Source organism: Roseburia sp. OM03-7AC (assembly GCF_003462625.1).
GTDB lineage: Bacteria > Bacillota > Clostridia > Lachnospirales > Lachnospiraceae > Roseburia_C > Roseburia_C amylophila.
The window spans coordinates 1149890-1265232 of record NZ_QTZJ01000001.1; the positions used below are offsets into that span (position 1 = coordinate 1149890).

General features: G+C 42.0%; 105 protein-coding genes (1 of these 105 cut by a window edge). 9 read left to right on the plus strand and 96 right to left on the minus strand.

Annotated features, from left to right (window positions below):
• The 15 genes from radA to DXB39_RS05625 form a co-directional block, all read right to left on the minus strand.
• Positions 1–1323, minus strand: the 5' portion of a protein-coding gene (gene radA / locus DXB39_RS05555) for a DNA repair protein RadA (RefSeq protein WP_117840648.1). Its footprint begins 51 nt before the window's first position; only the first 1323 of its 1374 coding nucleotides appear in the window; it begins with the start codon at positions 1321–1323; its stop codon lies off the left edge, out of view.
• Positions 1324–1443: 120 nt separating this feature from the next.
• Positions 1444–1857, minus strand: coding sequence for an endosialidase (locus tag DXB39_RS05560; RefSeq protein ID WP_117697630.1), 414 nt, complete (start codon positions 1855–1857; stop codon positions 1444–1446).
• Positions 1858–1946: 89 nt separating this feature from the next.
• Positions 1947–4406: an ATP-dependent Clp protease ATP-binding subunit gene (locus tag DXB39_RS05565; protein WP_117840646.1), complete on the minus strand. Its 2460-nt coding sequence runs from the start codon at positions 4404–4406 to the stop codon at positions 1947–1949.
• 31 nt (positions 4407–4437) lie between these two features.
• A complete protein-coding gene (locus DXB39_RS05570) occupies positions 4438–5988 on the minus strand; it encodes a cadherin-like beta sandwich domain-containing protein (RefSeq protein ID WP_117840644.1) in 1551 nt (516 codons plus the stop codon).
• A 153-nt stretch (positions 5989–6141) separates the two neighbouring features.
• On the minus strand, positions 6142–6369 hold the full coding sequence (locus tag DXB39_RS05575; RefSeq protein WP_022243971.1) for a hypothetical protein: 228 nt from the start codon (positions 6367–6369) through the stop codon (positions 6142–6144).
• A gap of 306 nt (positions 6370–6675) precedes the next feature.
• Positions 6676–7401, minus strand: coding sequence for a prolipoprotein diacylglyceryl transferase family protein (locus DXB39_RS05580; RefSeq protein WP_117840642.1), 726 nt, complete (start codon positions 7399–7401; stop codon positions 6676–6678).
• Positions 7402–7417: 16 nt separating this feature from the next.
• Entirely contained in the window at positions 7418–8008 is a 591-nt protein-coding gene (locus tag DXB39_RS05585; RefSeq protein WP_117840640.1) for a hypothetical protein, read from the minus strand.
• Positions 8009–8060: 52 nt separating this feature from the next.
• The gene (locus DXB39_RS05590) at positions 8061–9881 is read right to left on the minus strand and encodes a glycosyltransferase (protein WP_117840638.1); all 1821 of its coding nucleotides are present in this window, start codon (positions 9879–9881) and stop codon (positions 8061–8063) included.
• A gap of 11 nt (positions 9882–9892) precedes the next feature.
• Positions 9893–10729: a glycosyltransferase gene (locus DXB39_RS05595; RefSeq protein WP_117697621.1), complete on the minus strand. Its 837-nt coding sequence runs from the start codon at positions 10727–10729 to the stop codon at positions 9893–9895.
• Positions 10726–11496, minus strand: coding sequence for a lysophospholipid acyltransferase family protein (locus tag DXB39_RS05600; RefSeq protein WP_117841233.1), 771 nt, complete (start codon positions 11494–11496; stop codon positions 10726–10728). Before DXB39_RS05600 ends, DXB39_RS05595 begins: the two co-directional genes overlap by 4 nt.
• A 214-nt stretch (positions 11497–11710) precedes the next feature.
• A complete protein-coding gene (locus tag DXB39_RS05605; RefSeq protein ID WP_117841232.1) occupies positions 11711–11995 on the minus strand; it encodes an acylphosphatase in 285 nt (94 codons plus the stop codon).
• Between the two features lie 50 nt (positions 11996–12045).
• The gene (locus DXB39_RS05610) at positions 12046–13071 is read right to left on the minus strand and encodes an acyltransferase family protein (RefSeq protein WP_158565964.1); all 1026 of its coding nucleotides are present in this window, start codon (positions 13069–13071) and stop codon (positions 12046–12048) included.
• 82 nt (positions 13072–13153) lie between these two features.
• Positions 13154–13576, minus strand: a complete 423-nt coding sequence (locus DXB39_RS05615) for a type II toxin-antitoxin system HicB family antitoxin (protein WP_022243965.1) — start codon at positions 13574–13576, stop codon at positions 13154–13156.
• A gap of 66 nt (positions 13577–13642) precedes the next feature.
• Positions 13643–13813, minus strand: a complete 171-nt coding sequence (locus DXB39_RS05620) for a type II toxin-antitoxin system HicA family toxin (protein ID WP_022243964.1) — start codon at positions 13811–13813, stop codon at positions 13643–13645.
• A 190-nt stretch (positions 13814–14003) separates the two neighbouring features.
• Complete coding sequence (locus DXB39_RS05625; RefSeq protein ID WP_117840634.1) at positions 14004–14567, minus strand: hypothetical protein; 564 nt, start codon at positions 14565–14567, stop codon at positions 14004–14006.
• Positions 14568–14766: 199 nt separating this feature from the next.
• On the opposite strand from DXB39_RS05625, the gene DXB39_RS05630 reads away from it, so the two are divergent.
• Positions 14767–14946 (plus strand): hypothetical protein, encoded by a 180-nt coding sequence (locus tag DXB39_RS05630; RefSeq protein WP_117840632.1) that lies wholly within the window; start codon positions 14767–14769, stop codon positions 14944–14946.
• A 157-nt stretch (positions 14947–15103) separates the two neighbouring features.
• Here the strand turns inward: DXB39_RS05630 and DXB39_RS05635 are convergent, their stop codons facing one another.
• Positions 15104–16141, minus strand: a complete 1038-nt coding sequence (locus DXB39_RS05635) for a radical SAM protein (protein WP_117841231.1) — start codon at positions 16139–16141, stop codon at positions 15104–15106.
• A gap of 173 nt (positions 16142–16314) precedes the next feature.
• Here DXB39_RS05635 and DXB39_RS05640 point away from each other — a divergent pair, with 173 nt between their 5' ends.
• On the plus strand, positions 16315–17556 hold the full coding sequence (locus DXB39_RS05640; protein ID WP_117840630.1) for a 6-phosphofructokinase: 1242 nt from the start codon (positions 16315–16317) through the stop codon (positions 17554–17556).
• A gap of 71 nt (positions 17557–17627) precedes the next feature.
• On the opposite strand, the gene DXB39_RS05645 is transcribed toward DXB39_RS05640, so the two are convergent.
• From DXB39_RS05645 to DXB39_RS05690, 10 genes are all read right to left on the minus strand, one after another.
• Positions 17628–18545, minus strand: a complete 918-nt coding sequence (locus DXB39_RS05645; RefSeq protein WP_117840628.1) for an alpha/beta hydrolase — start codon at positions 18543–18545, stop codon at positions 17628–17630.
• A 2-nt stretch (positions 18546–18547) separates the two neighbouring features.
• Positions 18548–19213: a DUF6320 domain-containing protein gene (locus DXB39_RS05650; protein WP_117841230.1), complete on the minus strand. Its 666-nt coding sequence runs from the start codon at positions 19211–19213 to the stop codon at positions 18548–18550.
• Positions 19206–20666 carry a hypothetical protein gene (locus DXB39_RS05655; RefSeq protein ID WP_243005983.1) on the minus strand — a complete coding sequence of 487 codons (1461 nt, stop codon included), beginning with the start codon at positions 20664–20666 and terminating at the stop codon, positions 19206–19208. Before DXB39_RS05655 ends, DXB39_RS05650 begins: the two co-directional genes overlap by 8 nt.
• Positions 20667–20711: 45 nt before the next feature.
• On the minus strand, positions 20712–21860 hold the full coding sequence (locus DXB39_RS05660; RefSeq protein WP_243005982.1) for a sensor histidine kinase: 1149 nt from the start codon (positions 21858–21860) through the stop codon (positions 20712–20714).
• A complete protein-coding gene (locus DXB39_RS15025) occupies positions 21850–22653 on the minus strand; it encodes a response regulator transcription factor (RefSeq protein WP_117840626.1) in 804 nt (267 codons plus the stop codon). Before DXB39_RS15025 ends, DXB39_RS05660 begins: the two co-directional genes overlap by 11 nt.
• A gap of 82 nt (positions 22654–22735) precedes the next feature.
• The gene (locus DXB39_RS05670; RefSeq protein ID WP_117840624.1) at positions 22736–24202 is read right to left on the minus strand and encodes a TrkH family potassium uptake protein; all 1467 of its coding nucleotides are present in this window, start codon (positions 24200–24202) and stop codon (positions 22736–22738) included.
• Positions 24203–24212: 10 nt separating this feature from the next.
• The gene (gene trkA, locus DXB39_RS05675; protein ID WP_117840622.1) at positions 24213–25568 is read right to left on the minus strand and encodes a Trk system potassium transporter TrkA; all 1356 of its coding nucleotides are present in this window, start codon (positions 25566–25568) and stop codon (positions 24213–24215) included.
• Between the two features lie 108 nt (positions 25569–25676).
• Positions 25677–26441: an amino acid ABC transporter ATP-binding protein gene (locus DXB39_RS05680; RefSeq protein ID WP_022243953.1), complete on the minus strand. Its 765-nt coding sequence runs from the start codon at positions 26439–26441 to the stop codon at positions 25677–25679.
• Between the two features lie 13 nt (positions 26442–26454).
• Entirely contained in the window at positions 26455–27105 is a 651-nt protein-coding gene (locus DXB39_RS05685; protein WP_022243952.1) for an amino acid ABC transporter permease, read from the minus strand.
• Positions 27106–27107: 2 nt separating this feature from the next.
• Positions 27108–27971, minus strand: a complete 864-nt coding sequence (locus tag DXB39_RS05690) for an amino acid ABC transporter substrate-binding protein (RefSeq protein ID WP_117840621.1) — start codon at positions 27969–27971, stop codon at positions 27108–27110.
• Positions 27972–28687: 716 nt separating this feature from the next.
• On the opposite strand from DXB39_RS05690, the gene DXB39_RS05695 reads away from it, so the two are divergent.
• Positions 28688–28864, plus strand: a complete 177-nt coding sequence (locus tag DXB39_RS05695) for a DUF4250 domain-containing protein (protein ID WP_117840619.1) — start codon at positions 28688–28690, stop codon at positions 28862–28864.
• Between the two features lie 103 nt (positions 28865–28967).
• Complete coding sequence (locus DXB39_RS05700) at positions 28968–29789, plus strand: hypothetical protein (protein WP_117840617.1); 822 nt, start codon at positions 28968–28970, stop codon at positions 29787–29789.
• Between the two features lie 7 nt (positions 29790–29796).
• Here DXB39_RS05700 and DXB39_RS05705 read toward each other — a convergent pair whose 3' ends face one another.
• Genes DXB39_RS05705 through DXB39_RS05715 form a run of 3 tightly spaced genes read right to left on the minus strand, consistent with a single transcriptional unit; the run spans position 29797 to position 34750 of the window.
• Positions 29797–31548 (minus strand): ABC transporter ATP-binding protein, encoded by a 1752-nt coding sequence (locus DXB39_RS05705; RefSeq protein ID WP_117840615.1) that lies wholly within the window; start codon positions 31546–31548, stop codon positions 29797–29799.
• A 1-nt stretch (position 31549) separates the two neighbouring features.
• A complete protein-coding gene (locus DXB39_RS05710) occupies positions 31550–33277 on the minus strand; it encodes an ABC transporter ATP-binding protein (protein ID WP_022243946.1) in 1728 nt (575 codons plus the stop codon).
• A 51-nt stretch (positions 33278–33328) separates the two neighbouring features.
• Positions 33329–34750: an alanine/glycine:cation symporter family protein gene (locus DXB39_RS05715; protein WP_117840613.1), complete on the minus strand. Its 1422-nt coding sequence runs from the start codon at positions 34748–34750 to the stop codon at positions 33329–33331.
• Positions 34751–34910: 160 nt separating this feature from the next.
• Between DXB39_RS05715 and DXB39_RS05720 the strand changes: the two genes are divergently transcribed.
• A complete protein-coding gene (locus tag DXB39_RS05720) occupies positions 34911–35363 on the plus strand; it encodes a ferritin-like domain-containing protein (RefSeq protein WP_117840611.1) in 453 nt (150 codons plus the stop codon).
• A gap of 87 nt (positions 35364–35450) precedes the next feature.
• Here the strand turns inward: DXB39_RS05720 and DXB39_RS05725 are convergent, their stop codons facing one another.
• From DXB39_RS05725 to DXB39_RS05785, 13 genes are all read right to left on the minus strand, one after another.
• On the minus strand, positions 35451–37349 hold the full coding sequence (locus DXB39_RS05725) for a diguanylate cyclase (RefSeq protein WP_117840609.1): 1899 nt from the start codon (positions 37347–37349) through the stop codon (positions 35451–35453).
• 276 nt (positions 37350–37625) lie between these two features.
• On the minus strand, positions 37626–38945 hold the full coding sequence (locus DXB39_RS05730; protein WP_117840607.1) for an aspartate kinase: 1320 nt from the start codon (positions 38943–38945) through the stop codon (positions 37626–37628).
• A gap of 113 nt (positions 38946–39058) precedes the next feature.
• The gene (locus DXB39_RS05735) at positions 39059–40756 is read right to left on the minus strand and encodes a carbon starvation CstA family protein (protein ID WP_117840605.1); all 1698 of its coding nucleotides are present in this window, start codon (positions 40754–40756) and stop codon (positions 39059–39061) included.
• 114 nt (positions 40757–40870) lie between these two features.
• The gene (locus tag DXB39_RS05740; RefSeq protein WP_022243940.1) at positions 40871–41227 is read right to left on the minus strand and encodes a P-II family nitrogen regulator; all 357 of its coding nucleotides are present in this window, start codon (positions 41225–41227) and stop codon (positions 40871–40873) included.
• Positions 41228–41250: 23 nt separating this feature from the next.
• Entirely contained in the window at positions 41251–42492 is a 1242-nt protein-coding gene (locus DXB39_RS05745; protein ID WP_117840604.1) for an ammonium transporter, read from the minus strand.
• Positions 42493–42847: 355 nt separating this feature from the next.
• A complete protein-coding gene (hypB, locus tag DXB39_RS05750) occupies positions 42848–43510 on the minus strand; it encodes a hydrogenase nickel incorporation protein HypB (RefSeq protein ID WP_117840602.1) in 663 nt (220 codons plus the stop codon).
• A 21-nt stretch (positions 43511–43531) separates the two neighbouring features.
• Positions 43532–44581: a DUF5692 family protein gene (locus tag DXB39_RS05755; RefSeq protein WP_117840600.1), complete on the minus strand. Its 1050-nt coding sequence runs from the start codon at positions 44579–44581 to the stop codon at positions 43532–43534.
• Between the two features lie 47 nt (positions 44582–44628).
• Entirely contained in the window at positions 44629–44973 is a 345-nt protein-coding gene (locus DXB39_RS05760) for a hydrogenase maturation nickel metallochaperone HypA (protein ID WP_117697576.1), read from the minus strand.
• Between the two features lie 18 nt (positions 44974–44991).
• Positions 44992–47691 carry an FAD-dependent oxidoreductase gene (locus tag DXB39_RS05765; protein ID WP_117840598.1) on the minus strand — a complete coding sequence of 900 codons (2700 nt, stop codon included), beginning with the start codon at positions 47689–47691 and terminating at the stop codon, positions 44992–44994.
• 259 nt (positions 47692–47950) lie between these two features.
• Complete coding sequence (serS, locus tag DXB39_RS05770; RefSeq protein WP_022243934.1) at positions 47951–49240, minus strand: serine--tRNA ligase; 1290 nt, start codon at positions 49238–49240, stop codon at positions 47951–47953.
• Positions 49241–49645: 405 nt separating this feature from the next.
• Positions 49646–49963, minus strand: coding sequence for a type II toxin-antitoxin system RelE/ParE family toxin (locus DXB39_RS05775; RefSeq protein ID WP_117840596.1), 318 nt, complete (start codon positions 49961–49963; stop codon positions 49646–49648).
• A gap of 5 nt (positions 49964–49968) precedes the next feature.
• Positions 49969–50247 carry a type II toxin-antitoxin system Phd/YefM family antitoxin gene (locus DXB39_RS05780; RefSeq protein ID WP_022243932.1) on the minus strand — a complete coding sequence of 93 codons (279 nt, stop codon included), beginning with the start codon at positions 50245–50247 and terminating at the stop codon, positions 49969–49971.
• Positions 50248–50526: 279 nt separating this feature from the next.
• Positions 50527–50991, minus strand: a complete 465-nt coding sequence (locus DXB39_RS05785; protein WP_117840594.1) for a hypothetical protein — start codon at positions 50989–50991, stop codon at positions 50527–50529.
• Positions 50992–51210: 219 nt separating this feature from the next.
• Here DXB39_RS05785 and DXB39_RS05790 point away from each other — a divergent pair, with 219 nt between their 5' ends.
• A complete protein-coding gene (locus DXB39_RS05790) occupies positions 51211–51447 on the plus strand; it encodes a helix-turn-helix domain-containing protein (protein WP_117697564.1) in 237 nt (78 codons plus the stop codon).
• Positions 51448–51523: 76 nt separating this feature from the next.
• On the opposite strand, the gene DXB39_RS05795 is transcribed toward DXB39_RS05790, so the two are convergent.
• The 20 genes from DXB39_RS05795 to DXB39_RS05895 all read right to left on the minus strand — a co-directional run bounded on the left by DXB39_RS05795 (position 51524) and on the right by DXB39_RS05895 (position 73324).
• Positions 51524–52777: an ABC transporter permease gene (locus tag DXB39_RS05795; protein ID WP_117697562.1), complete on the minus strand. Its 1254-nt coding sequence runs from the start codon at positions 52775–52777 to the stop codon at positions 51524–51526.
• 14 nt (positions 52778–52791) lie between these two features.
• The gene (locus tag DXB39_RS05800) at positions 52792–54408 is read right to left on the minus strand and encodes a biotin/lipoyl-binding protein (RefSeq protein WP_117697560.1); all 1617 of its coding nucleotides are present in this window, start codon (positions 54406–54408) and stop codon (positions 52792–52794) included.
• On the minus strand, positions 54405–55091 hold the full coding sequence (locus DXB39_RS05805) for an ABC transporter ATP-binding protein (RefSeq protein ID WP_117697558.1): 687 nt from the start codon (positions 55089–55091) through the stop codon (positions 54405–54407). Before DXB39_RS05805 ends, DXB39_RS05800 begins: the two co-directional genes overlap by 4 nt.
• The gene (locus tag DXB39_RS05810) at positions 55088–56479 is read right to left on the minus strand and encodes an efflux RND transporter periplasmic adaptor subunit (protein ID WP_117697557.1); all 1392 of its coding nucleotides are present in this window, start codon (positions 56477–56479) and stop codon (positions 55088–55090) included. The genes DXB39_RS05805 and DXB39_RS05810 overlap by 4 nt, the downstream gene beginning before the upstream one ends.
• A gap of 210 nt (positions 56480–56689) precedes the next feature.
• Positions 56690–57928 (minus strand): serine hydroxymethyltransferase, encoded by a 1239-nt coding sequence (gene glyA / locus DXB39_RS05815; RefSeq protein WP_117697555.1) that lies wholly within the window; start codon positions 57926–57928, stop codon positions 56690–56692.
• Between the two features lie 360 nt (positions 57929–58288).
• Positions 58289–59149 carry a DMT family transporter gene (locus tag DXB39_RS05825; protein ID WP_117697551.1) on the minus strand — a complete coding sequence of 287 codons (861 nt, stop codon included), beginning with the start codon at positions 59147–59149 and terminating at the stop codon, positions 58289–58291.
• Positions 59150–59159: 10 nt separating this feature from the next.
• Positions 59160–60443 (minus strand): aminotransferase class I/II-fold pyridoxal phosphate-dependent enzyme, encoded by a 1284-nt coding sequence (locus DXB39_RS05830; RefSeq protein WP_117840592.1) that lies wholly within the window; start codon positions 60441–60443, stop codon positions 59160–59162.
• Positions 60444–60462: 19 nt separating this feature from the next.
• Positions 60463–61788: a replication-associated recombination protein A gene (locus DXB39_RS05835; RefSeq protein WP_022243922.1), complete on the minus strand. Its 1326-nt coding sequence runs from the start codon at positions 61786–61788 to the stop codon at positions 60463–60465.
• Between the two features lie 223 nt (positions 61789–62011).
• Entirely contained in the window at positions 62012–62707 is a 696-nt protein-coding gene (locus tag DXB39_RS05840; protein WP_022243921.1) for a polysaccharide deacetylase family protein, read from the minus strand.
• Positions 62708–62784: 77 nt separating this feature from the next.
• Positions 62785–65379: an ATP-dependent chaperone ClpB gene (gene clpB / locus DXB39_RS05845; RefSeq protein WP_117697547.1), complete on the minus strand. Its 2595-nt coding sequence runs from the start codon at positions 65377–65379 to the stop codon at positions 62785–62787.
• A 147-nt stretch (positions 65380–65526) separates the two neighbouring features.
• Complete coding sequence (locus DXB39_RS05850) at positions 65527–67107, minus strand: spermidine synthase (protein WP_242986069.1); 1581 nt, start codon at positions 67105–67107, stop codon at positions 65527–65529.
• Between the two features lie 11 nt (positions 67108–67118).
• Positions 67119–67451 carry a hypothetical protein gene (locus DXB39_RS05855; RefSeq protein ID WP_118172956.1) on the minus strand — a complete coding sequence of 111 codons (333 nt, stop codon included), beginning with the start codon at positions 67449–67451 and terminating at the stop codon, positions 67119–67121.
• Entirely contained in the window at positions 67405–67728 is a 324-nt protein-coding gene (locus DXB39_RS05860) for a hypothetical protein (protein ID WP_117697543.1), read from the minus strand. Before DXB39_RS05860 ends, DXB39_RS05855 begins: the two co-directional genes overlap by 47 nt.
• Positions 67729–67737: 9 nt before the next feature.
• Positions 67738–67956, minus strand: a complete 219-nt coding sequence (locus DXB39_RS05865) for a hypothetical protein (protein WP_117697541.1) — start codon at positions 67954–67956, stop codon at positions 67738–67740.
• Positions 67957–67996: 40 nt separating this feature from the next.
• On the minus strand, positions 67997–68245 hold the full coding sequence (locus DXB39_RS05870; protein WP_117697539.1) for a hypothetical protein: 249 nt from the start codon (positions 68243–68245) through the stop codon (positions 67997–67999).
• Between the two features lie 59 nt (positions 68246–68304).
• A complete protein-coding gene (locus DXB39_RS05875) occupies positions 68305–69354 on the minus strand; it encodes a threonine aldolase family protein (RefSeq protein ID WP_117840590.1) in 1050 nt (349 codons plus the stop codon).
• 209 nt (positions 69355–69563) lie between these two features.
• Positions 69564–70709 (minus strand): lactaldehyde reductase, encoded by a 1146-nt coding sequence (fucO, locus tag DXB39_RS05880; protein WP_117840588.1) that lies wholly within the window; start codon positions 70707–70709, stop codon positions 69564–69566.
• 144 nt (positions 70710–70853) lie between these two features.
• The gene (locus tag DXB39_RS05885; RefSeq protein ID WP_117840586.1) at positions 70854–71423 is read right to left on the minus strand and encodes a TetR/AcrR family transcriptional regulator C-terminal domain-containing protein; all 570 of its coding nucleotides are present in this window, start codon (positions 71421–71423) and stop codon (positions 70854–70856) included.
• 82 nt (positions 71424–71505) lie between these two features.
• On the minus strand, positions 71506–72834 hold the full coding sequence (locus tag DXB39_RS05890; RefSeq protein ID WP_117841227.1) for an MATE family efflux transporter: 1329 nt from the start codon (positions 72832–72834) through the stop codon (positions 71506–71508).
• A gap of 73 nt (positions 72835–72907) precedes the next feature.
• Positions 72908–73324 carry a MarR family winged helix-turn-helix transcriptional regulator gene (locus tag DXB39_RS05895; protein ID WP_117840584.1) on the minus strand — a complete coding sequence of 139 codons (417 nt, stop codon included), beginning with the start codon at positions 73322–73324 and terminating at the stop codon, positions 72908–72910.
• Positions 73325–73660: 336 nt separating this feature from the next.
• Here DXB39_RS05895 and hcp point away from each other — a divergent pair, with 336 nt between their 5' ends.
• Positions 73661–75334, plus strand: coding sequence for a hydroxylamine reductase (hcp, locus tag DXB39_RS05900; protein ID WP_117840582.1), 1674 nt, complete (start codon positions 73661–73663; stop codon positions 75332–75334).
• Between the two features lie 53 nt (positions 75335–75387).
• Here the strand turns inward: hcp and DXB39_RS05905 are convergent, their stop codons facing one another.
• From DXB39_RS05905 to DXB39_RS05940, 8 genes are all read right to left on the minus strand, one after another.
• Complete coding sequence (locus tag DXB39_RS05905; RefSeq protein WP_117840580.1) at positions 75388–76467, minus strand: HD-GYP domain-containing protein; 1080 nt, start codon at positions 76465–76467, stop codon at positions 75388–75390.
• Between the two features lie 15 nt (positions 76468–76482).
• The gene (locus DXB39_RS05910; protein ID WP_158551983.1) at positions 76483–77052 is read right to left on the minus strand and encodes a PilZ domain-containing protein; all 570 of its coding nucleotides are present in this window, start codon (positions 77050–77052) and stop codon (positions 76483–76485) included.
• Positions 77053–77149: 97 nt separating this feature from the next.
• Positions 77150–77419, minus strand: coding sequence for a DUF1294 domain-containing protein (locus DXB39_RS05915; protein WP_117840578.1), 270 nt, complete (start codon positions 77417–77419; stop codon positions 77150–77152).
• Between the two features lie 631 nt (positions 77420–78050).
• On the minus strand, positions 78051–80201 hold the full coding sequence (locus DXB39_RS05920; protein WP_022244183.1) for a protein translocase subunit SecDF: 2151 nt from the start codon (positions 80199–80201) through the stop codon (positions 78051–78053).
• Positions 80202–80223: 22 nt separating this feature from the next.
• Positions 80224–81579, minus strand: coding sequence for a thioether cross-link-forming SCIFF peptide maturase (gene scfB / locus DXB39_RS05925; RefSeq protein WP_022244182.1), 1356 nt, complete (start codon positions 81577–81579; stop codon positions 80224–80226).
• Positions 81580–81671: 92 nt separating this feature from the next.
• Entirely contained in the window at positions 81672–81815 is a 144-nt protein-coding gene (scfA, locus tag DXB39_RS05930; RefSeq protein ID WP_022244181.1) for a six-cysteine ranthipeptide SCIFF, read from the minus strand.
• A 72-nt stretch (positions 81816–81887) separates the two neighbouring features.
• Positions 81888–82268, minus strand: coding sequence for a TIGR04086 family membrane protein (locus tag DXB39_RS05935; RefSeq protein WP_117840576.1), 381 nt, complete (start codon positions 82266–82268; stop codon positions 81888–81890).
• A 146-nt stretch (positions 82269–82414) separates the two neighbouring features.
• Positions 82415–83350: a GNAT family N-acetyltransferase gene (locus DXB39_RS05940; RefSeq protein WP_117840574.1), complete on the minus strand. Its 936-nt coding sequence runs from the start codon at positions 83348–83350 to the stop codon at positions 82415–82417.
• A gap of 103 nt (positions 83351–83453) precedes the next feature.
• Between DXB39_RS05940 and DXB39_RS05945 the strand changes: the two genes are divergently transcribed.
• Complete coding sequence (locus DXB39_RS05945; protein ID WP_117840572.1) at positions 83454–83975, plus strand: peptidylprolyl isomerase; 522 nt, start codon at positions 83454–83456, stop codon at positions 83973–83975.
• Between the two features lie 68 nt (positions 83976–84043).
• On the opposite strand, the gene DXB39_RS05950 is transcribed toward DXB39_RS05945, so the two are convergent.
• From DXB39_RS05950 to DXB39_RS05985, 8 genes are all read right to left on the minus strand, one after another.
• Entirely contained in the window at positions 84044–86734 is a 2691-nt protein-coding gene (locus DXB39_RS05950) for a transglutaminase-like domain-containing protein (RefSeq protein ID WP_117840570.1), read from the minus strand.
• Positions 86731–87801: a DUF58 domain-containing protein gene (locus DXB39_RS05955; protein WP_117840569.1), complete on the minus strand. Its 1071-nt coding sequence runs from the start codon at positions 87799–87801 to the stop codon at positions 86731–86733. Before DXB39_RS05955 ends, DXB39_RS05950 begins: the two co-directional genes overlap by 4 nt.
• 3 nt (positions 87802–87804) lie before the next feature.
• A complete protein-coding gene (locus DXB39_RS05960; protein WP_117840567.1) occupies positions 87805–88764 on the minus strand; it encodes an AAA family ATPase in 960 nt (319 codons plus the stop codon).
• 96 nt (positions 88765–88860) lie between these two features.
• Positions 88861–89412 carry a phosphatase PAP2 family protein gene (locus DXB39_RS05965; RefSeq protein ID WP_117840565.1) on the minus strand — a complete coding sequence of 184 codons (552 nt, stop codon included), beginning with the start codon at positions 89410–89412 and terminating at the stop codon, positions 88861–88863.
• A 202-nt stretch (positions 89413–89614) separates the two neighbouring features.
• Positions 89615–91003, minus strand: a complete 1389-nt coding sequence (locus tag DXB39_RS05970; RefSeq protein WP_117840563.1) for a uracil-xanthine permease family protein — start codon at positions 91001–91003, stop codon at positions 89615–89617.
• Positions 91004–91185: 182 nt separating this feature from the next.
• Complete coding sequence (locus DXB39_RS05975) at positions 91186–91956, minus strand: Mrp/NBP35 family ATP-binding protein (protein WP_022244172.1); 771 nt, start codon at positions 91954–91956, stop codon at positions 91186–91188.
• A gap of 136 nt (positions 91957–92092) precedes the next feature.
• Positions 92093–93181 carry an S-methyl-5-thioribose-1-phosphate isomerase gene (gene mtnA / locus DXB39_RS05980; RefSeq protein ID WP_117840561.1) on the minus strand — a complete coding sequence of 363 codons (1089 nt, stop codon included), beginning with the start codon at positions 93179–93181 and terminating at the stop codon, positions 92093–92095.
• An 11-nt stretch (positions 93182–93192) separates the two neighbouring features.
• Positions 93193–95091, minus strand: a complete 1899-nt coding sequence (locus tag DXB39_RS05985; RefSeq protein ID WP_117840559.1) for an ABC-F family ATP-binding cassette domain-containing protein — start codon at positions 95089–95091, stop codon at positions 93193–93195.
• 123 nt (positions 95092–95214) lie between these two features.
• Between DXB39_RS05985 and DXB39_RS05990 the strand changes: the two genes are divergently transcribed.
• Positions 95215–95568: a cupin domain-containing protein gene (locus DXB39_RS05990; RefSeq protein WP_022244169.1), complete on the plus strand. Its 354-nt coding sequence runs from the start codon at positions 95215–95217 to the stop codon at positions 95566–95568.
• On the opposite strand, the gene DXB39_RS15030 is transcribed toward DXB39_RS05990, so the two are convergent.
• The 18 genes from DXB39_RS15030 to DXB39_RS06085 all read right to left on the minus strand — a co-directional run bounded on the left by DXB39_RS15030 (position 95565) and on the right by DXB39_RS06085 (position 114891).
• Complete coding sequence (locus DXB39_RS15030; protein ID WP_117840557.1) at positions 95565–96725, minus strand: N-acetylmuramoyl-L-alanine amidase; 1161 nt, start codon at positions 96723–96725, stop codon at positions 95565–95567. The two genes, DXB39_RS05990 and DXB39_RS15030, sit on opposite strands and share 4 nt — an antisense overlap.
• A gap of 28 nt (positions 96726–96753) precedes the next feature.
• Positions 96754–97686 carry a carbamate kinase gene (gene arcC, locus DXB39_RS06000; RefSeq protein WP_117840556.1) on the minus strand — a complete coding sequence of 311 codons (933 nt, stop codon included), beginning with the start codon at positions 97684–97686 and terminating at the stop codon, positions 96754–96756.
• Positions 97687–97703: 17 nt separating this feature from the next.
• Positions 97704–98624: a sugar phosphate nucleotidyltransferase gene (locus DXB39_RS06005; protein WP_117697503.1), complete on the minus strand. Its 921-nt coding sequence runs from the start codon at positions 98622–98624 to the stop codon at positions 97704–97706.
• A gap of 131 nt (positions 98625–98755) precedes the next feature.
• A complete protein-coding gene (gene purE, locus DXB39_RS06010) occupies positions 98756–99262 on the minus strand; it encodes a 5-(carboxyamino)imidazole ribonucleotide mutase (protein ID WP_022244165.1) in 507 nt (168 codons plus the stop codon).
• Positions 99263–99311: 49 nt separating this feature from the next.
• A complete protein-coding gene (locus DXB39_RS06015) occupies positions 99312–101405 on the minus strand; it encodes an aminopeptidase (RefSeq protein WP_117840554.1) in 2094 nt (697 codons plus the stop codon).
• Positions 101406–101435: 30 nt separating this feature from the next.
• Positions 101436–101768: a DUF6142 family protein gene (locus tag DXB39_RS06020; RefSeq protein WP_117697499.1), complete on the minus strand. Its 333-nt coding sequence runs from the start codon at positions 101766–101768 to the stop codon at positions 101436–101438.
• Positions 101769–101801: 33 nt separating this feature from the next.
• Positions 101802–102272 (minus strand): VanZ family protein, encoded by a 471-nt coding sequence (locus DXB39_RS06025; protein ID WP_117697497.1) that lies wholly within the window; start codon positions 102270–102272, stop codon positions 101802–101804.
• Positions 102273–102300: 28 nt separating this feature from the next.
• Entirely contained in the window at positions 102301–102978 is a 678-nt protein-coding gene (gene pyrE / locus DXB39_RS06030; protein WP_117840552.1) for an orotate phosphoribosyltransferase, read from the minus strand.
• 101 nt (positions 102979–103079) lie between these two features.
• Positions 103080–104414 (minus strand): sensor domain-containing diguanylate cyclase, encoded by a 1335-nt coding sequence (locus tag DXB39_RS06035; protein ID WP_242997817.1) that lies wholly within the window; start codon positions 104412–104414, stop codon positions 103080–103082.
• Between the two features lie 545 nt (positions 104415–104959).
• Entirely contained in the window at positions 104960–105865 is a 906-nt protein-coding gene (locus DXB39_RS06045; protein ID WP_117697493.1) for a dihydroorotate dehydrogenase, read from the minus strand.
• Entirely contained in the window at positions 105865–106632 is a 768-nt protein-coding gene (locus tag DXB39_RS06050; RefSeq protein WP_117840549.1) for a dihydroorotate dehydrogenase electron transfer subunit, read from the minus strand. Before DXB39_RS06050 ends, DXB39_RS06045 begins: the two co-directional genes overlap by 1 nt.
• 9 nt (positions 106633–106641) lie before the next feature.
• Complete coding sequence (gene pyrF / locus DXB39_RS06055; RefSeq protein WP_117840547.1) at positions 106642–107568, minus strand: orotidine-5'-phosphate decarboxylase; 927 nt, start codon at positions 107566–107568, stop codon at positions 106642–106644.
• 21 nt (positions 107569–107589) lie between these two features.
• A complete protein-coding gene (locus DXB39_RS06060) occupies positions 107590–108873 on the minus strand; it encodes a dihydroorotase (protein ID WP_117840545.1) in 1284 nt (427 codons plus the stop codon).
• A 57-nt stretch (positions 108874–108930) separates the two neighbouring features.
• The gene (gene hflX / locus DXB39_RS06065; RefSeq protein ID WP_117841225.1) at positions 108931–110181 is read right to left on the minus strand and encodes a GTPase HflX; all 1251 of its coding nucleotides are present in this window, start codon (positions 110179–110181) and stop codon (positions 108931–108933) included.
• 25 nt (positions 110182–110206) lie between these two features.
• On the minus strand, positions 110207–111643 hold the full coding sequence (locus DXB39_RS06070) for a methyl-accepting chemotaxis protein (RefSeq protein ID WP_158565965.1): 1437 nt from the start codon (positions 111641–111643) through the stop codon (positions 110207–110209).
• 127 nt (positions 111644–111770) lie between these two features.
• Complete coding sequence (locus DXB39_RS06075) at positions 111771–113045, minus strand: M18 family aminopeptidase (protein WP_117840541.1); 1275 nt, start codon at positions 113043–113045, stop codon at positions 111771–111773.
• 14 nt (positions 113046–113059) lie between these two features.
• The gene (locus DXB39_RS06080) at positions 113060–113869 is read right to left on the minus strand and encodes a Cof-type HAD-IIB family hydrolase (RefSeq protein WP_117840539.1); all 810 of its coding nucleotides are present in this window, start codon (positions 113867–113869) and stop codon (positions 113060–113062) included.
• A 65-nt stretch (positions 113870–113934) separates the two neighbouring features.
• Complete coding sequence (locus DXB39_RS06085; RefSeq protein WP_158565966.1) at positions 113935–114891, minus strand: tetratricopeptide repeat protein; 957 nt, start codon at positions 114889–114891, stop codon at positions 113935–113937.
• Positions 114892–115343: the final 452 nt, after the last annotated feature.

The following is a 115343-nucleotide window of genomic DNA, read 5'->3' on the forward strand; positions in this document are numbered from 1 at the left end:
ACCCACTACATTTATATTTGGATTCTTCTTCAATCCTGCTTTACAAACTTCAGGTAGAATGCAGGTGGTAAAGCCAAGCTTCTCAGCTTCCTGCACACGCTGTGCTGTCATACTGACTGCGCGTACTTCACCACTTAGTCCTACTTCCCCAAAACAGATGGTCTTCTCATCAATCGGAACATCTTTATAGCTGGATACAATCGCAAGCACAATACCTAAATCAATTGCGGGTTCATTCATACGGATACCCCCGGCAATATTTACATATGCATCGCAGGAACTTAAAGACAGTCCCAGTCTCTTTTCTAATACAGCCATCAGAAGATTGACCCTGTTATAATCCGTTCCTGCAGCTGTTCTTCTTGGCATTCCAAAATTGCTGTGGCATACCAGTGCCTGTATTTCCAAAAGAATCGGACGGGTTCCCTCCATAGAGCATGCCACTACAGAACCGGATGCTCCTTCCGGCTTTCCACTTAACATATATTCTGAAGGATTTTCCACTTCCCTTAACCCTTCGTTACACATTTCAAATACACCTATCTCATTCGTGGAACCAAAACGGTTCTTCACGCCACGCAATATACGATATGCCGCATGACGGTCACCTTCAAAATACAATACCGTATCTACCATATGTTCTAACACACGGGGGCCTGCCACAACACCCTCTTTGGTCACATGGCCGACAATAAAAATAGAAATACCAAGCCCCTTTGCAATCTGCATCAGAACTCCGGTTGCTTCCCGGACCTGGGAAACACTGCCAGGCGCCGATGTAATATTTTCATTATACATGGTCTGAATTGAGTCAATGACCACGATTTCCGGTTTTGTTCTGTTAATCACTTCTTTGATAGTATCCAGATTGGTCTCACAAAGCAGTGATAAAGTATCGCCAAATTCTCCGATACGCTCTGCACGAATTTTTATCTGCTGCAGGGATTCCTCTCCGGAAATATATAATACATCGGTCTTCTGCATGGAAAGATTCCGGCACACCTGTAAAAGCAGCGTGGATTTTCCAATTCCAGGATCTCCACCGACTAAAACAAGGGAACCTTTTACGATTCCACCTCCCAAAACCCGGTCTAACTCTTTTAGTCCTGTAGTCAGCCGCTCTTCCCGTCCTGCTTTAATATCTGCAATTTTTACAACTTCTGCTTTTGCTGCTTCCTTCCGCACTTTTGCAGGTGCTGATTTATCTATCACTTCTTCTACAAAAGTATTCCACCCGCCGCATCCCGGGCACTGTCCCATCCATTTGGATGATTCATAGCCACAGTCCTGGCAGAAAAATACGGTTGCTTTTCCCTTTGCCATCTATTTTCCCCCTTATTCTTGCAATAACTGTCTTTCTTGCTACTCGCGTAAATTAGTAAAAAGAGAACCCAATCCGCTGGAATTGGATTCTCTTTCTTATCATCTTATTGATATATCCATTTATACTCTGGATACTTTTACTGCAACCGGAGTTTCCGGATCTAATTCAACGCTAAGTGTTAATTTACCACCTAAATTGGTCTTCATCTGACCAATTGATTTTCCTGCTACAAATACATCATACTCTGTCTCTTCCATTAAGCCAAGTGTAATCTCTGCATCTTCCGGTCCTTCTACTTCAAATTCCACACCGTTTTCGGATGCTACCATATTTGTAACTGCAGTTCCTGGAACAGATTCATATACAAACATTCCATTTCTCTCTAATTTGGTAATCTCACGAAATGTCTTAACTTTGTACAAATCTCCCGCATGTTCAAAATTGTCCAGTTTGGATTTTGCTCCCAGTGTATAATCTCCAAAACTGATTGTTCCGTTTGCTTCTGAACGAATTAATTCTGCAACTACAGCCATTTTTTATCCTCCTATAAGCCACTATCCCACGATGGCTTTTTCGTAAATTTTATGAAAATATTATAGCTTATCTCGACACATTTTTCCAGTTATTTTGATGAATTCACAACGGTTTTTATTTCCTTTTTTACCATGCGGATTTCCACATCATCTCCCGGCTTGATTTTACCGGATAAAATCTCTTCTGCCAGCATATCTTCTATCTGTGTCTGTATCATACGCCGCAATGGTCTTGCTCCATATTTCGGATTGTATGCCTTCTCGGCAATGTATCCTTTTACGCTGCCGGTTATGGTCAGATGGATACCCATCTGTTTTTCACACCGGTCAATTAAAGATTTGCTTAAAATGGTGACAATCTTCTTCATGTCCTCTTTATTGAGAGCCCGGAATACAATGGTCTCGTCAATTCGGTTTAAGAACTCCGGCTTAAAGATTCTCTGGACTTCTTCCATTACACCATTTTTCATGTATTCATAATTCTTCTTTTCATCTTCGCCTGCAGCAAATCCAAGCTTCTTCGGCGCAATGATAGACTGCGCCCCTGCATTGGAAGTCATAATGATAATCGTATTCTTAAAATCTACCCGTCTGCCCTGGGCATCTGTAATCTGTCCATCATCCAGTACCTGAAGCAATACATTAAATACATCCGGGTGTGCCTTTTCAATTTCATCAAAAAGAATAACAGAATATGGTTTTCTTCTGACCTTTTCGCTGAGCTGGCCGCCTTCTTCATAACCTACATAACCTGGCGGTGAACCAATCATTTTAGAAACACTGTGCTTCTCCATGTACTCTGACATATCAACACGAATCATTGCCTGCTCATCGCCAAAGACAGCCTCTGCCAGTGCCTTTGTTATCTCTGTTTTACCAACTCCGGTCGGTCCTAAGAAAAGGAAGGAACCAATCGGACGATGCGGATCTTTTAATCCTACCCGTCCTCTTCTGACTGCTCTTGCCACTGCACTGACTGCCTCTTCCTGTCCTACTACACGCTTATGCAGTGTCTTTTCCAGACGGTTGAGACGTGCAGCCTCGCCCTCAGCCAGTCTCTTCACCGGTATCTTTGTCCAGTCAGATACAATTTCTGCAATTTCATTTTCTCCAACAACCAGTTTCTTCTTGTCTGCATCCCGATGGTATTTTTCCACCTGCTTTTCATATTTCTTCCGGGCAGCTTCCTTCTCCTTGCGGATTGCCCCGGCATCTTCAAACCGCTGTTCCATCAATGCCGTCTCCATATCGTCCTCTAACTGAGCAATCTTACGCTCCAGTTCACTAATCTTCTCCGGCATTTTAAATCCGCCAAGGCGAACCTTAGAGGAAGCCTCATCCATCAAATCAATGGCCTTATCCGGCAGATAACGGTCTGCAATATAACGGGCAGACAGCTTCACTGCCGCTTCTATTCCCGCATCTGTAATCTGTACATGATGATGCTTTTCATAGCGTTCTCTTAATCCCTTTAATATCTCTATCGCCTGCTCTTCCGTCGGTTCTTCCACCGTTACCGGCTGGAAACGACGTTCCAGGGCTGCATCTTTTTCAATATATTTACGGTATTCTTCTAATGTGGTTGCTCCGATTAATTGTATTTCTCCACGGGCAAGGGATGGCTTTAAAATATTGGATGCATCAATAGCACCTTCCGCTCCGCCTGCTCCGATAATGGTATGAAGTTCATCTATGAAAAGAAGTACATTTCCTGCTTCTGTCACTTCACGAATGACTTTCTTAATCCGCTCTTCAAATTCTCCACGGTATTTAGAGCCTGCTACCATTCCGGATAAATCCAGTGTTACCACTCGTTTTCCCCGGACTGTATCCGGAACCAGTCCGGATGCAATACGCTGGGCAAGTCCTTCTGCAATAGCTGTCTTTCCAACTCCCGGCTCTCCAATCAGGCATGGATTATTTTTCGTCCTGCGGCTTAAAATCTGAATCACGCGGGCAATCTCTGCCTCTCTGCCAATCACCGGGTCTATCTCACCATAGGCTGCCATAGCAGTTAAATCCCTGGAATACTGGTCTAAGGTTGGCGTTACTTCTACTGCTTTCTTTTTTCCGGATTTGCTTGCCGCAATCTCCTCTTTATAGCGGTTTGCGTCTTCTCCCATGGCTACCAGAGTCTCGATATAAATCTTCTGGATATTCACACCCAGTGTATTCAACAGACGTACACCGGCACAGTCTGCCTCTTTCAATAATGCAATTAAAAGGTGTTCTGTTCCGATATTCTCATTGTCAAAACGCTCTGCCTCCTGGTCAGCGGTCTCAATGATATGCTGAATCCTTGGAGAATAACCTTTCCGGTCTAATACTGCCACATCCGAAGATGGAGCGATTAAATCTTCTATCAGTTCTACCAGACGGGTTTCTTCTACTCCCGCATCCATCAGAACACAGGCAGCTACTCCACAGCCTTCTTTTAGCAATCCCAGTAAAAGGTGCTCTGTTCCAATATAATTATGATGCATGCTTCTGGCTGCCTTTGTCGTCAGTTCTATTACTTTTTGCGCTTGTTTTGTATATGGTTTATGCATAAAATCCTCCTGTCACTACGCGCCAATTCTCTTATAAATCATTTAAATCCATTACTTCAATATCATCATCTGATGATTCTTTTTCAATAAAGTCATCATGGCTTGCAAAGATTCCATTATCTTCATCATCGTCATCAAAAATATCTTTGCTCCGCCGTTTCTTCTCTTTTTTTTCTCTCTTTTCCTTTTCACGTTTCTTTCTGCCGGACATAAATTCCGGTTCTTCTTCAAATTCTTCCATAAAATCAGTTTCGCCTAACCGTTCTGCCACTTCTTCCGGTAACTGAGCGGCGGAATCCGCTTCTTCTTTTTCTTCTGACTCTGCTTTCTCCGGTAAATCCTTCACTACACTGGTCTCTTTTTCTTCGACCGGTTCTTCTTCGACTTTACCGGCATCTTCTACGAATTTCTGTTTCTTCTTTGCCTTTCTGCGTTTTTCTTCTTCAAAGATATCTACTGCTTCTTCGATTTCATCATCGTCCTCTTCTTCATAACCTCTTCTTCCACGAAGCAACAGATTAATAATGATAAAAATAAGAATTACGATTACTACAATTAATCCGGCAATAATTTTTAAATCCCGGTCTTTTCTAGCGGTATATTTGTCATTTAAGTCATTTAATGCATTCTGAAGATAGGTGGTATCGGTATCCTCCTCCGTGCTGTCACTGTACTGGTATTCGCTGAAGGTTCCATCACTGGTATTGTAATTATACCAGCCTTCCTGTCCATCATTTGTCATTCCATATACGGTATAAATATTTTCTGTATCTGTTGCGTATGCATCTTCAAATGTACTGTCCCCAACCTGAATAGGCGTGGTTGCTTCGCCCGGTACAAAGGAAGTCACTGCCGAAGGTGTCATTAAAATCAGATAATTATCCCCATTATCGATACGAATATATGGACACACACTGCCATCGATGCCATTTACCACATAAAAGCCTGCATTTCCTGCTGCATCTGTCATATATAAAAGAGATAAATTACCATTGTTAAAAGCAGCGCCACGGTATTCAGTTCCCTGATAAGGCACCTGTGCTTCTGTAAAATCTGCCGGAATCTGTTCTGCTGCGAAATCTTCTGACACGGTATAGGCAGATACAGTATCGTCCGGTGTGGCTGTATCTGTGCCATTATCTGCTCCGGTATTATTGTCCGCCGGAGTATTGCCTGTGTCTGTGCTTGTTGTAGTATCTGTATTTGTTGTAGCACCTGTTGCAGACTTGGTTATGGTCAGATGATAAGTTGCAAGATTTCCATTCTCTGCCTGCACTACTACGTCAATCTTTGTATCTCCATCTGTTTTTAAGGTAGTGGTTCCCACCCCGGACTGAATCGTTGCTGCCGGATTTACCGTTTTTGCACTTACCGTCACGCTGCTTACATCCTGTCCTACCTGTACCGTATAGTACATACGGCTTCCTTCAAATGCAGGTGATAATGAACCCTCGGCTACTGTCAGTGTCTCCAGCGAATTATCCGCAGGACCTGCATATACCTGCATCGGCATTCCTGACATGGCAAAAATGCAAATCAATGTCATGAAAAGTATCTCTATCTTACGAATTGTTTTCTTCATTTTCCGTCTCCTTCAATTCCCTTTTTCTCCAAAACAACAGAAAATCTTCTTTTGATTTTCCTGTACAATATAATCAGTTTCATTATAGAAAACTATCGGGAATGCGTCAACCTCAATTCGAAAAACCATGTCGTACTTATCCCACGGATATGTCTAACGGTTTGCCCTGATTAACCATCCCCACACAACTCCGGCAAGAGAAAGTCCTGCTGTAATTGCTGCTCTGTGGTTCCAGTCTGTAATATCCTGTCCCAGCAAAGCTGCCAGCAGTAATAATGTTCCGCCGCTTACCATAAGGGCTGCAAGAGCTGCAAGCACTATCATTTCCATTCTTGACGGATGTTTCTTTCCTCTTCTTACATGTACTGTATTATCACGCATAATTGTGACCTCCCTGTGTCTTTTTTCTTATCTTTTCCTTCGCTTTTCTGCCACTTTTCTGGTATTTTTCAGTGGCTTTGCTCTCTGATAAGATCATGTTACAACAGGATGTGTCCCATATTTCGTACCTATATTATGTAAACTTATTTCCCAATTTTTTCTAAATACTTTGTTCCGAATCCAACCTTTTACAATAAATATAACGCTTGATAAACACCATAACCTGTCCGTCAGCTTCTTTGGATGCATAACAATGCAAAAGAGTTCTGCCGGCACAACACCCACAAAACTCTTTTCTCATATCCGTTATATTACTTTATTATTCGCTCTTTGTCTAATTTGCCGTACTGCCTCATAGAGCAATACGCTTACAGCTACCAGCAGACATCCCCACTGGTTCGCACTGAAAATCTTTCTGTCTTCATAATACCTCAGATAATCCAGTACGAATTTTAATATCGCATACAGCAACAGACTCTTTGGAATTATACCATTGCTTCTTCGTTCTGCCATCTTGTGAAGCAACAAAAACGCCAGCAGAAATAAGATCGTCTCTGCCAGCTGGACCGGAAAAAGGTATTCCCCCGCTGCTCCATTATCAAGATAGCGGATACTGCCAGGTCCCTGATATCTCATGCCAACACAACAGCCTGCAAAAAAGCAGCCTAGCTTTGAAACCGCATACATCAGTCCCAATGCCAGCACATATGCAGTCCATAGCTCTATCTTATGTTCCTTACTGATTTTTGTAAAAATCCACACACCGAGCAGGATGCCAGCCATACCGCCAAGACTGGAAAAACCAAATGTTTCTACTTTACCCTGTTCTGCCAGCTGCACAATAAAGGTATAAAATGCTCCAAAATATAATGCCAGGACTGTATTCAAAAGCTCTGAATAAAAGATATGACTGCCCCTTACTCCTGCTTTTTTCAAATACCATGTGGCATAAAGATATGCCAGTACAAAGCTTAAGAGAAAACAGATAAAATACGGCGAAATTCTCCAGTGCAAAATCGTAATATCTATCATTTATTTTCCTGCCTCATCAGCCCGGACAGTTTCGGACACAGCTTATGAATGCCAGCCCACAGGCAATAATTGTTACTGCTATAAATACTACTACAAGAATGGCAAGTGCAATATAAAGCCACATCAGCACTTTACCAAATACACTCTGCGGATATTTTACACGGACCAAAATCATAAGTACCAGTGCTGCAATTCCACAGCCAGCCATAAGAAAAGTCAGAATTGAACCTAATACATAGCTGCTTGCGATATTATAATAAAATTCTTCTTTTCCTGCATCAAACAACAGTCCCAGAATAATATTCTTAATAAAAATTACTGCCATCGGTGCAAACATCAAAATCATGGAAATAATACATAATTTGTCTGCCTGCTTCTTATCCTCCGGAGAGAGCTCCGGTCGTGGCATTTTTCCCTGTCGTGGCGGCATATTCGTTGGCATCGGCGGTCTCTGCTGCATCTGCATGTTTGGTGGCATCGGTCTGCCCTGTTGCATCTGCATATTCGGCGGCATTGGTCCACCTTGCTGCGGCGGCATATTCGGTGGCATCGGCGGTCTCTGCTGTGACGGCATGTTTGGTGGCATCTGGTTCCACTGATTATTCATAATTTATCCCTTTACCCTTTCTCAATACATATTACATTTCCTGCAACTTTTATCAGAGTGCTTTCTTCTCTTTAATCGGCTGTTCCTCATCACAACTATAGGTCAGTTTCTCTCCATAGTTCTGCTCGTAAACAGCTTTCCAGGCTTCATAGTTCTTATCCCGCATCTCACAGGAATTCTGTGCACGCTTTTTATTCGGATCCGGATAAATCGGTTCACAGAAATGCACCGTATATTCCTGCACATAGAATCCGTCATCATCTAAAACATCACTGTCTTCCATGGTAATAAATACCGGAAGTACCGGCTTATTATTTCTGGCAGCGAAGGTAAATGCGCCCTTCTGCAACGGTCTTGGTTTCCGGTAATTCCACCACATTCCCTGCTCCGGATAGACAAGTACAAACTGATTTTTCTCTAATACCCTGTCTACGGCAGCAATAAATTTCTCCATGGTCTTAAAATTAGAGCTTAACGGCAGTGTGTTGCAATGGCGCATTAACACTCCGTAAAATCCCGGAAATCCGGTATAATTGCCTTCCCGGATTACACGGTACATTTTTTTCTTTTTCAATTTACCCTGCTCGAAGGCAAGCTGGATGGCAAAGCTGTCAAATGCATTGAAATGGTTACAGGTAATGACTGCTCCGTCTGCTACTTTTTCAAGATTTTCAATGCCTTTGTATTCTTTGATTATCAACTGCTTTTTCTTTATCAGCATATTGACAAACCATCTTGCTACTTTAAATGCATATTTGGTCTGTGTCTTGCTCTTTAAACTTCTTGGAAGATAATTAATATCTTCCGGCATCAGAACCGGTGCCGGTGGATTTTCTTCTGCATCTTCTGAAAATCTTCCTTCCCGCTCCAGTTCCTCTATGTGAGCAAGCAGCGCAAGCTTACTTTCTGATTTTCCGGCTTTTTCCATCTTGCGAAGATAATTATCTTCTCTGTTAATCTCAGATACCGCAAGCTGGATTAATTTCTCACCAGACACACTGTCATTGCGGCGCTGCTCATCGGTATAATTAGCAAGTCCTTCTTTTATGGCATCATAATCCGCTGTCATCTTCGCATATTTCCAGAAATACTCTGCCAGACGGCAGTCTTCATAATGCCATGGTTTGGCTGCCATATTAAAATGGAATAATCCCACCTCTTCTTCCGGGCAGGCAAGTTCTCCAAATACCTGTGCATTCCACTTCGGTTCCATATAAAGCACCTGATTCTTGCAAATCAGATTCAGGTAATCCTGATCCTGCGCTACCACAAAAAGATAGATGTGAAGCATCTCTAAGAATTCATCTAAAAGATGATTTTCACGGAACTGACTGCAGTTCATCAGCATTACTCCGGCGTTGAAATATCTGGCACGCTTTACGCCTAATACCTTTTCTACATAATCACCTAAGATATCTGTCTGTGCTACCACACGGTCCGGACAGACTCCGGCATATAATTTACCAAGCTTATGGTCATATAATTCTGCAATATTTCCCACTACGATGGTATCGCTGTCAATATAAAGTGCCTTGCGGTACTGTGGAAACATATCCGGAATAAAAAGCCGGAAATATGTTGTGTTGGAATAATAGTCACGAATCGGAAGCTTATCTGCAATGCTCCTCATCTTGTCTGTAACATCCACAAAATCAATTGCAAATTCTTCATCTGCCATGGCAAGCACTTTTGCCTGGGTTGCTTCCGTAATTCCCATATGTAAAATGTAAATATGATATTTCCGGCTGCGGTCTGCATTTTCCATGATGGACTTCATGGAAACCATCGTATATTTTACAAATCCTTCATCGCAGGCAAAGAAAATCGGTATCTCCGCTTTCTTCCCATACTGTGATAAACTCTTCATTTCCATAAATTAACTCCTTACCTCTTAGTGTCCTGTTCAAATTTCTTTTTCAGATAAATATATTCGAACAGAATATCATCAAACGCTTCATACTTAAAAATTCTGTGAATTGCACTGACATTCCACTGCTTAATATTTGCCGTATGCGGATATGGCAGGTAAAAAAGCCGTTTGGAAAAATGTCTGATTATTGTACTCTTATGTAAGAACTTCTGGTCATTATATTTCTGCGGCAGCATTTTCTTTGCCGTGGTACTTCTGTATACTGCATCCTGATCCGCAAACAGTAATTTTTTTGTCTTAATGAGATGTCTTGCTTTTTCAAAAAGGCCTGTTTTCTTAATCTCTGCCATATTAAAAAGCAATACTCCCGCATTGATATAGTTTGGATTGATTAAATATTTTCCATAGTGGTCTCTTGCTGCAGCATACTCATACCCTTTTACATCAATGTCATATAAAAGCTCCGGCTCCCGGTTAAATAAAATATCTGCATCCAGATAAAGAAGCTTATCCGGGATTTCCGGAATCTTATCTGCAAACAGACGAAGCAGGGTATATGGTGAACAATACGCACCTTCGTTCGGACAGCCTGCAAATTCTTCTTTATAAATATCTGTCACATCAATCTTGATTACAATATTTTCTTTGTTATAGGACTTTGCTACCTCATTTAAAAATGCAATCTGCTCATCACTCACCGGCAGAAAATCGTCTCTTAAATGTGATACATCCATTGTAAAAATGTAGATGCGGTATGGTTCTGTCGATTTCGTCCGCATAAAAATGGACAGCATCCCGGTCAGTATTCCATCAAATACTTTGACATTCCCCGAAAATAGAATATTTCTCATACATCACCTTTTTTGATATAAGTAGCAAGTACAAGGGTGTTCCTGCTGCTTCTTTCTTTCATCTGTTCATAAACCCTGTTTCTAAGGTCTGCTTTCTGCTCTTTTCCACGCAATTTCGCATCCGGATAAAACGGACCATCCACATAGGTTACTATCTGCGGCTTTTTACTATGCTTCCGTTTCTGATATGTATTGGTAAAACAGATTACCGGGCATTGATACTGCACCGGATAACGGAAGGAAGAATCCTTAAAAGGACGTATCTTCGTATAATAAGGCCAGATATGTGCCTCCGGATATATCATCACGCATTTTTTCGTAGTGATTTTCTTTCCGATTTCTTCTAAGAAATGTTTCATGGCATCCTTATCATCCGGCAGCGGCAACGCCCCAAGATATGGCGTTACTTTTCCGAAAAAGGGCATAGAAACATTATTCGGATGCACAATCACATATACGTCCGTCGGATATGCCAGCATTGTGGGAATCAGTGCATCTGCTCCTGCATTGGTATGATTTCCGTAGAGGAAAAATCCCTGTCCCTTTAACGCTTTTATTTTTTCCCATCCCACTATCTTATGACGGTATTTTATCTTTAAAAAGCACCATGCCACCGGTTTTGCAATGAGATTATAACAGATAAAATGTAATAATTTCCTTCCCAAGCTGTCCTGGCTGTACTGATATGTTCCATCAATTTTCTTCGCAGTTATCTTTGCTTCCGAAAATTCATCCTCTAATTCATTTTCATAGTAGTATACTCGCATATCCCACAGTTTACTATTTCTTGCTATTTTTTGCAACTTTTCTGAACAAAGAATGTGCCTTGGCACATTCTCGCGCCTGCGGCGGTCGCTTACGACATCTACCTTATACGCCGCAGTGCGCATCCTCGCAGAGCGTTTTTACTTTACAGGAAAGCAATTTCCTGTAAAGTAAAAACGCTCCTGACAAAGTATGCCAGAAGCTGCTTTTTACATTTTAATATTTTACATGGAAGCCCCGTTCCGTCTCATCCAGTGGAAGTTCTTTTCTGTCCATGCTGCGGATTTCGATGTAACGGTCCTGGCAGAGTCTTTGAATTATCATATCAATTTCTTCCGGCAGTCCCTGCAATTCTGCCTGTACCGAGCCGTCATATTCATTGCGCACCCAGCCAGTCACACCAAAATGCCCCGCCAGATGCGACATGCGATAGCGGAATCCCACACCCTGGACATATCCGTTAAACTGATAAAGAACACGAATTTTTCTATTTTCTGACATACGACCACCTCTCTTTATCATTCCAATGGTATCAATCTCTTCCATCCAGACTAACGTGCCCGTTGCCTTTTTAAGTTTCTGATCAACTGCGGCGTATGTAATGCCAGTATCCGGTTGACCTGATTGACAACATGTGAATTATTTAACACATATACGATTCCAGCACTTAATCCTAACAGGATAAAAAATGCTATCCAGCCCCAGTCACCCAGATAATCATAGATTCCGGCAAACATCAGAATATCCCGTAAAATCCGGTGCAGCATATATACCGGCATGGTATTCTGTCCGATTGCTGACAACCTTGTCTTTCCTCTCGGAATGCAAAACATAATTGCCCAGGAAATAAGAAATGCTGCAATCATCAGGGAAAGGCGGACCATCGGTCCTTTCCACACTTCTTCCAGTTCATAATAGGATATATTTTCATATACCATTCCCAGGGAATCTTTCAACCTTGCTCCATATGCCAGAATAAAGATACAGATTGCCTCCGCGCATGGAACCACCAGTCTCTGAAACTTTGGCTGCAATGCTTTTTCCAGTGTCTTCTGCTCCAGAAAATAGCCCAGATAGAAAAACGGTCCAAATACCAGAATTCGTGACAGACATAAAAAGTCCCCCACATTTTTAAAATAGCCAGCTGTTAATGCCAGCACTACAGTAAGCAAAAGAACCGGCACCGCTTTACATTTACGGACAAGTGGTATCGTCAGATACCATACAATCATTGCAAATAAATACCACGGTGCACCACTTTGGGAAAAGAAATCTATCTCCGTAAATTTTTCAAATCCCGCAATGGCATATACTATCTGAATTGCCACAACGAACACAACATATGCTTTCAGCAGATACAATATTTTCTTAAAATTATATTGTCCATTTTTATAAATTTTCTTGGCAAAATAGCCGGAGATAAATACAAAAAGCGGCATATGAAATACATAGATGAGCCGTTTCACTACCACCAGTGGATTGTCTCCACGGATAGGGAGCAGGAAATGTCCCAGCACAACTAAGAATATCAATACCGCTTTTAAATTATCAAAAAAATAGTCTCTTTCTTTATTCATCTTTCTACATCCTCGCATTACCGAAAATGTATTATAGAACTTTTGCGGGAGATGTCAAGATTTTTTATCATTTAGATTACTTTTATCTTGAAACATTTAATTTTAACATAAGTGCTTCCTGTAACACTCTGGAAACATTTATATGTGCTTTTTCTGCTTCCTGATTTAACCAATTTGGCAATGTTACATTTCTTCTTACTGTTTTATTATCTACTCTCCTTCGATACTCTGTAAAATCAATATCAACAAATGATACATAGCCCTCTCCATCTTCTGCAAAAGTACCCTTAGAAGTATCAATTTCATTTATAGAACTTGCCTCTGGAAACTTTTTTTCTTTATCTTCATAGGTTATTCCTTTTAGACCGATTGCATCCCTTGCCATTTTCACTGCATCAGCCATTCCATACCCCTCAGTTAATATTTCCCAATCCGGCACCTCTATTAATACAGTATCTTTTTTATCATTCAGTGGTGTAAAAATTACTGGATATACCTGTCTCATACAAAACAACCTCCATTCTTAATCTCATCATATCATTTATAATTATCATATAAGAAATGGGAATTCTTATAATCCCCATTTCCTTATAATTGCCTTTGCTAATCTTTCATTAATTTCTTTGTGTCTTGGAATCTGTTCTTCGTCTGAACCTCTTGTATATATATCATGATTACTACCATGTCTTTCCAACGAAAAGCCTGCTGCTTCCAGTTTCTTTACTAATTCCCTATTCTTCAAATAGTATCCCCCTTTCAATTATATTATACACATTTTTTGTGTATTTGCAAATATTTTTATGTGTGTTTAATACGCATTTTCATCAATTGAACTTGAATTAATTCTTTTTATTCCATTTTTTACTATAAAGCAGTAAAAAAGGAAGGACAAACGTCCCTCCCTTTAATTTATAACTTTTTAATTCCTTCCATTAATTAAGATGCTCATTAAGTTCATCATCACTTATATGGTCATATACGTTTGCAGTTCCACCACCCGGAATATCATAAGAACGAGTTGGTTCTCCAATATCAATTGTTGTACCAGGTGCTAGATCCGGAAGGTCATCCTCTGTAAATCCATAAGGATTCTCTTCGTTGCTGGATGTAGATGCGCTGCTATTTCCTTTTCCGGAAGAAGAACCATTCCCCTTAGCTCCGGTATCGCTGGATTTATTGGATTTTGCAGTTGCATTTTCTTTGGTGCTTGTATTGCTATCTGCAACCTGCTCTTTCTCCTGAGCCGCCTGTTCCGCTGCCACTCTTGCAGCTTCCTCCTCTGCTACTTTCTGTGTTTCCAGCTCCGCTTCCTTTGCAGCTACAACTTCTTTCACCTGTGCTTCCATATCATCTGCGGATGGAATTGCCAGATTCTGCTCTGCAGACGCAACTGTATTTCCTACCTTTGGATCCTTTATTGTCTGGAAGTAAACTGCACTTCCAACACCAGCTACTGCTAATACTCCGACGATTGCAATTACAATGCTCTTTTTCATTTCAGGTACCCCTTCTCTTTGTTTCTATTATAAAATACTTCATATCAACTTTTTATTTGATCCAATTAACATATATTTATTTTTATTATATCACACATTTTTCCTTTTACTACTATCAATTCATATATCAATAGTAAATTCCAAGTTGCTACGCTCTATTTAACTATGATATAATATTTTTATGGAAGAAGGTGTTAAAATGAATGAAGAATCTATGTTAACAGATAAACAATATACTGGAATGTTAATAGATGAATTTCAAAGACTTGAGCGTATCCTGAAAGCTGCAAAAAATGAAAATACAGTAGAAACAGTCAAATTAATTAATGACGAAATGAAATATCTCAGATTAAAATTAGAACCTATCAAATTACCATAGAGCAAGTCAAAAAGTTTGCTTGAAATTGCAAATATTTTCATATATACTCCACTTAGAAAGGTAATCGGATATGCTCCGATTTGCCCTCAGTGAAAACTATTTTTGAAATAGCATCTACTTTGGACGAGTGGGATGCTATTTCTTTTTATTATTGCAATTATCTATCTACATCTTTCCTCACAATCCCTTCTCCATCAAACTCCGGGATAAAACTCTCCTCTGCCACATCTCCTTCCTGGATGAAGCCATTTTCAATGCCAAGTTCAATCGCATAATCCACCACCGCATCATATTCCGCTTCCGTTACCCGGCGGCTTAATTCCGGATACTCCCTGCACTGTGGCAGCGGCGTATACTGATTCATAATGCTGATAAAAATCTGACCGCCATAGGTCTTAAGAAGATAAGATATCACACGCTTGGAATCTTCCACACAGTCCGGCATAACAAGATGGCGCACAATGACGCCTTTTCTCATCAGAAGAGACTCCCCGGCTTCGCTGCGCTCCTGATATTCTGCTGCGTCAAATATCATATTATTCTGCTGTTCCGAAATTTTCTTTTTCTCATCTGCCGGAAATTCCGCACTGCTGCCTTCTTTGCCTGCTGCCCGTTCGAAAACAAATTCCGGCTCGCCTACCTGCCGCACCATTTCTGCAATCGCTGCACTGGCACAAGTAAAATAGTCCGCTGCATGGGAATACCTGCTGCTGATTGCGCTGTCAACATATTTTAAATCAGGAAGATAAATATCCACATAGCCCTCTAACAGGCGAAGTGTTTCCACCTTTTCATAGGAACTGGTATTATAAACAACCGGAAGATAAAGTCCCTGCTGCTTTGCCTGCTTCAATGCCTCAACCACCTGTGGCACAAAATGTCCTGCCGTTACCAGATTGATATTATTTGCACCCTTTTCCTGCAATTCCAGGAAAATTTCTGCCAGCCGCTCTATACTTATTTCAATTCCAGCTTTTCCTGTGGCAATATTGTGATTCTGGCAGAAGATACAGCCTAAATTACAGCCGCTGAAAAATACCGTTCCGGAGCCATTCTGCCCGGAAATACACGGTTCTTCCCACATATGAAGTGCTGCTCTTGCAGCCTTTATAACTGCTGTCTGACCGCAGACTCCCATTTCACCTTTTTTACGATTTACGCCACATTCTCTTGGGCAGAGCATACAATTTTCCATCTCTTTTGCCTTTCCTTTATTTTTTCTTGCGGTTCTTCCCACTCCCGCCGGATTAGTCTTGCCTTTTCCGATTCTATCATATATAGTTATTCTTGTAGGATATTTTCTTATAATAACTATAACTTTTTTATATATCCTAACACAAATCTTTGAAATCACAAAGGAGTCTGACTATGAATACATCGATTCAAAACTGCATGGTTGCCCAGTCCGGTGGACCAACCGTTGCAATAAATGCAAGCCTTGCCGGTGTCATTAAAGGTGCTGCCGGCTGCTATGGCACTGTTTACGGTTCCGTAAATGGAATCTTAGGTATTTTAAATGAACATTATCTTAACCTTTCCGAAATTATGGAAGCGGACGAAAATGCATTAGAGCGTCTGATTCACACACCGGCAATGTACCTTGGTTCCTGCCGTTTTAAGCTGCCGGATTTTATGGATGATGATTCTTCTTATAACTATATTTTCAAGCAGTTTGAAAAGCTGAATATCGGTGCATTCTTCTATATCGGCGGAAATGATTCCATGGATACCGTATTAAAGCTTTCCGAATATGCCGAGCGAATCGGAAGCAATGTCCGCATTATTGGTATTCCAAAGACCATCGATAATGACCTGATGGTAACAGACCACACTCCGGGATTTGGCTCCGCCGCCAAATATATTGCATCTTCTTTACTTGAAATTGCACATGATACATTTATCTATGCCGTAAAGAGTGTAACAATCGTAGAAATTATGGGACGTGATGCCGGCTGGCTGACCGCCGCTTCCGCCCTTGCCAGAAATGAATACAGCGATGCACCGCATCTTATTTATCTTCCGGAATGCAATTTTGACAAGGAGGAGTTCTTAACAGATGTGCGTGCTCTCTTAGAGAAACACAACAATATTATCATTGCCGTATCTGAGGGAATTCATGATGCAGAGGGCAATTACATCTGTGCCGGAGAAAGCATGGAAGACACCTTCGGACACAGCCAGTTAAGCGGTGCCGGTAAAGCGTTGGAATATCTGATTAAAGACAATATCAACGTAAAAGTCCGTTCTGTAGAAGTAAATGTATTACAGCGCTGCGCTGCCCACCTTTCTTCTGCCACCGATTTAAATGAAGCTATTGCTTCCGGTGAACATGCTGTTGCGTTTGCAAAACAGGGCATTACCGCTTCCATGGTAACCATGAACCGTACTTCCAATGCACCATATACCATCGAATATGGTTATGCAGAAATCAAGAACATTGCGAATGAAGCAAAATCCGTTCCGAGAGCATGGATTAACGAGCGCGGAAATGATGTTACTGAAGAAATGGTTGAATATCTTCTCCCACTGATTCAGGGCGAGACTTCCATTTCCTACGAAAATGGACTGCCAAATTATATGAACGTGTCACACCTGACTAACAAACGTTAGTTACCCGCATATTCAAAATCCGCTGTCCCGGTTAAGACATTTTAATCAGTCTTTTCCGATACAGCGGATTTTTATTCCGAAATCATCTCAATGAATTTGCCGACTTCAGCCCATGCCCGCTTGGATTCCGGCATCATAAGCATTGCCATCTGGAACACATGAAACATTCCTTCGTAAATGCTTAAGCGGACTTTTACGCCCTGCTTCTTTGCCTTCTCTGCTACGGATGTGGAATCACTTAAAAGCATCTCATAAGAACCAACCTGAATCAGCATTGGTGGAAATCCTATGAAGTCACCAAACAACGGTGAAATATAAGGATTCGTTTCGTCTGCGTCTCCCACATAATCCTTATTATAAATGAGACTGTCCCTTGTATTTCCAAATAACGGGTCCCGCTCATAATTGGTATCATAGGATTCACCACTGGCAGTCAGATCTGTCCAGGGAGACATGGCAATCAGTCCGCAGGGAAGTGCTTTCCCATGATCCTTTAAGTACATGCAAAGTGCCAATGCCAGTCCACCTCCGGCAGAATCACCTGCCACAATAATCTGTTCCGGCTTAAATCCACAGCTTAGCAGCCATTCATAGGCTTCCACCGTATCTTCCAATGCTGCCGGGAAAGGATGCTCTGGTGCCACGCGGTAATCGATGGTCAGCACACTGATTCCTTTTCCCACCTCACTGTAAAGTCCGGCAAAGGTACGGTAGGCATTTCGCATTTTTCCAATATACCCGCCACCATGCAGCTGCAGAACTACTTTATCTTCCCTTGGATTCTGCATGGAGGTTAAAAGCTCCATTTCAAACTGTGGCATCTTAATTTTCTGCATCAGAAAACAGTCCGGGCATTTCCACGCCGGTTCCACCATTTTCTTACGAAGCTCTCCGGTCTTTAATTTTCTTCCTATCAAGTTATCACTTGCAAAACGGGCAATTAGGTCACGGATGACTCTGCCCTGTACACTCGTCTTACTTTCTTCCATAATCACCTTACATGAAATCTTCTCTTTAACTCTAGTCTGGCTCTGCGGTCACCGATAATCAGCGTTCCGAGGAATAAAAATACCGATATTCCAAATGCCAGTTCACTTAAGCCCGGATGGGTCACGATGTGAAGTGCTATCAAAAGCAGCGGTATCAGGCTGCATACAATTCCAAACAACTGGAACATCAGATAACTCTGCCAGTTTCTGGAATTGATAATCATGAGCAGAACAATACCTGCATCTAACAGCATAATACCTGCCGGAAGCACATAATTAACCGACCAGCCATGAAATCCCACTATCCAGTCAATCAGAATCACATATAAAATTCCGGATAATGTGGTTGCTATGATTTTCGTCCGATATCCATTATTGCTTAAAATATCCAACCGGAAAATCAGGAACAGATACCAAAGTCCTGCAATTGCAATCAGGCTCCAGAGTTTTCCCTGATACCAGATATAATTGAGATAGCCTGCTGCCACACTGCCTAATAACACCAGAAAGAATATAATATTTGTCACAAATTTTAATCTTCTGGTTGGAATCCATGCATCCGGATAGGTATTGTGTCCTTCTTCTCCCTCTTCTAATACACTGTGGCACAGCGGACAGATCTGGCTGTCATCTAAGATTTCCACATTACAATTCTTACATTTACTCATAATACACACCATTACTTTCTATTTCCACATTCAGACCATCCTCTGACAGTTTCCGGAAAAATCCACGCTGCAGGGATGTATCTTTTAAAACAGAACTAAAGGTAAATGCCAGCGTATCCTGATAGGAACAAATCGTTCCCTTGATATTCTGTCCCTTTGACATGGCAAGGAATGCATAAAACATCTTGATATATGGCTGGTAATCCTCTTCCACTTTCACATTTCCAATGTTGGTTACAGTGGATGTATTTGCCAGTGCTGCCGATGTATACACATAACGCATGGCAATATTTTTCAAAAACAGCGGTACTGCTCTTGCAATCAATAATTTCTCATTGGACACATTGTAAGAAAACAGTTCCTCTAAATGCTCTTTATTAATCTGTTGATGAAGACTTTCTGTAGTAATCTTCAATACTTCTTCAAACGTATAGGAATCCTCCACCGGTTCAAACTCTGCAGATACTACCGTAAAAAAGTTCTTGGTGGTAATGGAATTAAAATATGGTCTTAAATTCACCGGAACCGCTACACGAATCGGACGTTTGTCCGGCATACCATGCAGATATTCCCGATATACGCTGTAAGCAAATGCCGCAACCAGATACTCATTGATGCTGACACCATATTTATGACATACCCCTTTCAATGCCGGAATCTTTACAAATCCATGAATCACTCCAAATTCATCGGTTCGTAATTTTTCCCCTTTGATAAGATATGCTTTCTTTGTCTTATATCCCTTGGCATAGCTGTGCTTGTAATTTTTAAGGAAGCTGTCCTCACGATTCATGGATGTGTCGCTGCTTAACTTATCTCCCAGTTTCTCCTTAAGCTTTGGATGCACCAGTCTTAAATACTGATAGGTCAGCTCCTTTAAGAAATTGATTCCGCCCATGCCATCTGTCAGTACATGAAAAACCTCAAGGTTAATCCGGCATTTATAATAAGTTACCCGGAAAAGATAGCTGTGGTTCTTATTCTGTCTGATAAAACGGCATGGAAAATGTCTTTCTTCCTGTACTCTTGGAGCACTTTTGCCATTTTCTTCAAAATAATACCAGAAAATCCCCTGACGCAGTCTTAAGTTAAAGCCCGGAAATTTCGGAAGTACGATATCCAGTGCCTGCTGCAGATACTCCGGCTGCACCTCTTCCTTTAAGGTAACTGCAATCCGGTACACATTGCTCATTGATTCTCCTGCAATGACCGGAAAAAGATGTGCCGTATTATCCAGCCGGTCCCATTTGATATCGGTATGACGACGCTTATTATCTTCTGCTTTCCGCTGCTGCTTCTCCTGCTTTTCTAGTTCCTTTGAAGCGGCTTTTTCGTGCCGGCTCTGCTCTTTGACCGCCTGCTTTTCCTGCTTGCTTTCTGCTTTGGCAGCGGCTTTCTCCTGCTTTATCTTCTCTTTATTTTGTTGTCTTAGCTTTTTTTCTTCTTTACTCATAACGAATATTATAAAATAATACACCTAAAAATACAACCGGCGTTTCTAAGCTGTCGGCATTTTTCGTCTCGGCAGGCAGACCTTAAATGTTGTCCGGTCATTTTCACTCATTACACGGATGGTTCCTCCATGCAGATCCACCAGTTCCTTTGCGATGGCAAGTCCCAGACCCGCTCCTCCGCTGTTGGTCTGTCTCGCTTCATCCCGCCGATAGAATTTATCAAAAATACGCTGCTGTTCTTCCGGTGATATTGTCTGCCCCTGATTACTGAACAGGATAACCGTTCCCGGTGGCTCCTCCCATGCGGAAATGACAATGGTACTGTCCGGGTTGCTGTAGGCAATGGCATTTTTTAATATGTTATTAAAAATACGCGCCAGCTTATCTGCATCCCCATATACTTTGCAGTTTTCATCAGCCTGTATTTCCACTTTCTTATGTTCCGGTGCAAGAAGCGGGTACACTTCATCCGACAGCTGCATCAGCATATAATAAAGATCTATCTCTGTCGTTGCCAGTTCAATATCCTGCCGGTTAAAACGGGTGATGTCAAAAAATTCATTCACCAGAACTTCCAGTCTCAGTGCTTTGTCCAGGGTGACATGGATAAATTTATCCTGCTGCTCTTTTGAAATATCCGGCATCTCCTCTAATAATTTCAGATACCCAATCACAGAGGTAAGCGGCGTCCGGATATCGTGGGCAAGATACAATACCAACTCATCCTTCTTCTTCTCTGCCATCTGAATATCATAAAGCTGCCGGTTTAAAGTTGCATTCACGCTGTTTAACTTTTCTTCCATGGCAGCCATTTCCTTCGACATGCGGATCTGTCTGCCATCATGATGCACCAATGCATTGATTCCATTATCAATTTCCTGAAAATATTTTGTAAATGAATTTAAAAAGAAATAAAACATCAGACAGAATACCAGTGCAATTGCCCCAAAGAAAATCAGTTCGAAGTGATTTCCGATATTATGCCAATAGAAATCTCTCGCATCTTCATAAGTCATGCTGGTAAAATCATAAAGAAACCTTACAATTCCATCCGCAAATCTGCCCTGCAGCACATACTGGTAGAGAAACCAGATGCCAAAGAAAGCTCCTGCCATCAGTAATACAATCCGGGAAAATATTTTTCGTCTTACCGGTGCAAAATCCAGTTTTTTCTTATTATTGTCATCTTTCAATCTTATATCCCACTCCCCATATTGTCTTAATGTATTTTGGACGTTCACCGGTATCCTTAAGTTTCTCCCGCAGATGCCGGATGTGAACGGTTATGGTATTGTTGCTTTTGCTATAATATTCGTCTTTCCAGATAATATGAAACAGCTCTTCCGCACTGAGTACCCTGCCTTTTGCTTCACACAACGCCTGCAAAATCGTAAATTCTGTCGGTGTAAGTGAAATCTCATCTCCATCCAGATAGCATTCATGTGCACATTTCTTTAACAAAATTCCACGGCATATAATAGTATCATCCGATTCCGTTCCTGCATGATTTGATGCATACGTTCCATCTGCCGCATCATATGAACCATTTGCAGATGTATTTTCTATTATATTACCGTCAAAAGACATATTCTCTGCCGGCTGGTCCGTCCTTGCTCCATAGCGCTCATAACGGCGTAACTGTGCCTTCACTCTTGCAACCAGTTCCAGCGGAAGAAACGGTTTTGTCACATAATCATCTGCTCCTATGGTAAGTCCGGTTACTTTATCCACTTCGGAATCTTTTGCAGTTAACATAATAACCGGATAATTCTCTTTTTTTCGAATCCGGCGGCACAGCTCCAGTCCACTAATCCCCGGCAGCATAATATCCAAAATTGCAAGGTCAATTTTCTCATGCTCTATTGCATCTATTGCTGTATCTCCATCGTAACACTTGATTACGTCAAACTTCTCACTTACCAGATATATCTCTACTAAGTCTGCAATCTCCTTCTCATCATCCACCACAAGAATACGGTTTTTCATAAAAATCCCTCCTGCCTGTCTGCTATTCCAAACACATTATAGCATACAGGCAAAGGAGGGATTCCTTATTATTTATTAAGATTTACTGAACTTTGCCAACATGGCGGTGAGGATGAATCCGCCATAAACCCGGTGCAAAAATCACTAACATCGGGAATAATTCCAATCGTCCAACCAGCATGTCAAACATCAATACCAGCTTGGATAAAACACTGAACCCACCAAAGTTACCGGTCGGTCCTACCCTGTTAAGTCCCGGTCCGACATTATTAAAGGTTGCCATAACTGCTGTAAAGTTCGTTGTCATATCAAAATTATCAAGACTGATTAACAACACTGATACGATAAGAATAACAACATAGCCTGCCAGATAGCATAACACAGTCTTTACCACATTATCCGGTATTCGTCTTCCGTCCATATGTACCTTCTGCACACTTCTTGGATGGGTCACAGACATAATTTCATTGCGGACAGATTTTACCATAATAATGAGACGGGAAACCTTAATTCCACCGCCGGTACTTCCGGCACAGGCTCCGACAAACATTAAAAGCACCAGAATCGTTCTTGAAAATTCCGGCCAGAGATTAAAATCTGCCGTGGCAAATCCTGTAGTACTGATAACAGATGCCACCTGAAAGATTGCCTGCTGGAATGCTTTTCCAAAAGAAGCAAAGCTGGCTCTGATATTAAATGCAATAAGCAGTGCCGAACCGAATACGATCAAAAGATAGTAACGCATTTCCTCACACATCAGTGCTTCCTTCGGCCGCTTAATCAAAAACATATAATATACAGTAAAATTGATGGAACAGATAATCATAAATACCGTAATGATAATCTGCACCGCTGTACTGTATGATGCAATACTGCTGTTTAATAGTCCAAATCCACCGGTTCCCACGGTACCAAAGGTCAATGTCATGGAATCAAAAAGTGGCATTCCTGCTATTAGCAGTGCAATAATCTCAATCACCGTAAAGACTACATAGATTCCATAGAGAATCATTGCGGTACTCTTTACCTTTGGAACCAGTTTTCCAACAGATGGTCCCGGGCTTTCTGCACGCATCAGATGCATGCTGGAACTGTCGGAAAGGGGCATGACTGCCATAATAAATACCAGCACACCCATACCACCAATCCAGTGGGTAAAGCAACGCCAGAAAGCTGTTCCACGGGAAAGTGCCTCTACATCACTTAAGATACTTGAGCCTGTTGTCGTAAAGCCGGAAATTGTCTCAAATAACGCATCAATATAAGATGGAAATTCTCCGGTTAAATACATTGGCAATGCGCCAATCAGACTGAGGATTATCCAGCTTAATGCAACTGCTGCAAATCCTTCTTTTGAATAAAATACACTGCTCTTCGGTTTTCTTCTTCTGCCCCAAAACCCAATCAGCATACAGGCAAGTCCGGTAATCAGATATAAAAAGCCTTCCTTTTCCTGATAAATACCTGCTGTTGCTGCCGGAAGCAGAAGAAAGATTCCCTCGAAGCATATAACACTGCTTAATATGTATCGAATCATGGAATAATTCATGACAAGCCTCCTACCTTAATGCATCCCGGATATCATGTAACCCTGTCGTCGTGGTAACAAGAATTACCGTATCTCCCACTTCAATTACACTCTGTCCTTTTGGAATGGTCACTTTTCCTTTATGGGTGATACATCCAATCAGCATCTTAGGTTTCAAGCGAAGATCCTGCAGCGGAATTCCAACCACCGGAGAACCCTCTTTAATTAAAAATTCCAGTGCTTCTACCCGGTTATCATTCAGCTTGTACAATGTCTCAATATTACTTCCCATGGAGTTTTTCATGGCACGTACATACTTGATAATACTCTCAGAAGTAATGAATTTCGGATAAATAATACTTCCTACATCTAACTGGTCAATAATATCATCATAAGAAATACGATGAACTTTAGTAATCAGTTTTGCAGAAGATAAACTCTTTGCAAACAATGCCAGCATGATATTCTCTTCATCAAAATTAGTGGTTGCCACAAAGGCTTCTGTCTCTAACAATCCCTCTTCGATTAAAAGGTCTTTATCTGTTGCATCACCACAGATAATCATCGCCTTTGGAACCATTTCATTTAATTCTTCGCAGCGTTCTTCATCACGCTCTACAATTTTGACACGGATACCCATTTCCAAAAGCTGCTTTGCAAGATAAACAGAAGTTCTTCCGCCACCGACAATCAGTGCATCTCTCGCAGAAGAAGTAGGCACACCCAGTTTCTTAAAGAATTCAATGGTTTTAGCCGGTGTTCCTACAATAGAAATCTCATCCCTGGCTTTCAACTCAAAATTACCATCCGGAATATATACTTCATCTCCACGCTCAACCACTGCTATCAGTACGTCACAATGCAGTCTGCTTCCCATATCCTTAAGTTGCATATTACAAAGAGGGTTGTCCTCCTCAATCCGGTAGTTGACTAATTCCACCCGGCTCTTGGCAAATGAATCCACTTTGAGCGCGGAAGGGAATTTCAGCAGTCTCGCCATTTCGCGTGCTGCTGCAAGCTGTGGATTGATAATCATGGACAACCCTAATTCCTCTTTAATAAAACCTATTTCTCTACTGTATACAGGATTGCTGACTCTTGCTATCGTATGGCAGCCTCCTGCTTTTTTTGCGATCAGACAGCATAAAAGATTCAGTTCATCTGAACCTGTCACTGCAATCATAAGGTCTGCATCTGCAATCCCTGCATCTGTCTGTGCATTAAAACTTGCACCATTTCCAATAATTCCCATTACATCACATACATTGGTCACTGCCTCTACAGCCTGCTGTCTGGTATCAATTACTGTAATATCATGTTTTTCTTTACTAAGCTGTTCTGCAAGTGTTGCACCTACATTACCACAGCCCACTATAATTATCTTCATAGCTTCTCCTATGCTTGTTCTCATACATATTTATTGGTCGTTGAAGCAAATACCTATGACGAATTATAGCAGACTTTATAAATAATGCAATCCCGGTTTTACCCAATCCTAATTCTGGGCAAATCTTGCCAGGAACTGCTTTGTTCTCTCTTCTTTCGGATGCTCGATTACTTCCTTCGGGTCACCCTGTTCAATAATATAACCGCCATCCATAAAAATGACACGGTCAGCCACATCTCTGGCAAATGCCATCTCATGAGTTACAATTACCATGGTCATATGCTCACTTGCCAGCTGACGGATTACTTTTAAGATTTCTCCGGTAAGCTCCGGATCTAATGCGGAGGTTGGCTCATCGAAGAATAAAATCTGTGGATGAAGTGCTAACGCTCTTGCAATGGCAACTCTCTGCTGCTGTCCACCAGAAAGCTGGCATGGATAGCAGTCTGCCTTATCGGATAACCCCATTTTTTCAAGAAGCTCCATTGCTTCTTTCTTTACTTCTTCTTTATTCCGCTTCTGCACATGTACCGGTGCATCCATCAGATTCTTTAACACGGAATAATGTGGAAACAGATTAAAGTTCTGAAATACCAGTCCGAAATATCCCTGAATCTTTTTTAATTCTGCGTTTCCCACATACTGGGATTTTCCATCCGCACCGGTTGACACCGCATGCTCACCGAGATAAACCAGTTCTCCTTCATCCATTGTCTCAAGAAGTGTGGCACAACGCAGCAGTGTTGATTTACCGGAACCGGAAGGACCGATAATTGCTACAACCTCACCCTGTTCCACGGAGAGTGAAATATCATGAAGTACATCTACAGCCCCAAAGCTTTTCTTTACATTCTTTATCTCTAACAGCTTCATTCTTTTCCTCTCCTTACTTATAATAACTCAGTTTCTTTTCAATTCGTTCCATGATAAATGCCACTACAAAGTTAAAGATGTAGTAGAAAAGTCCTGCTACAAACAATGGCATGATGCTGCTGACACGGGCCGCAATCTGTTTTGCAATGGTAAACATTTCTGCATAAGCCAGTACAAATGCCATGGAAGTATCTTTTACCAGTGTAATAACTTCATTGGTTACCGGCGGCACCACGCGTTTTACCATCTGCGGGAAAATGATTTTACAGAAGGTCTGTGCCTTAGAGTATCCTAATACTTTGGCTGCTTCATACTGTCCTACCGGGATTCCTTCGATTCCTGCACGATAAATCTCTGCGAAATATGCCGCATAATTAATGGAGAAACCAATGATTGTTGCATAAAAGCTATACTCTTTGGAGATTCGGATTCCAAATAGGTAATATGGTCCGAAATACACCACCAGAAGCTGAAGCATCAGCGGAGTTCCACGCATAATGGATATGTATAATTTTACAAGCCACTGCACCGGCTTAATCCGTGACTTTCTTCCAAATGCCACTAAAAGTCCTAACGGCAGTGAAAATACCAATGTTAATACAAATATAGAAAGTGATGCCAGCATACCGGAACCCAGCTGCTGTGCTACAGCAATAAATGACATATCTATTCTCCTAAGCAAACCATTTCTGGTAAATTATAATCTGTGTAGTTATTTACGATAGTAGTAAATGTTCCATCTTTTACCATCTCATCCAAGGTCTTCTGAACCTGGTCTTTTAACTCTGTATTACCTTTTTTAAATCCGATTGCATACTGCTCGCTGGACACCTGCTCATCCAACATACGGAAAGCATCTCCTCTGGATGACATCTGGTATTTTGCTACTCCGATATCCAATACTACTGCATCTACAGCACCGGACTCCAAGTTCATAAATGCAGTATTGTAATCAGCTACCTGCTGAAGTTCAGCAAAAGATGCAGTCAGCTCTTTATTTTCATCGGTTGCATCATCTCCCTGTAATGCTGCAAGTCCTGAAGAATCAGCCTGGACGTCTACTACTTTTCCTGCCAGATCTGATAATTTATTAATATCCGAATCTTTTGCAACAACTACAACGATACTGTTGTCTACATATGGATCAGAGAATGTATAATCATCTTCTCTTCCGTTCATGGTAAATCCGTTCCAGATACAGTCAATGGAACCTGACTCTAATTCCATATCTTTTGAATCCCAGTTAATTGGTTTCTTTACCAGTTCCCATCCGTTACGGTCGCATACTTCCTGTGCCAGTTCAAGGTCAAATCCGGTATAATCTCCATCCTCATCCATATAACCATATGGTGGAAATTCTGCATCAAATCCTACAACAAACTGGGTACGGTCTGAACCATTGTCGCTCTTTGCATTTTCAGTATTCTGGACAGATACATTGTCTTTCTTATCTGCATCCTTACTTCCACAGCCAGCCAGTGACACGGTCATTGCGGCTGCCAGTAAAACAGTCAACATTTTCTTCTTCATAATAGAGTTCCTCCTCTTTTTGTAACTTCTTTTTATTAAGTTCTTTTTCCATCACTTTAGTATACTACCATGATAAATCAGTAATGTAAATCATTTTCTATATTAATTTCAGGTTGTCAGCCGATAAATTTTAGACTAAAATTGGGCATATACCTGAATAATCCATAGGTGCTTGCGAATGGGGAGAGATTTTGCGAAAAATATTATGCGATTCACAGGGAAATTTCTCTTTCGATACAAAATACCACAATTCTAAAATGCATCTTTTGCTTGTTATTATTAAAACCGTCTTTCCAATGTTTGTCAGAATAGCAGCACGGTTCGTCGAAGTACAGATGCCTGATAAAGGCTGTTAGGGGCACTTGGAATTTCGTCTGGCAACAGGCAACGCTGGTACAGGGATGTACCAGCGAGGCACATTTGAACATGGATGTGAATTTGTGCCGGTTGCCAGATGAAAACAGCATTATACCGAAATTCCTAGTGCCCCTTGCAGGCATTATGTGGCATCTGCCCTCGACGGACAGTACTGCTATTCAGCCAAAGCAACAGGAAAGACAGTTTACAAACAAGCAAAAGACGCATTCTAAGAACTGTTGGCATTTTGTATCGGATAAAGAGAAATTTCCCTGTGAATCGGCGTAATATTATTGCAGGAAATCCTCTCCCCCTTTCGCAAGCACCTATGCAATCAATGATAAAGGAGACATTACACCATGAATATACCAAATGACCCAGTCATGTTATTAAGTTACATCAATACACAGCTTCGGGATTTCTACCCTACCTTGGATGAACTCTGCTCTGCCTTAAATCTTTCGAGGAACGAGCTTTGCAATAAGCTTTCCGCCATCGACTATGAATACGACGAGAAGACAAACCAGTTTGTATAAATATGGTCTGTTGTGGCGGTAGGGAGGACATTTTCCCTCTCAGCATCAAAAATAACCACATTTATACCAACCGTTCCGATACACATAATGAAAGGAGTATCCCATGTCACTTTACGAAGACCTTTTGCAAAAACAATTTCTGCCCCACGCCTATGAAGACTGGGCAGAGTATCGCAATGCCATCAGCAACTATCTGATTGCCTCTACTGCTGCTGACAGCTCCCTCGCTATCTTTGGTGCCGGCTGTTGTAACGACTGGGATTTATCGCTACTTGCCGGACACTTTTCATCGATTACTTTAATTGATAATAATCTTCCTGCCATGAAACAGGCTCTTAAACGCTATCAACTGGAATCTTATCCTGCAATTTGCCTTGACGAATGCAATCTTACCGGTTTATACGGCAGTGATTACGAAAAATTCTGTGATACACTCTTTGAGCAGAAAAAGCTCTTTGGTGCATCCATTGATACAGAGCTTCCGGTCAGTACGGCACTGGCATTTCTGCATCAGACTTATGAGAAAGCCAAAAAGCATGTCATACGCTATGGCAGTCATGCTTTTGATTATTCTGTGGCTTTTGGTCTTCACAGCCAGCTTAATAATATGGCTGCATGGATCTGGGATACCATTGCAGAAAACTTTCGCTGGCAGGATGAACGGGTAACGGAATACATTGCTTTCCAGACCGATGAAATCATAAAACGGGTTAATGATACCATTTTACTTTCCACCGAAAAAGCAGCTTTCTTTGGAAATGAACGGACTTCTTCCCTTAATGATTCTCCCATAAGCGGCGCCATGGAATGCATTTTAGACATCAAAAAACGTTACCCCGGCTGCCAGGCAGCTCTCGTTCCATGGAATTTTAATCCAGAACTTGGGGTAACGTATGAAATGCTGTTACAACATGTAACACTATAAATCAATTCTATGACTGTACGAACTGGCTGTTATAAAGGGCTGCATAGAAGCCATTCTTCTGAAGCAGTTCTTCATGATTGCCCTGTTCGATAACATGTCCGTCTTTCATAACCAGAATAATGTCTGCCTCTTCAATGGTAGACAGACGATGGGCAACGATAAAACTGGTTCTTCCCTTCATCATCCGGCCAAAAGCTTCCTGAATCTTCATCTCAGTTCGTGTGTCAATCGATGAAGTTGCTTCATCCAAAATCAGCATTGGCGGCAGGCAAAGCATAACTCTGGCAATGCAAAGAAGCTGTTTCTGTCCCTGGGAAAGATTGCCACCGTCCTCTGCAATTACCGTATCATAGCCCTTGGGCAGACGTTTGATAAAATTATGGGCATGGGAAGCTTTTGCTGCCTCCATGATTTCTTCATCGGTAGCATCCGGTTTTCCCATACAGATGTTCTCACGAATGGTTCCCTCCTTTAACCAGGTTTCCTGCAATACCATACCATAGCTGCTGCGCAGGCTGCTTCTTGTCATATCTTTAACCGGCACGCCGCTGACACGGATGATTCCGCTGTTGACATCATAGAACCGCATCAGAAGATTAATCAATGTTGTCTTACCGCATCCGGTCGGTCCGACAATTGCCACACGCTCACCCGGATTGACATGGAGATTAAAATCCTCAATCAGCTTCTGCCCCGGCTCATAAGAGAAGTAAACATGCTCTAAATCCACATCTCCCTTTACTTCCTCTAATACCACTGCATCTTCTGCATCCGGTACCTGTGCCTCTTCATCAATCAGCTCAAATACTCTTGCTGCACAAGCCAGTGCATTCTGTAACTCAGTTACGACACCGGAAATCTCATTAAAAGGCTTCGTATACTGATTTGCATAACTTAAGAAACAGGATAACTGCCCAACACTGATTCCACCATGGATAGCTGAAACTGCGCCAAACACGCCAACACCTGCATAAACTAACGCATTGATAAAACGGGTACTCGGATTGGTAATGCTGGAAAAGAATAAGGCACGAAGGGAATATTTTTCCAGTCTTCCATTAATTTCATCGAAACTTTCCAACGCCTCATCTTCATGGGAAAATGCCTGGACAATTTTCTGGTTTCCAATCATTTCATCGATTAAAGCAGTCTGCTCTCCTCTTGTTTCCGACTGCAGCTTAAACATGGAGAATGTTTTCTTTGCAATGAATCCTGCTACCACAAAAGACAACGGTGTTAAAAATACTACCACTGCCGTAATCTTTACATTGACGCTCAACATAAAGCCTAATGTTCCGACAATTGTTACCACACCGGTAAACAACTGGGTAAAACCCATCAGAAGTCCGTCTGCGAACTGGTCTACATCCGCAATTACGCGGCTGACTATTTCACCGTAGGAATGAGCGTCTAAATATTTCAGTGGAAGAATCTCTATTTTGCGGATAGCATCCTTACGGATATCCCGGACAATATTATAAGTCATCTTATTGTTGCAGACATTCATAATCCACTGGGCAGCTGCCGTAATCAGAATGACTACCACCATTTTCTTAAGGATCGGTGTAATATAAGTAAAATCCACTTTTCCTTTGTCTACGATATAATCAATGGCATCTCCGGTAAGAATCGGAATGTATAAGGTTAAAATTACACTGAGCACCGCTAATGCAATGGACAAACCTAAGAATAACCAGTACTTTTTCATATACTTAAGGATTCTTCCAAGGGTTTCCTTCTGTCTTGATTCCTTTTTCATATCAGTGTCCTCCTTCCGTCCTCTTAAACTGCGAATAATAGATTTCCTGATATACGCTGCAATCCTTTAACAATTCTTCATGGGTGCCGGTTCCTGCAACAGTTCCATCATCTAATACGATAATCTTATCGGCATACATAATGGATGCGGCACGCTGTGATACGATAAATACGGTCGGACGGTTTGGCATATTATGAATTGCCTGACGCAGTTTAGCATCGGTAGCATAATCCAGTGCAGATGAGCTGTCGTCCATGATAAGGATTTCCGGCTGTTTTACCAGTGCTCTGGCAATTGTAAGACGCTGCTTTTGTCCACCGGAGAAATTCTTTCCACCCTGTTCTACTTCCGCATCCAGCTTACCGTCTTTCTTATCTACAACTTCTGCTGCCTGTGCAACGGAAAGTGCCTGCTGCATCTCTTCTTCCGTCGCATCCTCTTTGCCCCAGGCAAGATTGCTTCGGACGGTTCCCGCAAACAGCACTGCTTTCTGCGGCACAATACCAATCTTATCTCTTAAATCCGTAATCTTATATTCCCGAACATCCATGCCATCTACCATAACCTGTCCCTCCGTGACATCATAGAAACGAGGAATCAGATTGACCACAGAGGACTTCCCGGAACCGGTTCCACCGATAATACCAATGGTATCTCCTGGCTTTGCTTTAAAATCAATGCCGGTTAAGGTATCTGCTCCGGCACCTTTATAACGCATGGAAACATTGCGGAATTCTACGGTATATCCGGTATCTTCCTTTTTGCTTCCATTTCCATCCACCATGGAAGTCTCCATCTCAAAAATACTCTGCACGCGGTTTCCACAGGCAATTGCCTTGGTTACCGTAATAATCAGGTTTGCAAGCTTTACTAATTCCACCAGAATCTGGGACATATAGTTTACCAGTGCTACTACTTCACCCTGTGAAATCTTTCCGATATTTACCTGAATTGCACCTGTCCAGATAAGAATAACCAGTGCCACGTTGATGATAATATAGGTAAGCGGATTCATCAATGCTGAAATTTTTCCTACGAAGAGCTGTACATCCGTCAGCCTCTCATTACTCTCATCAAAATCTGCAATTTCTTCCTGCTCTTTATTAAAGGCACGGATAACACGGCTTCCGGTCAGATTCTCCCTTGTTACTCCAAGGACTTTATCTAAAGATGCCTGCACCCGGCGGAACAACGGAATTGTAATTATCATAATTCCAAATACCACAACGGATAAAACAGGAATCGTTACCACAAAGATAAGCGCTGCCTTTACGTCAATGGTAAATGCCATAATCATGGCACCAAATACAATAAAAGGAGAACGCAAAAACAGACGGAGTACCATATTGACACCGGACTGTGCCTGATTGATATCACTGGTCATTCTGGTAATCATGGTATCCGTTCCTGCGGTATCCATCTCTGTATAGGACAATTTCTGAATATGGTCAAATAATGCATGACGTACCTTAGTTGCAAAACCTACTGCCGCTTTTGCTGCAAAATACTGTGCAGTAATGGAACAGGTCAGTCCCACTAATGCCAGCAAAATCAAGATTCCACACATTTTCAAGATGAATCCGCCATCTTTATTGCCAATACCGGTATCAATGATTGCTGCCATAACCAAAGGCACAAACAATTCAAAGGATGCCTCTAATAATTTAAATAATGGACTTAAAATGCTCTCTTTTTTGTAATCCTTTAAAAAACGCAATAACTTTCTCACTGTACCTGCTCCTAATTAGTGATCATCTAATATTCCCTTTTTCCTATCTTTCTATGGCTGAATCTTATCTTTTTTTAATCCATCCATATAAACTTTGGTTTCAGCCACAACCACACCGCTCAATGCAGTAACTGCAATCAGGTTCGGCAGAGCCATCAGTCCGTTGAAAATATCTGCAATGGTCCATACAGCAGATACTGTCATAAACGGTCCGATAAATACCGCTAAGATGTATAACCAGCGGTATGCTTTTACAACAGCCTTCTTATGTCCGGTCAGATACTCCAGACAGCGCTCACTGTAATAATCCCATCCTAAGATTGTGGTAAATGCAAAGAATACCAGACATACCATCAGGATAAAGGATGCTACCTGATTTGGGAACGGAAGTCCGAGCTGGAATGCCTTGGTTGTAACAGCAACACCTTCCAAGCCCATGTCCCATGCACCGGTAAGTACGATTGCAAGACCTGTCATGGTACAGATAATCAGTGTATCAATTACAGTTCCAAGCATGGAAACCAGTCCCTGTTTTACCGGATAATCGGTCTGGGCTGCTGCAGCCGCGATTGGTGCACTACCAAGTCCTGCTTCATTTGAGAAAATACCACGGGCAATACCTTTCTGCATTGCTACAATAATACTTCCCATTGCACCACCGGCTACCGCCTTAAATCCAAAGGCACTCTTTATAATGGTTGCAAATGCTGCTGGAACCTCTGTAATATGCATCACAATAATAATTAATACAACAACCACATAAGTCAGTGCCATAAATGGTACAATGACCTGTGATACTGTAGAAATTCTCTTAATTCCACCGATGATAACAAGCGCCACACAGATGGTAAGAATAATACCTGCAATAATTACAGTCCAGGAATAAGTTCTTCCAAAGAGATCAACTGTCCAGGTGGTATCCGGGTCAAAGAAACCCTTTACTGCACTGGTAATACCATTAATCTGTGTAAAGGTTCCGATTCCAAATAAGCCTACACCTACACCAAAGAAGGCAAATAATTTTCCAAGCCATTTCCACTTTGATCCCATTCCATTTTCAATATAATAGAATGGTCCGCCGATGATATGACCATCTTCTGCCACCACACGGTACTTGATTGCCAGTAGACACTCACTATATTTTGTGGCAGTTCCAACCAGTGCTGCTATCCACATCCAGAACAACGCACCCGGACCACCTTCTACCAATGCAGTTGCTACTCCGACAATATTTCCGGTTCCTATGGTTGCTGATAATGCAGTGCAAAGTGCTGCAAAACTGGATACTTCGCCGGATTCGCCACTCTTTTCATTTTCAAACAAATATTTTACTGCTAATGGTAATTTCCTAATCTGAAGTCCCTTCAGGCGGATGGTAAGAAAAATTCCCACCAGAAGGATCAATACAATAAGTGGTACACCCCAGACAAAATTATCAATTTTACCAAGAATGCTGTTAATCTGGTCTAACATTTTTGTTCGCTCCTATTCTCTTTTGATTCCAATTTAAATGGTTAAATACACTTTAGCATAGCACAGTTATCAAGTGCAATCAATAATTCTATCTTTTTTTTCGCATAATTTGTATAAAAATACTCCTTTCGGGTTATATTACGGATGAGGTGATGACAAAATGATTTTAACCGAACAAGAGACTATGCTGTTAAATGATTTAAAACAGCAGGAAGAACTTTGCCGCGACAAATATGCCTTTTACAGCAGCGAAGCAAAAGACCCTGAATTAAAACAGTTATTTGAGGTCATTCAGAAAGAAGAAGCAGAACACTATGACACCATCAGCAGTCTGCTTTCCGGTGATACGCCTGATGTTGGTATAGCTGCCCCGAAGAACTATCAGCCAAACGCTGCTTACCATGCATCCAGTGAAAATGCCGACAAGAAGCACGATGCATTATTGTGCAGCGATTCCATTTCCAGTGAAAAGTATGTATCTTCCGCATACAACAACGATTTATTCAGCTTTGCTTCTCCAAAAGTCCGTCAGATTTTAAACCATATCCAGACGGAAGAACAGCAGCATGCAGAAATGATTTACCGTTATAAAACTGCAAATCAGATGGCTTAACCTGCAGATGCATTGCAACTGTCAAAAAGGCATCGGAACAGGAAATTTTTCTGCTCCAATGCCTTTCATGCTTTTTATACTTATTATTTATTTTCGCTGCTCACGGTTCTTACATTTCATCTCATACATTCGCTCATCTGCCCAGTTAATATACTGTTCCATGGATGCCTCGGTATCCGGCTCCTTCTGGTAATAACCAATACTCATAGACAGACGGTACGGCAGCTTCTCATCCCTCTGCCACTGCTTTAACAAGGCTGTTATCTGAGCTTTCTTTTCTTCAGCCTGTTCCCAGCATAAAGCATCAGAAACCACTAAGAATTCGTCCCCTCCATAACGGATAATCAGTTCCTTTTCACAGAACGCCTCCTGCAACGCCTCTGCTGCAAGGCAGATTGCCTGGTCACCCGCTTCATGACCAAACTCATCATTGATTTTCTTTAACCCGTCCATATCAGCAAAGATAAATAACAATCGACGTCTGCTGGTATTTGCCTGTTTTACCATATCTACCACAAAACGGTTGATTCCCATCCGGTTATAAACTCCTGTCAGGCTGTCGCGGACTGCCATATTATCAATGTTACGGGCAGCATTCCGAAGTTCTGATACATTCTTTAACTTTTCCAATGCATTACTGATATTACGAATCCAGACATAATAATTCGGAATATGTTTTGTATCCAATGTACCGGTCAGTATCATATATCCCAGGCAATTATCCCTGAAATGAACCGGCATATAGAGATATTCCCCTGAACCTCTGCCATTCCACATTGCCGGGAACATCTGCTCACTGGTAAAAGAATAAAATTCCGGCATGCCGTCCTCATTATTTAATTTGGTTATGTATATCTTGTTTTCATAATCCCGGGTAATTGTGCGGTTGCGTAAAATGCTGTTACCGCGGCCGGTCATCTCATAATAAATACTCTTATTCAGGCACAGATATACATCCTCTGTCGTAAACTTTCCAATATTCTGACGGATACAGAAGATTAATTCTTCCAATGATTCGCACTCCATCATCTCATCTTCCATATTGTGTATCTGATAAGTATATTTTTCATTTTCTTTTTTTTCAAGGTATAACGTCTCTATCGCAGATGCCACACGCTTTTTGTCCTCTAAAACACAGCCACAGCTTTCATCCACTGCAACACGGGATGTCAAAATCAGTTCCTGTTTCTTCCCTGTCTCAATTTCCTGCAAAAGCAACTGCATAGCGGTATATCCCAGTGTCTCCTTGGGTCTGTCTACCGTAGTAATTCCCGGAATATAGCGCCGGGTATCATAAGAGCCATCAAATCCTGTTACTGCTATGTCCTGTGGCACCTGATATCCCAACTGTTTCAAACGGTTGCAGGCACCTAATGCCATCTCATCATTGGCACAGCAAAGTGCCCGTGGCATCCTTCCAGCCTCTTCCATGGCATCCACTACCTGTACGCCACTGTCAAAGGAAAAATCCCCATGCCATACCGTATAATCTTCTGTTGAATAGTTCTTTTCTTCCACAAAATCTTCAAATGCCTTCTGGCGGATATTACTCTCTTCATTTGTTGCATTTGCAGCTACAAAATGAATTGGATGATAGCCATGACTGTCAACATGCTCTATCATCTCCCGCATTGCCTTATAATTATCTATTCCAATCAGGCTTAAGCCTTCTACCTTTTCCTCAAAGCTTACTGCAGGAATGCCAGCGTGATGTATTCTTCGAATAATTTCCTCTTTTGTTGTTTTCTCCCAAATTGTATTGGTCGCAAAAATTACGCCATCAAAACGCGAAAGATTAGCCAGCGAATATATTTTATTTTCTCCAAGCACATGCTTGTCCGAAATCTCACTCCCTGCCTGACAGGTAAAAATAGAGATTGCATAGTTTGCTTCCTTTGCCTTACGAATAATACCATTGATTAATCTGGTCTGATATTCACTATTCCATCCAGCTAAAAAGACTGCAATATTACCCAGTTCTTCCATTATGTTCCCTCCAGCATATTTCTTTTATTTTACCACAAATATTCCGACTTTCCACCTGCTTTTTATGAAACTCTTTAAATTTATTTACCAGACATTTATCCCACATTCTCGTGCCTGCGACGGTCGCTTGCGGCATCTACCTTATACGCCGCAGTGTGCATCCTCGTGGAGCGTTTTTTACTTTACAGGAAAGCAATTTCCTGTAAAGTAAAAAAAGACCTGCAAAATAACAGGTCTCTTTTTCTACATCTTCTTTATATATTTTCTTCAGTTTTCTTATAACTGCGTTGTTACGAAAATATCGTAAATTGCCTTGATGGCATTTTCAAAATCAGAATTACTTACTCCAATGATAATATTTAACTCAGATGACCCCTGGTCAATCATCTTAACATTGACATTTGCATGTGCCAGTGCTGAGAAAATTCTTCCGGATGTTCCTCTGGTGGAACGCATACCGCGTCCTACAACTGCAATCAGGGCGATGTTAGACTCCAATTCTACGCTGTCCGGCTTTGCAAGGCGGTGAATTGCAGATACAACTGCCTGTTCCTTGCCTTCAAATTCCGGCTGATGTACAAATACGGTCATGGTATCAATACCAGATGGCATATGTTCAAAGTTAATACCGTTTTCTTCAAATGCAGAAAGCACTTTACGTCCAAAACCAACTTCTGAATTCATCATATCTTTATCAATATTTACAGATACGAAGCCTTTCTTTCCGGCAATACCGGTAATGGTATATTTGGACTGGTGACAGGTTGTTTCCACAATCCATGTTCCCTCATCTTCCGGTGCATTGGTATTACGGATGTTGATTGGAATACCGGCTTTACGGACCGGGAATACTGCATCTTCATGTAATACGCTTGCTCCCATGTAGGAAAGCTCTCTTAACTCACGGTATGTAATTACTTTAATTGGTTCCGGATTGTCAATAATTCTTGGGTCTGCAATCAGGAATCCGGATACATCCGTCCAGTTCTCATATGCTGTTGCATGTACTGCTTTTGCAACAATAGAACCGGTAATATCAGAGCCTCCTCTGGAGAAGGTCTTAACACTTCCGTCCGGCATGGAACCGTAAAATCCAGGAACTACAGCACGTTCAACCTTGGAAAGACGTTTGCTCAACACTTTATCTGTCTTGTCTGCATCAAAGTTACCATCTTTATCAAAGAAGATTACTTCTGCCGCATCCACAAATTCATAGCCTAAATAGTTCGCCATTACAATACCATTTAAATATTCGCCTCTGGAAGCTGCATAATCAGGACCTGTCTTGGCTGCAAAGTTCTTCGCAATTACTTCAAACTCATCTTTCAGAGAAAGCTTTAAGTTCAGTCCGTTAATAATGGAATCATAACGTTCTGCAATCTTTTTTAATTCCTTATCGAAATCCTCATCATTTTCTGCCAGAGCATAACATGCATATAACATATCCGTTACCTTGGTATCTTTGGAATTTCGTTTTCCCGGTGCACTTGGTACAACATAGCGGCGTTCCGGGTCTGATGTGATAATCCTGCCTACTTTTGCAAACTGTGTTGCACTTGCAAGTGAACTTCCACCAAATTTAACTACCTTAATCATCGTCATTTGCTCCTTTACTATCTCATAACTCAAGATTGTATCTTATTTTTCCCCATTTGAAAAGAAGTAAATGTAATTTCCATTTAAAAATTTCAATTTAATTTCTATTCAATTTATGCTTCTTCCTGTTTTTTGGTCTTTAACAGTTTGGTAAAGCAGCTTGCTGCCACCATAACACCTAATACCATCAGAAGAACTGCAACAATGAGCTGCAAACCATCTATCAGAAATACTGCAGTTCCATTCATTACATTGCTTACCAGTGCAATGAATTTCTGAACCAGTGCAGTAAAGGTTACTGCCAGCATGCTTACCATTGGTACATACAGTGTCCAGCCGGTACGTCCGGTAGTCTTTAAGAATACAGCCAGTGCAATCAGAACAAGTGCTGCAAGTAACTGGTTTGCAGAACCAAACAGCGGCCATACATTGTTGTATCCACCCAGTGTTAATAAGTATCCAAAGAATAAGGTCACGATTGTTGCGAAATATTTATTGGTTAATACTCTGCGGACACCACCCATTTTTGCAGGGTCTGTTGTATCCTCATAGAATAATTCCTGGAAGGACATTCGTCCGATACGTGCTACAGAATCCAGTGAAGTAAGTGCTAATGCAGATACACACATGGTCATAAATACAGTTGCCACATCATTTGGTACACCTAACATCTCAAGGAAGCCAGCAACACCGGATGAGAAGATTGCAAATGGTGTTCCATCTGGTTTTGTACCATTTACAGCTACTGCACCAACAACGACCAATACGATAATTCCAAGTAATGACTCTACTACCATTGCGCCATAACCAACCATAGGCATATCTTTTTCATTGCGGATGGTCTTAGATGATGTCTCAGAAGATACCAGACTGTGGAATCCGGAAACAGCACCGCAGGCAATGGTTACAAATAAGGTCGGGAACAGATAGGATTTACTTCCGTCTGCTCCGGTTAAAACGAATCCGTTAAATGCATTTAACTGCATTGCAGGATGTGCAACTACTACACCAACAACTGCGCCGATAATCATACCAAGAAGCATAAAGGTTGTCATATAATCTCTTGGCTGCATCAAAAGCCACATTGGAAGTACCGATGCTAAGAATAAGTAAATCATGATAATGTAGATCCACATGGTCTTATTGGTATAGATTGGAAGTTTCATACCTACTGCAAACATCACTACGATTAATGCAATTGCAACGATACCTTTTACGATTTCGTTCATCTTTGGTGCTTTCTTTAAGATAATACCAAGGATAACTGCAACACCAATAAATAACATGGAAACAGTTGCTGCTGCACCGTTAGCATATACAGCATTACCATCACCTGCCGGATATGCATTGAAGGTTCCGGCAACCATATCTGTAAATGCTGCGATTACCAAAAGGGTAAATAACCAGCAGAATAACATGAAAAGTTTTCTTCCCATCTTACCGATGTACTTTTCAATAATCATACCCATGGATTTTCCCTCATTCTTAACTGATGCGTACAGAGCACCGAAGTCCTGTACTGCTCCGAAGAACAATCCACCAACTACTATCCATAAGAATACAGGTACCCATCCGAACACACTGGCAAGGATTGGTCCCGTTACAGGGCCTGCACCAGCGATAGATGAGAACTGATGTGAGAATACGGTAAATCTGGATGAAGGAACAAAGTCCTCTCCGTCTTCATATTTTACTGCAGGGGTTTCAGCTTTCGGGTCGATTCCCCATTTCTTAGCCAGCCAGCGTCCATAAAGTAAATAACCGGCAGCCAACAATACGATGGCTATTAATACAATAACTAAACCATTCATTTTCAATTTCCTCCTCATATGAATTATTTAATTATTGTTTTTACTCCCTTTTAAATTTAATGTCAAGGTCTAAATTTAATCAATTTTGTATTACTTTTTTAATCTATCCTTCCTTTAATCGTTGCTCTGTAATGCGTCATAGCCGGTCTCTCCGGTACGGATTTTCTGGGCGGAGCGAATCTCATAGCTGAAGATTTTGCCATCGCCGACTTCTCCGGTAAAGGCTGCCTTCTGAATGGCTTCGATGGTCTTTTGTTCCCATTCTTCGGAAGATACTACGATTTCAAATTTGATTTTCGGAAGCATCTGCACTGCCACTTCCATGCCCCGGACGATTTCCTTATATCCTCTCTGCACACCACAGCCCATAACCTGCGATACTGTAATACCGTTGACTCCGATGGCATTTAATGCTGCTTTTACATCTTCGAATTTTTCTTCCCGCACAATTGCATCTATTTTAATCATCATATCTGATTATCTCCTTTTCTATCCTACTGGTCTAATCCGTTGAAGCTTGGGTAAGCATTTTCTCCATGCTGTGTTACATCCAGTCCAAGCTGTTCTTCTTTTAAGCTTACACGAAGCGGTGTAAAAATCCTTACCACTGCCACACAAAACAGGGTACCAACCACTGCAATTACAATTGTAATTAAAATTCCTTCCATCTGTGCCAGGAAAAGACGGTAATCTCCAAACACCAGACCATCCCATTTTGCAGTACTGTTAATGGATTTCTGTGCAAAAATTCCGGTAGCAATTCCACCCCAGATACCGCCGATTCCATGGCATCCAAATGCATCCAGCGCATCATCAATTTTCAGTTTTTTCTTAATAAGTGCAACTCCGAAGTAACAAATCGGGCTGACCAAAGCTCCGATAATAAATGCTGACCAGATTGGAACAAATCCTGCACCCGGTGTAATTGCCACAAGTCCTACTACAAGTCCGGTGGATGCGCCTACCAGGGTTGGCTTTCCTTCTTTTACAACATCAATAAACATCCAGGATAATAAGGCTGCTGCTGCAGAAATTGCAGATGTCATAAATGCATGGGCTGCCAGTCCATCGGCTGCCAGTGCACTTCCTGCATTAAATCCAAACCAGCCAAACCATAAAAGGGATGCTCCCAATACAACAAACGGGATATTATGAATACGATAAGTTACCTGCTCATAGCCACGTCTTCTTCCAAGTATGATTGCCAGAACCAGTGCGCTGATTCCGGAACTGATATGTACCACATCTCCTCCTGCGAAGTCAACAGAGCCAATGGCTGCTAAAAGTCCGCCTTCTCCCCAGACCATATGTGCCAGTGGATAATATACAACAAAGGACCATAGTGTTACAAAGAGAAACAGTGCCTTAAACTTCATTCTTCCTACTAAGGAACCGGTAATCAGTGCCGGTGTAATCATGGCAAACATCATCTGGAATGCACAGAATACAAGATGTGGAATGGTATCTGCATAAGGTCCTGTCTCCCAGCCTACACCATTCAAGGCTATCCAACGGAAATCTCCGATGATACCTCCGTGATTGCCACCAAATGCAAGGGAATAACCAAACAGTGTCCAAAGCACTACCGACAATCCCATGATTGCCACACATGCCATCATTGTGTTACATACATTCTTTCTTCGTACAAGACCTCCATAGAAAAATGCAAGTCCCGGTGTCATAAAAAACACAAGTGCTGTTGCAATCAGCATAAAGGCTGTATCTCCAGTATTCATATCTAATCCTCCTTCTTTTCACTTGAGAAACTCTTTATGCGAGTAGCGCACGGAGCAAAGCATGTGCCTTGGCACATTCTCGTGCCTGCGGCGGTCGCTTGCGATATCTGCCTTATACGCCGCAGTGTGCATCCTCGCGGAGCGTTTTTTACTTTACAGGAAAGCAATTTCCTGTAAAGTAAAAAAAAGATGCCAAAAACACGTTTTCGTGTTTTTGACATCTTCGTCTACAGCTAGGACTATAGCACTTTTCTATCCCTATTGCAAGGGCATTTTTTAATCAATTAATTATTTTTTGTTCTTTTATTAGTTTTTTTGCGATATTTCCGGCTGTTTTCTCACCCAAAAGGATACTTTATTTCATCCATTTATCTGCTTCTTCTTTCAGCCAGGAGTACCATACTTCCATTCCCTCTCCGGTCTTTGCGGAGATTGGGAATATCTTAAGATTCGGATTCCGTTTCCATGCATACTCCTTTACCTTATCCATATCAAAGTCAAAATATGGCAGCACATCAATTTTATTAATAATAAGTGCATCGCATACGGTAAAGATTAATGGATATTTCAATGGCTTGTCGTGTCCTTCCGGTACGGATAAAATCATTGCATTCTTCACTGCTCCGGTATCAAATTCTGCCGGGCAGACAAGGTTCCCCACATTTTCAAGGATAGCAATATCTACATCCTCAGTGCCAAGTTCCTTCAAGCCCTGTCTGGTCATGTCTGCATCCAGATGGCACATACCGCCGGTATGAAGCTGCACAACCTTTGCCTTTGTCTTATCAGCAATCGTCCATGCATCTACATCGGAATCAATATCCGCTTCCATGACTCCTACCCGGTAGTCCTTTAATAGTTCATTGACCGTTGGCACCAGGGTAGAAGTCTTGCCACTTCCCGGTGAAGACATCAGATTTAAGAGAAATGTTTTCTCTCCCTTTAACCGTTCTCTTAAGCTGGCAGCATCCTTATCATTATTTTCAAATATACTTCTTTTTACTTCAATTACTTTCATTTCCAGTTCCTCAATTATACCCTATTTTACATCTGCTCTTGCCAGTGCATCTTTATAATACTTGAAGTCTGTAAATACTTCGTTGGTATACGGATTCTTCTTATTCTTTACAGATTTGTAAATGATGTATCCTAAAGCAATGGCATTTACAATCAGTGCCAGTGCGCTGACGATTGTCATTGCGGTCGGATCTGCATTGTTCGAAGTTCCTGCTACAATGCCATTTACCGTTCCGTCTGCATACTGTCTGGAAATGGTTGCCCATGGATAATAGGTTGTTCCATCGGCAGCAGTCTCCTGAAACAGTGGAAAAATCTGGGCAAACATACACCAGATTGCCAGTGTATTTGCACGGTTCATAATCCAGCCACCCTTGTTCCAGATTAATGCTGCAATAGTAGGTGCTAAAAGCAGTGCTACACCACAGAACCAGGAGTGGGTTGGCAGACAATTGTAGGTATAAGCAAAGTTCCAGATATCATATACTACAATGTAAACCCAGATCATATCCGGCCAGATCATATCCTTCTTGTCTTTGGAGGAATATACTTTCCACCAGCCTGTCATGCAAAGGATATTTAAGATTCCTGCGATTCCGTTCATTACGTTGTGCCAGCCACCATAGAGCCATACATCTTCGGAAGATAACCACCAGGAATACCAGCCGTTGATTGCGGATTCGAAATCGCTGGCTACTGCAATCAAAATATTAATTGCTACAATTACAAACGGGAATGCGCGGAACCACTGTTTCTTTCCAATACCCCATTCATACTTAATCATCATAAAGCCGATACATCCGGCAAGTGCTGCATACAGTTTTGCGTAATGGAACCATCCATTCATATAAAGATGTGTCTGGTTATTTACTGCCCATTCTACGCCCTGTCCTGCGCATACTGCAATTACAACAAAGTAAACGGTAAGTGCCAGCGGAATAATTCCAAACATCATAAGTCCACCAAACTTGGTTCTTCTTGCAAACTCATTTAATAAAATAAGTCCGGCTAAGACTGCCAGCATGGCAATCCACTGATAAATTCCATTTCCTCCATAAACATGAAACAACATTTTTAACCCCTTCTTTCTTTGATAAATATTTTATCCGAAAGCCTGCCTCAGCAGGCCTCCATTTCTTTGATACTGCATTCATTTCCCGTCAGCAGATAGGTGTCATCACTCTTACAGTACGGACATTGTCTGCCGAATTTTACAGTCGGATAAGTCTTTTTGCAATTCTCGCACATGGTTACCGCCGGAAGCGTCTCGATACGCAGTTCCGATTCCGATAACAGGTCCGATTTCTTCCGGTAATAGTCCCAGCAGTCTAAAAGGTATTCCGGGACAATTCCGCTGACTTCTCCAATTTCCAAAGTAACAGAACCTATCTTCGTCACTTCATTTTCTTCTGCTACTTCCTTTAATGTTTTGGAAATATGAATGATAATTCCCAGTTCATGCATACACTCACATCCTGCTTTTTATTTCTTCCTGCCTTTGAATTTAATCTTAATCTCACGCTTTAACATATATGGGAAGATTGCCTTTAACTTGTCTTCTGATTTTACCATGCGGCTTGCATCCGGCAGGTCACGGCTTAAGTGGATGGCGTCAAATTCGCACTTCGTTGTACAGATTCCACAGCCGATACACTTATTCGGGTCTACTACGGTAGCACCACAGCCCAGGCAGCGGTTTGCTTCCTTCTGTACCTGCTCCTCGGTAAAGGTGCTTCGTAAATCACGGAAAGTATGCTTTGCATCTCCAGCCTTATGTCCCGGCACCTGACGTTTTGCATTGTCAAAGGTCTCAACTTTAATATTGTCTTTATCCAGCTCAATGAACTGTCTTCTGTTACGTCCCAAAGTAAGGCTCTGTCCTTCATGAACAAAACGGTGAATAGATACACAGCCTTCTTTTCCTGCTGCAATGGCATCAATGGCAAATCTTGGTCCGGTATAGTTATCTCCTCCGGTAAAAATATCTGGCTCTGCGGTCTGATATGTTACCGGGTCTGCCTTTAAGGTTCCGTTCGGATTAAACTCCACTCTGGTTCCTTCTAATAAAGCCCCCCACTTAATAGACTGTCCAATGGATAATAATACCTGGTCACAAGGAACCGTTAATAATTCTTCTTCGTCATATTTTGGTGCAAACCGTTTATTCTCATCCAGTACAGAGATACATTTTTTGAATACCACTGCGGTTACTTTGCCATTCTCGGTAAGGATTTCCTTTGGTCCCCAGGAATTATTAACTGTAATGCCTTCCTCTTCTGCTTCTGCCACTTCATCATCTGCTGCCGGCATGATATCCCTGGATTCCAGGCAGAACATGGATACTTCAGAAGAGCCTGTACGGAGTGCTGTTCTTGCAACATCTACTGCTACATTTCCTCCACCGATTACTACGGTCTTGCCGGATAATTTCACGCCTTCTTCATTTAAGTTGACACGACGTAAGAAGTCTACTCCGGTTTCTACGCCTACTGCGTCTTCTCCCGGTACTCCGGTCATACGTCCACCCTGTGCACCAATTGCTATGTAAAATGCTTTATACCCCTGTTCACGCAGCTGTGCTATTGTGATGTCCTCGCCAACTTCTACGCCGCACCTGAATTCTACCCCCATCTCGCGCAGCACATCGATTTCTACATTTATTACATCTTTTTCCAGACGGAAAGATGGAATACCATTCATCAGCATACCACCCGGTCTTTTTTCTTTTTCAAATACAGTTACCGGATATCCCATCTTCTTTAAATAAAAGGCTGCTGACATTCCTGCCGGACCTGCCCCGATTACCGCTACCTTCTCCTCAAAAGGCTTGCCGGAATAATTTAACATTGGCGGAATATAGCGTTTTTCAGCATGGAGTTCCTGTTCCGCAATAAATTTCTTGATTTCATCAATAGCAACTGCCTGGTCAATAGTTCCTCTGGTGCAGGCGTCCTCGCACCGGCGGTTACAGATTGCACCACAGACTGCCGGGAACGGATTCTCCGTCTTAATCAGCTTTAATGCATCCAGATATCTTCCCTGGGATGCCATCTTAATATAGCCCTGTACCGGAAGATGTGCCGGACATGCTGTCTTACATGGTGCAGTACCGGTATCATAGCAGTTAATCTGGTTATCATCCTTATAATTCGGATTCCATTTCTCCGGTCCCCACTTCGTAGTATCCGGAAGTTCCTGCTGTGGATAAGTGATATGTCCGCCATCTCTGGTACATAATTTCTGTCCAAGCTTTGCTGCTCCGGCCGGACAGTACTCTACGCATCTTCCGCAGGCTACACATTTCTCCGGTTCTACACTGGCACGGTATGCGGACCGTGACATGTTTGGTGTGTTAAAAAGCTGGGATGTTCGCAGTGCATTACATACACCAACTGCACAGTTACAGATTGCAAAGATTTTATCTTCTCCGTCAATATTCGTAATCTGATGGACATAGCCATTATCCTCTGCACGCTGCAGAATCTCCATTACCTCATCATAATCAATGTAACGGCCCTTTCCGGTCTCTACACAGTAATCTGCCATGTCACCGACACCAATACATAAATCATCCTCTAAGTCTCCGGTTCCCTCCCCACGGATTCGCTGCTGACGTCTGCAGGAACATGCACCAACGGAATATTTATCATATTTATTGAGCCAGTGGGAAATATGCTCCACGCTTGCCGACTGCTGGTTTGCCGGGATTGCTTTTTCTACCGGAATAACATGCATTCCGATTCCTGCTCCACCCAGCGGAACCATAGGTGTAACTTTCTCCAGCGGAAGTTTTGACATCTGTTCAAAGAAATCTGCAATCTCCGGATGTGTTTCCACCTGCTCTTTATTCATTACCATGAATTCTGCACAGCCCGGAACAAACATTGGCAGTATGTACTGCTTATGATGGTCTTCATTTTCCCGGTTGTATTCAATCAGTCCGATGACACTCATCTGCTCTAACAGTTCTTCGGTCCGTTCTACGCTCTTCTTACATTTCTTTGCTACTTCTGCTGCGGTAGCCGGTACTCTGACTTTCATTGCCAGTGCAACTTCTGCCATCTCATCCGTTACCACTCCGGCAAGTCCCCAGTATTCCGGGTCATTTTCCGTAACTTTCACTCCGATTCGGTCTGTAATTTTCTGACCGAGTTTCAGAATCAATTCTCTTGGTTCTGCCATGTGCCCCTCCTTTGTATGATACCTGTATTGCTCCCCTCACAGGTTGTTTTTTGTCGTGATTCATCACAGTATTTGTATATATTATACAATATCCGGTTATTTTTATCAATAATTATCACACTTTTCACAATAGTTCTTCATAAAAAAGAAACTGTGTCTTGTGAATTTTATACACAAAACACAGTTTCCTGTTTCTTTTGATTTTCTCACTGTTTGAAACTCATTTTCTAAAATCAGTTTCCAAAATTCTTATTTTCTATTAATCCAGTGGAATCAGTTTTTCTTTTCCACCCATATATGGCTGCAATGCCTTTGGAATATTTACGCTTCCGTCCGCATTGAGGTTGTTCTCTAAGAACGCAATCAGCATACGAGGTGGTGCAACTACAGTATTATTTAAGGTATGTGCGAAATATTTATTTCCATCCTTGCCTTTGACACGGATTTTCAGTCTTCTTGCCTGTGCATCGCCTAAGTTAGAGCAGCTTCCTACTTCGAAGTATTTCTTCTGACGTGGAGACCATGCTTCTACGTCACAGGATTTCACTTTCAAGTCTGCTAAGTCTCCGGAACAGCACTCAAGGGTACGTACCGGAATATCTAAGCTGCGGAACAAATCTACGGTATTCTTCCAGAGCTTGTCATACCACTCTTTGGACTCTTCTGGCTTACATACAACAATCATTTCCTGCTTCTCAAACTGGTGGATACGATATACACCACGTTCTTCAATACCATGTGCTCCTTTTTCTTTACGGAAACATGGAGAGTAGCTGGTCAGAGTATATGGAAGTTTTTCTTCATCATTGATGGTATCAATGAATTTACCAATCATGGAATGCTCAGAAGTACCAATCAGATACAAATCCTCGCCTTCGATTTTATACATCATGGCATCCATTTCATCAAAACTCATAACACCGGTTACAACATTGCTCCGAATCATAAATGGTGGTACACAGTATGTGAATCCACGGTCAATCATAAAATCTCTTGCATAAGAAATAACTGCAGAATGTACTCTTGCAATGTCTCCCATCAGATAGTAGAAGCCATTTCCCGCAACTTTTCCTGCTGCGTCCAAATCAATACCATGGAAACGATCCATGATATCGGTATGATATGGGATTTCAAAATCCGGAACAACCGGCTCACCAAATTTTTCAATTTCTACGTTACAGGAATCATCTTTTCCAATCGGAACGGATGGGTCTATGATGTTTGGAATTGTCATCATAATCCTGGTAATCTTTTCCTGTAAATCTTTTTCCTGCTCTTCTAACTCTGCAAGGCGGGCTGCATCTTTGCTTACCTGCTCTTTTAATGCCATAGCTTCGTCTTTCTTGCCCTGTCCCATCAATGCACCAATCTGCTTGGAAATACTGTTACGGTTTGCACGTAATGCATCTGCTTCCTGCTGTGCACTTCTTGCCTGCTCATCTAACTCAATTACCTCGTCTACCAGTGGCAATTTGTGATCCTGGAATTTCTTCTTAATGTTCTCTTTTACGATGTCCGGATTTTCCCGTAAGAATTTTAAATCAATCATCTTTGTTCTCCTTCTTTGATATCATGTGCTTTTTTTGAAAATTTTATAGGATTGATTCGTAAGCATGCGATTTTTCTCGCTACTCGCATAAAAAATGCCTTCCATCCCATGCATTTTCATACATGGGACGAAAGGCTTATCTACCGTTCCGCGTTGCCACCCATTTTGCCGCATCTCTTTTTACGTCTTCTCTTCTTTGCCTGCGACCACTTCATTGCGTATCATAAGGGGTACGAACCCGTGGCTTTCACCACCAGCCTCCGAAAGTGGACCAATTGCTTCCTAATACCGGCTCACACCAGCCGCCGGCTCTCTGAATTATTCCGTCAATCTTAGCTTTCGTCAAACGCTGTTTTTACTCTGTTCCCTATTATAGCGCGGGGATTGGATTTACGCAAGGGGATTCTACAATCCTCTGATTATATTTAAGTAATCCTGGCGCTGATCAACAACAGCATAGATTATAACTCTTTTATTTTCTTCATTTATCTTATAGAAAACCAGATTTTTTTCCAATATCAACACCCGATGCCCTTGTCTTTTCAATACAAGATAATGCGGTTCTCCCCCCTTTAATGGATGAACCGCCAAATCAAGAATATTCTGTTCCAGTTCTTCTAATTTTTCCAGTGCAACCTTATTACCAAAATTTTCGGCTATATACAATACGATTTTTCTAATCTGCGCATCTGCCGTTTCTGTACGAACAACTTCATATTTCAATAATTCTATTCCTCCCCAAGCATTTGTCTTAAATCATCAAATGTTTCACGAACCGGTGCTACTCTACCATTCTTTACATCATCTTCCGCTTCTGTAAGAATTTCCAAAAGTTCTATTCTTGACTTCATTCTTTTATATTCCTCATACGAAAGAGAGACTGTATCACCACGACCGTTTACTGTGATTATAACCGCTTCATTTTCTTCTCTGCATTGTTTTGAAATTTCACTATAATGATTTCTTAAATCTGCAGATGGTCGTATTGTTTCCTGTAATGCATGCATAAAAAACACCTCCGCCTATATTATAGTCACATCATATCATAATTTGACTATGTTATCAAGTTTTCCATTCGTAAACCATCGTAAACCATCGTAAAACCATAAAACCCATAACAAAATTCGGAAGGAATTTTTGTTACTTTTTACTATATCCATGTTCATTTCTGGAAAAAGAATGTGCCTTGGCACATTCACGGTCTAAGCGATTTTTCTTTTAACAAAATTTTTGCAGTTCTTTATATCTAAAATACTGTGTTGCTGAAAAATGTGATGAATGTATGGTTAGTCGATAACGGTGACATCTTTATCCCACAAAAACTCTCTATGTCCATTCCAATCAACCCCATAAAAGGTAGCCGCCTCTGTATCATTTTCAAAAACTTCTAATACATCAAACTCTGTTCCATTTTCCACCAAAAAGTATTCACTATATACTTCACTGCTTGGCTGGTCTGTTAAATATGCTCCATTTGAATTCGTAACCTTCACCCGAAACAGCACCGGCTCCTCTGTTTCTGTCTCCGTCACTGCCTCGGTCTCTGTCACGACCTCATTTTCTACCTTTGCCTCCGTTGCTGTCTCGCTCTCTGTCTCAGTTGTGGCAACTGCTTCGGTCACTTCTGTGGCGGCTGGATTTGCCTGCTCTTTCGTGCTGCCACAGGCTGTAACTGATATTGCCATAAGTATCGTTAATACTCCTGTCATAACTTTTTCCGCTATTGCTGTTGAAATCTTTCTGTTTTTCATAAATGTCCGCCTTTCCTGTTTATCTTCCTTTTATCATTTGAACTGCTCTCTATTTTAGTACATATATTTACTAAAATCAATAGTAAACATCTTTATTATGATAAATTAAAAAAGTCCTCTGCAAGACATACTATTTTTAGGATATATTCTGGATTTTTTGAGAATTATATAAATTTATTTTTGAAAAATTCCGGATTTATTTTTAGATTTGGAGATTATATGGATTATATACAGCGAATGCGTAATTTACGCGAAGACCATGACAAAACCCAGCAGGAAATTGCCGACGTTCTCGGAACTTCCCAGACCATGTATGCCCGTTACGAACGTGGTGCTAATGAGCTTCCTATCCGCCATCTTCTGAAGCTCTGCCATTACTATAGTGTTTCTTCCGATTATTTTCTTGGTCTTTCTGATATAAAAACAGCTCATTTACGCCATAAAAATGCAACATAAAAGAGAGGAAATTTCATCTTCTGAATTTTCCTCTCTTTTTTACATCTTGTCCTATAGGTCTACATTTTTCTATTTTTTACTCGTGACGCAATGCCTCGATTGGGTCTAAGTTTGCTGCCTTATAGGATGGCAGAAGACCGAAAATAATTCCGATAATCATGGAGAATACCACGCCGCCTACGGCTGCCGGTGCACTGATGGCAACCGGTGTGGTACTAAGTTTTGAGATAATCTCAGCTAATATGATTCCCACCAGAACTCCAATCAATCCGCCTAAACTGGTAAGTACTGCTGCCTCGGTTAAGAACTGTCCTAAGATAACAGACTTTCTTGCTCCGATTGCTTTCTTCAGACCAATCTCACTGGTACGCTCCGTTACGGATACCAGCATGATATTCATTACACCGATACCGCCAACCAGAAGGGAAATTCCGGCAATCCAGATTAACATGGTATTGGTGGACTGGCTCAACTGCTGAATTTGTTTTGCCTGCTCCAGTAAGTCTTCGGATTTGTACTTAATGGTATCATCCGATGTTGCAAGATAGCCATTTAAAATATCGGCACTCTTCTTTCCTGCATTGGTCATATCGCTGGTGCTCTTTGCTTTAATGAGAACCTGCTGTGGTTCGTCATAACGATAGATAATCGGCCAGGTTACAGATGGTACATAAATCTTACCACTGCTGTCCTGGGAATAAGTATAATAATCATCCATGGAATTGATAACCGGTTCGAACTGCTCGCTCTTGGTTGCAATTCCTACAACAATATATGGCTGCTGCTTAATCTCAATGGTCTTTCCAATTGGATTCTCGCCCTGAAATAATGCTTCTGCAGAATCTTCATCTAAGATTGCGACCTTTGCAAAATCACTGTAGTCCTCTTCGGTAAAGCAGCGCCCGCTCTTCATAATCATTCCCGCAGTATTAAAGTAGCCATTGTCTACTCCCATAATATAACCGCCGGAAAGAGAAGTATTTTTATAGTATGCTCCATCATAATCCTGTCTGGAAAGGAATAAAGATGCATCCTCTACTTCATCCAGATCTTTAATCTGCTCCAGTGCTTCATTTGTAATTACCGGAATTCCACCCGGTACACTTCCATAGGAAAAATCCATGGAATAATCTCCCTGATACAACTGCACTGTAACATTGTTATCGCCTGCGCCAATCAGGTTCTGCTCAATCTGTTCATTCGTTCCTTTAATCGTAGATACAATTGCAATAATTGCTGCAATACCAATAATAATACCCAGCATAGTTAAGAAGGAACGCATCTTGTGTGACCAGATACCCTGAAAAGATAATCTTAAATTTTCTAACATGTTCGTCCCTCCTACTAATACATTTCAGTTCCGGAATCTTCATCCTTATTGGTTTTGACTCCTTCTTTTGCTGTCTTGCCATATGGAAAAGCAAGATAATCATCCATTGTAACTCCGGATTTGATTTCTACTGCATATCCGTATATGGTCTTTCCTGTCTTCACATACTGCTTTACCAGATGACCGGTTCCATCATCCTTCATGACATAGCTCTTACCATCTTCCTTACGCACATACGCTTTATCCAGATAAATCTTATCAGAAGCATCTTCATCTCCGCCAAGATTGATGGAAAGGCTTAAGTTATCTCCATTGCTAAGTCCGGTACTGTCTTCAATATATGCAGTATAACCATAATAGGAGGCATTTGGATTACCACTGCCATAATATCCATTTGCATCTTCCGGGTAATCATTAATCTCTGTTATCGTTGCATCGAATACCATTCCGGTGCTCCAGGAGGTTGCTGTAACACTCTGTCCCACCTTCACCTGTTCCAATGCAAGCTCATTTAGTATTCCTTTTACATATAGACCATCCGAACCGGAAAGTGTCAAAAATGCACTTCCATCATTTGGAAGATTATCCGGATCTCCTGCTTTCTTTACGGTACCATTAAACTCAGCATAAACCATTCCATCTTCTGACTGGCTTTCCATCTGTTTCAACGCAAGCTCCGCTTTTCTTTTATCCAGATCAAGCTTAGTCAGTTCTTTTTCTTTATCCGCAATCTCTTTTGCCAGTTCATCTGCCGTATATCCGCTCTGCTGGTTATCATCCGGTACAGATGGTGTATCCGGTACAACCGGTTCGACCGGGGTATCCGGGATATCCGGCTCATTAATTACTTTACTTCCATCAATAACATACCATTTTGCATCCGGGTCTGCTTCCTCTAAAGCTGCACCGACTTTTGTCCATGCACTGATTAAGGTTCCGGCTACGGTATTTCCGTCATGAATTTCAAATACCGCAACCTTCCCCTCACTTTTCAATGTATTCAGATAGCTTCCATAGACATATGCTTCCTTTGTACATAAGAAGCGGTATGGATTCTCCTGGCTTCCATCTCCGGTATATGGTTGCGCCGTTGTTGAAATATAATTATAGGCATCTCCGTTCTTCTCTTCTACCGTATCCGGTGTGGTTACAGAAGTATCCGTAGATGGTGTTTCCGGTGCTGATGGTGTCACACTGTCTACAGACGGTGTACTTGTTGTGGTATTGCTGACCGGCTTGGTATTTTTAAGCTTTTCCAATTCCTTCTGTGCTACAGCAATATTATTTTCGGTCGTCTGGATGTCTAATTTCTTCATCTCAATTGCAAGGTCAATATTGGTCATATCATACTGTAACAGTGGGTCACCTTCGGATACTTCCTGTCCTTCTGTTACAAATACTTTCTGAACGGTCTGCTCTGTGCTGACATAAACATCCTGCTGCTGTCCATTGGTCACGGTTCCGTCACTTTCCATGCTGTCACCCCAGAAACCGGTATTTAACATGGATACTGACTGTACCTCTGCTACCAGCTTACTGTTCTGGTATGCCCGGTATCCTACTACTCCTCCGGTGATTCCACCTCCGGTTAAAACTACGATTAGAATTGCAATTATAACTTTCTTTTTCATGCCTTGCCCTCCTCATCGTCTGTAAATATTTCTCCGTCTACTATATGGAGGATTCTCTTTGCCTGCTTTGCAATATTAATATCGTGGGTAATCATGACAATGGTAACGCCCTCATCATTCAGGCTCTGGAACAGTTCCATAATCTGTTTACCGGATTTCTGGTCCAATGCTCCGGTCGGCTCATCCGCCAGTAAAATCTTCGGATTATTTACCATGGCACGGGCAATTGCCACTCTCTGCTTCTGTCCACCGGAAAGCTGTGTCGGGCGGAATCCGGAACGGTCTCCTAAGCCTACACGCTCCAATGCCTTCTGTGCTCTTTCTTTCCGTTCTTTCTTCTTTACACCGGCATAGCTCAGCGGAAGTGATACGTTATCCAGTGCACTTTCCCTTGGCATCAGCTGAAAACTCTGGAATACAAATCCAATACTGTTCAGTCGGACAGCCGACATCTCACGGTCTTTTAAGTTTAAGACATCCTTTTCTGCCAGTTCATAGGTTCCGGAAGTCGGTCTGTCCAGACATCCGATAATATTCATCAATGTTGTCTTTCCGGAACCGGACGGTCCCATGATAGCAACATATTCTCCTTCTTCTACCTGTAAAGATACATCCTTCAATACCGGAACTACCAGTTTATCCTGATTGTAATCTTTATAGATATGCTGCAGATTCAGAATCATTCAACCACCTCCGAATCTGTCGCACCTGACTCGCCGCTATCTGTTAATTCAGTTCCGGCTTCATCATATATTCCTTCGTCCATGTATTCGGTTCCGTCAGTATTATACATGCCTTCATCCATAGATTCAGTTCCGGCTTCATCATACATTCCCTCATCCATACCGGAATCATCTGTAGATTCCTGATTGTATAACGGAGAAGAATAATCTACTTCTTCCATATTGGTAACTGCAGCTACACCCTCATACAGTCCCTGCATCGGGAATGCAATCAGGTCATCTTCAGAAAGTCCGGATTTAATCTCATATTCACCCAGATTTTCATCATGCTCGCCTAATTCCACTTTACGTTTTTCCAGACGGTTCTTCTTATCTGCTGCCCACACATATGGGTCTCCATCATCCTGCACAATATAATAGTCATACAGCCAGAGTCCTTCCTTTTCTTCAACCTCGCCCTGTCCGTAATCCGGCTCTATATATAAATGCTGTCCTAACATCAGTCCGTCTGTACTGTCCAAAGTAACATAAAATGAATACTTGGACGCAGAATCTCCGGAGCTGCTTCCATCATACATATAAGAAGAATTACTGTCAGTCTGCGTGCTTTCAGTATCAATCTTGGAAATACTTCCTGTCCAGGTCTGCGTCTCATCTAATCTGGAACGTAAAATAACCGGTGTTCCCTCAGATATTGTTCCTACAGAAGTCTCATCAATCGTTCCCTTTACACGGTACTCGCCTGTAGCTAATATTTTCATATATGCTACAGTATTTCCATTGGAATCCACCCCGTTTTCATTGATTTCTTTTACAACACCAGCCATCTTACTGGTTACTTCTGAGTTGTCGATGGATTTCTGGTATTTGTCAATCTCTGCCTGTTTGCTTTTCTTGTTATATTCTGACTGCTTAATGGAAGTCTGCAGAGTCTGAATCTGTGTGGTATATTCAAACTGCTGGTCTTCCGGTGCACTTGCTTTTTCTTTCTGTAATTCTGCAATCTGTGCATTTGAATTTGAAATGTCATTTGCAATGCCTTCCATCTCAAGCTTTGCCTGGTCTATCTGCATCTGCAAATCCTCTGTATCATAGGAAAATAATACGGTTCCCTCTTCTACTTCATCACCAACAGAAACGTATACTTCCTTTACCTTACGTTCGGAATCCTTATTTATCTCTAAGGTCTCCTGTGGTTCTACCACACCACTGTAACGGTTATTGACTCCTGCTGACTGGTTCATGATTGCAGATACTTTTTCTACATATACCTTGTCTGCCGAATTTCCACCACTGCTCTTTCCTCTTAGGAAATAGAATCCTACTCCGGCTGCAACTACTGCAGCTGCAATAACTCCAATAATAATGCCTACCTTCTTTTTGCTCATCTGTCTCCTCCTGAATAATTCCTTTTTTCTGCCTTTTACCTGTAGAAGCTGCCGTTGGCAGTTTCTCAGGAATGCCTGACAATCGAAAAAATAGCCGTAAAGCTTTCATACTTTACGACTATTTTATCATTTTCTTATCTGAAATACAGCATGGATAATTCCTAAGATTTCTTAAGAAATCATTAATTTCCTGACGAAATTTTTTGTAATTTATTTCAAAGGATATTTTGCAGTTAACTCTGATACGATTGCTCTTGCTTTTTCAGAAGCTGTTTCACCCTCTTTAATCATCATGGCAATTGCTTCTGCAATCTTATCCATATCCTCTGTATTCATGCCTCTTGATGTAACAGCTGCAGTACCGAGACGGACGCCACTGGTTACAAATGGAGACTTTGGATCATTCGGAATGGTATTCTTATTACAGGTGATATTTACAGAGTCTAATAATTTTTCTACTGCCTTACCTGTCAAATCATAATTAGTAAGGTCTACTAACATCAGATGGTTGTCAGTTCCGCCGGATACAATCCTGATGTCACGGCTTAATAATCCCTTGCAAAGTGCCTGGGCATTATCAATAATACCCTGCTGATATACCTTGAATTCCGGCTGTAACGCTTCTTTTAAGCAGACTGCCTTTGCTGCAATGACATGCATTAAAGGTCCACCCTGGATTCCCGGAAATACTGCCTTATTAAAGTTATATTTATCTGCTGCTTCCTGATTGCAGAGAATCATTCCGCCTCTTGGTCCTCTTAAGGTCTTATGGGTTGTTGTTGTTACAACATCTGCATATGGGATTGGGCTTGGATGAAGTCCTGCTGCAACAAGTCCTGCGATATGTGCCATATCAACCATAAGAACTGCACCACAGGCATCTGCGATTTCACGGAATTTCTTGAAATCAATGGTTCTTGCATATGCAGATGCACCTGCAATAATCATCTTTGGCTTACATTCCATTGCAATCTGCATAACATTGTCATAGTCAATGAAGCCTTCATCATTTACACCATAAGGCACAATATGGAAATATGTTCCGGAGAAGTTTACCGGACTTCCGTGTGTTAAATGTCCACCATGGTCTAAGTTCATTCCCATTACGGTATCACCCGGTTTTAAAATAGCAAACTGTACAGCCATGTTTGCCTGTGCACCGGAATGTGGCTGTACATTTACATAGTCACAGCCAAACAGCTCTTTTGCTCTCTCAATTGCCAGGTTCTCTACAATATCAACGCAGTCACATCCACCATAATATCTCTTTCCCGGATATCCTTCTGCATATTTATTGGTCATTACACTGCCCATTGCTGACATTACTGCCGGGCTTACCCAGTTCTCAGATGCGATCAGCTCAATGTGGCTGTTCTGACGGTCAAATTCTTTGGTAATGGCATCTGCAACTTCCATGTCCACTGCCTGAATATCTTCTAATGTATACATGTTTCTTCTCCTTCTCTATGTGATTTTCTTTAGGCGATTGCAAAAGGGGACAGCTTTTCTTTCAAAATTTTGCTATGAAAGGGGATTTGGAGTCTGCACTGAAATCCCGCAGTTCTAAAAGGCATGTTTTGCGTAACGCGATAAAAACATACACTTAAGAACTGCTGGCATTCCAGTACAAATAACTTCAAATACCCTTTTATATCTAAAATTTCAGAAAGTACATCTATCCAATTTCGCAATCGCCCAATATATTTACTTTGAGTATCATTATAAGTGATAGCCTGATTCAACGCAACTGTAATTTTACGCATTACCGTAAAAAAGTGCATTTTCAGAAATCTTTTCCAATTTCCTTTTCTAGGTGTCGTATTTCATATTATACTGCCACTTAAATATGGCAGTTCCAATGATTACAATATAGCCTGCAATACTGAGGACATCCGGTATCTGATCCAGGAACAGAATGCCAAGAAGTGCTGCAAAGACAATCTGGGTGTAATCAAAAACAGATATCTCTTTTGCCGGTGCTTTCGTATATGCTGTGGTAATGCAGATCTGTCCGCCTGCTGCACATACGCCAGCCAGCATAAGGCAGACAAACTGTGTCATGCTCATAGGCTTATATCCGATGATAAAAAATGGCAATGTGACAACACAGGAAAAGAGTGAAAAACAAAGGACAATAACCGGTCCCTTCACTCCCATTTTTCCCAATTTACGCACATAGGTATAAGCAATTCCTGCACCCAGTCCGCCCAGTGCTCCAATCAGTCCGTAAACAAACTGTATATCAAAGGATGGCTTAATGACAAGTAGTGCTCCGGTAAATGCCAGCACAACTGCTCCCCATTCTACTTTATTTGCCTTTTCCTTTAAGATAAAGGTTGACATAATAATTGCAAAGAAAGGCGATAACTTATTTAACATATTGGCATCTGCAATATTCAGCCGGTCAATGGCATAGAAATTACAGATTAATCCTACCGTTCCGCAGAAGCTTCGCATGAAGAGTCCGCCCCAGCTTTTCTTTGGTGCATAGAATGGCTCTTTTGCCCGGATGAGCAGAAAAGCTGCCACAATGGCAGCTACTGCATTTCGGAAAAAAGCCTTTTCCATCGTAGGCAGGTCTCCTGACAGCCGGACAAAAAATGTCATCAGTGCAAAGAAGAAGCCTGCTCCTATAATAAATAAAATTCCCTGTCTTTTTTCCTGTTTCATATGATTCTTTCTATTCTGCAAGCAGTTTTTCTACGCTTGCAAGTTTGACGCAAAGTACAAAAATTTTAGTTGCTGTCTCAAGTTCTTCCATAGTCGGGAAGCTTGGTGCAATACGGATAACAGAATCCTCCGGGTCTTTTCCATAAGGGAAAGGTGCTCCTGCCGGTGTCATAACAACGCCTGCTTCTTTTGCTTTGGCAACAACACTCTTTGCACATCCCGGTAAAGTATTAAAGCAGATGAAGTATCCACCCTTCGGGCTAATCCAGGAACCGATTCCAAGCTCGCCTAATTCATCCTGCAATGTTCTTTCTACCATTTCAAACTTCGGACGCATAATTGCTGCCTGTTTCATCATATGTGCATTGATTCCGTCAATATTTTTGAAATAACGTACATGACGAAGCTGATTAATCTTATCATGTCCGATGGTCTGCATCGTAAACTGTTTTTCAATGAACTCAAGGTTTGCCTTAGAGGTTACAATTGCTGCGATACCGCTTCCTGGGAAGCTTACCTTTGATGTAGAGCAGAATTCATATACCATATCCGGGTTGCCGGCTTTCTCACATTCGCTGATGATATCTAAAAGGTCATCCTGCTCATCTTCATAGAGATGATGTACTACATAGGCATTGTCCCAGTAAATACGGAAGTCTTCTGCTGCCGGCTTTAATGCTGCCATACGGCGGACAGTTTTATCGGAATAAGTGATTCCCTGAGGATTGGAATATTTTGGTACACACCAGATTCCTTTAATGGAATCATCGCTGCTTACCAGACGCTCTACCATATCCATATCCGGTCCTTCGGAAGTCATCGGTACATTTACCATTTCTACACCGAAAAATTCTGTTACTCCGAAATGACGGTCATAGCCCGGTACCGGACATAAGAATTTTACTTTATCCAGTTTGCACCATGGTGTACTTCCCATGACACCGTGGGTAAAGGAACGGGATACGGTATCGTACATAACATTTAAACTGGAATTACCGTATACAAAAACATGGTCCGGTGTGCTTCCTACCATATCTGCAATTAATTTTCTTGCTTCCGGAATTCCTTTTAATTCTCCATAATTTCTACAATCTGTACCATCTTCTGCAATTAATTCACTGCTGCTGTTTAATACATCCAGCATCGGCATGACAAGGTCGAGCTGGGTTGCTGCCGGCTTTCCTCTTGCCATATTTAAAGAAAGACCCATTCCCTTGTATTTTGCATACTCTTTTTCAAGACCTTCCTTTACCTTATACAATTCTTCTTTTGACATTTCCTGATAAGACTGCATCTTATTCCTTCCTCCTGTATCATTCATCATTTTCTTTTAACCAGTGAAGCCACTGGGCGATTTCTTTTTCTTTTCCATTGTCGGTCGGCTCGTAAAATACCGAATCCGTCAGCCCATCCGGAAGATACTGCTGTCTGACATAGTGGTGCGGGTAATCATGGGAATAAAGATAACCCAGACCATGTCCTAATTTTCCGGCGGATTTGTAATGTGCATCCTTTAAGTGATTTGGTATCGGTGCCGTTTTGGTATGTTCTACCACATCCATCGCACGATTCAGTCCCATATAGGATGCATTACTCTTTGGTGCACTTGCCACATAGGCAACTGCTTCTGCAAGAATAATCTGTGCCTCTGGCATACCGATGCGTTCTACTGCCTGTGCTGCAGAAACCGCTACATTCAATGCCATCGGGTCTGCTGTACCAACATCCTCTGCCGCGCTGATCATGATTCTTCTTGCGATGAAACGGATATCTTCTCCTGCATATAACATTCTTGCGAGGTAATAAAGGGCTGCATCCGGGTCTGTTCCACGGATACTTTTGATAAATGCAGAAATCGTATCATAATGATTATCGCCTGCCTTATCATATTTCACTACACGCTTCTGGATACATTCCTGTGCCACATCGATTGTAATATGGATAAGTCCGTCTTCGCTTCGTGGTGTGGTTAAGATTCCAAGTTCAATGGCGGTAAGAGCTGCTCTTGCATCTCCATTGGCAACATCTGCCATGAATTCCAGTGCATCCTCATCGATGACTGCCTGATATGCACCCATTCCTTTTTCCTTATCAGTAACTGCCCGCACCAAAAGCTTCTTAATATCTTCTTTTTCCAGTGCATGCAGTTCAAAAATAATGGAACGGGATAGTAAAGCTCCATTGACTTCAAAATATGGATTTTCCGTTGTGGCACCAATCAGGATAATCGTTCCGTCTTCTACAAAAGGCAGAAGGTAGTCCTGCTGTCCTTTATTAAAACGATGAATCTCGTCGATGAAAAGAATCGTTTTCTTTCCATACATTCCCTGATTGTTCTTTGCCTGCTGCACCACTTCCTCCATGTCCTTCTTTCCTGCAGATGTAGCATTCATCTGAAGGAATTCAGCACTGGTGGTATTGGCAATCACTTTTGCCAGCGTGGTCTTTCCGGTTCCCGGCGGTCCATAGAAAAGAATAGAACTTAACTTATCTGCTTTAATGGCACGATATAACAGCTTGTCCTTTCCGATAATATGTTCCTGCCCGACTACTTCGTCTAAGGTCGTGGGACGAAGTCTTGCCGCAAGGGGAGACTCTTTTTCCATATTCTGTTCCCGCATGTAATCAAATAAATCCATTTTTGCTCCTTGCATAATTTCAAAACGAATCTTGCATTTTTACTCTTATTTTTCTTCATTTTTATACTTTTTTGGTTTCAAAATGACATTTGAGCTTTAAAATAATTCATTTCATCCTAAGATACCATACCTTAATTTTTGCCTTTTGACAAGTCTATTCTGGTATTTTTTCTCGATTTTCCAGTGAAAACACACAAAAAATCCATTGAAACATTCTTTTTTCTCAAGGTAACTCAAATATCAGCTTATCTACCGTTACAAATTCATAACCCTGTGCCTGCAGCCGGTCAATAATCTCAAAGGCTGCCAGCATACTGCTGTCATAACCGTCATGTAATAAAATAATATCACCATCTTTGACATCCGTCATTACTTTATTGACGACTTTTTCCTTATTCTGCACCTCCCAGTCCCTTGGGTCTACATCCCAGAGCACCTCTATCATATTCATCTGACAGTCCAAATTCTTCTGGGTGCTTCCGAAAGGAGAACGCAAAAACTGCGGATATTCCCCGGTAATCTGATAAATGGCATCATTGGTCTTTCGAATCTGCTCACAGGCATCTTTCTTCGATAAGATGCCAAGGTTCACATGGGTATAGGAATGATTTCCTATGATATGCCCATCATCCTGAATTTTCTTTATCAAATCCGGATATGCCTCTGCTTTCTCTCCGATTACAAAAAAGGTTGCTTTGACATTGCGCTCCTTCAGCCCTTCCAGTAAATCTTTCGTACATTCCGGGCTTGGTCCATCGTCAAATGTCAATGCAACCTCTTTTATTCCACTTGTTTTCTTTATATTCATGCTCTCTGCATTTACCAGATGATTGACACGGATCCGACAGGCTCCGGCGGCAATTACCAATACCGCCAGTGCCAGATTCATCCATATCAATGCTTTTCGGATTCGACTCATTTTACACCGTTACTTTTCTGCTCTCCTGACAATATATGCAGCAACTGCATTTCTTATTATGTCAGGCTTGAACCATTTCAGGCGGTCGCCGGTTTTGCGCTGGCAGTCAGTTCTCCATCGGTAAGGTCGATAAGAATGGTATCTCCCTCTCTGACTTTATCTGCAAGAATCAATTTTGCAGCCAATGTCTCCACATATTTCTGCAGGAAACGTTTCAGTGGTCTTGCACCATATACCGGGTCATAACCTTTCTCGGTAATATAATCCTCGGCAGCCTTGGTCAGCTCCACTTTCAGTTCACGGTCTGCAAGACGTTTATTCAGATCTTCCATCAGTAACTTGATAATGTTGCCGATGTTGTCTTTGGTCAGCGGCTTGAACATAATAATTTCATCCAGACGGTTTAAAAATTCCGGCCGGAAGTTACCCTTCAGTTCTTCCATGACAGCTTCTTCTGCTTCCGGACGAATCTCGCCATTTTCGTCAATGCCCTCCAACAGATGCATGGAGCCTAAGTTAGAAGTCATGATAATAATGGTATTCTTAAAGTCTACGGTACGTCCCTGGGAATCGGTAATTCGTCCGTCATCCAGTACCTGAAGCAGTACATTAAAGACATCCGGATGTGCTTTTTCCACCTCATCAAAGAGGACTACGGAATACGGTTTCCGGCGGACTGCCTCCGTCAGCTGACCACCTTCATCATAGCCTACATATCCAGGAGGTGCTCCAATCAGACGGGAGACGGAATATTTCTCCATATACTCGCTCATATCGAGACGGACCATATTGGATTCATCATCGAAAAGGCAGCTTGCTAATGCTTTGGCAAGCTCTGTCTTACCTACACCGGTTGGTCCTAAGAACAGGAAAGAACCGATTGGCTTGCTCGGGTCTTTGATTCCGGCTTTGGAACGGATGATTGCTTCTGTTACCTTGGTAACGCCCTCGTCCTGTCCAATGACACGTTTATGCAGTTCTTCATCAAGGTGCAGTGTCTTATTTCGTTCGCTCTCAGTCAGTTTTGCTACCGGGATTCCGGTCCAGCGGGAGATAATCTTTGCGATTTCTTCTTCGCTGACACTTTCATGTACCAGTGATAAATCTTCACCTTTGACTTTTTCTTCTTCAATTTCCAACTGCTGCTGTAACTGCGGCAGCTTACCATATTTTAATTCTGCCGCTTTATTTAAATCATAGCTCTGCTCTGCCTGCTGGATTTCATTTTTCAGGCTTTCCAAATCCTCACGCAGCTTCTGGACTTTCTCTACGGATTTCTTTTCATTGTCCCACTGTGCCTTCTTATTCTGGAACTCACTCCGAAGCTCTGCTAACTCTTTCTGTAAGTCTGCCAGACGCTCCTGGCTCAGACGGTCATCCTCTTTTTTCAATGCAGTCTCTTCAATCTCTAACTGCATGACACGACGGTTCAGTTCGTCTAACTCGGTCGGCATGGAATCAAGCTCTGTCTTAATCAGTGCACAGGCTTCATCCACCAGGTCAATTGCCTTATCCGGTAAGAACCGGTCTGAGATATAACGGTTCGAAAGCACTGCTGCGGAAACCAGTGCACTGTCGGTAATCTTTACTCCATGGAATACTTCATACCTCTCCTTTAATCCACGCAGGATAGAAATAGTATCTTCTACCGTTGGTTCGTCTACCATAACCGGCTGGAATCTTCGTTCCAATGCGGCATCCTTTTCAATGTATTCCCGGTACTCATCCAATGTGGTAGCACCGATACAATGCAGTTCTCCACGGGCAAGCATTGGTTTTAAAAGCTGTCCGGCATCCATGGCTCCATCGGTTTTTCCTGCACCAACAATGGTATGCAGCTCATCGATAAAGAGGATAATCTGTCCTTCGGATTTCTTTACTTCATCCAATACTGCTTTCAGACGTTCCTCAAATTCACCACGGTATTTTGCTCCGGCTACCAATGCACCCATATCCAGTGCAAAGAGCTTCTTATCCTTTAATCCTTCCGGAACATCACCACGTACAATCCGTTGTGCCAGTCCCTCTACAACTGCGGTTTTACCTACACCGGGTTCGCCAATCAGTACCGGATTGTTTTTCGTCTTACGGGACAAAATACGCACTACATTCCGGATTTCTGCATCTCGTCCGATGACCGGATCCAGCTTCTGGTCTCTCGCCCTCTCTACCATATCATAACCATATTTATTTAAGGTATCATAAGTAGCTTCCGGATTATCGGAGGTCACACGCTGGTTGCCACGCACCGTAGACAGTGCCTGCAGGAAACGGTCTCTTGTAATACCATATTCCTTAAAAATTTCCTTTAATGCAGGGTTCGGATATCTTAATAAGGATAAAAACAGATGCTCTACAGAAACATAATCATCTCCCATCTGCTTTGCCTCATCCTCTGCACTAATCAATACCTTATTCAATGCCTGGCCGACATAAACCTGGCCGCCGGACACCTTGGTTCTTGCTTCCAGATGGCGGATTGCATTGTCTACAAAATGCTCCTTCTGGATTTCCATTTTCTCGATCAGTTTTAAAATCAGTCCATCTTCCTGCTGCAGTAATGCCACTAAAAGATGTTCCTGCTCGATTTCCTGATTGCCATATTCATATGCTAATTTTTCGCAATCCTGGATTGCTTCCATTGACTTCTGTGTAAATTTCTGAATGTTCATATCTTTCACCTCATTTCCCACTGTGCTATGAACGAATTCCTGTTATTTCTGTTTCCAAGCATAAATATAGCACGCATTATTAGCACTGTCAAGAGGTGAGTGCTAAAATTTTCAGACAATTTTTGTTAATTACTATTTTTCTTATATTTAAAAGGAATTCAGCAGTCCTTTCAGCCCTTCCTCTTTATAAACTCCCTTATAATATGCAACTTCATCTTTTATCATCTCATCAATCACCTGCATTCCAAGAAGTTCCACCGGTGCCTTATCATCTGTAAGAATATAATCGCCCTTTTCATAGGAAACGGTATCTGCCAATACCTCTGTCATCATTCCCTTTAACTCCTGATTTTCAAGCTTGGAAATGTTGTTAGAAAGATTCTTTAAAATTTCTCCATTGTCGGATGCAAACAGTTCCCGGTTTGTAGAGCCTGCCACATCCACAGTATATTCTGTTCCAAATACACTTCCTATGGTGTCGGAAAGATACTGGTTAATATTTCCTTCTTTCTGCCCACGCATGTTCATATTCACCACCATTACGCCATTTTTATTTAAATGCTCTTTTACCAGCGTAAAAAATTCAACGGAAGACATCTGAAACGGAATCGTAATATCCTGATAAGCATCTACCATAATGACATCGTATTTCTTATCGGATGCATTTAAAAATGCTCTTCCATCATAAGTCGTTACCGGCACATCCTCCGAAAGTGAAAAATACTGTCTGGAAAGCTTTGTAATCTTCTCATCAATTTCAACACCTTCCACATTCATATCTCCAAAATATTTCCGGCACTGGGTTGCATAAGTACCGGTTCCCATTCCAAGAATCAGCACATCCATGTCTGATATTTCTTTGTCTTTTAACATAAGCGGTGCCGCCATGGCATAATCATAATACATGCCGGTCAGTTCATCCTGCTTCATATACACAGACTGCACACCGAATAACACATTGGTGGATAAGGACACCTTGTCCTGATTTTCGTATACCTGAAGATAGTTATATACGGATTCCCCCTCATAGGTCAGATTATTTTCCCAGAATGCAAATGAGTCGGAATATCCAAACCCGCAGCACAGTGCAAATATCAGAATAGATGCAACTATTTTCTTCTTTCCGGTATGCGCATTGATAAAATATACGATGGATAATGCCAGTAAAATTCCCGCAAAGATAAGAAATGTAACGGATGTTCCTACTGCCGGAATTGTCACAAAGGTTGGGATAAAGGTTCCAATGATGCTTCCGATGGTGTTAAATGCCCCTAAGGTACCTACTGTCTTTCCGTTGTCATCTAAATTATCAACAGAATATTTTACCAGGGATGGTGTTACCGTTCCCAACAGAAACAGCGGAAATACGAAAATTACCATGCAGGCTGCAAAAGCTGCAATAATCAGGAAATTATTATTTACCGCAAAGATTAAAAGGGCTGATATTCCTATGATAATATATTTTCCCACTACCGGAATTAATGCAATCCAGATTGCGGCAATGATAATTCTTCCATACAGTTTATCCGGGTTCGGTGATTTGTCTGCCGTCCTTCCGCCATAAATATTTCCCAATGCCATGGCAATCATAATGGTTCCGATAATGATTGTCCAGACTATCTGGGAAGAACTAAAATATGGTGCAAGTAATCTGCTTGCGCCTAACTCTACTGCCATCACTGACATTCCTGCAAAAAATTCCGTCAAATACAAAAATAACTTTTTCATATACACCTCTTTTATTTTCCTTCAATATCAATCATAAGATACTCCGACTTACATCCCGTTTTAAACTTAATCGCCCAGTCGGAAATTCCTGATGTTACAATAAAATTCGTATTTTCTCTCTGCTCATATCCATAGACACGGTCATCCGGTGTCATTTTCGTAAGATTCTCAATGGTCATCAGCGGGAATAGCTGTCCACCGTGGGTATGTCCGGAAAGAACCAGATCCACATTGACATTCTGCTGCGCTGCATAATCCTGTGGCTGATGGTCTAATACAATGGAGAATTTATCCGGATCAAGGTTTGCCGTCAGTTCTTCCATTGTGGCTCTTTTTTTCTGCATATTCTTCGGATTTATCCTGTCTTCCTATTATATAGAATTTATCCGCAATCAGTTCTACCTCATCCTGCAGAACATGTACCTGATTTTTTTCTAATTCCACTATCAAATCATTTCCATCATAGCCCCGGTATTCCGGCGGATAATATCCTTTATCATGATTTCCAAAGACATAATATACACCATAAGTCGTATCAAGCTCTCCTAATGCTTTGCAGCAGGCTATCATATCTTCTTTTGTCGTATCATCATCCACAAAGTCTCCCACAATCAGAACCACATCCGGGTGCTACTCCTCTATGGTTTTCATATGCTCGGCAAAGCCTTCCCCATGAAAAGTTGTCCCTACATGGGAATCTGCAAATACTGCCACCCGAAGGCTTCCTACTTCCTTATCCGTCTGAATCTGATAGTCCGTCTCCCATACATGATGTGCCAGATACCAGCCGCTTCCAAGATATCCTATGGTAAATACAAGTGCCACAGCTCCGGCATAATATCTTTTCAAAGATTTCTTCCGGCGTTTTTTTATCAGTGCAAAAATTCCGTCACTGATAAGCCAGAATATAATCAGATGCAGAATGCATACTATAGCATACCATAGCATTCATCGAACCCCACGCTACCCAGAGTATTACGGTGATTCCACATACCAAAACCGCACTAATTAGGATGCGCAGCCACTTTTTTCCTTTTGTTATTTTATTCAGGAAACCAAATTTTCCAATCCGGTTTATCAGATAGATGATTCCTGCAAACGCACTGAAAAACAGTACTATCATTAGTATTGCCCACATCTTTTAAATCCTCATTCCATCCTTTTTATTCATTATCTGTTTATCCGTCTATCATTCATCTACTCATTTATCTGTTTAATCAATTTTATCAGCTCATCCACGTCTTCCATTGTCGTTGCCCAACTGGTTGCAAAACGAATTACCGTATGCGTCTCATCCTTTTTCTCCCAGAAGCTGAATTCAACTTTTTGCGCAAGCTTTTCCATAAATGCATTGTCTACCACACAAAATACCTGATTAGTGGGAGCATCCAGATAAAGCTCAATTCCATTTTCCTTTAAGCCTTCCCGAATCTTATCTGCCGTTGCAATTGCCGGCTCTCCGATATGCTCATACAAATCATTTTCAAATAAGACATCAAACTGGATGCCAAGTATCCGTCCCTTAGCAAGCAGTGCTCCATGCTGTTTTATAATGGTAAAGAAATGCGGAATAAGTCCTGGCTTCGGAAATACCACTGCCTCTCCAAACAATGCACCGCATTTTGTTCCTCCGATATAAAAGGCATCGCAGCATGCTGCAATATCTTCTAATGTCACATTATTCGCCGAACAAGCCAGTGCATAAGCCAGTCTTGCTCCATCTAAATAAAGTGGAATACCATTGCTGCGGCATACTTTACTTAATGCTTCTAATTCCTGCCGGTTATATAAGGTTCCATATTCTGTCGGCTGGGAAATGTATACCATTCCCGGCATCACCATATGATCACGGTTGCCATCCTCTTTAAATTTATTTAAGACTTCTTCTACCTTTTCTGCGCTGAGTTTTCCGTCTGTCTGCGGAATCGTCAACACTTTATGTCCACCCGCTTCAATAGCTCCTGCCTCATGGGAACTGACATGTCCGGTCTCTGCCGCAATCACTCCCTGATAGGATGCTAACAGAGCACCAATTACCGTGGCATTGGTCTGCGTTCCTCCCACCAGAAAATGCACCTCTGCCTCCGGTGCATTGCAGGCCTTCCGAATCTTTTCCCTTGCAGTTTCCGAATATTCATCCAGTCCGTATCCGGCACTTTTTATCAGATTTGTCTCCGCTAACTTCTTGAGAATTGCCGGATGTGCTCCTTCCATATAATCACTTGCAAAAGCTAACTGTGCTGCCATTTTTCTTTTCCTCTCTCTATTCTATATTGACATAGATTCTTCTTCTATGATTTTTCCTACTTCCTCCGGTTTGATTTCCACATTTATTATACGGTTCCATCCTATCAGACGCAAATAAATTTTTCATAAAGAACTCCCGAAACATCGTTTTTCCGATGCTCCGGGAGTCTGCTATCTTTTCTTCTATCATATATTGTCTAAGTTTCTGATTACATCAGTTTACGGAATAAAGCTTTCAAATCCTCTACATTTGTATCCTTTGGATTGCCCGGTGCACAGGCATCAGCAAAAGCGGATTCTGCAAGGAATTCTAAGTCTTCTTCCTTTAACGCCTCTAATTTTGTTGGAATTCCAACATCTACAGATAACTGCTGTACCGCATCAATGGCTGCCTTTCTGTATTCTTCTACAGACATGTCATCTACGCCTTTTACACCCATTGCTCTTGCAATCTCACGATATTTCTCACCAGTGCATTCTGCGTTGTATTCCATTACGATTGGAAGCATCATTGCACAGGCAACTCCATGTGGAGTATCATATACAGCACCTAATGTATGTGCCATGGAATGTGCAATTCCAAGTCCTACATTAGAAAATCCCATTCCTGCAATATACTGTCCTAATGCCATTCCTTCACGGCCTTCTTTTTCATTGGCAACTGCACTTCTTAAAGATCTGCTGATAATTTCAATCGCTTTCAAATGGAACATATCAGTCATTTCCCATGCAGCCTTTGTAGTATATCCTTCAATGGCATGTGTCAGTGCATCCATTCCGGTGGAAGCTGTCAGTCCCTTTGGCATAGATGACATCATCTCCGGGTCAATTACTGCGATAACCGGCATATCATGCGGGTCTACACATACAAATTTTCTCTTACGCTCTACATCTGTAATTACATAGTTAATGGTAACTTCTGCTGCAGTTCCGGCTGTTGTCGGTACAGCAATAATCGGAACACAAGGCTTCTTTGTCGGAGCTACACCCTCTAAGCTTCTGACATCCTCAAATTCCGGATTTGCAATAATGATACCAATTGCTTTTGATGTATCCATAGAAGAACCACCACCAATTGCAATGATATAATCTGCTTTTGATGCTTTAAATGCTTCCACACCATGCTGTACGTTCTGAATGGTAGGATTTGCCTTAATATCTGAATAGATTTCATAAGCAAGTCCTTCTTCATCCAATACATCAGTTACTTTGGATGTTACGCCAAACTTAATCAGATCCGGGTCGGAACAGACAAATGCTTTCTTAAATGCTCTTGCCTTTGCCTCATTTGCGATTTCTTTAATTGCTCCTGCGCCATGGTAGGAAGTCTCGTTTAACATAATTCTGTTTGCCATTTTATCTTCTCCTTTGTCCTTTATTGATACCCCTATTTTACCAATGAAAAAGACAAATAAAAAGTTACAAAAAGGCAACTCTGTCACTTGATTTTTCAATATCTGTCATGGGCAAATTCCACTCTCAATCATCATCCGTCACCACTATATCATCTGCAATTTTTCAAATACTGCTTTCAGTTCCGCCGGCACCGCTTCCGTCAGTGCCTTTGCCAGTTCCCTCGGTGTAGTCTTCTTTCTTCCAAGTACCCATTGAATTGTCATATAAACTGAACCCTGGCAATACATTTCCAGAAGGAAATGAAGATGCTCCGATAATTTCTGTCCTGATTTCTTTTCTATCTTATCCGTATAAAACCGGGTAATCAGTTCAAAATCATGGTCTCTTAAGCAATTCTGGCTGTCTGATTTAAATGCAGCCCGGAAAAACAATTTTTCCTGCTCAATATATTCAAATTTCTTTACCAGCCCCTCGTATACCGTCTTTCCCTCTCCCATATGTTCAAAGGATTCTGCTAAAATTTTGTCAAAATACCAGTTTATCAGATCATATTTATCCTGAAAATGACGGTAAAATGTCTGTCTTGTCGTTCCGCTCAGTTCCACAATCTGCCGGACTGTAATCCGTTCTATCGGCATCTTCGCCATACACTGCTTCATGGCATCTGCCAGCCGGTATTTCATCTGTTCTGCTTTCTGAACATTCTGCTCCATGCCTTCTCCTCCACTTACTCTGCCAATCTACTATCGTCAGCATAGCACCAACCTGTGAAAAAGGCAACCTGACCATTTTCGCCTATAAAGTTTTCCTGCGTTTCCACCGCCAGATTACAATAGAAAGGAGAACTGCCACATAATCCGTCAATGCCTGTCCGTAGATAACACCGTGCAGACCGAGCAATGCATTCAAGCCGTAAAGCACCGGAATCAAAAGTACGCCCTGTCTCAATATAGAAAGAATCGTTGCCGGAAGTGCATTTCCGGTAGACTGCATACAGTTCATATTCATAAATAAAATGCCAATGACCGGACCGGAAATCATATAAGCAATCAGCATTTCCACACCATAATTTATGACCTCTGTATCAGAAATAAACAGGCGGATAATCGGCTCCCGGAAAAAGAAAAACAGTGCTGTCGCCAATACACCTACAATCAGACAGCATTTCTTCGTATAACGTTCCACTGCAATAAAACGCTCCCTGTTCCCTGCACCGTAACTATAGCCTAATAACGGTTGTACCCCATTTGCCAGTCCCATCTGTAAAAATGTGATAAACATATTTGCCTTAAATACAATTCCAATAGCCGCTACCGGTGCATTTCCATATGCCACCAGAATCTGGTTTAAAATAATCGTAGAAATGCTCATCAATGCAGAAAAAATAGCTGTTGGAAGTCCTGCCGAGCATACCTGGGACAGAATTCTGTCCCCACATTTAAAATACCGGAATGCCATAGACATGTTCCTGCTCTTTCTACAGAAATACCAAAGATAATATACACTCGCCATTATATTTCCAATAGTCGTTGCAATGGCTGCGCCTGCTGCACCCATACCAAATCCACTGATAAATATCGGGTCTAAAATAATATTGGCCACGGTTCCTATCATACTTCCTGTCATAGCTTCCCGGCTGGCTCCGTCCGCACGCACAACAAAGCTTGCTGCCGCAGACCAGATAATAAACGGTGCACCATAAGAAATATATGTTGTGTATCCTTTCGCCAGTTCATAAGTATCTGCATCTGCTCCAAACAATTGTAAAACCGGCTGCATTCCAACCAGTAAAATTGCAGCAAAAACAATTCCCACGATAAGTGATGCATAGGTAATAAAAGAAGAAACCTGCTTTACTCTTTTTTCCTTCTTTTCGCCCAATGCCATAGATGCCGCTGCGCTTCCGCCCATACCAAACATATTGGCAAATGCCATGAATAATATAAAAATCGGATTCGTCAGACTGACTGCTGCCACCTGCAACGGATCCCCTGTCTGCCCTACGAAAAATGTATCCGCCATATTATAAACGACAGTAACCAGACTGCTGATGACACTTGGAATTGCCATCTTTGCTACTGCCTTCGACACCTTCATGCTGCCCATTAATTCATTTTCGTCCATTGTAACCCTTCCTTTCTGCCGGTAAAATCTGCTTCCCAAGGACACTCATTGGCCTCTTGTAACTTTAAATTTCTCATTCCAGATTCCGAAGCATCTTCTCGGCAATTCTTAAAAATTCTTTTCTTTCTTCTTCCTTAATTCCCTGTAATAAAAGTTCTTCCGATTCCGTAATTTCCTTTCGCAGAATATGTTCAATCTTCCGCGCCTGTTCTGTAAAAACAATCTTCTTATATCTTCCATCCTCTGATTCCGGCACCCGGCAGATTAGTTCTGCCTGCTCAAGATTCTTTAAAGTCTCTGTTGCAGTAGACGGACGCAAGCCAAATTCTTCCTCAATCTCTTTCTGGTATACCGGATGGTTTTCTGATTCCACCAGAATATAATTTAAAATGTTACCCTTTGCTCCGCTGATTCCGATAGATTCCTGTATTTTCTTAGAACGTCTGCGGAGCCGGTTGGATATTTTATTAATTACCTTTCCTGTTTCCATGGCAAATCTGTTCCTTTCTTTAAACTTATTACTATTTCTAATTAGTTCGGTTCCTAAGTATTTTAGCCAGATTTTATTCCATTGTCAACTTTCTATTTTATCTACTCTATTTCTTCATGCATAATATTCCTTTTCCCGGCTCATGCTAATGCCGATATATAAACTTTTCTTAGGCGATTATGAAAAAGAACGTAAGAATTTATTTCAAAAATTTTAAATATAGAAGGGCATTGGAAGTAATTTGTGCTGAAATGCCCTTCTATAGTAAAAATTTTGAAAGAAAAATATATCTTTTCGCAATCGTCCAAAAAATTTTCTATAAAAGGAGATTATCGTATGGGAAATAACATGGATTTAAATTATGAAATGTTCTGCTATCAGTGTGAACAGACAGCCGGTGGCAAAGGCTGTACAAAGCTTGGCGTATGCGGAAAGACACCGGAAATTGCCAACCTGCAGGATTTACTTATTTTTCAGATAAAGGGAATCAGCTGCTACGGAAAAGTGCTGGTGGAGCAGGGACAACATATGGACAAATCGATTGTAAGCTTTATTGAAAATGTACTTTTTACGACACTTACCAATGTAAATTTTGATGCAGATGTACATGTGGCACTGCTCCGGCAATCACAGCAAATCAAAGAAGAGCTTCACAATTTGGTAGGTGAAATTTCGAATTCCACACTCCATGCCACCTATCATCTGCCGGATTCAAAAACGGATATGTTAAAGGATGCTCCTATGGCGGGCATTATGTATGACAAATCCTTAGACCCAGACATCCGCTCCCTCCGTCAGACTATTCTCTACGGTTTAAAAGGTATCAGTGCCTATGGTCATCAGGCAAGAGAATTAGGTTACTTCAGTGATGAAGTGGATGACTTTTATATACTGGCATTAGAAGCCATTACCGATGACCGGCTGACTGTCGAAGATCTGATCCGTCTGACCATGCGTACCGGTGAAATGGCTATTGAAGTCATGAAAAAACTGGACGATGCCAATACCACTATTTATGGCAATCCTTCCCCGCATAAGGTAAATGTTACTATTAAAAAAGGGCCATTTATCATTGTCTCCGGCCACGACTTAAAGGATTTGGAAATGCTGTTGAAGCAGACGGAAGGCACCGGCATCAACATCTATACCCATGGTGAAATGCTGCCCTGCCACGGTTATGATGGACTGAAAAAATATTCTCATCTTGTAGGTAACTTCGGTGGAGCCTGGCAGGATCAGCAGAAACAGTTTGACAACATTCCCGGCTGTATCCTGATGACCACCAACTGCCTGATGCGCCCGAGAGATTCCTACAAAGACAGGATTTACAGCACGAATGTAGTGGGCTGGGATGGTGTGAAACATGTCGGTCGGAAAGAAAATGGAGACAAAGATTTCAGTGAAATCATAAAACAGGCAATTGAACTTGGCGGTTTTCAGGAAGACCAGCCGGCAAAAGAGATTCTGGTAGGTTTCGGACACCACGCTGCCTTAAGCTATGCCCCACAGCTTGTGGAAGCTGTTAAAAGCGGACAAATCCGCCATTTCTTCCTTATCGGCGGCTGTGACGGTGCCCGTCCGGGTCGAAATTACTACACTGACTTTGCCCAGATGGTTCCATCCGACTGTATGATTCTGACGCTTGCCTGCGGAAAATACCGTTTTAATAAACTAGATTTTGGTGAAGTAGCAGGGCTTCCACGTCTTTTGGATGTGGGACAGTGTAATGATGTCTACTCTGCCATCCGCATTGCTACTGCACTTGCAGATGCTTTTGAAACGGACGTAAACGGACTTCCACTGTCACTGATTATATCCTGGTATGAACAGAAAGCGGTTGCTGACCTGCTTGCCCTTTTAAGCCTTGGCATTCATGATATTTATTTAGGTCCAACGCTTCCTGCCTTCATCAGTCCAAATGTGCTGCAGTATCTTACCGATACCTTCCACCTGAAACCAATCAGCAATGCTTCCGATGATATCAAAACCTGTCTGAAACAGAGCCTGTAAACAAAAACCTCCTTACCAGTTTTCTGGTAAAGAGGTTTTTATTTATGCAAAATCTATTTTCCTGTCTGATTTGCAATGCAGACGCAATACCATTTATCATCTGTCTGACTGACATCATGATTACAGTTGATAATCGGATGATTCAGGTCATTTGGTGGAATGTAACGTACCACACCGATTCTTCCATCGGACATCTGTACCTTTACATCCCGGTAATTTTCCACCATATTTTTCACAAATAAGTCTACCAGGCGTTCATCCAGTCCCGGAAATTCGCCCTTTTTAAATTTCTCCAACACATCAAAAGGAATCAGGGATTCCTTATAACTTCTCTGGGAAATCATGGCATCATACACATCGGAAATGGCAGTAATCCTTGCCAGCAGAGAAATCTCATCTCCTGCAATCTGATCCGGATAACCCTTGCCATCCAGCCGCTCATGATGATGTCTTGCCGCTAACCGGATATCTTCATCTACATTATCCCAAAGCAGCTCATATGAATAAACGGGATGAGCTTTTATGATTTCAAATTCTTCTTCCGTAAGTCTTCTCGGTGCATTTAAGATTTCTTCCGGTATCTTCGTCTTTCCGATATCGTGCACTAATCCGGCGCATACCAGCTTTTTAATCACCGGTTCCGGAAGCTTCAGCCACTGCCCGATAACACCATTGGTAAATGCTACGTTCAGGGAATGGCGCTGCAAATTCTCATCCATCTCTCTCGGTGCATCAATACACTGAAATATTTTAGGAAAATCCAATACCTTAATCTTAGTAAAAATATCCTTTGTAACAGTCTCCGTTGCTTCCATATTAATTTCGGAAGCATTTCTGGTTACAGAAAAAATACTGTCTACATCGTTTTTTAATGCTGTATAGCCGACTGCTTCTTCGTATACTCTCTGCAATGCAGCTCTTGGTGCTTTTCCACTGTTGAGAATTTCCTGATAAGTTTCCTCGCTGGTTGTAATATATCCACCACGTTCAAACTTGGAAAGTTTATCTAACCGGTCCTGTGTCAGGACTTCGCCCCGTTTCAAAAGTAGCACCGAACCTCTGTCATTATAAATATCTCCGGAAAGTTCCAGGCCTTCCCATAAAAAATCAATTGGAATTTTTCTAAGTCTCATTCTGTCACTCCGCCCTTATATATTCCTGTCACGAATCATCATGCAGCCATACTCTTCTGTCTTAAGATTTGCATTCTGTATCCGGACAATCCGATATGTCTTCTGTAACATTGTATCTCCAAGTTTCACGCAAATCCGCAGTTCCGTTCCAACTGTCCCGCTTCCTGCCATTGTCTGAATCAGAATTCCATTTCCACTGATATTACAGGTTTCCATTTCAATTGGCTTCTGCAATTCAATTAATGTTCCATCCACAATAACAGATTCTATATATCCCTTTTCTTTTAAGGGATAACGGGCATGCTTCCGCTTCTCACCATTCTTACTCCTGCCCAGCTCGATTTCTACTTCATTGGCAATTATAACCTTCCGAAGATTACCGGTAGCTTCTACCAGGCTCCCATTCGGTCCAAATATGATAACCGTCACTGCATGCTCCATCCGGTTGTCCAGGCTTCCTGCACTAACCTTTACTACTTTACGGATCGGATCATAAGATTTAATTCTTGTATCTAATACCCTCTTCCCGCCGGCAATTTCCTTTACAATAATCCGGCAGCCATTTAACTCCATCATTCCTGCCATAATTTGCATTTCTCCCTGATACTGTTGTTCACCTATTATCCATATCTCATTTCTGTTTGATATATTTTATCACGCCTATCCCGGTTTGAAAATATTTTTACCAAAAATAATAGTATAAAACCAGTTGCACAATCAGTATAAATGGCATTCCTATTACAAAGTACCAATGTTTTGTCTTATGACGGAACAGATACATACCTGCCCATGTCCCAATGCTTCCTCCCAGTATGCTTACCAGAAATAACGTTTTTTCTGGAATACGCCATTTATGACAGATGGCTCTGCGCTTATCTATTCCCATGACGGATAGCCCGACAATATTTGCAATTATTGCATATGCAATTGCTATTTTCTGAATTGTAGTCATTCTTTTCTCCTTTTTCAAATATTAATTTTCGGTGATTGAGTAGGAAGAAGATTTTCAAGATAAAATAAATTTTGTGATATTCGATGCATATTTGATTTTCAGATGATGAAATGCCACTGTTCTAAGTAGTCCATTTTTCTTTTTCTGATAAAAACAGGCTTTTCCATGTTTAACAGAATAGTGATACCGTTCGTCAAAGTACGGATGCCTGATAAGGGCTGTTAGGGGCACTGGGAATTTCATCTGGCAACAGGCAACGCTGGTACATGGATGTACCAGCGAGGCACAACTGAACATGGATGTGAATTTGTGCCGGTTGCCAGATAAAAATAGAATTATGCCGAAATTTCCAGTGCCCCTTGCAGGCTTTATGTGGCATCCGCTCTTGACGGACGGTACTACTATTCTGTCAAAGCAAGTGAAAAGACAGTTTATAATCAAGAAAAATGGACCACTTAGAACAGTTGGTATTTCACATCCCAAAAAATCAAATATACATCGAATTCCACAAAACATTTTATTCCAAAATTCTCTTCTCCCTACCACAATCACCAGATACTAATCTTTAAACTGCACATAAATGTAAAAATCCCCTCTTCCAAATCAGAAGAGGGGAAATCATTTCTGTTACTTATGCATTCTTCTTTGCAAAGCGTGTTTTGAATACAAACCACAGCTCTGTTGCAATACAAATAGAAGAATAAGTTCCACTCACAATACCTACCATAAGAGGAAGTGAGAAATCTTTAATGGATGCAACTCCAAGGATATAAAGCAGGAATACCATTACAAAGGTTGTAATTGAAGTATTTAAGCTTCGTGAAATTGTCTGGGAAATGGAGCGGTCAGCTATTTCAGTTAAACTTTCCTTATCCACATTTCTTACCAGATGCATATTCTCACGGATTCGGTCAAAGATAACGATGGTATCATTGATGGAATATCCGATGATTGTCAGCATTACTGCAATAAATGTGCTTCCTACAGACAGACGCAGCAGAGAGTAACAGGTTAAAATAACCAGTACATCATGAATCAGTGCTAAAATAGCAGAGGTTGCAAAACGAATATCTTTAAACCGGAACCAGATATAAACCAGCATACAGATTGTTGCAATTACTACTGCCCAGACTGCATCTTTTGTCATTTCACCACTGATAGTGGAACTGATATTAGTAGAGGAAACAGTTGAAGTATCTACACCAAGATTTTCTTCTAATGTAGTATTTAACTGCTCTCTTTCGTCCAAATCAAGGCTTCTGGTCTTAAATACAACCTGTGTACTTCCTTCTACCTTCTGAGCCTGTACACTGGAATCTCCAGTCACATCCTCAATCAGAGGAATTACTTCAGAATCTAATTCTGCAAGAGTATAATCTTTACCCATATCTACGGTTGTAGATGTACCACCGACAAATTCAAGGCTTAAGTTCAATGCGCCCTTGCCATTGGCTTTGTTTACGCCCATTCCCACAAATCCGGCAATGATAATTACTGCTGAAATAATAAAGAATACGTGGCGTTTTGCAATAAAATGCATTGGACGGCGGTCTTTCTGTCTTCCATAGAATTTTGCATCACGGAAACCAATTACATACAGTCCATGTAATACCAGTCTTGTTACAACTAATGCAGTAAACATAGATAATACGATACCGATTGCCAGTGTATAAGCAAATCCTTTTACGAAACCGCTTCCCTTAAATGCCAGCACTGCTGCAGCAATCAGCGTGGTGATATTTCCGTCTAAAATTGCAGATAACGCTTTCTGGAATCCGGTCTTAATCGCTGTCGAAACAGTCTTGCCGGATGCAATTTCTTCCCTGATACGGGCGAAGATAATAACATTTGCATCTACCGCCATACCAATGGAAAGGATGATACCTGCGATACCCGGAAGGGTAAGTGTAATTTCAAAAAGATAAATAACTGCAACTACCATTGTAGTATAAATTCCAAGTGCTATGGTTGCTGCCACACCGGAAATCCAGTAGTAAGCAATCATGAATACCGCAATCAGGGCAAGACCGATTGCTGCTGCCTTTAATGCCGTTGAAATTGCTTCTGTACCAAGCTGTGCTGCTACTATCTGGGACTGTAACTCAGATAACTCTAAGGAAAGAGAACCGATACGGATGTTAGAAGCTAAAGTCTCTGCTTCTTCATAGGAACTCATTCCATCGATTACTGCGCTTCCGCCGGTAATTGCTTCTTTTACACGAGGAGTACTGATTGCCTCATCATCATATACAATTGGGCAGACCTTTCCAACATTGGCAGTGGTTGCATCTGCAAATTTCTGTGCGCCTTCATCGGTAAGTGTAAGCTGGACCACATACTGCTTGTTGCCAAGGTTATCCTGCTGTGTTGCAGCCTGTGCATCCTTTACATCATTACCGGTCATGTAAACATTTCCGTCCGGATCCCGGAACTCTAAGGAACCCGGTTTTCCAAGTTCGTCCAGAATCTTGTTGGCATCCTTTACTCCTGGAATTTCAACGGTGATACGGTCATCACCTTCCTGATATACAGATGCTTCTGTACTGTAGCCTTCCACACGCTTCTGAAGCTTGTAAATAGTATCCTTCATCTGCTCGGAAGTCGGATTCTCGGATTCCACCTGATATGTGATGCTGACACCACCTGCCAGATCCAATCCAAGCTTAATGTTCTTATCTTCACCTTTTCCGGTTGAAGATAAGATGATAGACGCATAATACGACAGTCCTGCTAAAACCAAGAGAACTGCAAGTAATATGGCTACGCCCTTACTTTTCTTCATTTTCTTCTTCCTTTCTCCTGACTTAAATTTCCGCCTCTGCGGCTTTTATCATAATTGCGCATTCCACACGTTTCTTCTGCAATGCACAACCAATGTCATAGGTATTATGAATATCACCATGGAAATTATAAGAGTTCGCTGCACATCCACCGCTACAGTAGAATCTTGCAAAACACTCTCTGCATTTTTCCTTGGAATAAACATTACAGCTCTTAAAGGAATCCCGGATATCGGTACGTTTTAAGCCTTCAAAAACATTTCCCATCAGGAAATCTTCATTTCCAACAAACTGGTGACATGGATACAAGTCTCCCCAAGGTGTTACTGCCAGATACTCGGTTCCGGAACCACATCCGGAAAGTCTCTTGGCAACACAAGGACCGCCCTCCAAATCAATCATAAAATGGAAGAAGTTGAATGCTTTTCCCTCTTTTTTCCGTTTTACCATCTCTTTTGCCAGTGCATCATATTCTGCAAAAAGCTGTGGCAGGTCTTCCTCACGGATGGCATAATCATCTGTCTCCTGTGCCACAACCGGCTCTACGGAAATCTGCTTAAACCCAAGGTCTGCCAGATGCAGTACATCCTTGGAAAAATCTAAATTATGATGGGTATAGGTTCCACGCACGTAGTAGCGTTCCTGATTTCTGCTGTCTGCAAATTTCTGGAATTTCGGAACAATCACATCATAGCTTCCCTGACCACCACGGAACGGACGCATATAATCATTGACTTCTTTTCTTCCGTCAATACTTAATACAACATTGTCCATCTCTTTATTAGCGAACTCCATAATATCATCATTTAAAAGAACGCCATTTGTGGTCAGTGTAAACCGGAAATTCTTATTATGTATTTTTTCCTGCTCTCTTCCATATGCTACCAAATCTTTTACCACCTGGAAGTTTAAGGTAGGTTCTCCACCGAAGAAGTCCACCTCTAAGTTCCGGCGGTTGCCGGAATTGGCAATCAGGAAATCCAATGCAGCTTTTCCTACTTCGTAGGACATTAACGCACGTCTGCCGTGATATTCTCCCTCTTCTGCAAAACAGTATCTGCAGGCAAGGTTACAATCATGGGCAATATGCAGACACAGTGCTTTTACTACAGTAGGACGCTTTGTTACATCACCGATGTATTCTTCATAATCATCCGGTGTGAACAAATCTCCGTTCTTCTGCAATTCCTCTATCTCTTCAATTGCTTCTTTTATCTCCGCCTCATCATAGGTCTTATTCAGTCTCTGTATGATTTCTTCACGGCTTGTCTCTTCCCACAATGCAATGACATCATAGGTTAAGTCATCCACAATATGGATGGCGCCGCTGTTTACATCCAGGACAATATTATAGCCGTTGTTTTTATACTGGTGAACCACTACAATATTTCCTCACTTTCTTACAACATTATAACGACCGTCCGCGCAGGCGTACGGTCGTTTCGTTCGTTCTCAATCTGAACTTTGGGTAATTATTTGCAATGCTCGCAAGTCTGGTTTCCTACAGTACAGGAAGTCTTGCATGCTGACTGACAAGATGTCTGGCACTCGCCGCATCCGCCCTTCTTTACTGTATTCTGTAACTTTCTTGTATTCAGGGTCTTAATATGTTTCATCTCGTTATCTCCTTTCGAAAAAATACCTCTAGTTAGTATAACACATAGTCTTTCATAAGAAAAGCACTTTTTTTAACTGAGCATTCCTCCCACAGTTCCCGAAGCAGTGCATAAAATCAGTGTTGTAAGGATGTGCTGCATTCCGGAATCCAGTCCCTTTTTCAATATCAGGGACACAATGAGCAGCACTGCAAAATATAATAGCCCCATCACGGCTCCCCACAGATATTTCCGGCTCTTCCTAATCTTTCCAATGATGAAGCCGCCGACAAATCCCACTACAATATAGCTTATGATAATGCTGATATTTACCGCAGCTTCGCTTAATTCCATTTTATATAAGACTGCCGCCAGAATAAAAAGCAGTATTCCCGTCAGAATATACATGACCAGCAACACTTTGCCCATTGTCGTAAAAAGATTTCCTTTTCCTGCCACCTTCTCTTTTCCCATATATCCTCCATCCATCTTCGTACCTTGCGTCTGTATCCGTAACTTATTTTTTATATCATGTTCCGGATACATTTTCGCTTTGTACTATATATGAAAAAAAGATTTATATTATGTATAAAAATGTCTCCTGCCGCTTAACTTTCCAATCACGGATAAAAATACCAGAAATGCCGGAATATTTTTCCATCCTGTTTTATCTTCTCTGTTTCCTGAAAGCCAAGTTTATGAAGCAGTCCCAACGATGCTTCATTCCCCGGCTCCACCAGACAGTCAATTCTTCGAAATTCAAGATTATTTTTTACCCATGCCATGATTGCCTGACAGACCTCATATGCATAACCCTGCCTCTGGTATTCCGGTGCAATGACATAGCCCATCTCAATAATTTCTTCTTCTCCTAGCATGCGATAGTCGATTCCGGCTCTTCCAATCAGCCGGTGGGTATCTTTTTCCCTTACCAGCCACATGCCATATCCATAGTAGCCATACATATTTTCAATATATGCTCTCTGGTACTCCTCCTCTTCCTGCCTTTCGTAAAGGGGCTCGATATAATCGGTGATTCCCTTCTTATTATATAAATCAAATAAATCGTCCATGTCATCTAACGTAATCTCTCTCAGATAGCACCGCTTTGTCTCTAGTATCCGCCACGGCAGGTGATGCTTCCGCTGAAATGTCCGAAATAAAAATTCTGTGTCCACTTCTTCCAGTCCAAGAAGCAGCATATCCACATTGCTTAAAGGCATCTGTTTTGAAAAATCCGGTACTTCATAGCCAATGATGGTAAGCTTGTCTGAGTCTGAGTCTGAGTCTGCATCTGCATCCTTTTTCGCCCATGCCACTTCTTCCGGTTCTGTTGCAAGCAGCATACATTCCTCCGGCTTTACATGATGTCCGATCAGGAAAAATGTGATATCTTTTTCCAAATCAGCATCTGTAAAAAGAAGTTCCACTTTTTTCTGCTCTGACAGTTCTTTTTGCAGGCGGCTTAATGCATGTTTCTCTTCTTCAGAAATTTTTTCTTCTAATGTTTCTTTTCGTATGATACAGTTCCAGTTTACAGTATTCCAGTGACACATATTTCCTTCTCTCTTTCTTTACAAAAAAGCCTTTTTCCGCTATAGTAGAACTACATTCTGTTATGCAGGATGAATTCAATGAACAGAAATGAGGTATCTTACAATGGCTCAGAATCCTATTATTACATTTGAAATGGAAAACGGAGATATTATGAAAGCGGAATTATATCCGCAGGTTGCTCCTAACACAGTAAATAACTTTATCAGCCTTGTCAACAAGGGATTTTATGATGGACTTATCTTCCATCGTGTCATCAACGGTTTTATGATTCAGGGTGGTGACCCGGAAGGAACCGGAATGGGCGGTCCAGGATATGGTATCAAGGGTGAATTTGCACAGAATGGCTTTGCCAATGACTTAAAGCATTCTGCAGGCGTTCTTTCCATGGCTCGTTCCATGATGCCAAACTCTGCCGGCTCCCAGTTCTTTATCATGCATAAGGATGCTCCACACTTAGATGGTGCTTACGCTGCTTTCGGTAAAATCATTGAAGGCATGGATGTGGTAAATAAAATTGCAGAAGTTGCAACCGACTACAGTGACCGTCCAATGGAAGACCAGCGAATGAAAACCGTTACCGTAGAAACCTTTGGTGTTGATTACGACGAACCGGAAACCGTATAATGCCATCGCAACAGCCGTATCAGTGTATACACTGGCGCGGCTGTTGTTTTTTTGCAAAGCTTCTCTTTTTATTCTTTCAGTTTCCGGTAAAGCTTCTGTACAAACTGCACATCCTCTCTGGTAAGTTTCTTATGGCTATACGCTGCCACTTCAAGAATCTGAAGATAACGCTCCTTTTCTTCCATGCTCCAGCCCCCATAATTTAAAAGCTGTTCCCTGAATGTCCGGTCGGATTGTACTTTTGCATTTACAATGCCCTTCCGCCGTAAAATGCGATAAATCTGGTTCGAATTCCAACGGATGATACGCTTGTAACTATGTGTTCCCTTCTTCCGTTTTCCTTCTATCGCTCTTAAGTAATACCAGATACCTGCTGCAAGAAGCAGAATGATGATTACCACAGCAATCAAAATGACCTTTAAACGGCTTCCCTTTTTATTCTGTTTTCCTGCCTTATTGCCATCCTGCATGGAATTTTCTGTATTCCGGTTTTCCGTGCCCTGATTTTCCGTATCCGGGTTTTCTGTATCCTGACTTTCTGTGTTTTGATTTTTTGTATTCTGATTTTCCGTATTTGGCATTCCGCTGCCGGATAAATCCGACTGACTGTCATCTTTGGAACTGTCCTGATAATCACTTCGCTCCAGCGTAATTAGGTCAGCTGTTCTGCCATCATTCATCCGGATGGTAATGCTGTCACTTTCCTGCTGAATCTCCAGACGGTCAATGCCGGTTTTATTTCCCGGTGTCATTTCCACCGGCACCCAGCCAACACTGTCTATATAGATTTCCGTCCAGGCATGTGCCTGATTATCAAGAACCTCTGCCGTGTAATTACCATCACTGTCCTTCTTAAACTTCGATGTACTTACAGCATAGCCGCTGACATACCGTGCCTTAATTCCCATCTGCCGCAGAAGCAGTGTTCCCGCACTGGCAAAATGCTGACAGAAGCCTTCCTTCGTATCAAACAGAAAATGTTCTGTTACATCCTGTCCCCATGGCACATTGTCCAAATCCAGATTATAGTTACACTTCGCCAGTTCCCGTTTCACCAGATAGACTGCATAGATTTCCTTAAAGTTATAAATATTATCATAATAAGTACCATTCTCAGTAAATCGGTTATCTACAAAATCCGAATAATCTCTTTCATACTCCGCTTCCAACTGATTTCCCAGTTCCCGGATTCTTGTGAGATTTTCCGGCACATACGTATATTTTTCCGTATACTCATTATATTTCTTTATAAATGCCCATTCGTCTTCCGGTAATTTGCTGTTAAACCCAGCCAAATCATACCGCCAGCTATTCATATTCTCTATAATTTCATTTACTTCCGATTCGCTCAGTGTCTCATTCCGGTCCACATAAGCACCATCTGCCAAATCTGCTGTAAACAAAGCATTCATATAAAGATGTGACATGCTGTTTCTTATGGTTCCGTCTACTTCCAGAACGTCATTGCCATTTCGGAGCACAGTACGGTCTCCATCCATAAGAACCCCGGCGGGCTGCCGTTCATCCTGATAATAGCTTGCCAACGTATAGTATGGCAGGTATGCATAGGGGTCTTTCTTATCAAAATACTGCACCCGGTAAATGGTATCCCAGTAATAGGTATAATAGCTCTGGGTATATGCCAGAATATTCTGTACCTGTTGTCCCGCGGTCTGTTCCTTAAGACTGCTGTCCGCTTCCTGCATGGCAGATACAAAATCACTGGAATCATAAGTCTTCCAGCTTCCATTTTTGTAATAATCGCCTACATAACCTCTTAAATATACCGTATCATCCGGTATCTGATAAGCAGTCACTTCCATAACCGGCTTGTCCTCAAATTCCGGTGCCATATTGCTGACCCGTCCCGGCTGATGGAAGGAGAAAATATCTTTACCAAAAGGAATTTCTGCCAAAAGATTAGCAGCTGTCATTGCCATTTCTGTTACCATATCCTGCGCAGTTTTTTCAATTTCACTTCTTCTTGCCACCATTTCTTTGGTTTTCGGTTCTGCCACTCTAAATACCAGCGAAGAAACAACTACCGCCACCACCAGAAAAAGGCATACTGCTTTCTGTCTTAGATATTCCAACTGCTTTAATTCCACCCGGCCGGCAGCCCGGTAACCAAAGCTTCCTGCTGCAGCCAGTGAGAAACAAATCAATGCCCGCTTTGATGGTGCATAGCCCACCGCAAAATCCAGCATTATAAGAAGTAGCGGTGGAATCAACACTCCAGCCAGCCGTTTTCTTACCACCAGAAAATAAATCTGCAGAATAGACAAGATAACTAACAGCCATGCTGTTACTTCTACCACCGGATTTAAATCAAGATACCGTTCAAATCCGGATACAATCTGCACATTATAGTACATATTGATTTTCTGCACTACCAGCCGGATCAGTCCTGCCAGCCCTGGGTAAAACTCTTTCCGGCTAAGCACCAGTCCCACCAGCAGTTCTCCCACAGGCAGCAGCCACTTGTCCGCCTTCTTAAAATAGGAAAAAGAAAACGTCAATGCTGCCGCAGAAACAGAAACCCATATCAATACAGGCTTTCCAAACCGGTTAGTCAGAAAGATGTCTCCAAATATAAAGAACATGGAAAGCTCCCAAAGTACAGCCAGCAGGCTCTGTATTCCCACACGCATGACCTGCGGCGGCAATGCAATTTTTCCTGCCCGCCGTCCTTTCTGCGAATACCGTATGTTTCCAGTCTTTTTCATAACCGATGCATATGTTTTCTTCTTTTTTCTCATACTCTAATCTCCGCTTTTGCGAAATCTTCTATTTCCGTTCCTGCCACAATAAGTTTTCCTGCAAGGTTCATTTCTATCTTTGTAACTGCTGTCTCACCCCGGTATTTCTCCTGATATAAAAGTGCAATATCCATCTTTTCCCGGCTCTGAACCGCTCCATACAAAAGCAGAATAAAATAATATACCTTCTCTTCTGTATCTACCCTTACCCGGATGAGGTCATGTTCCTTTTCATCATACCATGCGATATAATGAGGGCACTGTTTTTCCACCAGTCCAAAAGAAATCGAAATTACCATTTCAAAAAAGTGGTTTCTCTGCTTCTCCGTCTCTTTCTGCCCTCCGCTGATGTCAAGCAGAATCACCACCGGACAGCCCATCGGCAGACTGTTTTCCCGAACCATCAGCTCATCTTCTTTTGCTGATAACTTCCAGTGAATATTCTGGATTTTATCTCCCGGCTGAAAGGAACGGATCTGAAATACCTCAGATACGTCATCTCCCCCGGTTTTATCATCATATACTTCCGATTCCCCCTGAAAATACCGGGATACTAATCCCACCTCTATCATTACCGGCATTATCTTTGGCATAATGGAAAGCCGTTCCTCATAGCGCACATACCTGGTCAGATAGCCGATTCCAAGCAGACCATAAAATCTTACCCGAACCAGCCGGAATGTATAATTTCCACTGCTTTTTGCTGCTACCTCCACGCTCATCCGGCTGCTGCTCTTTGCATCCGTTGCCGCCTGTATGGATAACTTTCTCTTTTTCCTGCCAAAGGAGTTCTGATAATCCATCCGGTATACCACCTTCGGCAATGGTAGCCTGCTCCGGTTTTCCGTCACCGCACAGATCATAACGCCTTCTTCCTGCTCTGCCATAACAATAGGAATCTGAATCCGGCATTTTACCCGAAGCATCATATATAAAATATAGCCATAGCCTAAAAACAGCATTACTCCGCAGCAAATCGCCAAAAGCATCAATGCCGGGCTGGTATAAATGATTCCAAGATATCCTAATGCACCAACAATAAGTACAAGTATCAGTCCTGTTGCCATAGGCTACTCTTTTCCCTTAAATGAAGTTGGTTTTGTGGTATCTTCCATAATTTTTTCAAGAACTGCTTCCCCGGACACCCCGGTGACCCGTGCTTTGGTATTTAATACGATTCTATGCTTTGTGACATCATAAAAAACATCCTCTACATCAGCCGGAATCACATAATCTCTCTCATTTAAAAATGCATTGGCACGCACCATTTTCGTCAGAGCCACCATTCCACGCGGACTGACGCCCAGCTCAATATAAGGATTTTTTCTGGTGGCATGAATCAGCGCCATCATATATTCATAAATTCTGTCATGTATAAAAATATTTTCTACGGTTTCTTTCATTGCCTGCAGCTGCGCCCCTGTCATCACACCTTCTATGCTCTCATAGCTCTGTCCGATGCTCTTTCCTTTGGCAATCTCAATCTCACTTTTCAAATCCGGGTATCCCATGCTCATACAAATCATGAAACGGTCTAACTGGGATTCCGGCAGCATCTGTGTCCCGGCACTTCCCTTCGGATTCTGGGTTGCCATTACAAGAAATGGTTTCGGAACCGGATGACTGATGCCATCTACCGTCACTTTTCCCTCTTCCATAACCTCTAACAGGGCTGACTGGGTCTTTGGAGAAGTCCGGTTGATTTCATCTGCCAAAAACAGATTGCACATGACTGCACCCGGATGATAATAAAAGCCGCACTGCTCCTTATCATACATGGAAAATCCCAAAATATCTGCCGGCAGTACATCCGGTGTAAACTGTACCCTGTGATTTTCAAGGCACAATGCCCTCGAAAAAGCCAGTGCCAGCGTTGTCTTTCCCACTCCCGGTACATCTTCAATTAAAATATGTCCTCCTGCTAAAATTGCACAGAATGCCTTCCGGATACAATCATCTTTTCCTTTTACGCTTTTTTTGATTTCATTTTGAACCCGCTTTGATAATTCCACCGCCTGCTGTAATTCCATCCTTCTCCTCCTGCCTTGAATCTGCTTTCTGTTTTCTGGCTCTTCTCTATTTCCTATCATTCTCTATTTTTTGTCTCTAGTTCAGAAATGTTTCTCTTACTTCACAAGTTTCTTCTGTCCCTGAATCTTTTTTACCAGCCATACCGAAACTAACGCCAGTACGGTTCCAATCACCACTCCTGCCAACACATCCGATGGATAATGCACCCCTACATATAACCGTGAATATGCAATCAAAACAGCTGCAATTAATGCCATTACTCCATATTTTTTAGGAAGCTCTTTCCATAATACAATTGCTGATGCGAAAGAACTTCCGGTATGTCCCGATGGGAAAGAATAATCTGACTGCTTTTCAATTAAAAGTTTCAATCCATCAACCACTTCATAGGGTCTGGTTCTTGCCACCAGATTTTTAAGTATAATATTGTCTACAATTAACGAACCAATTAATGCCAGTGCCGACATATAGCCTACGTTTCTCGTCTTCTTGTCCAACAAAAGCACAATGGTTATCAGAATCCATAAGATTCCAGCATTTCCAAGATTCGTAATATCCTTCATCACGGAAGTCAATGCCGGGAATCGCAGATACTCCTGTATCCATAATAAAATCTGCCCATCTATATGTAATAACTGTTCTAACATGATATGTTCCTCTTCTTTCCGTACGTTTTCATCACTTTTACTGCTGCTTATAGTATACCGTGTTTCCTTTGATTTCGAAACAACTTAATGAAATATTAAAAAACTAAACTCCAGCCATTCCCAAGCAACGCAAAACAGGTCATCCCAGCCCTCACAAGCTGAACATGACCTGTTTCTTTCTACATAAATTGCTTTTTATTACTTACTGAATATCTTCTTCCTGAATCGGATTCATGTCAAGTCCACGGTTGGCATCTGCCTTTGGATCATCTCCGAAATTATAATCTTTACCAGGTAAGATTGCATTTAAGATAATTCCAGCTAAAGCTGCGATTGCAAGTCCGGTTAAGGTAATGCTGGTTCCTGCAATGGTAAAGGTAAGTCCATTGGAAAATCCAAGTCCGCTGACTAAGATTACTGCTGCAATGATTAAGTTACGGGATTTGGTAAAATCAACGTGATTTTCTACTACGTTTCTGACACCGATTGCAGAGATCATACCATAAAGCATGAAGCTGACACCACCGATGATTGCAGATGGCATAGAACCAATGATTTCAGCCATTTTCGGAATAAAGCTTAAGATAACTGCAAATACAGCTGCAATACGGATCACTCTAGGGTCATGCACACGGCTTAATTCCAATACACCGGTATTCTCACCATATGTAGTATTTGCAGGACCACCAACCATACCTGCAAATGCGGTTGCAAGTCCGTCACCGATTAAGGTTCTGTGAAGTCCCGGATCTTCGATGAAGTTCTCACCAACAGTTGCAGAAATTGCAGACATATCTCCGATATGCTCCATCATAGTTGCCAGTGCGATTGGTGCCATAACCAAGATTGCAGTCAGGTTAAATTTGCATAACTGGAATGGAGGAAGTCCTACCCAGCTTGCAGATGCTACTTCGGTAAAGTTTAAGATAGCACTTCCATCCGGATTAGTCAGTCCTGCTGCCTGCATAATCAGTGCTGCTGCATAGGAAATGACAACACCTAAAAGAATCGGGATAATGCGGAACATTCCTTTTCCCCAGATGTTAAAGATAATGATAACTGCCAGTGCAATCAGTGCAAGAATCCAGTTGGTGGATGCATTGTTTACTGCAGATGGTGCAAGGGAAAGGCCGATACAGATGATGATTGGTCCTGTTACAACAGGTGGCAGGAAACGCATTACTTTCTTTACTCCTACGACTTTGATAACAAGTGCAAGAATCAGATATAAAGCTCCTGCAACAACAATACCACCACAGGCATATGGAAGCTTCTCTCCCATGGTCATGTCTGCAAAGACTCCGGTATCCAACTGTGCAATCGTAGAAAATCCTCCTAAGAATGCAAAGGATGAACCTAAGAATGCAGGTACTTTTAATTTGGTACAAAGGTGGAAGAATAAAGTTCCAAGACCAGCACAGATTAAAGTAACCTGTACGGAAAGGCCTTCTCCCTTAAAATAGCTGTTCACCAGAATCGGCACAAGAATGGTTGCGCCAAACATTGCGAACATGTGCTGAAGTCCTAACAACAGCATCTTTGGAACACCAAGTGTCCGTGCGTCGCGAATTGCGTCTTTTCGTTCGTTCATAACGAAAGCTCCTCCTTAAAATATAATGTTTGATATCCGTGGAATTTTATTTTCCACGTCTGCGGTGCTTTTCATGCATTTTTCTGTTGCTATGCTGCATCCGCTTTAACTACGGGAAACATATTTTTTATTTCCCGCATAAAACAGGTAACCCACCGAAATGGCAGATTACCTGTTATTATCTAAATTTGTTCCAACGCCTCAATTGCTTTGGCAATATATGGGTTGTCCATAGTATAAAATTGTCCTGCATCGGCAGCTTTTGCATATGCCGGATCCAATGGAAGTTTTCCAAGAACGGACAAATCAAGGTCTGCTGCGATTTCATCAATATGGCTTTCTCCAAATAAGGAAATCTCTTTTCCACAATCCGGACATTTTAAATAGCTGTAATTTTCAACGATTCCAAGGACAGGAACATTCATCATCCCTGCCATGTTATATGCTTTCTTTACAATCATCTGAACCAGTTCCTGCGGAGAAGTTACGATAATGATTCCTTCTACCGGAAGAGACTGGAATACAGTCAGTGGAACATCTCCGGTTCCCGGTGGCATATCTACGAAAAGGTAATCAATGTCACCCCATACCACGTCACTCCAGAACTGCTTTACCACGCCGGCAACGACTGGTCCACGCCATACAACCGGTGTTTCTTCTGTATCAACCAATAAATTTACAGACATAATCCTGGTTCCATCTTCTGCCACTGCCGGAAGAATCTCTTTTCCATCTCCGACTGCTTTTCCGTGAATTCCATACATCTTTGGAATGGATGGTCCGGTAATGTCGGCATCCATAATACCCACTTCATAACCTTTCTTACGCATAGCGGCTGCCATGGATGCTGTGACAAAGGATTTTCCAACACCACCTTTACCGCTGACTACGCCGATTACATGCTTTATGGATGAATGTGCATTCATTGGCTCTTTCTGAAACTTTATTGCCATTTCTATTCCCTCTTTTCGCTAAACAGGCGGTGTACGTAATCGACACCGCCCATATTTTTATTAAAACCTCATTATTACTATCATACCTTACTGATAGATACTTTTCAAGATATCAGTTTGCACAAAAATTGATACCTTATGCATTTCTCTTCGAAAGGATTTCTTTTAAGCTCTCCGTATATGGCTCTCTTGCGATTCCATACTCTGTTACAATTCCGCTTATTAAATCGTGATCTGTCACATCAAATGCCGGATTGTATACTTTGACGCCTTCCGGTGCCATCCGCTCCTGATACCACATCTCCGTCACTTCCTCTGCCGGACGCTCTTCAATGCAGATATCATCTCCGGTTGCTGTATTTAAGTCAATGGTAGAGGTCGGTGCACAGACATAAAAAGGTACATGATACCGCTTTGCTACCGTTGCCACAACGGAGGTTCCGATTTTATTTGCGGTGTCTCCATTGGCTGCCACCCGGTCGCAGCCTACAAATACTGCCTGTACCAGTCCCTGTTTCATAACGGTGCCAGACATATTATCACAAATCAGGGTCACATCCACCCCTGCTGCATGCAGTTCAAAAGAAGTAAGTCTCGCCCCCTGCAAAAGAGGTCTTGTCTCATCTGCAAATACATGAAAATGATAACCTCTTTCTTCCCCCAGATAAATCGGTGCTGTAGCAGTCCCATATTTACTGGTGGCAAGCTGTCCGGCATTGCAATGGGTCAAAATGCCATCACCCGGCTTCACCAGTGTCAGTCCGTGTTCTCCGATGCTTTTGCAGACCCGGATATCTTCTTCCTGAATCTCAAGGGCTTCTTTATGAAGCAATTCTTTTATCTCTGCAACCGGCTTATTTTTATTTGCAATGCAGACTTTCTCCATCCGGTTTAATGCCCAGGAGAGATTGACTGCGGTCGGGCGGGAAGAATTCAGATATTCTTTCTGTTTCTGAAAAGTTTCATAAAAGACTTCATAATCCTCTGTTTCAATTTCTTTTGCCAGAAGATAAATGCCAAAGCCTGCTGCTACACCAATTGCCGGTGCGCCACGGACTTTTAATAAATAAATGGCATCCCAGATTTCCTGTGCACTCTTTAACCGGATCAGTTCTATCGTTCCCGGCAGCTTTGTCTGGTCGATGATTTCAATGGCATTCTCTGCATCTAAGAGTGTAACCGTTGCATAATCCATAATATTCTTACTGTTTTTTTCCTTCTCCATAGCCTTATCTCCTACTTGTCCTGAGCCTTTATTCTGGCATTCAGTTCTTCTAAATACTCCCAGCGTTCCATCTTATGCTCTAATTCATCTTCCACTTTTATCTTCTCCTGGGTCAGCTCATTTAACTTTACAAAATCACTGGCAAAGCTTCCCATCTTCTCATCCAGTTCTTCTAACTTTGCTTCCAAAGCTGCAATATCGTCCTCAATGGTCTCATAATCCTTCTGCTCCTGCCAGGTAAATTTCAACTTCCTGCCACTCTTCCAGGTCGCCCTGGAATCCTTCTTTTCGGTATTCTCTATGGTGTCCGCATTTTCCTCCTGATCTGCTTTTTTCCTGGAAGTCTCTGTGCCTGCATTTCCTGCTGCAGTCTCTTCCTCCGGCCGCCTGGCAAGATAATCCGTATAACCGCCCTCATACTGTCTTATGTTGCCCTGTTCAAATGCAAAAATCCGCTTTGCGATACGGTCAAGGAAATACCGGTCATGGGATACCGTAATGACGATTCCATCATAATTATCAAGATAATCCTCTAAAATTGCCAGTGTCGTAATGTCAAGATCATTGGTCGGCTCGTCCAAAATCAGTACATTCGGTGCTTCCATCAATACACGAAGCAGATTCAGTCTCCGCTTTTCTCCACCGGAAAGTTTTCCGATAACGCCATACTGTTCTTCCGGTGGGAATAAGAAACGCTCCAACATGGCTGATGCGGACACCAGTCCATCCTCTGTCCGGACATATTCTGCAGTATTGCGGATATATTCAATAACCTTTAAAGACGGATCCATATAGGCAACTCCCGCCGATGCATCCTTTTCAATCTCCTGGGAATAATAGCCTATCTTTATGGTCTGTCCGATAACCAGTTCTCCGGCATCCGGCTTTACCCTGCCATCGATAATCTTCATCAAAGTGGTCTTACCGCATCCATTATGTCCCACAAATCCGGCTCTGTCATTCTTAAGAAAGATATAGGAAAAATCCTCAATCAGCTTTTTTTCTCCATAGGATTTACTGATATGATGAAGCTCTACCGTCGTCTTTCCCATACGGCTGGAAACCGAGCTTAATTCCACCTGCTTATCAAACTGTGGTCCCGACTGGTCTCTAAGATTCTCATAACGTTTGATATGGGCTTTCTGCTTGGTAGACCTTGCCCTTGCGCCCCGCTGCATCCAGGCGATCTCCTTGCGAAGGATGGACTGCCGTTTCCGTTCCCCGGCAACTGCCATATCCATACGCTCCTGCTTCAGATTCAGATAACCGGAATAATTTTCCTGATAACTGTAAATGGAGCCTTTATCAATTTCTGCAATACGGTTACATACGCTGTCTAGAAAATACCGGTCATGGGTTACCATAATCAGTGTTCCCTTAAAGCCCTTTAAGTATCCTTCCAGCCACTCTGCCATATCTGCATCCAGGTGGTTGGTAGGCTCGTCTAACAGCAGAATATCGCAGGGTGTTAAAAGTACTGCCACAAGAGCCAGACGTTTTCTTTCTCCACCGGATAAGTTTTTCGTCTTTTCTTCAAAATTATATACGCCAAGTCTTGTGAGCATGGATTTTGCCTTGCTCTCTAAATTCCACATCTGATAATCTTCCCCGGAAGCATCTGCCTGATTTTTCCGGTGTGCCGTTACCAGTACACTTTCTAAAACAGTCTCTTCTTCTCCAAATTCCGGCATCTGCGGAAGATAGCGGATTACCGCATGATTTGCCTTGGTGATTTCTCCGGCATCCGGTTCCTCTAAGCCTGCCAGCATTTTCAGTAAAGTGGATTTTCCGGTTCCGTTAATTCCCACAATTCCGACTTTCTCTCCTTCCTGCAAATAAAAGGAGGCATTGGAAAATAACTTTCTTCCGGTAAATGTCTTGGTTATATTCTCTGCTGATAATAAATTCATAAAGGTCTCCTGTATTTCTTTTTCATTCTTATTGGCAATAATTTTCTATCACAATACATATTTACATTTGACTGCTCACTGACTATACTGTAATGCATAGCACAACTATTCAGGAGGTAATATATGTATCATAGAGCATCTGAATTAAAACATATTTTTAACGAAAATATGAAAGGCGGAACCGGCACCGTTGAGATTATCCGTTCCGTCAATCCTATAGACTATGAAAGCCCAGCCAAGATGATTGCAAAACTCATCTTAAGACCGGGCTGTTCTCTCGGAAAGCATATGCATGAAGGGGAAGAAGAAATCATCACCATTCTCTCCGGTCATGCAGCCTATGACGATAACGGAACCATCGTTGCTTTAGAAGCCGGTGATACCTGCGTCTGCAAAAGCGGAGAGTCCCACAGCATTGCAAATGCTTCTCCAAAAGAAGATCTCATTCTCTTTGCTGTCATTAATTATCTTGCCTAATTACCGGCAAAATAAGCATCAATCCCATTGGCGATTCCCTGTGCAATCTGAGTCTGATAAGAGTCCGTTGCCATATTGGAATCTTCGGTGGGATTTGTCATATATCCCATTTCTACAATTGTTACCGGTACGGTACTCCAGTTAATTCCACTCATGGTATCAGTCTCCCACACATATTCCTTCTTTGCACCGGTCTGTGCACACAGACTATCCAGTATATTCTGGGAAAGAGAACGGCTCTGGCTGTAAAAGCTTCCTACATACGGATTGGATGCCGTCTGGCAGATTGTCATAGCCCCATTGGCTCCGCTGTTGGTAGATCCGTTGGCATGTATACGGACAAATGCTTCTGCTCCCGCATTGGTTGCAATGGCTGCCCGCTCGCTGTTACTGAGATTCACATCATTGGTTTCTCTTGTCATGACTACGGTATAACCTCTTGCTACCAGTTCATCCCGCAATTTTAAGCTGACGGATAAATTAAGCTGATACTCTGTCTGTCCGGTTGCAACGCCGGATGTTCCTCCGGTTACTCTTGCCTTGGTCTCAGAAGATCCCGGTGCTACCGGCTCCGGTGTACTGTCTCCTCTGCTCTGATGTCCCGGATCAATGCAGATGACATGTCCGCCGCTTCCGGATGTAATTCCGGTTCCTGCACTTCCAGTCAATGCTACCGGCTCCTGCGGCTTCTCTGTGGTCAGATAATCGGATGCTATATAATAAATTCCTTCATCCAATGAAACCTGGCTCCAGCTTCCATCATTTGCAGTGCGGGTAAGTTCTTTTCCCGCAGATAATTTCTTATAAACCTCTGCATCGGTAGAAGGTTCTACCCTCACATTGACTCTTGTTGTCGTATAAACAGTCTCTTCTGCATAAACTACCGTATCCGGATTCAATACTGCCGGAACATGCTCTGTTTCCGTCTCTGTTTCTGCTTCCGTATCTACAACTTCTTCGTTGTCAATTACACTTTCTGTTGTTGGTACCTCTGTATTTGTTAATGTTTCTTCGGTATTCACATTCGCAACTGTATCGTCTTTTTTATCCTTCCCGCAAGCGGTCAGAAATACCAGACACATAACAAGCAACAGGCATACGGTAACTGCCGAGTGCCTGCTGCCCTTATGGAATGTGCTTCTTTCTGATGTTCTCATAGATTCCCTCACATTTCCCTATATCATCTTACTTATGAATCAAAGTTCCCTTTAATCCGCTGACACCATCTAATGCTTCCTCCAAGTTTGCAATCAGTACGGAACGGACTGCAGAATTGCCGATGTAATCGATTGCTGCCTGAATCTTCGGAAGCATGGTTCCTTCTTCAAACTGACCCTCGTCCATATACTGTTTTGCTTCTTCTACCGTCATCTCATCCAATGGCTGTTCATTGGCTGTGCCATAATTTAAACACACATGCTCAACACTGGTTAAGATAATGAGCTGGTCAGCATCTAAAAGCTCTGCAAGTCTGCCTGCTGCAAGGTCTTTTTCAATAACTGCACTGGCACCTTTTAAATTATTATCCTGCTCTAATACAGGAATTCCACCACCGCCACAGGCAATTACTACCTGATCTGCATCGGAAAGTGCACGGATTGCATCAATTTCTACGATGTCCATTGGCTTTGGAGCTGCTACGATACGGCGGTATCCATCGCCCTGTTTTACCGTATGGTTCCCTTTCTTCTCTTCTGCTTCTGCCTCTTCCTCTGTCATGACACGGCCGATAATTTTGGTTGGATGATAAAACGCTTCATCGTATGGGTCTACGGTTACCTGTGTTAAAACAGTAGATACCGGTTTGTAAATTCCACGGTTTAATAATTCGGTACGAATGGCATTCTGCAAATCGTATCCGATATAGCCCTGACTCATAGCAGAGCAGACAGACATCGGAGTAGCAGTATATTCCGGATAAATTCTTGCGAATTCAGCCATTGCAGTATGTATCATTCCCACCTGTGGTCCATTGCTGTGGGAAAGAACTACCTGACAGTCATCCTTAATATAATCTCCGATTGCTTTTGCGGTAAGCTTGGTTGCTTTCTTCTGTTCCGGAAGTGTTGTTCCCAATGCTTCATGTCCTAATGCAATCACAATTCTCTTCTTTTTCATGTTACAATCCTCCAATTCTATGCCCAAAGATTTTCCGGATAGACACCGTCTTTAATCAGTCCGCGGATGGAATCCACAACAAATGGTTTGTCCTCTAAATAAGTAACTCCAAACCAGCGGTCTGCTGTCTCATAAACTTTTACGGTTGCCTTATCCTGATTCAAAAGCAATTCCACAATATTTGGCAGCAGATACTCTTTCTTCATCGGATTGTCTTCAATATGTGCCAAGAACTCACGGAAGCCCTCTTCCAGATAATCAATAAAATCCGGATAGCCAGCCCACATGTTCATAGATACATTTACATCCGGGTGAATCCATTCTGCCACATCAGCTTCTTCACAATGTACTTTTCCTTTTTCATCGGCATAGATGCTGTGTGTCTCTAAAATTTTTTCAAGATAGCCACTCTTTTCATCTACCACACAGACACCACGGGTAACGGTTCCGTTATCACTCAGTGTGTTCTTCAGGATATATCCAGCCATTCCAAGGCGGAATCTTTCCTTATCCTCTTCATGATTTACCAGAAAATCATGCATCTTTACAAATGCTTCTTTTCCGTAATAATCATCTGCATTGATGACTAAAAATGGTTCCTTCACTACGCCTTTGCAGCATAATACTGCCTGACCGGTTCCCCATGGTTTTGTTCTGCCTTCCGGCACTGTAAAGCCTTCCGGTATATCATTGATATCCTGGAATACATAATCTACTTCTACCTGTTTTCCGATTCTGTTTCCAATGATTTCTTTAAAATCCGCCTCAATATCCTTGCGAATGATAAATACAACCTTATCAAAACCTGCGTCCACCGCGTCATAAATGGAATAGTCCATAATAATCTCGCCATTTGGTCCCATTTTCTCAAGCTGCTTAATTCCGCCGCCAAAACGGGAGCCAATGCCTGCCGCCATAATAATCAGTGTTGTTTTCATTCGTATTCTCCTCAACCTTATTTTTAAAACTTTTTTCTCTCTACCCTTTTCTTTTTCCTCTATTTCACTATTCTTATCTAATGATTTCGCCGCTCGTCAACGATAAAGGCATACTGACTCACTTACGCCTGCTATTTCATGTATTCTTTGTAGCCGACTTCCTGAAGCTTCTTATCCTTTGCTTCTACCTGCTCTTTTAAATTCTTAGAATATTCTTTTAATCGTGCCAATAATGCATCATCTGATGTTGCAAGAATCTTTGCTGCAAGAATTCCTGCATTTGCGCCACCATTGATTGCAACGGTTGCTACCGGAATACCGGTCGGCATCTGTACGATAGAATAAAGAGAATCTCTTCCGCCTAAAGATGTGGTATGCATTGGAATTCCGATTACCGGCATAGGGAAGATTGCTGCACACATTCCCGGAAGATGTGCTGCCATTCCTGCTCCTGCGATAATTACTTTAAATCCTTTGCTCTCTGCGCTCTTTGCATATTCAAAAAATACATCCGGCTCACGATGTGCGGAAATAATTGTCATCTCATACTCGATTCCAAGCTGTTCCAAAATATCTGCTGCTTTTGCCATTACAGGCATATCTGAATCACTGCCCATTACAATTCCTACTTTTGCCATTTTCTTTCTCCTTTTCTCATAGATACTTGTCCTTTTAGTATACACTGTTTTACGCCGGAAATGAAGTCTTATTTTCCAACGGCTCATTCAGTTTTTCTGTGCCCGGTACTACAAACCTGCCATCTCTTATAATATCCCCGGTACTGCCATCTGCCCGTTCAATATAAATGCAGTCTAATTCATCATACGGTATCGTAATATCCGTATGACAGTTAAAGTATGCCTTACTCTCGTCTTCTTTCCGAAGAATTGAGATTTCATTATCCCTTGCCACAATTTCTTTGCCATCCGGATTATAAACCGGCGTATCCTCTGCCTGGGAATAACAGGTATCTCCCACTGCAAAATGTGGACCTGTCTTCTCTGCAATCAGAATCGGCAATTTATCTGCAATATCAAAGTCCTTTGCCATCCGGTATGCCGTGGTGTTGGTTCCAATAGCAAACTCCCCTAACGGCAGCGTATCATGGTGCATCAGCACATTATCATAAATATATTTATGGTTCTCTTCTTCACTGTCAAAATTACTGCAACTGTAATCCACAACTTTTCCATCTTCAAACGTCATTTTCAGGTTCTCATACCGGAGTCCGTTAAGATAGACATAAGATACATGCAGTACTCCGTGGGTTCCGGTCAGCACCGGTGAAGTAAATACTTCCCCTACCGGAATATTGACATCTGCCACGCAGTTTTCAAAGATAGTCTCTTCCTGTGGATTCTTAAGGCGGTATAATTCCACGGTCATATCTGTTTCGTTATTGCCTTTTCCCTTGATATGTGCCCGGACTCCCTGGTCTAATACTTCAATAATTTTCGCCTGCATATCCCGGTACAGGGTATAATCCAGTGTATTTAATTCTACCGTCTTATCAAAGATTTCTTCAAAGTTGCTGCCAATCTGTGGAAGCGGATAAGCAATAATCGTAAAGCTTCTTTCCTCTCCCTTAATATACTGATTGGTAATCTGCCCAGCCTGTGACGCATAATAGACATTTAATTCATTCTGCTTATCACTGTAATGGCAGGCAGTTTTTTTATTTTCCGGTTCAAATAACGGCTCTCCGAACACCTCGATTACAGCCGGACCTGCGTAGCCTGCTGCAAGTTCTTGCTTATCTTCATATACAGTCCGGAGTGTCTCTAATCGGCGTTCCACAAAGGCTTTATCTAAATATACTGCTTTATCTGCTTTATGGTCATAATCAAACTGACGGTTCACAGAAGCCGCATAGCAGCCCCGCTTGGAATTGCCGCGGTTACGGAAGGAAGAAAACGCATCCCGGTAAATCGTCGGTTTTAATCCCATCTTCTCAAAATTTACAATCGCTGCCCGCACCATACGTTCCATTCCGATGGCATATTCCACATTTACGGTAGATTTTATGGATAAGTCTTTTCCAGTGGTAACAAAGCCAATCCGGTAGCCTTCCGTATAAGTATCTGCCATTGCCTGAATCTTCTCCTGCGGAAGCTGGTTCATATACTCTGCCATACGGATTTCATTTTCTCCGACTGGTTCTCCATAATAATAAAGGTATTTTAAATCCTGTAAATCAGAATCCATTACAATCCGGGTAAAGAAATCCCGGCTGGCATCTACCATTTCACAGACGCTGCGCTCTGTAAATAATTCACTGTAATCGTGGAAGAACCAGTAAATTGCCTGCTGCACTTCTTTCGGGGTTGTTCCCTCTTCGTCATTAAAACAGGTATAAACCTGGATAAACAATTCACAGAAGCAGGTATAGGCTTCCACATCGCCCTCATAAGCATAAGGAATCAGGCTCCGAAGCTCTGCGTAAAGCATACTAAGCAGTGTACCGTATTCCTCTCCCAATGTTTCACAGGCATAATCCGGGTTGGCATAGCTTTCTTTATAATGCTCCGGCAAAATATCCTCATACAATGCTTCATTTATCTTCTGTAATGTTTCCCTGCTCTGGCTGCAGAAGCTGTCATTTAATACCTGCCGCAATACTTCTTCCGTTTTTACAATAAATGCTGCCGTTCCTTTAAAATAAGCACGGAACGGCTCACAAACCTCCGGTTCTGCCGCAAGTTCATGTATCCGTTCCGTTACCAAATCCAGTCGTTCTGTAATTGCTTCTCTTTCTTCTGCGTTTAAATTCTGATATTCCATACTTTATATCCTTTATATTTCTAATTTTGCCTACAACAGAATACCGCCTGCATAGACAGCAATCCAGATAAGCAGTGAAAAAATCGAGAAAAATGTAGCAGCATACGGAATGCTGCGAAATGAATTTTCCTCCTTCAGGCTTATAATTGCAAGAATCACTGCGGCTAATGCTGCAAAAAAAGCGAGGATTCCATAGCAGGCTATGTATATGCTTAAATTACCGGCACTTCTGAATGCAAGAACTACCATCACCACAAAACTGACCAGTGACAGTAATGCCAGAACAAGTGCTGTAATTCCTCTTTTCGAAAGTGTTTTTTCTGTAAATTTATATTTTCTGTATCCTCTTCGTCTTTTTCTCATGTTCTTTCTCCCGATACCATATTGTACCGAAGTCTATTCTTTCTGCTCAAATTTGTGACACCGGATATGATTTGCCAGCAAAAATCCAACATATCCAATTGCCCCGCCGATGGTATTTAAAATCAGATCATCTACATCAAAGCTTCCTACCTTGGATACAAGCTGTACCAGTTCCACCAGCAGGCTGAAGTCAAAACTCAAAAGCACTATCCGGTAGAACTTTCTCTGATTATGTGCCAGTAATGGTAGCAGCATTCCATAAGGAATAAAAGCGACAATATTTCCCAGAAGGTTAAAGCAGACTGCTTTCGTCCCCAGTACCTTTCGGTAAATAATAAACCGCTTGATTTCTTTTAAGGGCATAAGATTATAATGGTAGCTTCTTTCGGAATAGGTTCTTCCCATCATTTCTGAGAAGAACAGGAAATAGCAAAGCAGACCCAGATATATTACGAATAAAATCCATGCTCCGATACGAAGCAGTTTTCTCGTCTTCTGACTCAATTCCTTTTCCCCATTTCATTTTTGCTGTTTATTTTGCCCCATACTGCTCATAATATTTATCAATTGCTTCTTTCATCTTATCATCAATGATAAGCCTGCCCTGACAAGGACGGTTGTATAAACACTCTACCACATCTGCCATGCTGACAATTGCATTTGCAGGAAAACCATATTTCTCCTGAATCTCATCCAATGCGCATTTGTCTGTCTCAAGTCCTTTTTCCATACGGTTTAAGGATACCATCAGTCCAAGAATGGTTACATCTCCCTGTGCCTGAATGATTGGGAATGTCTCCTGAATAGATTTTCCGGATGTCGTTACATCCTCAATAATAACAACACGGTCACCATCTTTGATTTTGCTTCCAAGCAAAATTCCGGTATCGCCATGGTCTTTTACTTCTTTACGGTTAGAACTGTAACGAATCTCTTTGCCATAAAGACGGCTGAATGCGATTGTTGTTGCAACAGAAAGCGGAATTCCCTTATATGCCGGTCCAAACAGCACATCAAAATCGGTACCATAGTGGTCGTGAATTGCTTTTGCATAATATTCTCCAAGGCGGGATAACTGTGAACCGGTTACATATGCACCTGCATTCATAAAGAATGGAGACTTTCTTCCACTCTTTAATGTGAAGTCACCAAATTTCAAAACCTCACTCTCCACCATAAATTCAATAAACTCTTTCTTATATGCTTCCATGTATGAAACCTCCTGAATATGTCAACAGTGAAATATCACTTTTTTCTTTTACCTAATTTCTTATGCTACCATACTTCCCTGAAAACCTCAATGCATTTTTCTTAATGGCGCCGGTCTATACCAGCATTATTATAATAAGCTGCTTTTTCCTGATACATTCTGCGTTCAGCTTCCATCAGCAAGAGGTCAAATCCACGCTCCCAGCTTTCCTGCCATACTGATCCGACTGCCATTACTACATCTTTTTTCTTCATGCCAGCCTTCATACGTTCTATCCGCTGCTTCAGTTCCTCTTCTCCGATACCTGCACACAGTGCCAGAAGTTCATCCCCTCCAATACGGAACAGTCCATAGTCTGAAAATTCCTCACGGAGTAATTCGCCGGCACGCAGAATGAGCTGGTCACCTGCCTGATGACCTAAAGTATCATTTACCCTTTTCAGTCCTGTAATATCGCAATACACCACACCAAAGCATGAAGTCCCTGATGCATCTGTAACATACTGTTCCATGGCGAACCGGTTTCCAAGTTTCGTAAGCTGGTCACTATAGCTCATCCGTTCCAATTCCCGCACCAGATTACGCCTTCTGATGCTGGAGACAATAAAATATCCCATAATCTGAAGCATATTAGAAGTATAATCCAACATTTTTTCGGGAGGATTATCAACTCCATAAAAACCGATGATTTTCTGACCTTCATACAGTGGAACTACTACCAGCGTTGAAATATTCTGTTGTTTCAGATTCTCATACTGCAGTGGATCACTCTCACGTATATTTTCCAGATTACCAATGATAATATTTTTGCCTTCCCTAAAATTGCGGTACCAGTTCTCGCATACTTCAGCCGGAACATTCTGCAAATTATCTTTCTCAGGCCTGATACCATTCGCTACCCATTCATAGGTGTTATCGTCATTTCCCAATAAGTTTTTTTCAAAAATATAGGTACGTTCTCCATTCAATGCCTTTCCAAGATATTCCAGGATAATTTCCAGTGACTGTTCTGATGTAGGGGCATTTAACGCAATTCTTATGCCCTCATTTATAATAGCCTCCATATTTTCATAGTTTTGAATCAGACTTCCCTGTTTTTCTTCGTTGCTGACATCCAGTGCAATTTCTACCCGGTAACGTCGACCATCCTGTTCCAGCATAGTATCCTTCAACAACAGATGTTTGCCAAGAACCGGATTATAATACTTCCATTCTTTAAACTCACCTTCTACCAGTTCCTGATTATTGCACATACTACAAGGGGCGGCATTATGCTGCATCACCTCATAACATTTCTTTCCTTTTATTTCCTCCTGGGTCTGAAATCCAAAGTTTTCCCGTGTTTTCCGGTTCATATACACAAGTTCATATGTATCAACATCTGAGACATATACAAGTTCATCAAGATTTTCAAAGAAATTCCAAATCTTTTCCACTGTTTCTATCCTTTCTAGCAATTACATTCCTTTAGGCGGTTGCGAAAGGGGACAAAAAGATGATTGCCCCAATAATATCACGGGATTACAGGAGATTTATCTTTATCCGGTATGAAATGCCAACAGTTCTTATAATGCGTGTTTTTCTTGATTATAAACTGTCTTTCCGGTTGCTTTGGCTGAATATCGACGCTGTCCGCCGGGTACAGATGCCACATAATGCCTGCAAGGGGCACAGGGGATTTCGGTATGCGTTGCTTTTTGTCTGGCAACCGGCACAAATTCACATCCATGTTCAATTGTGCCTCGCTGGTACATCCCTGTACCAGCGTTGCCTGTTGCCAGACGAAATTCCCAGTGCCCCTAACAGCCCTTATCAGGCATCTGTGTTTCGGCGAACTGTGTCGATATTCTGACAAACATTGGAAAGACTGTTTTCATAACAAAAAGAAAAACACGCATTTTAGAACTGCGGTATTTCGTAGCAAAAGATAATCCCCTGTGAATCCCGTGATATTCTTCCGGCAGCATCAAAAACAGTCCCATTAATCAGTGACTGCACCAATCAGTTCATTGATATCTTCAACTCCATTATTTTCCATATAATCCTGTATACCATTGATAATATCAATCGTTGCGGTAGGATTGGTAAAGTTTGCAGTTCCCACAGATACTGCGGTTGCTCCTGCCAGTATCAGTTCCAATGCATCTTCCGTGCTCTGTACACCTCCCATTCCGATAATCGGAATATTCACTGCCTGGGCTGCCTGATATACCATACGCACTGCAATTGGATGCACTGCCGGTCCGGACATCCCACCAGTTCTGTTTGCCAAAGCAAATTTTCTGCGGTTTACATCAATCTTCATTCCAGTCAGTGTATTAATCAGGGAAATCACATCTGCTCCGCCTGCTTCTGCCGCTTTTGCCATCTCTGTAATATCCGTTACATTCGGGCTCAATTTCATAATAACCGGCTGTCTTGCATATTTTTTCACTTCTTTTGTAATTTCTTCTACAGAAGCTGCATTCTGTCCAAAGGCAATACCTCCTTCTTTGACATTTGGGCAGGAAATATTGATTTCCAGCATATCTACCGGCTGATCGGAGAGTCTTTCCACAACTTCTATATAATCGGATGTTGTTTTACCACAAACATTTACAATAATGCGTGTGTCATAGTGGGTAAGAAATGGAATATCACGCTGTACAAATACATCAATACCAGGATTCTGTAAACCGATAGCATTTAACATTCCACCGTACACTTCTGCCACACGAGGGGTCGGATTTCCCGGCCATGGTACATTGGCAACACCTTTCGTCACTACTGCACCCAGTTTATTCAAATCTACAAATTCACTGTATTCCTGACCGGAGCCAAAGGTTCCGGATGCTGTCATAATCGGGTTCTTCAATAATACTCCTGCCAGATTCACTCTTGTATTCATTAAAGTTCCACCTCCTCAGCCCGGAAAACCGGTCCTTCTTTACATACACGTTTATTATTGACATTGGAATGTTCGTCCTTGTCCTTAGACTGGCACACGCAGGCTAAGCAGGCTCCGATTCCACAAGCCATACGTTCTTCCATGGAAATCCAGCACTCAATCTGTTTCTCTTTTGCATATTCCTTAATAGCTGCCAGCATCGGCTTTGGTCCGCAGGTATAGATAATATCTGCTGTCAGCCCATTTTCACGGATGGCATCCAATACATTTCCTTCTGTCCCGGCACTTCCGTCCTCAGTTGCCACATAGACTTCTCCTTCTTCACGGAATTCATCCATCAGGAAAAGCTCATCCCGGAAGCCAAGTACCATCTGCTTTTCACAGTCCAATTCTTTTGCCAGCTCTAACATTGGTGGAATACCAATTCCACCGCCAATTAAGAACGCTTTCTTTTCTTTCTTCGGAAATCCATTTCCCAGCGGTCCTGTTATATTAAGAATTCCGCCGGTATGCATACCGGAAAACTCTTCTGTTCCCTTTCCAACTTTACGGTATACCAGACGGATGGCATTATCCTTTTTATCAATTTCACAGATACTGATTGGTCTTGGAAGCAGCCTGCTTCCTTCATTACAATATACAGATACAAACTGACCTGCTTTTGCATGTGCTGCAATCTCTTCCGTACGCAGCCACATACTGTAAATGTCATCCGCAATTTCTTCCTGGCGGATAATAATCGCCTGTTCTTTAAACTTCTCTGCCATCTTCTTCTCCTATCTTGCCTGTAAAGCTCCATCGATATCTTTTATCATTGCCTCTACTGCTGCTCTGGATGCATCTGCAAAATGCTCTGCTCCAAAAGATGCATATGTTTCCTGCTTATATGCGGCAATGATTCCACGGGATGAATTGACAATTGCACCCAGTCCGTTTTCGTCGAAGTAATGTACTAAGTCCGCTCCTTTTCCACCCTGGGCACCGTATCCCGGAACCAGGATAAAGCTCTTTGGCATTACTTTACGAAGGACTTTTCCGATCTCCGGATAGGTTGCTCCTACTACTGCTCCCACATAGCTGTAGTTATCTCCCATGACTTCTTCGCCCCACTGCGCTACCTTTTCACCGACATATTCATACAGTGGTCTGCCATCAATTAATCTGTCCTGGAATTCTCCACTGGATGGATTGCTGGTCTTAACTAAAATAAAAATTCCTTTTTTCTCTTCTTTACATACTTCCAGGAAAGGCTTGATTCCGTCTGAACCCAGATATGGATTAACGGTTGCAAAGTCTTCATCAAAAGCAGAAAGCTTTTTGCTTCCCACCTGGACTTTACCAAGATGTCCCACTGCATAAGCTGCGGATGTAGAACCGATATCGCCACGTTTTACATCTCCGATTACCACAAGGTCTTTGGAGTGGCAGTAATCTACTGTCTTCTGATATGCTTTCACACCCTCTGTTCCAAACTGCTCATACATGGCAATCTGTGGTTTTACAGCAGGAATCAGATCATAAGTGGCATCTACAATTGCTTTGTTAAACTGCCAGATTGCTTCTGCTGCACCCTCTAAAGTCTCACCATACTCCTTAAATGCTGCTGCCTTAATATGTTCCGGAACATAATCTAACATCGGATCTAAGCCGACAACGATGGGTGCATGGGTTTTCTCGATTTTTTTAATTAATTTGTTAATCATATCTTTAAGCCTTTCTTTTTCTTATTCTTCTGCTGCATCATATACAATTCTGCCTTCACAGATAGTCATCATTACTTTACCGGTTACTTTTCTGCCGTGGAATGGTGTATTCTTTGCTTTCGACCAGAACTTGTTCTTATCAATGGCATAAGTGCATTCCGGATCAAAAAGCATGACATCTGCCATACTTCCCTCTTCCAAAGTTCCTTTCTTCAAATGAAGAATCTGTGCCGGGTTATAGCTCATCTTCTCTACCATCTGCATCGGTGTTAAGTATCCCCCCAGCACAAGTTCTGTATAAGTCAGTGCTGCTGCAGTTTCCATTCCAACGATTCCGAATGGAGCCTTTACCATGCTGTTATTTTTTTCATCTGCGGTATGCGGTGCATGGTCTGTGGAAATGACTTCCATGGTTCCGTCGGAAAGTCCCTTTTTCAATGCCTCCACATCCTCTTTCCGGCGGAGTGGCGGATTCATCTTATAATTGGTATCTCCCTCTACCATATCATCTGATGTCAGTGTAAAATGATGCGGACATACCTCTGCGGATACCGGAATATGCTCTAACTTGGCATATTTCACCATGTTTACACTATTCTTCGTGGAGCAGTGGCAAAGATGCAGGTGTGCACCGGTATCTTTGGATAACAGGATATTTCTTGCAATCATGATATCTTCTACGGAATTGGTAATTCCAGCCAGACCCCAACGTTTTGCATTCTCATCCTCGTTGACCACGCCGGAGCCAACCAGATTCTTATCTTCGCAATGTGACAGTACCGGAATGTTACAGTCTCTTGCTACCAGCATGGCATCTCTTGCAAGAAGTGAATTCATGACTGATTTGCCATCTTCACTGATTGCAGGGCTTCCTGCCTCCGCCATCTCTTTGATGTCAGCTAATTCCTCTCCCTGCTGTCCTTTTGTTATAGCGCCAACCTGTAATACATGCACCAGTCCGACACTTTCTGCCTTATGATGTACATAACGTACTACATCAGCATTGTCTACCACCGGCCTGGTATTTGGCATTGCAAGTACCGTGGTATATCCGCCTCTTGCTGCGGAACGGGTTTCTGTTTCAACATCGCCCTTATGGGTAAATCCTGGATCCCGCAAATGCACGTGCATATCAACGAGTCCCGGCATTACATACAGTCCTTTGGCATCAATAGTCTTCTCTGCCTTTTTTTTGATATTTTTCCCTCTTTTGGTAATGACTCCATCTTCTATGAAAAGGTCCATTACATCATCTGTTTTCGTAGCCGGATCTAAAATGCGGCCACCTTTTATTAAGATTGTCATGTGGAATACCTCCTGTTGCTCCTATTTTAGCATACAAGCAGTTCTGGGGCAATCTGCTCATGCATGTATTTTCTCAAATAGCGCCGGAGGTACATATGCTTCTATACGGATTCCCTCCGGCAGATATTCTTCTGCTATTAATTCTCCTGTTTCTCTTATCTGCTGCAGCAATCCACCCTTGTCATATGGCAGCACTGTCTCAAGATAGCGCTTGTTCTCCCGCAGTATCCGGGCAAGACAGTCTTTCAGTTCTTCTAGGCCATCACCTCTTGCTGCAGATACCCGTAAAGTAATATCTGCCCTGCCATCCCGCAATGGTTCCCGGTCTGTAATAGCATCCTGCTTATTAAACAATGTCAGTATCTTTTTATCTGTAACCTCTAACTGGTGCAATGTCTCATATACAATATGCATCTGCTTGGCAGCCTGTGGATTGGATGCATCCACCACATGAATGATAAAATCTGCATACTTAGCTTCCTCTAAAGTACTACGGAAGGCATCAATCAGATGATGCGGCAGTTTCCGGATAAACCCTACCGTATCCGTAAGCAAAAGCTTCTGGCTTCCCGGAAGTTCTAACATTCTGGTAGTCGGGTCTAAGGTTGCAAAAAGTTTATCCTCTGCAAGAATTCCAGCTCCGGTCAGAGCATTTAAAAGAGTTGATTTACCGGCATTGGTATACCCTACAATTGCTGCCACCGGAACATGATTCCGTTGTCTTGCCACACGATTCACTTCCCGGTGCCGTTTCACTTCCTCCAGCTCCCGTTTGAGCTGGCTGATTCTTGATGCAATCAGACGACGGTCTACCTCTAACTTTTTCTCTCCCGGACCTCTCGTTCCAATTCCGCCTCCCAGCCTTGACATACTCTTTCCTATACCGGAAAGACGGCTCATGCGGTAACGGAGCTGTGCCAGTTCCACCTGTATCTTTCCTTCACTGGTAGATGCTCTGGCTGCAAAAATATCAAGGATAATTAAAGTTCTGTCCATCACTTTTACGTTCAGGGCATCCGAAAGATTCCGAAGCTGTGCCGGGCTTAGTTCGTCATCGCAGACAATTCCTGTTGCATTGGTCCATGCAATTTCATCCAGCAGCTCTTCTACTTTTCCGCTACCAATATAAAGCCCCGGATGTATTGTCTGACGGTTCTGGATTACCCTGCCCACCGTTACTGCTCCGGCAGTCTTCACCAGCTCCTCCAATTCATCCAGGGAGTCTTCTGTATCATCGCCATCCTGGCTGCTTACGCCAACCAGGATGACTCTTTCTTCCATTTCATTGTTTTTAAAAAATTCAGGCATAAAATATCCTTTTCTTACTTTCTGTTTACGCAAACACACTCTGTCCGTTCTGGGATAATCCTGCAGAAATATTTAAAATTGAAGCAAAATCATTCTGTAATTCATTTGAGCATTTCTCTGCTTCCTGATAAATTTCTTCTGCTCTTTCCGCATTTTCATCGAACAGTGCCTGCTGCACTTCTTTTCCATAGCCATGGAATCTTCTGTGTTTCTCTGCCAGCGCATTCCAGGCCGGTGCAATTGCCGGATTTCCCGGATGCATGGAATAGTAAAAATGACCAAAGCCGCATTTTGTATCATCAAATTGTAACGGAAGGACATTCTTCTCAGTTACCATGGTATGTAAAGTCTCAAGCCATGCCCTATGTGCTTCCATTGCTTTTTGTACATAAGTATCAAAAACTGCATTATCCATACGGTAAAATGCATCACGGTTCATTTCTCCTATAACCTTCGCCACATTATCCATACCCGTTTCAACCTGGGTTAATGGTTCTACCGAACCTTTTAAATTTCCATTTATAACGGTCAGCAATTCTGCATCATTGCTGAGATTACTGCACTGGTCCTCAATACAGGACACCTGGTTTTCCAGCACATTCATGGAGCTGCTGATTTCTTCACTGATACCAGCAAGGGAACCAATCGATTCGCTGATGGTTCCAACATTTTTCTTGTTCTCGTCATTAATATTCCATACAGCATTAATCTTCTGATCAATATTGTCAAGAGATGTAATTGCAACATCCACACTCTTAGAACTCTTCTCAGAAGCATCGCGGATTCCTTCTACGAATTCACCCATATTTCCGGTTAACTGCTTGGTTCCCTCTGCCAGCTGACGGATTTCTTCCGCTACAACGGCAAATCCCTTTCCTGCTTCTCCTGCTCTTGCTGCCTCGATTGATGCGTTCAATGCCAGCAGGTTGGTCTGTTCGGAAATTGCATTGATACCTTCAATGACTTCATTCATATGATTGATAACATCCATCAATGCATCCATATTCTTCTTCATTTCTGTGGATTCTGAGATTGCATCTTTGGATAAATCCCGGATAGCTGTCAGTTCTTCCTGGCCATTCTCTATCTTCTTATAAATATCAGTAGTTTTCTCTGATACATCAACAATTGTATTGGTCAGACCCTCATGGGCATTTCTTACTTCCTCTGCAATACTGGATGTTTCTGCTGCTGCATCATGGATTGCCTTTGTTGCTGTATTGACATCCTCTGCTGCCGTTGTCATCTTTACGGTATCATGTCCAACTTTCAGGCCTAAGGCACTCATTGTCATAACTGCCTGCATATCTTCCCCATATACCTGTGCAAGCTGACGTCTGCCAGCGCTCATGCGTTCATACATATTCTGCAGTTCCGGTGAACCTGCAGCATAATTCTCTTCTTTCATCTCACTAATTGACTGAACCAGATTTATAATTTTTTTATTCTTTCCCAATGCCATATATTTCCTCCAATCAATGCACTTTCTGTGCATTACGTTATACTACTAATTTTGTACTGAATCTTACCGATTGTCAACGACATTTTGTGATATTTTTCCAAAAAATTCAACTTTTTTTGCAATTTCTTTATGCAGAAAATATTTTCAAAAACATTACCAATGCCTGATAATCTCTCATATCTGCCAGTTCTCTTGCAGAATGCATGGCAAGCATCGGAATTCCAATATCCGCTCCCTGCATCGGCAGATAGGAAACCACAATCGGTCCAAGGGTCTGTCCACCCGGCATGCCGGAACGGTTTACCTGCACCTGATATGGAATATCTGTCTTTTTACAAAGCTGCATCACCACCGCTGTTGCCTCACTGTCAGAAAGATACCGCTGGCTGGCAGAAGTCTTTACGGTAATTCCTTTTCCCAATATCACATCATTCGTAATATCTGATTTATTTGTGTAATTCGGGTGTACGGCATGAGCTCCGTCTATAGACAAGAGAAAGCCTCCCCGGAGCATATCATTTACCTCTGTTTCTTCCATTCCAAAGGCTGCACCAATCTTCATTATGATATCCTTAAGAAGACTGCTGTCTGCTCCCTGCTTGGAGCGGCTGCCGATTTCCTCATTATCAAATAATCCTGCCACAACCAGTGAATCTCCGGTCGTTTTTTCACACATTGTCTCCACAATTGCTGCTACCGATGCCAGATTATCAATTCTCGGAGAAGAAAGAAGCTTCTTATCACTTCCTATTAATTCCGGTTCATCCATATTGGTAAGGAATAAATCATAGCTTAAAACCTCATTTGCCTCTGCCCCAAGCTGTTCTTTTAAGTAATCCGTGAAAAACTTCTCGGTAATGTCTCCGTCCTGCTCTATTCCAAGCAGTGGAAGCAGTTCTCTTTGCATATCATATTCCTGTTTTCCGCCTGCCTCACGGTTCAGGTGTGGTGCTAATGACGGAATCACCGCTGCCGGTTCCTCACTTCCGAAAAGCTTTACTTCCGGTGCAAATGGATGTTCCGATTCTAATACCACTTTCCCATAAATTCCAAGTGGACGGTCAAACCATGTATTTTTGAGCATACCGCCATATGGCTCCACATTTAACTGCCTGTAATCCTTCGTCTTCACTTCAGGATTCGGTTTTATTTTAAAACATGGGAAATCTGTATGGGCCAGCATCAGGCGGAGTGCCGTCTTTCTGTCCAGCTGCTCCGGAACAGCGAATGCTGCTACCATACCGGAATACGGTCTTACATAGTATTTACCGCCTGCATGAAGCTGCCAGGATTCCTGCAGCTTTAATTCTTCATACCCTGCCTCCTGTAACTGCTTTCCTGTCCATTCTGTTACATGATATGGTGATTTTCCCTTTGACAATAGTTCTGTTATTTTCTGCATGCCATACGCCTTCCTTACATGAATCTGTCTATTACAAGCGCCACTCCGTCTTCATCATTGGAAGTGGTAATATAATCTGCAACCTCTTTTACCTCCGGCTGTGCGTTTGCCATTGCCACACCAAGCCCGGCAAATGCAATCATAGACTTGTCATTAAAGCCATCTCCACAGCAGATCATCTGCTCCTTCTTTTCTCCCAGATATTCTAACAGTTTTCCAAGAGAATATGCCTTATCAATGGATGGCGGAACAATCTCTAAGAAAAACGGTTCTGAGCGGAAAATGTTTAATTGTTCTCCAAAGGTCTGCCGCATCACATCCTGTGCTTTTGCAATCTTTTCCGGTTCTCCTGTCATCAGGAATTTATTTACCGGATAATCTACATATTCTGCGAAATTATCTACCTCTTCCATCGGCATTCCGTTAATTTTTGCCTCGATACTGCTGTATTCATTCACTCCGTTTCCATGGATGATGGTATTTCCTTTATAAGTAAGCACGCCCACACCCAGTCTGCATGCCTGCTCATACACTGCCGGCACCAGTTCTACCGGTATTGTCTTATTGTATACAATCTCTCCGGTCTCATAATTAATAATCTTTCCACCATTAAATGCCAGTACAAATCCGCCATAGTTCTTCAAATCCAGTTCGTCTGCCAGCTTTACGATGCCCCCGATAGGACGGCCGGATGCCAGCACTACTTTTTTCCCTTCCTTTTGAATCCGCATCAGTGCGTCTTTCGTCTTTGGTGTAATGACTTTCTTTGAATTGGTTAAGGTGCCATCTAAATCCAGCACGATAATCTCATAGGTTTCGCTCATTTTCGTATTGTTCCTCTCTGCCCTTTTCTCTCGTTTTCCTGTCCCATACATTTTGCCCTTTTTGCTTAACGTGTCATCAAAAACAAGTATTCCCGGGCAGCTTCTTCGTCATTCGGATAATTCTTTGTATAATCCTCCATCTCGCTTTTTGCAGATGCGAAATCTCCGCTCTGTTCATATGCCAGTATCAGATTACGCTGCGCCTCCTGCTTCTGTGAGCCTGCATCTAAATCCAGTGCCATCTTAAGATAGTTTATTGCACTGTCATAATTACCTTTTTCTAATTCCATTCCTCCCAGACAGATCAATGCTGTCGGATTATCCTGATTTTCATCAATATATTCTTTATATAATCCGGCTGCCTTCTCATCTTCGCCTTTCACTTCATAGAGCTGTGCCATATACAAAGAAGCTTCCGTGCTCTTTTTATGAATGGCTGTCGTAAGCTCTGTTTCCGCATTATCATAATCTCCCAGTAATAGATAAATTCTGCCTCTCTGGGCATAGTCCTCCGCTGATTTACCACCTGCTTCAATACCTTTTTTCAGATACTCCTGACCTTCGGTCTGCATTCCTGCGGCATAACACTCCTGGTACAAAGCAATATACATTTCATAGTCAGTGCCGGCATACTGTGCTGCCAGATTAAAATTTTCTTTTGCTTTATCCATGTCATTTTCTTTCCGGTACAGTTCTCCTAACAGGAAATATGCCTGGGCATTTTTCTTGTCATAATTGATTAATGCCTGATAGGTCTCAATAGCATCCTCTTTCTTTCCTGCGGCATACTGTGCTGCTGCTTTATAATAACAGGTATCTATTTCTTCTTCTCCCACAACTGCCAGCGACTGGTCCAGTGCATTCTGAAATGCATCAATGGCGCCTTCATAGTCACCCTCCTGCATACAGTTGATGCCTATCTGCCGATATGCATCTTTATTATTCTGTGTCTCATCCTCCTCACAGCCGGCCAACAGTAGTCCTGTGGCAAGTACAACTGCCATATATTTTATTTTCTTCATAATTGCCTCGCTTTCATCCGCTTTAGTATAGCAAATTAAGGCTCTTCTTTCAACCTCGCCCCGGCTTGTTTTTCTTCGTTTCCTGTGATACACTGCAAGAAAAATCATGAGTTATTCTCATGCATATGGTTAGGCGATTGCGAAGCGGGACAGAAAGATGATTGCCCCAATAATATCACGGATTCACAGGCGATTATCTTTCGCTACGAAATACCACAGTTCTAAAATGCGTGTCTTTCTTTTTGCTATTAAAACAGTCTTTCCAATGTTTGTCAGAATATCGAAACGGTTCGCCGAAGCACAGATGCCTGATAAGGGCTGTTAGGGGCACTGGGAATTTTGTCTGGCAACAGGCAACGCTGGTACAGGGATGTACCAGCGAGGCACAATTGAACATGGATGTGAATTTGTGCCGGTTGCCAGGCAAAAGAAAAAGTATGCCGAAATTCCCA

Coding starts and splice junctions, on each gene's coding strand:
- DXB39_RS05560 (WP_117697630.1), bottom strand. CDS start 1,857: ATGGCTGTAGTTGCAGAATTAATTCGTTCAGAAGCAAACGGAACAATC.
- DXB39_RS05565 (WP_117840646.1), bottom strand. CDS start 4,406: ATGCATAAACCATATACAAAACAAGCGCAAAAAGTAATAGAACTGACG.
- DXB39_RS05570 (WP_117840644.1), bottom strand. CDS start 5,988: ATGAAGAAAACAATTCGTAAGATAGAGATACTTTTCATGACATTGATT.
- DXB39_RS05575 (WP_022243971.1), bottom strand. CDS start 6,369: ATGCGTGATAATACAGTACATGTAAGAAGAGGAAAGAAACATCCGTCA.
- DXB39_RS05580 (WP_117840642.1), bottom strand. CDS start 7,401: ATGATAGATATTACGATTTTGCACTGGAGAATTTCGCCGTATTTTATC.
- DXB39_RS05585 (WP_117840640.1), bottom strand. CDS start 8,008: ATGAATAATCAGTGGAACCAGATGCCACCAAACATGCCGTCACAGCAG.
- DXB39_RS05590 (WP_117840638.1), bottom strand. CDS start 9,881: ATGGAAATGAAGAGTTTATCACAGTATGGGAAGAAAGCGGAGATACCG.
- DXB39_RS05595 (WP_117697621.1), bottom strand. CDS start 10,729: ATGAGAAATATTCTATTTTCGGGGAATGTCAAAGTATTTGATGGAATA.
- DXB39_RS05600 (WP_117841233.1), bottom strand. CDS start 11,496: ATGCGAGTATACTACTATGAAAATGAATTAGAGGATGAATTTTCGGAA.
- DXB39_RS05605 (WP_117841232.1), bottom strand. CDS start 11,995: ATGTCAGAAAATAGAAAAATTCGTGTTCTTTATCAGTTTAACGGATAT.
- DXB39_RS05610 (WP_158565964.1), bottom strand. CDS start 13,071: ATGAATAAAGAAAGAGACTATTTTTTTGATAATTTAAAAGCGGTATTG.
- DXB39_RS05615 (WP_022243965.1), bottom strand. CDS start 13,576: ATGAGACAGGTATATCCAGTAATTTTTACACCACTGAATGATAAAAAA.
- DXB39_RS05625 (WP_117840634.1), bottom strand. CDS start 14,567: ATGAAAAAGAGCATTGTAATTGCAATCGTCGGAGTATTAGCAGTAGCT.
- DXB39_RS05630 (WP_117840632.1), top strand. CDS start 14,767: ATGAATGAAGAATCTATGTTAACAGATAAACAATATACTGGAATGTTA.
- DXB39_RS05635 (WP_117841231.1), bottom strand. CDS start 16,141: ATGGAAAATTGTATGCTCTGCCCAAGAGAATGTGGCGTAAATCGTAAA.
- DXB39_RS05640 (WP_117840630.1), top strand. CDS start 16,315: ATGAATACATCGATTCAAAACTGCATGGTTGCCCAGTCCGGTGGACCA.
- DXB39_RS05645 (WP_117840628.1), bottom strand. CDS start 18,545: ATGGAAGAAAGTAAGACGAGTGTACAGGGCAGAGTCATCCGTGACCTA.
- DXB39_RS05650 (WP_117841230.1), bottom strand. CDS start 19,213: ATGAGTAAATGTAAGAATTGTAATGTGGAAATCTTAGATGACAGCCAG.
- DXB39_RS05655 (WP_243005983.1), bottom strand. CDS start 20,666: ATGAGTAAAGAAGAAAAAAAGCTAAGACAACAAAATAAAGAGAAGATA.
- DXB39_RS15025 (WP_117840626.1), bottom strand. CDS start 22,653: ATGAAAAACCGTATTCTTGTGGTGGATGATGAGAAGGAGATTGCAGAC.
- DXB39_RS05670 (WP_117840624.1), bottom strand. CDS start 24,202: ATGAATTATTCCATGATTCGATACATATTAAGCAGTGTTATATGCTTC.
- trkA (WP_117840622.1), bottom strand. CDS start 25,568: ATGAAGATAATTATAGTGGGCTGTGGTAATGTAGGTGCAACACTTGCA.
- DXB39_RS05680 (WP_022243953.1), bottom strand. CDS start 26,441: ATGAAGCTGTTAGAGATAAAGAATGTAAAGAAAAGCTTTGGGGCTGTA.
- DXB39_RS05685 (WP_022243952.1), bottom strand. CDS start 27,105: ATGTCATTTATTGCTGTAGCACAGCAGCTGGGTTCCGGTATGCTGGCA.
- DXB39_RS05690 (WP_117840621.1), bottom strand. CDS start 27,971: ATGAAGAAGAAAATGTTGACTGTTTTACTGGCAGCCGCAATGACCGTG.
- DXB39_RS05695 (WP_117840619.1), top strand. CDS start 28,688: ATGAATATACCAAATGACCCAGTCATGTTATTAAGTTACATCAATACA.
- DXB39_RS05700 (WP_117840617.1), top strand. CDS start 28,968: ATGTCACTTTACGAAGACCTTTTGCAAAAACAATTTCTGCCCCACGCC.
- DXB39_RS05705 (WP_117840615.1), bottom strand. CDS start 31,548: ATGAAAAAGGAATCAAGACAGAAGGAAACCCTTGGAAGAATCCTTAAG.
- DXB39_RS05715 (WP_117840613.1), bottom strand. CDS start 34,750: ATGTTAGACCAGATTAACAGCATTCTTGGTAAAATTGATAATTTTGTC.
- DXB39_RS05720 (WP_117840611.1), top strand. CDS start 34,911: ATGATTTTAACCGAACAAGAGACTATGCTGTTAAATGATTTAAAACAG.
- DXB39_RS05725 (WP_117840609.1), bottom strand. CDS start 37,349: ATGGAAGAACTGGGTAATATTGCAGTCTTTTTAGCTGGATGGAATAGT.
- DXB39_RS05730 (WP_117840607.1), bottom strand. CDS start 38,945: ATGATTAAGGTAGTTAAATTTGGTGGAAGTTCACTTGCAAGTGCAACA.
- DXB39_RS05735 (WP_117840605.1), bottom strand. CDS start 40,756: ATGAATGGTTTAGTTATTGTATTAATAGCCATCGTATTGTTGGCTGCC.
- DXB39_RS05740 (WP_022243940.1), bottom strand. CDS start 41,227: ATGATGATTAAAATAGATGCAATTGTGCGGGAAGAAAAATTCGAAGAT.
- DXB39_RS05745 (WP_117840604.1), bottom strand. CDS start 42,492: ATGAATACTGGAGATACAGCCTTTATGCTGATTGCAACAGCACTTGTG.
- hypB (WP_117840602.1), bottom strand. CDS start 43,510: ATGAAAGTAATTGAAGTAAAAAGAAGTATATTTGAAAATAATGATAAG.
- DXB39_RS05755 (WP_117840600.1), bottom strand. CDS start 44,581: ATGTTGTTTCATGTTTATGGAGGAAATGGAATTTATCAGTGGATTGCC.
- DXB39_RS05760 (WP_117697576.1), bottom strand. CDS start 44,973: ATGCATGAACTGGGAATTATCATTCATATTTCCAAAACATTAAAGGAA.
- DXB39_RS05765 (WP_117840598.1), bottom strand. CDS start 47,691: ATGGCAGAACCAAGAGAATTGATTCTGAAACTCGGTCAGAAAATTACA.
- serS (WP_022243934.1), bottom strand. CDS start 49,240: ATGATTGATTTAAAATTCTTACGGGAAAATCCGGACATCGTAAAAGAG.
- DXB39_RS05780 (WP_022243932.1), bottom strand. CDS start 50,247: ATGCATGCATTACAGGAAACAATACGACCATCTGCAGATTTAAGAAAT.
- DXB39_RS05785 (WP_117840594.1), bottom strand. CDS start 50,991: ATGAAAAACAGAAAGATTTCAACAGCAATAGCGGAAAAAGTTATGACA.
- DXB39_RS05790 (WP_117697564.1), top strand. CDS start 51,211: ATGGATTATATACAGCGAATGCGTAATTTACGCGAAGACCATGACAAA.
- DXB39_RS05795 (WP_117697562.1), bottom strand. CDS start 52,777: ATGTTAGAAAATTTAAGATTATCTTTTCAGGGTATCTGGTCACACAAG.
- DXB39_RS05800 (WP_117697560.1), bottom strand. CDS start 54,408: ATGAAAAAGAAAGTTATAATTGCAATTCTAATCGTAGTTTTAACCGGA.
- DXB39_RS05805 (WP_117697558.1), bottom strand. CDS start 55,091: ATGATTCTGAATCTGCAGCATATCTATAAAGATTACAATCAGGATAAA.
- DXB39_RS05810 (WP_117697557.1), bottom strand. CDS start 56,479: ATGAGCAAAAAGAAGGTAGGCATTATTATTGGAGTTATTGCAGCTGCA.
- glyA (WP_117697555.1), bottom strand. CDS start 57,928: ATGTATACATTAGAAGATATTCAGGCAGTGGACATGGAAGTTGCAGAT.
- DXB39_RS05825 (WP_117697551.1), bottom strand. CDS start 59,149: ATGAAACAGGAAAAAAGACAGGGAATTTTATTTATTATAGGAGCAGGC.
- DXB39_RS05830 (WP_117840592.1), bottom strand. CDS start 60,443: ATGCAGTCTTATCAGGAAATGTCAAAAGAAGAATTGTATAAGGTAAAG.
- DXB39_RS05835 (WP_022243922.1), bottom strand. CDS start 61,788: ATGGATTTATTTGATTACATGCGGGAACAGAATATGGAAAAAGAGTCT.
- DXB39_RS05840 (WP_022243921.1), bottom strand. CDS start 62,707: ATGAGTCGAATCCGAAAAGCATTGATATGGATGAATCTGGCACTGGCG.
- clpB (WP_117697547.1), bottom strand. CDS start 65,379: ATGAACATTCAGAAATTTACACAGAAGTCAATGGAAGCAATCCAGGAT.
- DXB39_RS05850 (WP_242986069.1), bottom strand. CDS start 67,107: ATGAAAAAGTTATTTTTGTATTTGACGGAATTTTTTGCAGGAATGTCA.
- DXB39_RS05855 (WP_118172956.1), bottom strand. CDS start 67,451: ATGCAGAAAAAAAGAGCCACAATGGAAGAACTGACGGCAAACCTTGAT.
- DXB39_RS05870 (WP_117697539.1), bottom strand. CDS start 68,245: ATGTGGGCAATACTAATGATAGTACTGTTTTTCAGTGCGTTTGCAGGA.
- DXB39_RS05875 (WP_117840590.1), bottom strand. CDS start 69,354: ATGGCAGCACAGTTAGCTTTTGCAAGTGATTATATGGAAGGAGCACAT.
- fucO (WP_117840588.1), bottom strand. CDS start 70,709: ATGGCAAACAGAATTATGTTAAACGAGACTTCCTACCATGGCGCAGGA.
- DXB39_RS05885 (WP_117840586.1), bottom strand. CDS start 71,423: ATGGAGCAGAATGTTCAGAAAGCAGAACAGATGAAATACCGGCTGGCA.
- DXB39_RS05890 (WP_117841227.1), bottom strand. CDS start 72,834: ATGGACGAAAATGAATTAATGGGCAGCATGAAGGTGTCGAAGGCAGTA.
- DXB39_RS05895 (WP_117840584.1), bottom strand. CDS start 73,324: ATGGAAACAGGAAAGGTAATTAATAAAATATCCAACCGGCTCCGCAGA.
- hcp (WP_117840582.1), top strand. CDS start 73,661: ATGGGAAATAACATGGATTTAAATTATGAAATGTTCTGCTATCAGTGT.
- DXB39_RS05905 (WP_117840580.1), bottom strand. CDS start 76,467: ATGAGACTTAGAAAAATTCCAATTGATTTTTTATGGGAAGGCCTGGAA.
- DXB39_RS05910 (WP_158551983.1), bottom strand. CDS start 77,052: ATGGCAGGAATGATGGAGTTAAATGGCTGCCGGATTATTGTAAAGGAA.
- DXB39_RS05915 (WP_117840578.1), bottom strand. CDS start 77,419: ATGACTACAATTCAGAAAATAGCAATTGCATATGCAATAATTGCAAAT.
- DXB39_RS05920 (WP_022244183.1), bottom strand. CDS start 80,201: ATGAAGAAAAGTAAGGGCGTAGCCATATTACTTGCAGTTCTCTTGGTT.
- scfA (WP_022244181.1), bottom strand. CDS start 81,815: ATGAAACATATTAAGACCCTGAATACAAGAAAGTTACAGAATACAGTA.
- DXB39_RS05935 (WP_117840576.1), bottom strand. CDS start 82,268: ATGGGAAAAGAGAAGGTGGCAGGAAAAGGAAATCTTTTTACGACAATG.
- DXB39_RS05940 (WP_117840574.1), bottom strand. CDS start 83,350: ATGTGTCACTGGAATACTGTAAACTGGAACTGTATCATACGAAAAGAA.
- DXB39_RS05945 (WP_117840572.1), top strand. CDS start 83,454: ATGGCTCAGAATCCTATTATTACATTTGAAATGGAAAACGGAGATATT.
- DXB39_RS05950 (WP_117840570.1), bottom strand. CDS start 86,734: ATGAGAAAAAAGAAGAAAACATATGCATCGGTTATGAAAAAGACTGGA.
- DXB39_RS05955 (WP_117840569.1), bottom strand. CDS start 87,801: ATGGCAACAGGACTGATACTTGTACTTATTGTTGGTGCATTAGGATAT.
- DXB39_RS05960 (WP_117840567.1), bottom strand. CDS start 88,764: ATGGAATTACAGCAGGCGGTGGAATTATCAAAGCGGGTTCAAAATGAA.
- DXB39_RS05965 (WP_117840565.1), bottom strand. CDS start 89,412: ATGTTAGAACAGTTATTACATATAGATGGGCAGATTTTATTATGGATA.
- DXB39_RS05970 (WP_117840563.1), bottom strand. CDS start 91,003: ATGAACGAACGAAAAGACGCAATTCGCGACGCACGGACACTTGGTGTT.
- DXB39_RS05975 (WP_022244172.1), bottom strand. CDS start 91,956: ATGGCAATAAAGTTTCAGAAAGAGCCAATGAATGCACATTCATCCATA.
- mtnA (WP_117840561.1), bottom strand. CDS start 93,181: ATGGAGAAGGAAAAAAACAGTAAGAATATTATGGATTATGCAACGGTT.
- DXB39_RS05985 (WP_117840559.1), bottom strand. CDS start 95,091: ATGAATTTATTATCAGCAGAGAATATAACCAAGACATTTACCGGAAGA.
- DXB39_RS05990 (WP_022244169.1), top strand. CDS start 95,215: ATGTATCATAGAGCATCTGAATTAAAACATATTTTTAACGAAAATATG.
- DXB39_RS15030 (WP_117840557.1), bottom strand. CDS start 96,725: ATGAGAACATCAGAAAGAAGCACATTCCATAAGGGCAGCAGGCACTCG.
- arcC (WP_117840556.1), bottom strand. CDS start 97,686: ATGAAAAAGAAGAGAATTGTGATTGCATTAGGACATGAAGCATTGGGA.
- DXB39_RS06005 (WP_117697503.1), bottom strand. CDS start 98,624: ATGAAAACAACACTGATTATTATGGCGGCAGGCATTGGCTCCCGTTTT.
- purE (WP_022244165.1), bottom strand. CDS start 99,262: ATGGCAAAAGTAGGAATTGTAATGGGCAGTGATTCAGATATGCCTGTA.
- DXB39_RS06015 (WP_117840554.1), bottom strand. CDS start 101,405: ATGGAATATCAGAATTTAAACGCAGAAGAAAGAGAAGCAATTACAGAA.
- DXB39_RS06020 (WP_117697499.1), bottom strand. CDS start 101,768: ATGAGAAAAAGACGAAGAGGATACAGAAAATATAAATTTACAGAAAAA.
- pyrE (WP_117840552.1), bottom strand. CDS start 102,978: ATGGAAGCATATAAGAAAGAGTTTATTGAATTTATGGTGGAGAGTGAG.
- DXB39_RS06045 (WP_117697493.1), bottom strand. CDS start 105,865: ATGAATACAAGAGTGAATCTGGCAGGAGTATTATTGAAGAACCCGATT.
- DXB39_RS06050 (WP_117840549.1), bottom strand. CDS start 106,632: ATGGCAGAGAAGTTTAAAGAACAGGCGATTATTATCCGCCAGGAAGAA.
- pyrF (WP_117840547.1), bottom strand. CDS start 107,568: ATGATTAACAAATTAATTAAAAAAATCGAGAAAACCCATGCACCCATC.
- DXB39_RS06060 (WP_117840545.1), bottom strand. CDS start 108,873: ATGACAATCTTAATAAAAGGTGGCCGCATTTTAGATCCGGCTACGAAA.
- hflX (WP_117841225.1), bottom strand. CDS start 110,181: ATGCCTGAATTTTTTAAAAACAATGAAATGGAAGAAAGAGTCATCCTG.
- DXB39_RS06070 (WP_158565965.1), bottom strand. CDS start 111,643: ATGGCATTGGGAAAGAATAAAAAAATTATAAATCTGGTTCAGTCAATT.
- DXB39_RS06075 (WP_117840541.1), bottom strand. CDS start 113,045: ATGCAGAAAATAACAGAACTATTGTCAAAGGGAAAATCACCATATCAT.
- DXB39_RS06080 (WP_117840539.1), bottom strand. CDS start 113,869: ATGAGCGAAACCTATGAGATTATCGTGCTGGATTTAGATGGCACCTTA.
- DXB39_RS06085 (WP_158565966.1), bottom strand. CDS start 114,891: ATGAAGAAAATAAAATATATGGCAGTTGTACTTGCCACAGGACTACTG.